Origin of the sequence: Halomonas elongata DSM 2581 (assembly GCF_000196875.2) — a bacterium.
GTDB lineage: Bacteria > Pseudomonadota > Gammaproteobacteria > Pseudomonadales > Halomonadaceae > Halomonas > Halomonas elongata.
The window spans coordinates 171461-286803 of the sequence record NC_014532.2; the positions used below are offsets into that span (position 1 = coordinate 171461).

Annotated in this window: 93 protein-coding genes, 6 tRNA genes, 3 rRNA genes and 1 riboswitch (2 of these 103 running past the window's edge); of the genes, 71 read left to right on the forward strand and 31 right to left on the reverse strand. The window is 62.9% G+C overall.

The genetic code is table 11. The features are described 5' to 3' along the window. The 6 genes from HELO_RS00755 to uxuA form a co-directional block, all read left to right on the forward strand. Window positions 1–700 carry the 3' portion of a Zn-dependent oxidoreductase gene (locus HELO_RS00755; RefSeq protein WP_013330905.1) on the forward strand. 323 nt of this gene lie to the left of the window's left edge, so 700 of the gene's 1023 nt are visible here — the last part of the coding sequence; its start codon lies off the left edge, out of view; it ends in the stop codon at window positions 698–700. Window positions 701–769: 69 nt separating this feature from the next. Continuing rightward, the gene (locus HELO_RS00760) at window positions 770–1738 is read left to right on the forward strand and encodes a TRAP transporter substrate-binding protein (RefSeq protein WP_013330906.1); all 969 of its coding nucleotides are present in this window, start codon (window positions 770–772) and stop codon (window positions 1736–1738) included. A gap of 75 nt (window positions 1739–1813) precedes the next feature. Continuing rightward, the gene (locus HELO_RS00765; RefSeq protein WP_013330907.1) at window positions 1814–2398 is read left to right on the forward strand and encodes a TRAP transporter small permease; all 585 of its coding nucleotides are present in this window, start codon (window positions 1814–1816) and stop codon (window positions 2396–2398) included. Further along, a complete protein-coding gene (locus tag HELO_RS00770) occupies window positions 2398–3678 on the forward strand; it encodes a TRAP transporter large permease (protein ID WP_013330908.1) in 1281 nt (426 codons plus the stop codon). The genes HELO_RS00765 and HELO_RS00770 overlap by 1 nt, the downstream gene beginning before the upstream one ends. Window positions 3679–3709: 31 nt before the next feature. Beyond that, window positions 3710–5194 carry a mannitol dehydrogenase family protein gene (locus HELO_RS00775; protein WP_013330909.1) on the forward strand — a complete coding sequence of 495 codons (1485 nt, stop codon included), beginning with the start codon at window positions 3710–3712 and terminating at the stop codon, window positions 5192–5194. 15 nt (window positions 5195–5209) lie between these two features. Further along, window positions 5210–6388, forward strand: coding sequence for a mannonate dehydratase (uxuA, locus tag HELO_RS00780; protein ID WP_013330910.1), 1179 nt, complete (start codon window positions 5210–5212; stop codon window positions 6386–6388). Window positions 6389–6578: 190 nt separating this feature from the next. On the opposite strand, the gene HELO_RS00785 is transcribed toward uxuA, so the two are convergent. After that, entirely contained in the window at window positions 6579–8714 is a 2136-nt protein-coding gene (locus HELO_RS00785) for a TonB-dependent siderophore receptor (RefSeq protein WP_013330911.1), read from the reverse strand. A gap of 325 nt (window positions 8715–9039) precedes the next feature. Between HELO_RS00785 and HELO_RS00790 the strand changes: the two genes are divergently transcribed. Continuing rightward, the gene (locus HELO_RS00790; RefSeq protein ID WP_013330912.1) at window positions 9040–10044 is read left to right on the forward strand and encodes a siderophore-interacting protein; all 1005 of its coding nucleotides are present in this window, start codon (window positions 9040–9042) and stop codon (window positions 10042–10044) included. A 52-nt stretch (window positions 10045–10096) separates the two neighbouring features. On the opposite strand, the gene HELO_RS00795 is transcribed toward HELO_RS00790, so the two are convergent. Then, complete coding sequence (locus tag HELO_RS00795; protein ID WP_013330913.1) at window positions 10097–11245, reverse strand: fumarylacetoacetate hydrolase family protein; 1149 nt, start codon at window positions 11243–11245, stop codon at window positions 10097–10099. A 127-nt stretch (window positions 11246–11372) separates the two neighbouring features. Continuing rightward, a complete protein-coding gene (locus HELO_RS00800; RefSeq protein ID WP_013330914.1) occupies window positions 11373–12572 on the reverse strand; it encodes an ROK family transcriptional regulator in 1200 nt (399 codons plus the stop codon). A 285-nt stretch (window positions 12573–12857) separates the two neighbouring features. Here HELO_RS00800 and HELO_RS00805 point away from each other — a divergent pair, with 285 nt between their 5' ends. The 9 genes from HELO_RS00805 (at window position 12858) to HELO_RS00845 (ending at window position 23605) form a co-directional block, all read left to right on the forward strand. Continuing rightward, the gene (locus tag HELO_RS00805; RefSeq protein WP_013330915.1) at window positions 12858–13628 is read left to right on the forward strand and encodes an SDR family NAD(P)-dependent oxidoreductase; all 771 of its coding nucleotides are present in this window, start codon (window positions 12858–12860) and stop codon (window positions 13626–13628) included. 45 nt (window positions 13629–13673) lie between these two features. Then, window positions 13674–14963, forward strand: a complete 1290-nt coding sequence (locus HELO_RS00810) for an ABC transporter substrate-binding protein (RefSeq protein WP_013330916.1) — start codon at window positions 13674–13676, stop codon at window positions 14961–14963. Between the two features lie 83 nt (window positions 14964–15046). Beyond that, a complete protein-coding gene (locus tag HELO_RS00815; RefSeq protein ID WP_013330917.1) occupies window positions 15047–15982 on the forward strand; it encodes a carbohydrate ABC transporter permease in 936 nt (311 codons plus the stop codon). Beyond that, the gene (locus HELO_RS00820; protein ID WP_013330918.1) at window positions 15979–16809 is read left to right on the forward strand and encodes a carbohydrate ABC transporter permease; all 831 of its coding nucleotides are present in this window, start codon (window positions 15979–15981) and stop codon (window positions 16807–16809) included. The genes HELO_RS00815 and HELO_RS00820 overlap by 4 nt, the downstream gene beginning before the upstream one ends. A gap of 12 nt (window positions 16810–16821) precedes the next feature. Then, window positions 16822–18429, forward strand: coding sequence for a glycoside hydrolase family 43 protein (locus HELO_RS00825; RefSeq protein WP_013330919.1), 1608 nt, complete (start codon window positions 16822–16824; stop codon window positions 18427–18429). A gap of 49 nt (window positions 18430–18478) precedes the next feature. After that, on the forward strand, window positions 18479–19516 hold the full coding sequence (locus HELO_RS00830; RefSeq protein ID WP_013330920.1) for an ABC transporter ATP-binding protein: 1038 nt from the start codon (window positions 18479–18481) through the stop codon (window positions 19514–19516). A 265-nt stretch (window positions 19517–19781) separates the two neighbouring features. Further along, entirely contained in the window at window positions 19782–21125 is a 1344-nt protein-coding gene (lamB, locus tag HELO_RS00835) for a maltoporin (RefSeq protein ID WP_013330921.1), read from the forward strand. A 75-nt stretch (window positions 21126–21200) separates the two neighbouring features. Then, a complete protein-coding gene (locus HELO_RS00840) occupies window positions 21201–22607 on the forward strand; it encodes a sugar porter family MFS transporter (RefSeq protein ID WP_013330922.1) in 1407 nt (468 codons plus the stop codon). A 104-nt stretch (window positions 22608–22711) separates the two neighbouring features. Continuing rightward, window positions 22712–23605 carry an SMP-30/gluconolactonase/LRE family protein gene (locus HELO_RS00845; protein ID WP_013330923.1) on the forward strand — a complete coding sequence of 298 codons (894 nt, stop codon included), beginning with the start codon at window positions 22712–22714 and terminating at the stop codon, window positions 23603–23605. 7 nt (window positions 23606–23612) lie between these two features. On the opposite strand, the gene HELO_RS00850 is transcribed toward HELO_RS00845, so the two are convergent. From HELO_RS00850 to HELO_RS00885, 8 genes are all read right to left on the reverse strand, one after another. Beyond that, window positions 23613–24332 (reverse strand): HAD family hydrolase, encoded by a 720-nt coding sequence (locus HELO_RS00850; RefSeq protein ID WP_013330924.1) that lies wholly within the window; start codon window positions 24330–24332, stop codon window positions 23613–23615. 73 nt (window positions 24333–24405) lie between these two features. After that, the gene (locus HELO_RS00855) at window positions 24406–25713 is read right to left on the reverse strand and encodes a TRAP transporter large permease (RefSeq protein ID WP_013330925.1); all 1308 of its coding nucleotides are present in this window, start codon (window positions 25711–25713) and stop codon (window positions 24406–24408) included. Next, on the reverse strand, window positions 25710–26312 hold the full coding sequence (locus HELO_RS00860; RefSeq protein ID WP_013330926.1) for a TRAP transporter small permease: 603 nt from the start codon (window positions 26310–26312) through the stop codon (window positions 25710–25712). Before HELO_RS00860 ends, HELO_RS00855 begins: the two co-directional genes overlap by 4 nt. Window positions 26313–26371: 59 nt before the next feature. Further along, complete coding sequence (locus tag HELO_RS00865) at window positions 26372–27373, reverse strand: TRAP transporter substrate-binding protein (RefSeq protein ID WP_013330927.1); 1002 nt, start codon at window positions 27371–27373, stop codon at window positions 26372–26374. A gap of 103 nt (window positions 27374–27476) precedes the next feature. Next, on the reverse strand, window positions 27477–28454 hold the full coding sequence (locus HELO_RS00870) for a 2-hydroxyacid dehydrogenase (RefSeq protein WP_013330928.1): 978 nt from the start codon (window positions 28452–28454) through the stop codon (window positions 27477–27479). Then, entirely contained in the window at window positions 28451–29446 is a 996-nt protein-coding gene (locus HELO_RS00875; RefSeq protein ID WP_041601831.1) for a sugar kinase, read from the reverse strand. Before HELO_RS00875 ends, HELO_RS00870 begins: the two co-directional genes overlap by 4 nt. Further along, window positions 29443–30549 (reverse strand): LacI family DNA-binding transcriptional regulator, encoded by a 1107-nt coding sequence (locus HELO_RS00880; protein WP_013330930.1) that lies wholly within the window; start codon window positions 30547–30549, stop codon window positions 29443–29445. Before HELO_RS00880 ends, HELO_RS00875 begins: the two co-directional genes overlap by 4 nt. Window positions 30550–30621: 72 nt before the next feature. Continuing rightward, window positions 30622–31452: a helix-turn-helix transcriptional regulator gene (locus HELO_RS00885; protein ID WP_013330931.1), complete on the reverse strand. Its 831-nt coding sequence runs from the start codon at window positions 31450–31452 to the stop codon at window positions 30622–30624. 170 nt (window positions 31453–31622) lie between these two features. On the opposite strand from HELO_RS00885, the gene HELO_RS00890 reads away from it, so the two are divergent. Next, window positions 31623–33035: an aminotransferase gene (locus tag HELO_RS00890; RefSeq protein WP_013330932.1), complete on the forward strand. Its 1413-nt coding sequence runs from the start codon at window positions 31623–31625 to the stop codon at window positions 33033–33035. A 90-nt stretch (window positions 33036–33125) separates the two neighbouring features. After that, window positions 33126–34535, forward strand: coding sequence for an APC family permease (locus tag HELO_RS00895; protein WP_013330933.1), 1410 nt, complete (start codon window positions 33126–33128; stop codon window positions 34533–34535). 75 nt (window positions 34536–34610) lie between these two features. Here HELO_RS00895 and HELO_RS00900 read toward each other — a convergent pair whose 3' ends face one another. Beyond that, window positions 34611–35285, reverse strand: a complete 675-nt coding sequence (locus tag HELO_RS00900) for an HAD family hydrolase (RefSeq protein WP_013330934.1) — start codon at window positions 35283–35285, stop codon at window positions 34611–34613. 161 nt (window positions 35286–35446) lie between these two features. Next, window positions 35447–36304: a helix-turn-helix transcriptional regulator gene (locus HELO_RS00905; protein WP_041601832.1), complete on the reverse strand. Its 858-nt coding sequence runs from the start codon at window positions 36302–36304 to the stop codon at window positions 35447–35449. Between the two features lie 111 nt (window positions 36305–36415). On the opposite strand from HELO_RS00905, the gene HELO_RS00910 reads away from it, so the two are divergent. Both HELO_RS00910 and HELO_RS00915 read left to right on the forward strand, forming a co-directional pair. Next, entirely contained in the window at window positions 36416–37612 is a 1197-nt protein-coding gene (locus HELO_RS00910) for an MFS transporter (protein WP_013330936.1), read from the forward strand. Window positions 37613–37686: 74 nt separating this feature from the next. Beyond that, on the forward strand, window positions 37687–38136 hold the full coding sequence (locus tag HELO_RS00915) for a GNAT family N-acetyltransferase (RefSeq protein WP_013330937.1): 450 nt from the start codon (window positions 37687–37689) through the stop codon (window positions 38134–38136). 64 nt (window positions 38137–38200) lie between these two features. Here HELO_RS00915 and fba read toward each other — a convergent pair whose 3' ends face one another. From fba to HELO_RS00930, 3 genes are all read right to left on the reverse strand, one after another. Continuing rightward, entirely contained in the window at window positions 38201–39265 is a 1065-nt protein-coding gene (gene fba, locus HELO_RS00920) for a class II fructose-bisphosphate aldolase (RefSeq protein ID WP_013330938.1), read from the reverse strand. An 85-nt stretch (window positions 39266–39350) separates the two neighbouring features. Then, entirely contained in the window at window positions 39351–40520 is a 1170-nt protein-coding gene (locus HELO_RS00925; RefSeq protein WP_013330939.1) for a phosphoglycerate kinase, read from the reverse strand. A gap of 36 nt (window positions 40521–40556) precedes the next feature. After that, on the reverse strand, window positions 40557–41591 hold the full coding sequence (locus HELO_RS00930; protein WP_013330940.1) for a type I glyceraldehyde-3-phosphate dehydrogenase: 1035 nt from the start codon (window positions 41589–41591) through the stop codon (window positions 40557–40559). Window positions 41592–41820: 229 nt separating this feature from the next. Between HELO_RS00930 and HELO_RS00935 the strand changes: the two genes are divergently transcribed. Further along, window positions 41821–42873, forward strand: coding sequence for a class I fructose-bisphosphate aldolase (locus HELO_RS00935; RefSeq protein ID WP_013330941.1), 1053 nt, complete (start codon window positions 41821–41823; stop codon window positions 42871–42873). Window positions 42874–42969: 96 nt separating this feature from the next. Here HELO_RS00935 and tkt (HELO_RS00940) read toward each other — a convergent pair whose 3' ends face one another. The 4 genes from tkt (HELO_RS00940) to HELO_RS00955 all read right to left on the reverse strand — a co-directional run bounded on the left by tkt (HELO_RS00940) (window position 42970) and on the right by HELO_RS00955 (window position 47707). After that, window positions 42970–44988 (reverse strand): transketolase, encoded by a 2019-nt coding sequence (tkt, locus tag HELO_RS00940; RefSeq protein ID WP_013330942.1) that lies wholly within the window; start codon window positions 44986–44988, stop codon window positions 42970–42972. Window positions 44989–45001: 13 nt separating this feature from the next. After that, on the reverse strand, window positions 45002–45949 hold the full coding sequence (tal, locus tag HELO_RS00945) for a transaldolase (protein ID WP_013330943.1): 948 nt from the start codon (window positions 45947–45949) through the stop codon (window positions 45002–45004). Window positions 45950–46039: 90 nt separating this feature from the next. Beyond that, window positions 46040–46693 (reverse strand): dihydroxyacetone kinase subunit DhaL, encoded by a 654-nt coding sequence (dhaL, locus tag HELO_RS00950; RefSeq protein WP_013330944.1) that lies wholly within the window; start codon window positions 46691–46693, stop codon window positions 46040–46042. A gap of 24 nt (window positions 46694–46717) precedes the next feature. Further along, window positions 46718–47707, reverse strand: coding sequence for a dihydroxyacetone kinase subunit DhaK (locus HELO_RS00955; RefSeq protein ID WP_013330945.1), 990 nt, complete (start codon window positions 47705–47707; stop codon window positions 46718–46720). Window positions 47708–48080: 373 nt separating this feature from the next. On the opposite strand from HELO_RS00955, the gene rpiB reads away from it, so the two are divergent. The 7 genes from rpiB (at window position 48081) to HELO_RS00990 (ending at window position 55424) form a co-directional block, all read left to right on the forward strand. Then, window positions 48081–48578, forward strand: a complete 498-nt coding sequence (gene rpiB / locus HELO_RS00960) for a ribose 5-phosphate isomerase B (RefSeq protein ID WP_013330946.1) — start codon at window positions 48081–48083, stop codon at window positions 48576–48578. Window positions 48579–48651: 73 nt separating this feature from the next. Then, window positions 48652–49635 carry a sugar-binding transcriptional regulator gene (locus HELO_RS00965; protein ID WP_013330947.1) on the forward strand — a complete coding sequence of 328 codons (984 nt, stop codon included), beginning with the start codon at window positions 48652–48654 and terminating at the stop codon, window positions 49633–49635. A gap of 243 nt (window positions 49636–49878) precedes the next feature. After that, complete coding sequence (locus HELO_RS00970; RefSeq protein WP_013330948.1) at window positions 49879–50991, forward strand: erythritol/L-threitol dehydrogenase; 1113 nt, start codon at window positions 49879–49881, stop codon at window positions 50989–50991. Between the two features lie 62 nt (window positions 50992–51053). Next, on the forward strand, window positions 51054–51701 hold the full coding sequence (locus HELO_RS00975; RefSeq protein WP_013330949.1) for a DUF2291 domain-containing protein: 648 nt from the start codon (window positions 51054–51056) through the stop codon (window positions 51699–51701). Window positions 51702–51731: 30 nt separating this feature from the next. Next, on the forward strand, window positions 51732–53279 hold the full coding sequence (locus HELO_RS00980; protein ID WP_041602318.1) for a sugar ABC transporter ATP-binding protein: 1548 nt from the start codon (window positions 51732–51734) through the stop codon (window positions 53277–53279). Window positions 53280–53306: 27 nt separating this feature from the next. Continuing rightward, a complete protein-coding gene (locus HELO_RS00985; protein WP_013330951.1) occupies window positions 53307–54449 on the forward strand; it encodes an ABC transporter permease in 1143 nt (380 codons plus the stop codon). 24 nt (window positions 54450–54473) lie between these two features. Then, window positions 54474–55424, forward strand: coding sequence for a D-ribose ABC transporter substrate-binding protein (locus tag HELO_RS00990; RefSeq protein WP_223248618.1), 951 nt, complete (start codon window positions 54474–54476; stop codon window positions 55422–55424). Window positions 55425–55518: 94 nt separating this feature from the next. On the opposite strand, the gene HELO_RS00995 is transcribed toward HELO_RS00990, so the two are convergent. Beyond that, the gene (locus tag HELO_RS00995; RefSeq protein WP_013330953.1) at window positions 55519–56001 is read right to left on the reverse strand and encodes a 6,7-dimethyl-8-ribityllumazine synthase; all 483 of its coding nucleotides are present in this window, start codon (window positions 55999–56001) and stop codon (window positions 55519–55521) included. 105 nt (window positions 56002–56106) lie between these two features. Next, window positions 56107–56286: riboswitch (FMN riboswitch) on the reverse strand. 144 nt (window positions 56287–56430) lie between these two features. Next, a complete protein-coding gene (gene tkt / locus HELO_RS01000) occupies window positions 56431–58449 on the reverse strand; it encodes a transketolase (protein WP_013330942.1) in 2019 nt (672 codons plus the stop codon). Between the two features lie 340 nt (window positions 58450–58789). Between tkt (HELO_RS01000) and metK the strand changes: the two genes are divergently transcribed. From metK to HELO_RS01020, 4 genes are all read left to right on the forward strand, one after another. Continuing rightward, a complete protein-coding gene (gene metK / locus HELO_RS01005) occupies window positions 58790–60010 on the forward strand; it encodes a methionine adenosyltransferase (RefSeq protein WP_013330954.1) in 1221 nt (406 codons plus the stop codon). Window positions 60011–60153: 143 nt separating this feature from the next. Next, window positions 60154–61839, forward strand: coding sequence for an NAD-dependent DNA ligase LigB (gene ligB / locus HELO_RS01010; protein WP_013330955.1), 1686 nt, complete (start codon window positions 60154–60156; stop codon window positions 61837–61839). A gap of 76 nt (window positions 61840–61915) precedes the next feature. Beyond that, on the forward strand, window positions 61916–63325 hold the full coding sequence (ahcY, locus tag HELO_RS01015; protein WP_013330956.1) for an adenosylhomocysteinase: 1410 nt from the start codon (window positions 61916–61918) through the stop codon (window positions 63323–63325). A gap of 229 nt (window positions 63326–63554) precedes the next feature. Next, complete coding sequence (locus HELO_RS01020) at window positions 63555–64385, forward strand: UDP-2,3-diacylglucosamine diphosphatase (protein WP_013330957.1); 831 nt, start codon at window positions 63555–63557, stop codon at window positions 64383–64385. A gap of 23 nt (window positions 64386–64408) precedes the next feature. On the opposite strand, the gene HELO_RS01025 is transcribed toward HELO_RS01020, so the two are convergent. After that, the gene (locus HELO_RS01025) at window positions 64409–64957 is read right to left on the reverse strand and encodes a TetR/AcrR family transcriptional regulator (protein WP_041601833.1); all 549 of its coding nucleotides are present in this window, start codon (window positions 64955–64957) and stop codon (window positions 64409–64411) included. 110 nt (window positions 64958–65067) lie between these two features. Between HELO_RS01025 and HELO_RS01030 the strand changes: the two genes are divergently transcribed. Then, entirely contained in the window at window positions 65068–65727 is a 660-nt protein-coding gene (locus HELO_RS01030; protein WP_013330959.1) for a glutathione S-transferase family protein, read from the forward strand. Here HELO_RS01030 and HELO_RS01035 read toward each other — a convergent pair. Then, a complete protein-coding gene (locus HELO_RS01035; RefSeq protein WP_013330960.1) occupies window positions 65724–66656 on the reverse strand; it encodes an AEC family transporter in 933 nt (310 codons plus the stop codon). The two genes, HELO_RS01030 and HELO_RS01035, sit on opposite strands and share 4 nt — an antisense overlap. A gap of 219 nt (window positions 66657–66875) precedes the next feature. Here HELO_RS01035 and metF point away from each other — a divergent pair, with 219 nt between their 5' ends. Further along, entirely contained in the window at window positions 66876–67718 is an 843-nt protein-coding gene (gene metF / locus HELO_RS01040; RefSeq protein ID WP_013330961.1) for a methylenetetrahydrofolate reductase [NAD(P)H], read from the forward strand. 113 nt (window positions 67719–67831) lie between these two features. On the opposite strand, the gene HELO_RS01045 is transcribed toward metF, so the two are convergent. Both HELO_RS01045 and HELO_RS01050 read right to left on the reverse strand, forming a co-directional pair. Then, the gene (locus HELO_RS01045) at window positions 67832–70015 is read right to left on the reverse strand and encodes a TRAP transporter permease (protein ID WP_013330962.1); all 2184 of its coding nucleotides are present in this window, start codon (window positions 70013–70015) and stop codon (window positions 67832–67834) included. A gap of 87 nt (window positions 70016–70102) precedes the next feature. After that, on the reverse strand, window positions 70103–71080 hold the full coding sequence (locus tag HELO_RS01050) for a TAXI family TRAP transporter solute-binding subunit (RefSeq protein ID WP_013330963.1): 978 nt from the start codon (window positions 71078–71080) through the stop codon (window positions 70103–70105). Between the two features lie 514 nt (window positions 71081–71594). On the opposite strand from HELO_RS01050, the gene HELO_RS01055 reads away from it, so the two are divergent. The 5 genes from HELO_RS01055 to HELO_RS01075 all read left to right on the forward strand — a co-directional run bounded on the left by HELO_RS01055 (window position 71595) and on the right by HELO_RS01075 (window position 76651). Then, window positions 71595–72494: a sugar phosphate isomerase/epimerase family protein gene (locus HELO_RS01055; protein ID WP_225884854.1), complete on the forward strand. Its 900-nt coding sequence runs from the start codon at window positions 71595–71597 to the stop codon at window positions 72492–72494. Between the two features lie 147 nt (window positions 72495–72641). After that, the gene (locus HELO_RS01060; RefSeq protein ID WP_013330965.1) at window positions 72642–73541 is read left to right on the forward strand and encodes a hydroxypyruvate isomerase family protein; all 900 of its coding nucleotides are present in this window, start codon (window positions 72642–72644) and stop codon (window positions 73539–73541) included. A gap of 36 nt (window positions 73542–73577) precedes the next feature. Continuing rightward, window positions 73578–75263, forward strand: coding sequence for a GMC oxidoreductase (locus HELO_RS01065; protein WP_013330966.1), 1686 nt, complete (start codon window positions 73578–73580; stop codon window positions 75261–75263). Continuing rightward, window positions 75263–75817, forward strand: coding sequence for a gluconate 2-dehydrogenase subunit 3 family protein (locus tag HELO_RS01070; protein ID WP_013330967.1), 555 nt, complete (start codon window positions 75263–75265; stop codon window positions 75815–75817). Before HELO_RS01065 ends, HELO_RS01070 begins: the two co-directional genes overlap by 1 nt. 48 nt (window positions 75818–75865) lie before the next feature. Continuing rightward, window positions 75866–76651 (forward strand): 3-keto-disaccharide hydrolase, encoded by a 786-nt coding sequence (locus HELO_RS01075; RefSeq protein WP_013330968.1) that lies wholly within the window; start codon window positions 75866–75868, stop codon window positions 76649–76651. 17 nt (window positions 76652–76668) lie between these two features. Here the strand turns inward: HELO_RS01075 and HELO_RS01080 are convergent, their stop codons facing one another. Together HELO_RS01080 and prlC are read right to left on the reverse strand one after the other, a co-directional pair. After that, window positions 76669–76923, reverse strand: coding sequence for a YheV family putative zinc ribbon protein (locus HELO_RS01080; RefSeq protein ID WP_013330969.1), 255 nt, complete (start codon window positions 76921–76923; stop codon window positions 76669–76671). A 60-nt stretch (window positions 76924–76983) separates the two neighbouring features. After that, window positions 76984–79032 (reverse strand): oligopeptidase A, encoded by a 2049-nt coding sequence (prlC, locus tag HELO_RS01085; RefSeq protein ID WP_013330970.1) that lies wholly within the window; start codon window positions 79030–79032, stop codon window positions 76984–76986. 247 nt (window positions 79033–79279) lie between these two features. Between prlC and HELO_RS01090 the strand changes: the two genes are divergently transcribed. From HELO_RS01090 to HELO_RS01100, 3 genes are all read left to right on the forward strand, one after another. Continuing rightward, the gene (locus HELO_RS01090) at window positions 79280–80620 is read left to right on the forward strand and encodes a sodium-dependent transporter (protein WP_013330971.1); all 1341 of its coding nucleotides are present in this window, start codon (window positions 79280–79282) and stop codon (window positions 80618–80620) included. A 16-nt stretch (window positions 80621–80636) separates the two neighbouring features. Further along, window positions 80637–81185 (forward strand): gamma carbonic anhydrase family protein, encoded by a 549-nt coding sequence (locus tag HELO_RS01095; protein ID WP_013330972.1) that lies wholly within the window; start codon window positions 80637–80639, stop codon window positions 81183–81185. A gap of 112 nt (window positions 81186–81297) precedes the next feature. Continuing rightward, complete coding sequence (locus HELO_RS01100; protein WP_013330973.1) at window positions 81298–81969, forward strand: metal-dependent hydrolase; 672 nt, start codon at window positions 81298–81300, stop codon at window positions 81967–81969. On the opposite strand, the gene HELO_RS01105 is transcribed toward HELO_RS01100, so the two are convergent. From HELO_RS01105 to HELO_RS01115, 3 genes are read right to left on the reverse strand one after another with little or no spacing between them, the layout of a single operon-like run. After that, complete coding sequence (locus tag HELO_RS01105) at window positions 81945–83327, reverse strand: sigma-54-dependent transcriptional regulator (protein WP_041601834.1); 1383 nt, start codon at window positions 83325–83327, stop codon at window positions 81945–81947. The two genes, HELO_RS01100 and HELO_RS01105, sit on opposite strands and share 25 nt — an antisense overlap. Continuing rightward, window positions 83320–85239, reverse strand: a complete 1920-nt coding sequence (locus HELO_RS01110) for a sensor histidine kinase (protein ID WP_013330975.1) — start codon at window positions 85237–85239, stop codon at window positions 83320–83322. The genes HELO_RS01105 and HELO_RS01110 overlap by 8 nt, the downstream gene beginning before the upstream one ends. A 3-nt stretch (window positions 85240–85242) precedes the next feature. After that, window positions 85243–86016, reverse strand: coding sequence for an FCD domain-containing protein (locus tag HELO_RS01115; RefSeq protein ID WP_013330976.1), 774 nt, complete (start codon window positions 86014–86016; stop codon window positions 85243–85245). Window positions 86017–86322: 306 nt separating this feature from the next. On the opposite strand from HELO_RS01115, the gene lldD reads away from it, so the two are divergent. The 29 genes from lldD to rplB all read left to right on the forward strand — a co-directional run. Beyond that, window positions 86323–87477: an FMN-dependent L-lactate dehydrogenase LldD gene (gene lldD / locus HELO_RS01120; protein WP_013330977.1), complete on the forward strand. Its 1155-nt coding sequence runs from the start codon at window positions 86323–86325 to the stop codon at window positions 87475–87477. Window positions 87478–88061: 584 nt separating this feature from the next. Further along, window positions 88062–89599, forward strand: a 16S ribosomal RNA gene (locus HELO_RS01125). A 98-nt stretch (window positions 89600–89697) separates the two neighbouring features. Continuing rightward, a tRNA-Ile gene (locus tag HELO_RS01130) sits at window positions 89698–89774 on the forward strand. A 109-nt stretch (window positions 89775–89883) separates the two neighbouring features. Continuing rightward, window positions 89884–89959 (forward strand) — tRNA-Ala (locus tag HELO_RS01135). A gap of 205 nt (window positions 89960–90164) precedes the next feature. Continuing rightward, window positions 90165–93053 (forward strand): 23S ribosomal RNA (locus HELO_RS01140). 83 nt (window positions 93054–93136) lie between these two features. Then, a 5S ribosomal RNA gene (gene rrf / locus HELO_RS01145) occupies window positions 93137–93251 on the forward strand. The 16S, 23S and 5S rRNA genes sit together here with 2 tRNA genes alongside, the layout of an rRNA operon. Before the next feature lie 349 nt (window positions 93252–93600). Beyond that, the gene (locus HELO_RS01150) at window positions 93601–94584 is read left to right on the forward strand and encodes a biotin--[acetyl-CoA-carboxylase] ligase (RefSeq protein WP_041601835.1); all 984 of its coding nucleotides are present in this window, start codon (window positions 93601–93603) and stop codon (window positions 94582–94584) included. Next, a complete protein-coding gene (locus tag HELO_RS01155) occupies window positions 94581–95420 on the forward strand; it encodes a type III pantothenate kinase (RefSeq protein ID WP_013330979.1) in 840 nt (279 codons plus the stop codon). Before HELO_RS01150 ends, HELO_RS01155 begins: the two co-directional genes overlap by 4 nt. 117 nt (window positions 95421–95537) lie before the next feature. Next, a tRNA-Tyr gene (locus HELO_RS01160) sits at window positions 95538–95621 on the forward strand. Between the two features lie 47 nt (window positions 95622–95668). Continuing rightward, a tRNA-Gly gene (locus HELO_RS01165) sits at window positions 95669–95742 on the forward strand. 30 nt (window positions 95743–95772) lie between these two features. Next, window positions 95773–95847: transfer RNA gene (locus HELO_RS01170), tRNA-Thr, on the forward strand. A gap of 147 nt (window positions 95848–95994) precedes the next feature. Next, window positions 95995–96070: transfer RNA gene (locus tag HELO_RS01175), tRNA-Trp, on the forward strand. A 72-nt stretch (window positions 96071–96142) separates the two neighbouring features. Then, window positions 96143–96511: a preprotein translocase subunit SecE gene (gene secE / locus HELO_RS01180; protein ID WP_013330980.1), complete on the forward strand. Its 369-nt coding sequence runs from the start codon at window positions 96143–96145 to the stop codon at window positions 96509–96511. Between the two features lie 8 nt (window positions 96512–96519). Further along, window positions 96520–97053, forward strand: a complete 534-nt coding sequence (nusG, locus tag HELO_RS01185; protein WP_013330981.1) for a transcription termination/antitermination protein NusG — start codon at window positions 96520–96522, stop codon at window positions 97051–97053. Window positions 97054–97135: 82 nt separating this feature from the next. Continuing rightward, window positions 97136–97567, forward strand: a complete 432-nt coding sequence (rplK, locus tag HELO_RS01190; RefSeq protein WP_013330982.1) for a 50S ribosomal protein L11 — start codon at window positions 97136–97138, stop codon at window positions 97565–97567. A 2-nt stretch (window positions 97568–97569) separates the two neighbouring features. After that, window positions 97570–98262, forward strand: a complete 693-nt coding sequence (gene rplA / locus HELO_RS01195; protein WP_013330983.1) for a 50S ribosomal protein L1 — start codon at window positions 97570–97572, stop codon at window positions 98260–98262. 259 nt (window positions 98263–98521) lie between these two features. After that, a complete protein-coding gene (gene rplJ / locus HELO_RS01200; protein ID WP_013330984.1) occupies window positions 98522–99025 on the forward strand; it encodes a 50S ribosomal protein L10 in 504 nt (167 codons plus the stop codon). 89 nt (window positions 99026–99114) lie between these two features. Continuing rightward, complete coding sequence (gene rplL / locus HELO_RS01205; RefSeq protein ID WP_013330985.1) at window positions 99115–99489, forward strand: 50S ribosomal protein L7/L12; 375 nt, start codon at window positions 99115–99117, stop codon at window positions 99487–99489. A 233-nt stretch (window positions 99490–99722) separates the two neighbouring features. Continuing rightward, entirely contained in the window at window positions 99723–103802 is a 4080-nt protein-coding gene (gene rpoB / locus HELO_RS01210) for a DNA-directed RNA polymerase subunit beta (protein WP_013330986.1), read from the forward strand. Between the two features lie 86 nt (window positions 103803–103888). Beyond that, a complete protein-coding gene (rpoC, locus tag HELO_RS01215) occupies window positions 103889–108106 on the forward strand; it encodes a DNA-directed RNA polymerase subunit beta' (protein WP_013330987.1) in 4218 nt (1405 codons plus the stop codon). Window positions 108107–108285: 179 nt separating this feature from the next. Beyond that, window positions 108286–108660, forward strand: a complete 375-nt coding sequence (rpsL, locus tag HELO_RS01220) for a 30S ribosomal protein S12 (protein WP_013330988.1) — start codon at window positions 108286–108288, stop codon at window positions 108658–108660. Window positions 108661–108785: 125 nt separating this feature from the next. Continuing rightward, window positions 108786–109256 (forward strand): 30S ribosomal protein S7, encoded by a 471-nt coding sequence (gene rpsG, locus HELO_RS01225; protein ID WP_013330989.1) that lies wholly within the window; start codon window positions 108786–108788, stop codon window positions 109254–109256. A gap of 45 nt (window positions 109257–109301) precedes the next feature. Continuing rightward, on the forward strand, window positions 109302–111422 hold the full coding sequence (fusA, locus tag HELO_RS01230; RefSeq protein WP_013330990.1) for an elongation factor G: 2121 nt from the start codon (window positions 109302–109304) through the stop codon (window positions 111420–111422). A 29-nt stretch (window positions 111423–111451) separates the two neighbouring features. Further along, window positions 111452–112645 (forward strand): elongation factor Tu, encoded by a 1194-nt coding sequence (gene tuf, locus HELO_RS01235; RefSeq protein WP_013330991.1) that lies wholly within the window; start codon window positions 111452–111454, stop codon window positions 112643–112645. 164 nt (window positions 112646–112809) lie between these two features. After that, on the forward strand, window positions 112810–113121 hold the full coding sequence (gene rpsJ, locus HELO_RS01240; protein WP_010626466.1) for a 30S ribosomal protein S10: 312 nt from the start codon (window positions 112810–112812) through the stop codon (window positions 113119–113121). Window positions 113122–113277: 156 nt separating this feature from the next. Beyond that, window positions 113278–113916, forward strand: coding sequence for a 50S ribosomal protein L3 (gene rplC, locus HELO_RS01245; protein WP_013330992.1), 639 nt, complete (start codon window positions 113278–113280; stop codon window positions 113914–113916). A gap of 13 nt (window positions 113917–113929) precedes the next feature. Further along, window positions 113930–114538 carry a 50S ribosomal protein L4 gene (gene rplD, locus HELO_RS01250; protein WP_013330993.1) on the forward strand — a complete coding sequence of 203 codons (609 nt, stop codon included), beginning with the start codon at window positions 113930–113932 and terminating at the stop codon, window positions 114536–114538. Continuing rightward, window positions 114535–114831, forward strand: coding sequence for a 50S ribosomal protein L23 (gene rplW / locus HELO_RS01255; RefSeq protein ID WP_013330994.1), 297 nt, complete (start codon window positions 114535–114537; stop codon window positions 114829–114831). The genes rplD and rplW overlap by 4 nt, the downstream gene beginning before the upstream one ends. A gap of 17 nt (window positions 114832–114848) precedes the next feature. Beyond that, window positions 114849–115343 carry the 5' portion of a 50S ribosomal protein L2 gene (gene rplB / locus HELO_RS01260; protein WP_013330995.1) on the forward strand. The gene runs 336 nt beyond the window's last position, so the window shows 495 of its 831 coding nt (coding positions 1–495); the start codon lies at window positions 114849–114851; its stop codon lies beyond the right edge, outside the window.

Sequence of the window (115343 nt, forward strand, 5' to 3'; positions counted from 1 at the left end):
GATCGGCGTACACCGCAACGGCGGCTTCGAGGAACGGGTCAACGTGCCGGCCGGCAATGTACATCGGCTGCCCGAGGGGCTGGGGCTGGATGCCGCGGCGCTGGTGGAGCCCTACACCATTGCCGCCAATGTCCTCGATCGCATGCAGCCGCATCCGGGCGATCGCCTGCTGATCCTCGGCGCCGGGGTGATCGGCCTGACCATCCTGCAGGTGGCCCGTGCCCTGGGTATCGAGGATGTCACCGTCAGCGATGTGATCGACGCTCGCCTGGCCACCGCCAGGGAACTGGGCGCCACCCGGACCTTCAATGGGGCGGAGCAGGACGTCGAGGCCGAGATCCAGGCGCTGACCGATGGCGAGGGCATGCCGTTGATCGCCGATGCCGCCTGCGTGCCGGCCCTGCTGCCTCAGATGCTGCGCATGGCCTCGCCGGCGGGGCGCATCGGCCTGCTCGGGTTCACGCCCACGCCCAGCGACCTGTCGCAACTGGAAGTCATCAAGAAGGAGCTGACGCTGGTCGGCTCACGACTCAACAACCGCAAGTTTCCGGAGGTGATCGAACTGATGGCATCCGGGCGTCTCGATCCGCTGGCGCTGATCAGCCATCGCCTGCCCTTCGACGACATGCCCGGTGCCATCGAGATGCTCGACCACCACCCCGAAAGGGCCCGCAAGGTGCTGATCCAGATCGGTGCCTGATGGCCATTCATGCTCGCAATCCGCACACCGACCAACAAAACACAACCGCAAGTGCCAGGAGACAACGCCATGATCAAACGACTTTTGACCAGCGCCGTTCTGGGGGCCGCCATCCTCGGCAGCCAGGCCAGCCTTGCCGCTGACTACACGCTGAAGTTCGGCCACCTGGCCAACGAGGAGCACATCTGGCATCAGGCCGCCGTCAAGTTCAAGGAAGAGGTCGAGGCCAATTCCGACGGGCAGATCGAAGTCCAGCTGTTTCCCAATGAGCAGCTCGGCGCCGAGATGGATGTCATCAACAGCATCCAGCTGGGTACCGCCGACATGACCATCACCGGCGAGAGCCTGCAGAACTGGGCGCCCAAGGCGGCGATGATGGCCGTGCCCTATGCCTTCCGCGATTCCGCTCACCTGAAGAAGGCCGTGGAAGGCGAGATCGGAGACCAGATCGAGGCCCAGATCACCGAGCGTGCCAACCTGGTGCCGCTGGCCTGGTTCGAACGGGGACCGCGCCAGTTGACCAGCAACCGGCCGATCACTTCGCCCGACGAGCTGGATGGCCTGCGCCTGCGTGTGCCCAATGTGCCGCTGTTCGTCGATACCTGGGAGGCGCTGGGCGCGCGGCCGACCCCGATGGCCTTCAGCGAGGTCTTCACCTCCCTGCAGCAGAACACCATCGAGGGTCAGGAGAACCCGCTTAGCCTGATCGAGAGTGCCAGCTTCGATGAAGTGCAGGATTACGTGAACCTCACCGGTCACGTACGCAGCTGGATCTATGTGGTGATCGGCAAGAACAAGCTGGCAAGCCTGCCGGAGGACCTGCAACAGGTGGTCCGCGACGCCGCCCAGGAGATGCAGTCCTACGAGGCCGGGCTGTTCGAGACGGACCAGAAGCGTCTGCGCGAAAGCCTGGAAGAGCGTGGCATGGAGTTCGTCGAGGTCGACACCGAGGCGTTCGCCGAGAAGGCCCGCCCGGCCGTGCTGGAGTCGCTCAGCGACGAGCAGCGTGAGCTGTACGAGGCTATCCAGGATCTGTGATGCCGATTCCGGGTGAGCCCGCTTGGGCTCGCCCGCTCGCCGATGGGTGCCGCCCAGGCATCATGAGGAGGATGTATGGACCCCAACCACAAGGTGGCCGAGCAGGAGGCGCTCGAGCAGTTGGACCCACTCGCCTCGGTTCCCACCTTTCAGGGCGCCCTGGGGAGGTTGATCGGGTGGGTCGACACCCTGTTCACCGTGCTGGCCGTCCTGGCGCTGGTGGCTATCGCCGGCACGGTGCTGTTGCAGATCGCGGCGCGTCTCTTCCTGCCGTTCAGCGTCTCCTGGACCGAGGAGCTGTCGCGCTACCTGTTCATCTACATGGTGGCCCTGTCGGTGGGCGTGGTGCTGCGTCAGCATCGCAACGTCAGCGTGGAGCTCTTCCACCATACGCTGGGGCTCCGCGCCAGGGCGGTCTTTCAGGTGCTGATCTGCCTGCTGGTTGTCGGCTTCGCCTGGATGGTGCTGCCCCATGCCTGGCAATACGCCATGAACGGCGCCTGGCAGACGTCCCCGACCCTGAAGGTGCCCATGCTCTACATCTTCTTCTCCACGGTGGTGATGTTCGCGTTGTTGCTGGTCTACGGCGCCATCGGCTTCCTGGAGGGCCTCGTTGCCATCTTTCGCTCGCCTGAGCGCCCCGACGCGGAGACGCCGTGATGGAAGTCATCATCCTGTTCAGCACCTTCCTGGTCCTGCTGCTGATCGGCATGCCCATCGCTTTCTCGTTGGGCATCGCCTCGCTGGCCTATCTGCTGCTGGAAGGCATCTCGCTGACCGTCGTGCCGCAGCGCCTGTATGCGGGCATCGATACCTTCGTGCTGCTGTGCATTCCCGGCTTCGTGCTGGCCGGCAACCTGATGAACGTCGGCAACATCACCGAGAACATCGTGCGCTTCTCCAACGCCCTGCTCGGCCATATCCGCGGTGGGCTGGGCCTGGCCAACGTCGGCGGCTCGATGATCTTCGGCGGCATCTCCGGAACCGCCGTGGCGGACTCGGCCAGCATCGGCTCGGTCATGATCCCCGGCATGGCCCGGTCCGGCTACGACAAGCCGTTCGCCGCGGCGGTCACCGCTGCCTCTTCCACCGTCGGGCCGATCATTCCGCCCAGCGTGCCGATGATCATCGCCGGCTCGCTCTCCGGGGTCTCGGTGGGTCGCATGTTCCTGGCCGGCGCCATTCCCGGCCTGCTGCTGGGGTTGGCGATGATGGTCACGGTGTACATCCTCGCCGTGCGGCGCGGCTATCCCAAGGAGGCCCGCGTACCCTTCCTGCAGCTGTTGCGCGAGGCCAGGACCGCCTTCTGGGCGCTGCTGATGACCGCCATCATCCTCTACGGCATCATCGGCGGTTTCTTCACGCCCACCGAGGCCTCCATCGTCGCCAGCCTCTATGCGCTGGTGGTCGGCATGTATGTCTACAAGGGCCTCACCTGGCGCAAGCTGCCGGCTATCCTCACCGATACCGTCTTCACTTCCGCGGCACTGCTGCTGATGGTGGGACTGGCCAATCTCTTCGGCTGGATCCTGACCAGCGAGCAGATTCCCCAGATGATCGCTGGCCTGATCCTGACGATCAGCGAGAATCCTCTGGTGGTGATCCTGATTCTCAACCTGATCCTGCTGTTCGTCGGCACCTTCATGGAGACCATCGCGGCGCTGATCATCCTTTTCCCGGCTCTGCTCGGCGTGGCCACCGGGGTGGGCATGGACCCGGTGCACTTCGCCGTCATGGCAGTGCTCAACCTGATGATCGGCCTGACCACCCCGCCGGTGGGCGTGTGCCTGTTCGTGGTCTCGGGGATCGGCAAGCTGCCCATGCTGACCGTGGCCCGGGCCATCCTGCCGTTCCTGTTCTGCAACCTGATGGTGCTGCTGCTGGTGGCCTATGTGCCGTCCATCTCGCTGTGGCTGCCCGACCTGATACTCGGCCAATGAGGCGGCGATTCCGACCGACAAGGAGATCCTGATGCAAGACGTCACACGGCTGCCGGCGAGTACCGGCAGCGGCCGGATCGGTATCGTCCACCTGGGGCTGGGCGCCTTTCACCGCGCCCATCAGGCAGTCTACCTGGAGCGCTATCGCCAGCGCAGCGGTGACGATGCCTGGGGCGTGAGCAGCGCCAACCTGCGGGCCAATGTGGCGCTGGTGGATGCCCTGCGCGAGGCGGGCCATCGCTATCACGTGGCCGAGTACGCCGACAGCGAGCGCGTCACCGCCCGCGAAATCGGCGTGATCGAGGAGACGCACTTCACGGGGCAGGACAAGAGCGCCGGTCGTGACGGGCACTGGGGGCGCGATCTCGAGGCCCTGCTCGTGCGGCTGGCCTCGCCCGAGACGCGCCTGGTCACCCTGACGGTGACCGAGAAGGGCTATTTCCTGAGTCCGGCCAGCGGCGAACTGCTCGTCGACGACCCGCTGATTGCCGCCGACATCGCCGCCCCTGAGGCGCCACGCACCGCGCCGGGGCTGCTGGTCGAGGCCCTGTACCGGCGCCGCCATGCCGGCTTGCCGCCGTTCACGGTGCTGAGTTGCGACAACATGCCCGACAACGGCAAGCGCACCCGCGCCGCCGTGATCCAGCTGGCCGCGCGTCGCGATGCCGAACTGGCGGCCTGGATCGAGCGCGAGGTGGCCTTTCCGTGCAGCATGGTCGATCGCATCGTGCCGGCGATGACCGGGACAGACTTCGCCCGCCTGGCCGAGCTGGGCATCGAGGACCCCAACGCCGTGGTCGGCGAGGCCTTCAGCCAGTGGGTGGTCGAGGACGACTTTCCCCAGGGACGGCCGGCCTGGGAGGCGGACGGTGTGGAGATGGTCGCCGACGTGGCGCCCTTCGAGACCATGAAGCTGCGCATGCTCAACGGCAGCCACTCGCTGCTCGCCTACCTGGGCGCCCTGGATGGCATCGAGACGGTGGCCGAGGCCGTGAGCCGGGACGACCTGGTGGTCCTGCTGCGCCGCTACATGCTCGACGAGGCCGCGCCCACCCTGGCAATGCCCGAGGATACGGATCTTGAGGCTTATGCCGAGCAACTGCTCGAGCGCTTCGCCAACGACAGTCTGCGCCATCGCCTGCAGCAGATCGCCATGGACGGTTCCCAGAAATTGCCCCAGCGCTGGCTGCACGGTGCCCAGGCGCGGCTGGCGGTCGGCGGTGACATATCCTGTACCGACCTCGGCGTGGCCGCCTGGATCCGCTATACGGCCGGGGCCGATCTTGCCGGCCGCTCCCACGCCGTGGACGATCCCCTGGCTGAACGACTGGCGGACCTGCATGCGCGTCATGGCGACGATGTCGCGGCCCTGGTGCCGGCCTTCCTGGCCGTGGAGGATGTTTTCCCGCCCGGGCTTGCGGCCGAGCCGCGTTTCGCCGAGGCCGTCATGGCTGCCTACACCACCCTGACGCAACAGGGGCTCGCCGGGGCGCTGGCCGCCCTCGCGCGGGCCTGACCGAGAGGACCTTGCATGGAACACACCTGGCGCTGGTTCGGCCCCGCCGACCCCATCACGCTCGACGAGATTCGCCAGACCGGGGCCACCGGCATCGTCACCGCCCTGCACGAGATCCCCAATGGCGAGACCTGGCCGGTCGAGGCCATTGCCGAACGCCAGCGGATGATCGAGGCGGCCGGCCTGCGCTGGTCGGTGGTGGAGAGCGTGCCGGTGCACGAGTCGATCAAGAAGGGCCTGCCGGAGCGCGAGCGGTATATCGCCGCCTACCAGCAAACGCTGCGCAATCTGGCGGCCTGTGGCATCGATGTGGTCTGCTACAACTTCATGCCGGTGCTCGACTGGACGCGCACCGACCTGGCCTGGCGCCTGCCGGATGGCGGGCTGGCGCTGCGCTTCGATCAGCTTGCCTTCGCCGCCTTCGACCTCTATCTGCTGGCGCGCCCGGGTGCCGAGGATGAATACAGCGACGCCGAACGGGCCGAGGCCCGGGCCTATCTCGACGGCCTCGATGAAGCCGCCCGCGAGCGGCTGGTGAAGACCGTCATCGCCGGGCTGCCCGGTGCCGAGGAACACTACACCCTGGCACGCTTCCGCGAAGTGATCGCCGGCTATGCCGCGATCGATGCCGACGCCCTCCGCGAGCACCTCGGCTACTTTCTCGAGGCGATCGTTCCGGTCGCCGAGGAAACGGGTGTGCGCCTGGCCATCCATCCCGACGATCCGCCGCGTCCGATGCTCGGTTTGCCGCGGGTCGTCTCCGGCCCGGCGGACATCCAGTGGCTGCTCGAGCGCGTGCCGAGCCCGGCCAACGGCCTGACCCTGTGCACCGGCTCCTATGGCGTTCGCGCCGATCTCGACCTGGTGGAAATGGCCCGTCGCTTCGGGCCGTCGATCCACTTCGCCCATCTGCGCGCGACGCAACGCGACGCGGTGGAACCCAGGACCTTCCACGAAGCGCATCATCTCGGCGGGGACCTGGACATGGTCGGGGTCGTCCAGGCGCTGGTCGACGAAGAGCGGCGACGCGAGCGGGATGGCGGCCCGCGCCTGCCGCTGCGCCCTGATCACGGTCACCATATCCTCGACGACCAGCAGCGCGACACGGCGCCGGGCTATCCGCTCTACGGGCGTCTCAAGGGGTTGGCGGAGCTGCGTGGCGTGGAACTGGCGGTGCGCCGGTTGACTGCCTGATCATCCAGAACGGATCAATGAAGATGGCCCGTCCAGGGTTCGGCGGTCGCTCCAGCCCACCAGCAGCGTCGCGGTTATTCCTCGACTGCGAGAAGCGTCGGCTTCCCTCCCGGCAAGAGTCATCGCGCTTCTTGAGTGTCATGCCAGTCAGCGTTAGCTGACTGGCATTGTGCGCTTTGGCGGGATTACATCACCAGCGGTAGCTCACTTTGGCCTTGATTTCGCGGCCCGTATTATAGAAGTTTGCCGTGCCGGAATTGACCACGTACTGCTTGTCGAGCAGGTTGCTGACATTGATGGCAAGATCGGCATTCCTGGTGAACTGGTAGCCAAAGGATGCATCGAAGAGCGTTGCCGACTCGCTCTTGGAGGTGTTGGCGGCATCAAAGTCATAGGAATCGACATAGCGGGCACCAAGACCGAAGCTCGCTCCCGTGTCCGGCAGGCTATAATGCGTCCACAGCGACGCCGTCTGTTTCGGCGCAGTGGCAAACTTGTTCCCTTCGATTGACGTTCCATCCTGGAGTGTGCCGCGGATCACTTCCTGGTCCATATAGGAATAGCCACCGGTCAGGCTCAGGTTGTCGGTCAATTCGGCCTTGGCTTCCAGGTCGAAGCCGCGCACACGGGATTCGCCGATGGTTTCCTGCTCGATGGTACCGTCACCCTGTACCACCGCGATGCTCACGTTGTCCTTGTTCAGCTCATAAACGGCAGCCGAGAACAGTGCGTCCATACCGAGGGGCGCATATTTCATGCCAAGCTCATGCTGCTTGCCGCGCTCGGGTCTGACGCCAATGGTCGGAGGCGCGATCGATTCCACATAGCTGTAATAGGTGGAAACCTCGTCGGTGATTTTGTAGGTCAGTGCGCCCCGGTACGAGGTCTCCGAGATGTCGTCGGAGGCAGTGGTTCCCGTTATGTCCTTGCTGGAGAGATCCATCGAGTCATTGCGAACGCCCACGGTGACGATGACATGGTCATAGAAGGACAGGTTCTGCGTCAGGAAAACCGACCGAGTCCTGTTGTCCTGGTCATTGGCGCTATAGGGGGTAAGGCTGCTCGGGGCACCTTGATATGCGGGGTTCGAGACATCGATCGGAGCTCCCGGCGCGTAAACGGACGTGGTTTTGCTGGAGGAATCACTGTACTCGATCCCGCCCAGCGTACTGCTGTCGACTGGGCCAACGCTGGTGTCGTATTGCAGGATGGCGTTGCCGATCACTTCCTGAGCTTCTCTATCTCTTCCAATATAGCCACGGTCGACCATCGTGCCGGTTCGTCCCACAGAGTCGGTGATATAGACGTAACCGTAGTCGTCGGTCAGGTCGCTGTAGCGCAGGTTGCCGCGCAAGGTCAGCCCGTTATCGAAATCATGGGTGAGCATCCCGGTAATACTGCTACGCTCGACATCGTGAAAGTTGTAATCCGGCTCGCCAAAGAAGTTGCTGCGGTCATATTCCTTGTCGAACGGATAGCCGCCGCTATTGGGCGTGTTATCACGCTTTAGATAGTCGAAGATGACAGTCGCGGTGGTGTATGCCGTCGGTTCCCAGGTCAGGCCGCCCATGAAGAACTGCTTGTCGTTCTTGGAGTAATCGTATTCGCGGTCGCTGTCCTGAACTTTGCCGGTAAAGCGATAGGCCAGCGTCCTGTCGGCGTTCAGTGTGTTGCCCACATCGATACCGGCTTCTCTGTGATCGAAGGAGCCATAGCCCAGGTAGCCTTCGCCAAAGCGTTCGAATTTTGGCCGTTTGCTCACGAAATTGATCGAGCCACCGGGGTCCGCCGGGCCGAACAGGGTGGAGTTGGCGCCACGCAGCACCTCGACGCGTTCGTAGGCATAGGGTTCCTCACGAACGCCGCGCATCGAGCCGAGTGTCATCCCGTCGCGGTAGGTCGTGGCGTCGAAGCCGCGAATCTTGTAGTAATCGTTGCGGTTGTCGGTACCCCAGTAGCCGGTGAGAACGCCGGGCGTATATTGCAGGACTTCCTCGGTGTTATCGGCGTCCCGCTGCTCGATTTCCTTTTCGGTGATGACCGACACTGAGGCAGGCGTGTCGTGGATGCTGGTCGCGACCTTGCCACCCATCCAGAGCTCCCGGGCTACCGTCGTGTTCGCATTGTCGTCCGCTATTGCCTGTGCATTGACGATAATGGGGGCGAGTCGATACGTCTCCTGCCCATCGTCATCAACGGTGCTGGCCTCTTGCGCGTTCACGCTCAAGGGAACAACCAGTGTCGTGCCGCACAGCAGGGTGATAGTGGACCGCGACCACCGTAACCGAGTGGCGTTGCGTCCGACTGTGCTCTTGCTATCCGTCATGCAGAAGTTCCCCAAGGTGAATGTCCCCTGGCCGGCGCAGCTCAAGATGTTCTGTTGCCAAGCTTCGAGGCGATCTCTAGGACGTAAGCGAAGAAAATACTAATGACAACGATAATCATGATCATTTATTATTTCAATCATGTTTGCCCGAGTGGCGACCGTTGCCTGGGCGCACGCTATGCCGAGGTGCTCGTCGCCATGGCGAAGGGAAGAATCTACGCAATCGGCCCCCTGAAGAGGTGCTGATCGAACGGATGGTGCCACCAGGTCGGCATGGCACGTGCAAACGTGAGCGAAGCCTTTCTTGCGAAGGAGTGACACAGGCATGAAACGTACAGCGGCGTATCTCTCCTTTTCCGCCGAGCAGGTGCTACCTCTCATTCGGGAGGCGGCGACTACCTGGGAGCTGCCCGTGACCGAGGTGGCAGGAACACTTCGGGTGACCCTCGAATATGGCGAGATTCGCGTCGCTTCGGAAGGGGCCGGCACGTCTGTTCGGGTTGCGTCAGAGGATGCGGGAAACCTGCAGATGCTGCGCGATCTTCTCACTGGCCAACTCTCGGCGCATGACCTGAACCCGGTCTGGGAGGGGGGAAGTGCCGGCCGGCAACCAGCGAACCAGTCCATCGCACGAGTCGCCGACATCGAGCGCCTTTCCCCCTCCTACAGGCGGGTCACGATCGAGGGGCAGGATTTGGCGCGTTTCGCGGATGGAGGGCTGCATTTCCGCTTGCTCTTTGGTCCCGATGGCATGGGCTGGCCCGAGACGGATGAAAACGGCGTCACTCAATGGCCCGGCGGGGCGTCGGCATGGCATCGGCCGGTTTACACGACTCGGGAAATTGTCTGTGATGGAGAGGCTGCACGGCTGAGTTTTGACGTCTTCCTTCATGCCGGAGGCCGTGTGACCGGGTGGACCGAGCAGGTGAGTCCTGGCGATGAGGTCGCGCTGATGGGCCCCGGCGGCGGTACAGGGCAAAAGACAGCCGAGTGGCAGGCTCTCGTGGGTGATGAAACGGCCTTGCCTGTCATTGCCAGGATGCTGGCTTCTGCCCCGCAGACAATGCAAGGCGAGGCTGTCATTGTCGTGCCCGATGAGGGGGACATTCAGGGTCTGGCGCATCCAGAGGGAGTGACTCTGCGCTGGGCGCTACGGTCGAATGGGGAGAGCCCTCTCGAAGCACTTGCCGCTCTCGAGCTGCCCCAGCGCGAGCGTCATGTATTCTTCGCAGCGGAAAAGACAGAAGCCCAGTCCGCCCGTGCGGCCCTCATCGAGCGAGGTCTCGCCAAGCATGAGTTCCTCGCTGCAACTTATTGGGTGCAAGACTGACCTTCGGTGTCTTGCCGGGTGGCTTTGTTTGCTGCTCGTCCATGCATTGGTGCTATTTTTTCATATAGGCCTGCCATTGGCGGATACCAAAGGTCCAGGGCGGTAGCCGGTCCGAGCGATCGACGTAGTTGACCAGGGCGCCCAGCGAGGGCGTGGCGATGGTGACGCTGTCCCCGATGTGGTGAGTGAACCCCTGGCCTGCGCCGTCGCGGTCCTGAATCGGCGAAAACATGGTGCCGAGGAACAGCATGAAGCCGTCTGGATACTGGTGGTGAGCGCCGATGGTCTGCTGGACCAGCTCCAGCGGGTCGCGACTGATCTGGCGCATGTCGCTGCTGTCGTGGAGTTCGAAATCATCATCCTGGCCCTCGATGTGCAGCGAGACACGGGCCTGTCGCACGGTATCGAGCGTAAAGGCGTCATCGAACAGGCGAATGAACGGGCCGATGGCGCAGGAGGCATTGTTGTCCTTGGCCTTGCCCAGCAGCAGGGCGCTGCGTCCCTCGATGTCACGCAAGTTGACGTCGTTGCCGAGGGTGGCGCCCTTCGCGGTGCCCCGGGCGTCGACCACCAGCACGATTTCCGGCTCGGGATTGTTCCACCGGGATGCCGGGTGCAGGCCGACCCGGCTGCCGAAGCCGACCGCTGACAAGGGCTGGGACTTGGTGAACACCTCGGCGTCGTGACCGATGCCCACCTCCATGTACTGCGACCAGGCACCGCGGGCCTGCAACTCCGTCTTGAGTGCCATGGCCTCCTCCGAGCCGGGCACGATCCGGGAGAGATCGCCGCCGATCAGCGCCTGCAACTCGCTACGCAGCTCGCTGGCCCGGGCGGGATCGCCGCTGGCCTGTTCCTCGATCACGCGCTCCAGCAGGCTGACGGCGAAAGTCACGCCACAGGCCTTGATGGCCTGGACGTCGCAAGGGGCGAGCAGGTAGGGCGCCCGTGGCGATGCGTGGCGGGAGTTGTCGAACAACTCCTCGGCCGAGCCAAGGAGCTCGCCCTCGACCCCGGACACGAACGCCGCCGCATCGTCGCGGTCGAGCAGGTCGGCCATGCAGGCACAGTGCTCGGAGATATCGAAGACCTGGCCGTGGCGGACGACCACCAGGACGGGGCCTCGTGCGTCGTCACGCCAGGCCCGGCCGACGAGCAGGGCCTGTTGGTCATCATCGGGGAGATAGGAAGAGACGCTCACGGAGTTACCTCGCTGGCCATGATATGACGCTTGTTAGTTTAATCTCTTTACGATGCTGAATGGCGGGGCGGGAAAGTTCAAGCCGTTTACTGGCTCGGCGAGTGAGACTTTCGTGGATGTCGGCTCCTCAGATGAGATCGCTGGGACCATGGATGACGTGGGCGAGCACCTGGGCGGCAGCACCGCGGGCGGCGATGAAGGTGGAGTCGTCGATCACGCGGAGAGGGACTTGCTGGGAGGAGCCCAGGAGCCGGTTCTGGTGGGTCTTGAAATATGACAGGGCCGGATCGAGGAAGGAGGGGCCCAACTGGACCAGCGATCCCCCCAGCACAAGCTCGGAAGGGTTCTGGGTATGGTGGAGGTTGAGCAACAGGGTTCCCAGTGCCTCGCCTGCACGTCGCAGCGTGAGCTGGACGGCTTCTTCGTGCAGCCGCGGCCGCAGGGCCTCGAGAAGATCCTCGTCCTCGGCGACACCCAGGGCGGCGCGGATCGACCAGCCGCTGACCAGCGTCTCTGCGCAGCCGCGATTGCCGCAGTGACAGTAGAGGCCGCCGGGCTGCAGGACGGTATGACCGATTTCCCCGGCCAGTCCTTGGAAGCCTCGGGAGAGCAGCGGCTGGTTGCCCTCGATCATGCCGCTGCCGATGCCGGTGCCGGCGCTGACGTAAATCAGGGAATCGGGCACCTGGCCAGTCCGGAAATAGAACTCCCCGAAGGCCGCCGACTTGGCCTCATTGTCCATCAACCAGGCGCCTTCCAGCTGAGGCAGGTGGGAGCGCAGCAGATCGAGAAAGCGGATGTCTTTCCATCCCAGGTTCGGTGCCACGCGCAGCAAGGGCGCGTTGGGCGCGACGGGGCCGGGCAGGGCGACGCCGAGACCGAGGAGGTGGTAGCCGTCGAGTGCCGGGGATTGCTGCAGTGTTTTCAGCAGGCCGGCGAGCAACTCAGCCGTCACCTCGGGCGACGAAGGCGACAACCGCTCGTGGTGACTGGCCAGTATCCGTCCCGAGAGCGTGCAGGCCACCAGGCGAAGGCCGTGTACGCCGACTTCGGCGCCGAGGATCGCAAAGCGTTGCTCATCGAGATGCAGGGCGCGGCCGGGGCGTCCCCCGCTGCTCTTCTGCAGTTCCCCCTCGCGTAGCCACCCCTGCTTGAGCAGTGACTGCACGCCGCTACCCACCGTCGCCTTCGTCAATTGGGCCTGGGTCGCGATGTCGGCACGCGTCAGGCCGGGAGAGCGGCGAACCAGCTCCAGAATGGCGCTGCGATTGAGCCGTTTGAGGAAGTGGAGATCGCCTGACCGGTGAGGCTGAAAACTGGTGGGCATGGGCGCTTTCCATGGTTTGCCGGCGTTGCGTGAGTCGCCCTGGTTCCTCTGTGGCCAGTGCCATGGGGCTTCAAGCTCGAACTCGACGAATGGCCTTGGTAATCAAGGTGAACGAATGTCCCCGTCAGTCGATACAGCAACGCCGTTGCCGAATGATGTGTCGGCTATCGATTGTATCGGGTTTGGCCGGGTCTTGCTGCACGTCTACCAAAGTCTCATTGAGTCTCGAGTGGCAGGTGACCATTCTGCCTAGTTAGTAAATAGATAAAACTAAGTGGAGCGAAGATGAGTGAGGACGCGGGGCGTTACCCCAGCCTGGAGCAGCGAGTGGTGTTCATCACCGGCGGCGGCAGTGGCATTGGTGCGGGACTGACCCGAGCCTTTCATGGCCAAGGCGCTGTGGTTGCCTTTGTCGATATCGATGATGCCGCCAGCCAGGCGCTGGTCGAGGAGTTGAAGGCGGAAACCGGTAGGGCGCCGCACTATTACCACTGTGATATCCGCGACGTTGCGGCCTTGCAGTCGGTCATCGCCGAGGTAGGCCAGACGTTGGGAGCGATCCGGACATTGGTGAACAATGCCGCCAACGATGACCGGCATTCCTGGGACGACATCGATGTCGAGTACTGGGATGAGCGAATGTCGCTCAACTTGCGGCCGATGTTTTTCGCTGCTCAAGCGGCGGCCCGGCAGATGATCGAGGCGGGTGGCGGCTCGGTCATCAATTTCGGCTCGATCAGCGTGCGCATGGCGCTGGGGGATCTCTCCTGCTACATGACCGCCAAGGCGGCGGTACACGGCCTGACTCGCAGCCTGGCTCGCGATCTGGGTCCTCACGATATTCGCGTCAATACCCTGGTGCCCGGCTCAATCATCACCGAACGGCAACTGGAGAAGTGGATCGGTCCCGAAGAAGAGGCCTCGATCCAGGAGCGTCAATCCTTGAAATTCCGGCTGGAAGCCCATCATGTCGCACCGGCCGTGCTGTTTCTGGCCAGTACCGACAGCCAGGCGATTTCCGGCCAGGAGCTCGCCGTCGATGGGGGCTGGGGCTGATCTCCCATGTACCAATACTCCGATAACACAACAAAGGAGAACGTCATGAATGCATTGCGTCAGTTCACAGGAGGACATTCCCGTCGCCGTTGTCTGGTGGCGGCAATCGCCGCTGTTTCGGCACTGGGCTCCATCGCCGCCGCCGCCGATACCACGGTCCAGGTGCTGCGGGTCGAGGTGAGTGATGCCGAGAAGCAGTACTACGACGAGGTCGTGGCCGAGTACGAAGCCCAGCACCCGGAGGTCAACGTCGAGTTCGACTACATCGCCAACGAGGCCTACAAGACGCGCCTGCCGACGTTATTACAGTCCGAACAGCGCCCCGATATCTTCTATAGCTGGGGCGGCGAGGGGCTGCGTGACAAGGTGGAAGCCGGCTTCGTGCGTGATCTGACCGAACCCATGAAGGACGGCTGGAAGGAACTCTATCCGGAGTCGGCGGTGAGCACCTTTACCCTGGATGGGCGTATTTATGGCGCGCCTCTCTACGCCACGGTGGTGGGCTTCTGGGTCAACACCGCCCTGACCGAGCAGGCGGGTGTCGACATTGATGAGATAGAGACCTGGCAGGACCTCGAGTCGGCCGTGGTGGCACTGCGTGAGCAGGGCATCACGCCAGCGGTGGTCGGTGCCAAGGACGGTTGGCCGATGCATTTCTACTGGGGTTACCTGGCGACCCGTCTGGTGGGTGGTGACGGCATCGAGGCTGCCAAGGCCGGTGACGATGGTGGCTTTACCAATGAGAGTTTCATCCGTGCCGGCGAAATGCTCCAGGAGTTCGCAGAACTCGAACCCTTCCAATCGGGCTTCATGTCGACCACCTACGAGCGCGCCAGTGCCATGTTCGGAGACGGTGAAGCGGCCCTGCACCTGATGGGGGACTGGGACTATATCCCCTCGAAGGAACGCTCGATGAGCGGCGAGGGCGTGCCGGATGAGGATCTGGAGTTCATCCGTTTTCCGGATGTCGAGGGAGGCGCCGGGAATGACCATAGCTTCGGTGGCATGAATGGCTTTGCCGTTACCGAGGGGGCCTCTGACGAAGCGGTCGACTTCCTGCGTTTTCTGCTCAATGAGGAAAATCAGCGCAAGGCGGCGAAGCGCGGCATTTTCGTGCCGGTGGCCAAAGGTTCTGAAGAAGCGCTCGCAACACCTTATGCCCGCAAGGTGGCTGAAATTCTCGCAGACTCGACGTTTCACCAGGTATTTCTCGACCAGGCGCTGGGGACCTCCGTTGGCGCGACCGTCAACAATATCAGTACCGATCTGGCCCAGGGAGTGATCACGCCGGAGGAGGCGGTCGATCGGGTCGCCGAGGCCTGGCAGTTCCGGTAATCGAAGCTTGTTCGCGTGACCGGTGACAAGTCATCGGCACGCAATTCCCCTTCGCTACCCCCGCTTCGGGATGGATGTTCAGCATGACAACGATAAATCCCCCCGCCGTGCGTAAACGGGGCACGGCGGATCGCATCAAGAAGAATGTGGTCAGCGGCAAGCTCTCGGCCGTTCTTATACTGCTGCCACCGGCATTGATTCTCTTCTCTTTGTTCGTCATTTTGCCGCTGATCGATGCGGCCTTTTACAGCGGCTTCTCGTGGAACGGCTATGGATCGCCTTCCGACTTCGTCGGTACCCAGAACTACCAGCGGCTGCTCGATCATTCCGTGTTCCATACGGCGTTGTGGAATACCGCCAAGCTGATAATCGTCTCTCTGGTCATCCAGATGCCGCTCGCCCTGGGCCTGGCGCTGCTGGTATACCGCAAGACACCGACCAATACCTTGTTCCGGCTGGTGTTCTTTCTGCCCTATATCCTGGCCGAAGTGGCGGCCGGCCTTATCTGGAGCTTCGTCTTCGACGGCGACTATGGCATTACCGCGTCGATTCTCCAGTCGTTGGATCAGGAATCCGTCTATGTGCTGGCCGACCGGCAATGGGCCTTTCCGGCGATCATGACGGTCATCGTCTGGAAGTATTTCGGCTTTCACATGATGATCTACATCGCCGCGCTACAGAGCGTCCCCGAGGATCTGATCGAGGCGGCCAAGCTGGAAGGGGCCAAGCCGCGCCAGATAGCTCGCCACGTGCAGATTCCGATGATCAAGCACGCCCTGGTGGTGAGCGGCTTCTTCGCCATCATCGGTTCGCTGCAAATCTTCGACATCATCATTCCGCTGACCAACGGCGGGCCCTCGAATACAACTCACACCATCGTGACCTATCTCTATACCTTCGGTCTGTCGCGGCTGAATATCGGCTTCGGTAGCGCCGCCGCCGTGGTGTTGTTCGTGCTGGCCATCGGTATTGCCTTCTTCTATCAGCGTACTACCGGCAACAAGGAGGGGCAGGCATGAATCGGGCGACGACGACGCGCAATACCCTGCGCGTGATTCTGCTGATCCTGGTGGCCGGCCTGGTTGTCGGCCCATTGCTGGCTTCTTTCTTCGGTGGTTTCAAGACCAACGCCGAGCTGCGAACCAATCCACTCTGGTTGCCGGATAACTGGAATCCTGAGCATTACATCAGCATCTTGCTCGATGGAAGTTTCTGGCGCTATCTGGGCAACTCTTTCTTCATTTCCTCGATGACGGTGCTGCTGACGCTGGTCGTGGGGGCGGCGGCCGCCTATGTGTTTGCGCAGATTCGCTTCCTCGGCTCGAAAATGATCCTTTCCTACCTGCTGCTGGGGCTGATGTTTCCCTTCGCGGCGGCGATCCTGCCACTGTTCATCAAGGTGCGTGACCTGGGACTGCTCGACAGTTACTGGGCTGTCATCCTGCCGCAGACAGCTTTCGGGTTGTCGTTGGCGATCCTGCTGTTCAAGGCATTCTTCGATCAGCTACCCCGTGAACTGTTCGAGGCGGCCTACGTGGATGGCTGCAGCTACCTGCGTTTTTTCTGGTCTTTCACCCTGCCATTGTCGACGCCGATTCTGGCCACCGTGGGAGTGTTCGTCTTCGTTCAGAGCTGGAACAACTTCCTGCTGCCGCTGGTGGTGCTCAATGATCGTTCTCTCTATACCTGGTCGCTCGGCATGATGCAGTTCCAGGGCGAGTACCTGACCCAGTGGAACATGATTCTGGCTTTCGTGAGCCTGACGATCATGCCGGCCGTGATCTTTTTCCTCGCGGCTCAGAAATACATCGTCGCCGGCCTCACCGGTGGTTCCGTCAAGGGATAAGGGATACCGATAATGAAAGACAAGGTTCGCAATCCGATTCTGCCCGGCTTCAACCCGGATCCCTCCATCTGTCGGGTTGGCGGGGATTACTACATCGCCACTTCCACCTTCGAGTGGTATCCGGGCGTACAGATTCATCACTCGCGTGACCTGGCCAACTGGGAATTGGCCAGTCGGCCACTCGAACGAACCAGCCAGCTCGACATGCGTGGCAACCCCGACTCCTGCGGAATCTGGGCACCGTGCCTGAGCTACGCCGATGGCTTGTTCTGGCTGATCTACACCGACATGAAACGCTACGAGGGCAACTTCAAGGATGGCCACAATTATCTGGTCACCGCACCCACCATCGAAGGGCCCTGGAGTGATCCGGTCTATCTGAATTCCAGCGGCTTCGACCCCTCGCTGTTTCACGACGAGGACGGCCGCAAGTGGCTGCTCAACCTGCAGTGGGATTATCGCCAGCGTGAGGGGGGCGACCGCTTCGGCGGCATCCTGCTCCAGGAGTATGACGTCGAGCAGCAACGACTCGTGGGCCCTATCTGCAATATCTTCGCCGGCACCCCGATGAAACTCACCGAGGGGCCGCACCTCTATCGTCGCGATGGCTGGTACCACCTGCTGGTGGCCGAGGGCGGCACCGGCTACGAGCATGCCGTGACCATGGCTCGCTCGAGGGAGATTGCCGGCCCCTATGAAGTGCACCCTGACAACCCGGTGTTGACCTCGCGCCAGGACTCGGACAATCCGTTGCAGCGGGCCGGCCACGCGGATCTGGTCGACACGCCAAGTGGCGAGACCTGGATGGTGCACCTGTGTGGACGGCCACTGCCCGGCACGCGTCGTTCGCCGAGGGGGCGCGAGACGTCGCTCCAGAAGGTCGAGTGGGGCGCCGATGGCTGGCTGCGACTGGCTCACGGCGGCAATACGCCGGCTCTGGAGGTGTCGATGCCTGGGGTCGAGCAGCTGGCACCGGCCGCCGAGGAGGTCCATGACTTTACATCCGGCGCCTTGCCCGAGGCCTTTCAGTGGTTACGCACGCCTCAGCCCGAGCGGCTGTTTTCGTTGAGCGAACGCCCCGGTTACCTGCGCTTGTTCGGGCGCGAGTCGGTGGGCTCCTGGTTCGAGCAGGCCCTGGTGGCGCGCCGCCAGGACAGCATTCACTGCAGCGCCGAAACCACGCTGGAGTTCGAGCCGGAGGACCTGCAACAGTTCGCTGGCCTGATCGCCTACTACAACCGTTTCAAGTTCCATTACCTGGCGGTGACCCGAGGGGATGGCGGCGACAAGGTGCTCAGCGTGATGAGCTGCCGTGATGCATGGCCGAGCGGAACCCTGGAGATCGTCGATAGCGATGACGTGGCGCTCGATCCTGCGCTACCGGTGCGCCTGGGTCTCGACATCCGCGAGGCTGAGCTGCAGTTCCGCTACGCCCAGGGCGACGCTGCCTGGCAGCCGGTCGGCCCGGTGCTCGATGCCAGCCTGCTCTCCGACGAGGGAAGCGGCCGTGCCCATGGCTATTTCACTGGCAACTTCCTGGGCATGGCGGCCCATGACATCAGCGGTCGCGGTATTCCGGCGGATTTCTCTGGATTTCGCTACTGCCGTGAAAACCGCTGAATGGCACGCACCGGATAATCACAAATAGACGCAAAGACGAGACGCTCCCATGGCTGAAGTAGCACTGGTCGAAATCGAAAAGACCTTTCGTGGCAAGACCACGGTAATTTCCAATCTCGACCTGGAGATCGAGGATGGCTCTTTCACCGTGCTGGTGGGGCCATCCGGCTGCGGCAAGTCGACCTTGTTGCGCATGATCGCCGGGCTGGAAACCGTGACGCGTGGTGCGATCAGCATCGGTGGGCATGACGTGACCACTGCTGAACCCAGTGATCGTGATATCGCCATGGTCTTCCAGTCCTATGCGCTATATCCACACATGACGGTGGCCCGCAATATCGATTTCGGAATGCGCCTGGCCAAGGTCCCCGCACAGGAACGCCAGGCAAAAGTCGACGAAGCGGCCAAGCTTCTCAACCTGGAAGACCTGCTCGAACGCAAGCCGGCAGAGCTGTCGGGTGGACAGCGGCAGCGTGTGGCCATTGGCCGCGCCATCGTACGCAATCCCGGCGTGTTCCTGTTCGATGAACCGCTCTCCAACCTCGATGCGGCCCTGCGTAACCGTATGCGCGTCGAGCTTGCCGAGCTGCACCAACGCCTCGACGCCACCATGGTGTATGTCACCCATGATCAGATCGAAGCCATGACCCTGGCCGATCGCATCGTCGTTCTCAATGCAGGGAAAATCGAGCAGGTCGGGGCACCAATGGAACTCTACCAGCGGCCCGAGACCTTGTTCGTGGCCGGCTTCATCGGCTCGCCGAAGATGAACCTGATCACGGGTGCTGTTGCCGAGGCTTATGGAGCAACGACTCTGGGCATTCGTCCGGAGCATATCGAGGTCGGCCATGATCGCGGTGAGTGGCGGGGCCGTGTCCGAGTGGTCGAGAAGCTCGGTTCCGACGCCTTTGCCTATGTCGATAGTGAAGAGGTCGGCGCCTTGACGGTGCGCTTGCCTGGCGATGTCGATACACGCAGTGGCGACATCCTCGAGCTGACGCCTCGCCACGAGCTGCTGCATCCCTTCGATCAGCAGGGGATGCGACTGCCTGACGATGTCGTCGAAAACGCCAGGGCCATTGCCTGATTCCTGAACATGGGGGCGAGCCGTGATGATGACCGAGAGGTGGCCAGGCTCGGTTGTCGATCCGGAACCGGGCCATGGTAGGCAGGCTGCCGACCGTTGTCGCTGCCATTGTTCCGGTCGGGTACTGGCGTCCTGATACTTCGAATCCATTCACCATGCGATAGAAGGAGCTCATCTATAAGTGAACAATAATTCGAAAACTTAGTTTAGAAAAATTACTAATTCTTCAAACAAGTACAAATGACGATTTTTTCAGGAGGAAGTGATGGGAAGCTATCATCACGCTAGCCGCTATTTCATGCGCGCTTTATTGTTCGGTGCGGGATGTGCCGCTTCGACACTGACGATGGCGGAAGGCCTGGCATCCAATGTGGATTTTACCGGCTATGCTCGGTCAGGTGTCGGAAACACGGTCGGTGGTGGCGATCAGGCCTGCTTCAAGGCCAATGGGGCCTCGGCCAAGTATCGTCTCGGTAACGAGTGCGATACCTACGCTGAATTAGGGCTGGGAGCCACGCTTTACGAGAAAGAAGACAAGAAATTCTACTTCCAGAGCATGATCGGTTATTCGACTGATCAGTTGAATGACTATGAAGGAAGTGAAAGCGACGAGACCAAGGTGTCGGTGCGTCAGATGAACGTTCAGGCCGACAACATCATTGAAGCCTTGCCAGGTGCCACGCTATGGGCTGGCAAGCGGTTCTATCGGCGCCATGACATCCACATCAATGACTTCTTCTACTGGGATGTGTCCGGTCCCGGTGCTGGTATTGAAAATATCGATGTCGGTACCGGCAAGCTGAGCCTGGCCTGGCTACGTGCCACGAACGAGGCTGACAGGGCATATCCCGATGCCAACAACCGGATCTCCAACGATACCCTGGATATCCGTTGGTCGGATATTCCGACCAATCCCGATGGGTCCCTGGTCCTGGGTTACGACTATGGCCGCGCTCAGCTTACCGAAGAGCAGGAAGATTACTACGACGGAAGCCAAGCCGAAAAAGGGCATATGTTCACCATCCAGCATACCCAGAAAAACTGGTTTGGCGGAACCAATAAGCTGGCACTCCAATACGCCACTGACGGCATCATCAATGCCGGTGATACCAAGGGACGCATGGCGGGAAGCACGACGCATCGAGATGCGCCGGGTGGCGATATGTGGCGTGTCATCAATCACGGCAATGTGTGGCTGTCGCCGGACAAGCTGGATCTGATGTATGCCGCCGTCTATGAAGATCAGAGCTTTGATGACGACTCGGGACGTACCTGGATTTCCGCCGGTATTCGCCCTACCTACTACTGGACGGAAAACATGAGTACCGCCCTGGAACTCGGTCATGACTACATCGACCCCGAGGCCGATGACGGGATCGGTAGCCGGAGCCTCACCAAGTTCACACTGGCCCAGCAATGGGCGGCGGGTGTAGGCGGTTATGCGCGACCGGTCATTCGACTCTTTGCTACCTATGCCAACTGGGATGGCGATCCCCTTCAGGAAGATGGAGGCAGCGCTGCAATCTCGGCCGGCGATGCCGGTGGCGCGATTGACATCGATGACAACGATGGGCTGACCGTCGGCGTACAGATGGATGTCTGGTGGTAATGGCCCCGTGACCTGCTTGCTGTTGCTTCGATATTGGTGCCCGGGCTCGGGCGCCCTTTTTTCTGGAGATTGAACATGACGGATCGCAAACCGCTCAGTCGTTCTGCCTATATACTCATCATATGCTGTATTGCTGCCATCGGTGGCTTTCTCTTCGGCTTCGATAGTGGCGTCATCAACGGCACGGTCGATGGTCTCCAATCCTCTTTCAATTCCGACAGTGTCGGTACCGGCTTCAACGTGGCATCCATGCTGCTGGGCTGTGCCGTCGGTGCCTTCTTTGCCGGTCGCCTGGCGGACCGCTTTGGCCGCCGTACGGTATTGATCGTTTCGGCGATTTTCTTCCTGGTGAGTGCCTGGGGGTCGGGAATCGCCGGTGATTCGATGGAATTCGTGGTTTATCGCGTCCTCGGTGGCATGGCAGTGGGGGCCGCCAGTGTGATGACGCCGGCCTATATCAGTGAAGTGGCGCCCTCGAGGTATCGCGGTCGCCTGGCCACCATCCAGCAGGTGGCCATCATCGGCGGCTTGTTCATGGCCTTTCTGAGCAACTACGTGCTGGCCTATGTCTCGAGTTCGGCGGTCGCCGAGCTGTGGTTCGGCTTTGCCACCTGGCGCTGGATGTTCTGGATCGAACTGCTGCCCGCGTCGGTATTCCTGGTGGCGCTGTTGTTCATCCCCGAGAGCCCGCGATACTTGATCAGCAGTGGTCGACAGTCGGAAGCTCGCCGGGTGCTGGGCCTGGTGATGCCGGAGCAAGAGGTCGGCGACAAGCTCGATGAGATCCACACCACCCTGGATCGTGATCACAAGCCGCGATTGAGCGATGTGGTCAACCGCGCGACCGGCAAGGTGCATGGCATTGTCTGGGTCGGTATCGGCCTGGCGGTGTTCCAGCAGCTGGTAGGCATCAATGTGGTGTTCTATTACGGCGCGGTGCTGTGGCAATCGGTAGGCTTCTCGGAGGGTGATGCCCTGCTGATCAACGTGATCTCCGGGGCCGTGAGCATCGGCGCCTGCCTGCTGGCAATCGCTTTGATCGACAAGATCGGCCGCAAGCCCCTGCTGTGGGTCGGCTCGGTGGGAATGGCCATTACCCTGGCCTGCCTAGTCTTTGCCTTTTCCACGGCAACCCTGGTCGACGGGAATCTGCAGCTCAGCGACGACATGGGCGTGTTTGCCCTGCTGGCCGCCAATATCTACGTATTCAGCTTCAACGTCTCCTGGGGGCCGGTGATGTGGGTGATGCTGGGCGAGATGTTCCCCAATCAGATGCGTGGTTCGGGACTCGCCATCGCCGGGCTGTTCCAGTGGCTGGCCAACTTCGGCATCACCATGACCTTCCCGATCATGCTGGCATCCATCGGCCTGGCGGGTGCCTATGGCTTCTATGCCTTGTGTGCCGCGCTGTCGGCCTTCTTTGTGCTGCGCTGGGTTCAGGAAACGCGAGGCAAGGAACTCGAGGAAATGGCGTATGAGTGAAGCGGTCGACGGGAAGCTGCCGACCGCTCTGGCGTCGCCGCTGTCGGTGACGTGGCGCGTCAGGGCTCGCCGCAGGTTTAACGACCGAAGGGGCAGGTAATCGCATGGTGACGGATACACGAGTGCAGGTGGCGGTCGAGCTCGACATGAGCCTGGGCGAGAGCCCGTTATGGTCGGTGGCGCGGCAGACGCTCCACTGGGTGGATATCAATCATGGCGTGATCCATGTCTGGCAGCCGGATCGGCACGCAGCGCCCTCGCGCATCGAGCTGGATGAAAAGGTCGGCTGCATTGCGTTGTGCGAGGAGGGACTGCTCGCCGCCACGGCCTCGGGCATCATCAGGCTGCGATTGCCGTTCGACGGCCGGACCGAGCGCCTGGCGGACAACCCCGAGTGGCACGACGGGAAGGGCAATCGCTTCAACGATGGACGCTGCGATGCGGCCGGGCGTTTCTGGGCGGGTACGATTGCCGCCGACGAGGTTACGCCTTCCGCGGCTCTCTATTGCTTCGAGGGGGGAGAACTGGTGCAGCGGTGGTCTGGTCTTGGCATCGCCAATGGACTGGCCTTCAGCCCCGACCGACGCTGGCTTTATCACACGGACTCGTTGACCCGGCGGATCCTGCGTTATCCCTTCGATGTGGAGACTGGCCGCACCGGCGAGCCTCGGGTCTGGGCGGATCTGGATGCCCTGGGCTTGCCGGGGGTGCCGGATGGTGCCGCCGTGGATAGCCAGGGCTGCTATTGGAGCGCTCTTTATGGGGGAGGGCGTATCGTGCGTTTCTCTCCCGCGGGAAGGCTGGAGGCGAGCTTCGAGCTACCTTGCCCGCACCCCACCATGGTGGCCTTCGGAGGCCCCGATCTGCGGACGCTCTACATCACCACCGCCACGCAACACCTGAACGACGAGGAACGAAAGCGTTGGCCTGCTGCCGGTAGCCTGCTTCGTATGCCGGCACCGGTAGCGGGACTGGCGGAGCCGGTCGCGACTTCCTGACGCCGATTCAGAGTGCCTGCCGAGCACTCGCCAGCCGCGCGATGACTTCGGGCAATTCGCTGGCGTGGTGGAGCGCGATGGCGCCCTCGGGCGTGGCTTCCTCGTCGGGGAAGTGGTTGAGGTGAATCACCTGCATGCCGGCGGCCAGTCCGGCTTCCACGCCCACCGCTGCATCGTCGATCACCACGCAGCGCTCGGGGGGAAAGCCCATGGCCTCGGCCGCCTTGAGATAGAGGCCGGGGTCGGGCTTCCAGACTTCCAGGGTGTAGGCGCTGAACAGATGGTCGCCGAAGTGGTGTGCCAGGCCGGCACTGGCCATGGCGCAGCGGATCTTGCTGTCGGGGCCGTTGGAGACGACGGCCTTGGGGTAGGCGGCCAGGGCGTCCAGCGCGTCGGGCATGCCGTCGATGGCGACGAGCTCCTCGGTCATGCGTGCTTGCATGCGAGTGCGCATCGCGGCTTCCAGACGCGCCAGGCTGTCTTCGGTGAGCGGGCCGTGACGGCGCTGCTGGGTGGCGACGATATCGTGAAAGCGAACGCCCCGGAAGGCTTCCATGTACTGGCGGGCAGTGAAGGGGAGCCCGTACTCGGGCAGGACGTCGCCCATGACCTCGGCCAGCAGGATCTCGCTGTCGACCAGGGTACCGTCGGAGTCGAAGAGCAGGCAGAGGGGAGCCGAAGAGGAGGGAGCCGAAGCCGGCAGGGCGGAAGGCGAGGACGCGGACATGAAAGCCTCGTGGGTTGGTCGTGGATGGGGGCGCCGCCGGCCAGTGTACCCGGCCAGGCGGCACGATGCAGGCTCACACGAAATCGGGAGCGATCAGTCGGGGCAGCATCAGGATCAGATCCGGATAGAGGATCAGCAGCAGGATCACGCCGAGCATGATGGCCAGGTACAGCAGCGTGGTGCCGAGCGCCTGAAGCAGCGGAATGCCGCCGATCTTTGCCGAGATCATCAGGCAGAGACCATAGGGGGGCGTGATCAGCCCCAGGCCCAGCGCCATGACACCGATGACGCCGAATTGCACCGGGTGGACTCCGGCCTGCATGGCCAGGGGCTGGAAGATCGGCGCCATGATGGCCATGGCCGGCAGGGAATCCATGAAGGTACCGATGACCAGCATGACGGCGGTCATCACCAGCAGGAGCATCACGGGATCGCTGATGTCGACACCGGCCATCAGCTTGGGCGGAATCTGGTAGAAGCTGATCAGGTAGCCGAAGATCGCCGCTCCGACCAGGCTGAACAGAGACAGGGAGCACAGGCGCACGGTGTCGGTGGAGGCATCGAGCACCTTGGAGAGATTGAGCTCCCGATAGACGAGGGTGCCCAGCGCCAGGGCGTAGAGTACGGCGATCACCGCTGCCTCGGTGGGCGTGACCAGCCCCAGGGTGATGCCACCGATGATAACCACGGGAATGCCGGCGGCCAGCAGGCCGTCCTTGCTCGAGCGCGCCAGTTCGACCAGCGAGGCGCGACGTCGGACCGGCACCTGGTAGCGACGCACATAGCCGACGTTGAGCGCCAGTTGGGCCACACCGATCATCAGCCCGGGCAGGATGCCGCCGAGGAACAGGCCGGCGATGGAAGTGTTGGTCAGGGCGCCCCAGACGATCATGTTGATGGAAGGGGGAATGATGATGCCCATGACCGACGAGGCGGCGGTCACGGCCACCGAGAAGTGGCTCGGATAGCCTTCGCGCTGCATGGCCGGAATCAGCACGGTACCCACGCCGGCGCTGTCGGCCGTCGAAGAACCGGAGACGCCGGCGAACAGCATGCTGACCATCACGTTGACATGCGCCAGGGCGCCCTTGAAGTGGCCCACCAGGCGCATGCACAGGGTGATCAGCCGGTCGGTGATGCGCGCGGCGTTCATCAGGTTGCCGGCCAGCAGGAACAACGGCACGGCGAGCAGCACGAACGAGTCCATGCCGTTGTACATGCGCTGGAACATGACCCAGTAGGTCAGGCGCGGGTCGAGCAGGATCATGCCGGCGGCGGTCAGGACCAGAGCCATGGCGATCGGCACTCCGGCGACGATCAGCACGCCGAGCAGGCCGAACAGCAGCCAGGGCAGGATGAAGACGGCATCCATGGGAATCATGGCGTTCTCCCGTCGGTGGAAGAGAGCGAAGGATCCAGTTCGTCGCCGTGCCCGGCATGCGCCTCGAGTGCCTCCTCGACGGCATCGGGCGTGTCGAGGCTGGCTTCCATGCGGGGCACGCCATCGAGCAGGGCGTGCAGCAGTCGCTGGGCGCTGAACAGGATGATCAGCAGGCCGCTGACGCTGAAGGCCGAATAGACGTAGATCATCGACAGTCCCGAGGCGGTGGCCTCGCGCCGCAGGCCGGACAGGGCGAAATCCTTGCCGTGGATGACGAAGATCAGACCGACGGCCAGGCAGGACAGGTCGCGTATCCAGCGCGTCACCAGACTGGCCCGCGAGCCGCGCGGAAAGGCCTCGAGGACGAAGTGGTCGGCATGCAGCACGCCGATGGCGGTGCCCAGCATGATCATCCACTGAAAGGCGAAGCGACTGAATTCCTCGGTCCAGTACAGGCGTGGCATCAGCGGCAGATTGCGGCTAACGATCTGATAGACGATCAAGGCGATGAAGCCAAACAGCAGGGCCAGCAGGAGCCAGTGAAGGCAGCGCTCCAGCCCGCGATTCAGGTGAGTCAGGCCGTGCAACAGGCGTCTCATGGCGGCGTTCTCCGGAGGGCGAGATCTTGAGCCGGGGTGCCAGGCACCCCGGCAAGGGCTCACTCGACGTTGGCGATCTTCTGGCGCAGTTCGGTCAGCCCCATCTCCTCGACGACCTCGGCGAGCGGTTCACTGACGATCTCCTGCATCCGTTGCCGGTCCAGTTCATGCAGGGTGGCGCCTTCCTCGACGAGCAGATCCAGGGCCTCGGCATCCTGCTCGAGCTGAACCTGACGCGCATAGCTCGCGGCCTCGCGGGCGGCTTCCATCACGGCCTGCTGCTGGCTCTCGTCGAGGCGGTCCCAGGACATCTGCGACATGGTCAGCAGGCGTACCGTGATGTCGTGCTCGGAAAGGCCGATATGCGGCGCGACCTCATGAAACCGCATGCGGTGGATCCACTCGGCCTCGTTGAGCAGGCCGTCGATGGCACCGAGTTGCAGGCCCGTGTAGATCTCCTTCCAGGCCATGACCGTGGGTTCGGTGCCCAGCGCCGACCAGGCGGCGATCAAGGGCTTGGTCGGATTGGTGCGCAGTTTCATGCCCTTCAGGTCGTCGAGGCTCTCGAGCGGGCGGCTGCTGACGATCTGGCGCTTGCCGCCGCCGAAGAAGGCCAGCACCTTGACGCCGGTTTCCTCCGTGATCTGATCGGCGATCTCGCGGCCCACGTCACCATCGAGCACGGCCTGCCAGTGCGCCTGGTCGCGATACAGGAAGGGAATGGAAAAGACATTGGCGGTGGACGAGAAGTCGGTGATCAGGCCGGGATTGATGATCGACAGATCCAGTGCGCCGGCCATCTGCTGCTCGAACATCTCGGTTTCATGGCCGAGTACCGAGTTGCCCATGATCTGGACGCCGATATCGCCGTCGCTCTTGTCCTCGACCAGTTCCTTGAAGCGGGTCGCGCCGAGGTGGTAGGCAGTGTCCTCGGTGCCGCCGTGACCGAAGCGCAGCTCCACGGCCTGGGCGATGCCCGTCGCACCGAGTGTGGTGGCCAGGGTGGCGCCGATGACGAGCTGCTTGAGGAAGCGTCCTGATTGTGTGCGTGTCGTGAGCATGTCGTACCTCTTGATTGTTATGTGTTGCCTGATGGGGCGTTGCCGGGTGCGGGAGAGGTGGCGCTGCCCTGGTGCCCGGCTGGCCAGGGCAGCGTCGTGCCTGTCATGAGCCCTTCAGTTCGAGTTCATTGACCGGGCTGGGCGGTCGCTCGCCGCTCAGGGCGGCGAGAATGTTGGCGACCGCGCGATCGGCCATGGCGGTGCGTGTTTCATGGGTCGCCGAGCCGATGTGCGGCAGTGCCACGACATTGGGCATGTGCGGCAGGGGCGACGTCTCGGGCAGGGGTTCGCGCTCGAAGACATCTAGGCCGGCGGCGTGCGGTCTACCCGCGCGGAGCGCCTCGATCAGCGCGGTCTCGTCGACCACCTTGCCGCGGGCGACGTTGACGAAGATCGCCGAGGGCTTCATCAGCGCGAACTCGCGAGCGCCGATCAGGTGTTGCGTGTCGGCATTGAGGGGCACGGTGACGCAGACGATGTCGGCCTCGGCGAGCAGGTCATCGAGCTCGCGGTGCCGGGCACCGAGTTCGGCCTCGAGCTCGGGCTTGGGCGAGGCGTTCGAATACAGCACCCGCATGCCGAAGCCCAGTGCGCCACGTCGCGCGATGGCGGCACCGATGCGGCCGAAGCCGACCATGCCGAGCGTCTTGCCATGCACATCGGTGCCGAACAGCTCCTTGCCGATGCTCTCGCGCCACTCGCCGCGCTGGACCATCCCGGCCAGCTCGATGGCGCGGCGGGCTGCGCACATGATCAGCAGAAAGCCGGTGTCGGCGGTGGTCTCGGTCAGCACGTCGGGGGTATTGCACAGCAGGATGCCGCGCCGGGTCAGCTCGTCCACCGGATAGTTGTCGTAGCCCACCGAGATGCTGGCGATGGCCTCGAGATGCGGTGCCCGGTCGAGCAGCGCCGGGGTGATCGGCAGGCTGGCGCCGACCAGGCCGTGGGCGTTGGCCAGGGCGTCGAGGAAGGCGGGATCCTCGGCACTGGTCTCCGGCAGGTAGTCGACATGGAAGTCGCGCTCCAGCCGTGCGAGTTGATCTTCGTTGAGCGGGCGGTATACCAGGATACGCTTGGTCATGTGGCACTCCTCCGGGAGGTGTCGTCGAGGGCGGCCTCGAGGTGTTCGAGACGGTCGCGGTGGGGCAGGCCTTCCATGTCGCCGGAAACCTGCACGGCCTCGGCGCCGATCAGGCAGCCGCGCTGCAAGGCCTGGCGTGGCGAAACGCCATCCAGCAGGGCGCTGATCACGCCGACCGCGAAGCCGTCTCCGGCGCCGACGGTATCGACCACCTCGGCCACCGCAATGCCGGGCACGCTGAAGGCCTGCTCCTCGCCGCCGAGGCGGCCGCGATAGTAGCCGCCTTCCGGGCCGAGTTTGAGAAAGACCGCTTCGGCGCCCTGGTCGAGGTAGAAGCCGGCGATGTCATGGGGCGTTTCCTGGCCCGTCAGCAACTGGCCCTCGGCGAGCCCCGGCATTACCCAGTCGGTGTGGGCGGCCAGGTCGTTCAGGGTCTCGCGCATTTCGCGTTCGCTGGACCAGAGGCTGGGACGCAGGTTGGGATCGAAGGACAGGCTGGCGCCGTGGCGACGTGCTTCGCCGAGCAGGTGATAGGAAAGCTCGCGGCAGCTCGGCGAGAGTGCCGGAGGAATGCCGGTGGCGTGCAGGTGTCGCAAGGCCGAGAAATCGACCTCATCGGCATCGGCGGGGGCAAGCTGGCTGGCGGCGCTGCCCCGCCGACGATATTCGACGCGGGGATCGGCGCCATCCAGGGCGCGTTCCTTGAACACCAGTCCGGTGGCGTGATCGGCATCGGTAATCAGATGCCGGCAGTCCAGGCCTTCGTGTTCCAGGGTGGTACGCAGGTAGCGGCCGAAGCTGTCGTCGCCGACTCGGCTCAACCAGCCGACATGGAAGCCCAGGCGTGCCAGGCCGATGGCGACGTTGGTGTCGGCACCGGCGATGCGCCGCCGAAATCGTTCCACCTCGGCCAGATCTCCGGTCGTTTCGGCCACGAACAGGGTCATGGCCTCGCCGAAGGAGAGAAGCTCGGGGGATGAAGGTCGTGTCATGGGCGCGTCTCGTCGAAATGGGGAGCATCGACGCCTGGGCGGCATGTCGAGTCCCGGATGATCAGGGTCGGGGTGAAACGTTCGTGTCGGGGCTCGGGCGTGGTTCGTTCGGCCTGACGGGCACGCAGACGGTCGACGGCAGCCTGGCCGATGGCGTCGGTCGGCTGGGCCAGGGTGGTGATGCCGGGCGTGACCAGCTGGCACCAATCGAGCTCATCGATGCCCATCAGGCCGATTTCGCCGAGTGGTACCCGACGGGCCTGGAGGGTGCGGGTCACCGCGAGCGTGACCTGGCCGTTGCCGCACAGAATGGCGGTGGGTTGCTGCGTCGCGGCCTCGAGGAATGCGCTCAGCCTCCGGTCGAGACTGGCTGCGTCGTCGAGCTCGAGACTCAGCACCTCGCCTTCGAGCCCTCGCGATGAGCGGCCCGACTCGAAGCGCGCCATCCGCGCCTGGCGTGAGCTGGCCCGAGCCGGCGGCTCGGTGACGAACAGCACCCGGCGATAGCCGCGTTCGGTCAGGTGGTCGAGGGCCATGTCGATGGCTCGGTCGTTGTCGAGCCCGACCTCGTCGGCGTCGATGCCTTCGAGCGAGCGATCGAGCAGCACCAGAGGCAGGCCGCCGCCGGCCAGCTCGGCCAGGGCCTCGCCGTGGCGACCGGCGGCGTTCACGATCAGTCCCTCGATCCGGTAGGAGGTCAGCAGTGCCAGGTTCTGGCGCTCCAGCGTCGGGTCGTTGTCAGTGTTGCAGACCATCAGCGACAAGCCTTGTCGGCGACAGGCCTGTTCGACGCCATGCATCACCGCCACCGAAAAGGGATTGCGGATATCGGCGACCAGCATGCCGACCAGCCCCGAGGGGCCGCCCTTTAGCCCCCGGGCCATGGGGTTGGGCTGGTAGCCGAGACGCTCGGCGGCGTGGGCGATCCGCTGCTGCATGCTGGCGGAGAGACGCTCGCGCTCGCCGCTGTAATAGCGGGATACGCTGGTCTTCGAGACGCCGGCGTCGCGGGCGACTTCCAGGATGGTGGCAGGGCGTGACGTCGCGGGCATGGCGCTACCGTATTGAATGGGAACGTTCCCATCGTAGGCAGCGCGCTTCATGGAGCGCAAGGTATCCGGCGCTAGACAAAGGTCGAGGGGAGCGACAACGCCTTGATATGGAAGGCCGTGATGTCAGCCCTCGATGGACCAGCCATCGAGCCAGTCGAGAAAGATGGCGAACAGAGCTGATTGTGAACCGATATCGAACTTGGCGTAGAGGTTTTTGCGATGCAGGCGCACCGTCTCCGGCGAGATAGAGAGTTCGCGCGCGCTGGACTTGGCCGAGTGGCCGCGCAGCAGCAGGTGGCAGATCTCGCGTTCCCGCATGGTGAGCCGATCCTCGCCGAAACGCAGGAAGGCCTCTCGCAGCTTGCCTCCACCGGGGCTGGGTGCGAAGGGAGGTGGCAGTGTGTCGACGCGTTCGTCGAGGTTCTGCCAGTGATAGCGCGCCAGCGTTCTGACCATGGGATCCAGGGTTTGCAGGATGGCCCGTTGCGTCGAGGTTAAGGGCGTGGCGGTCAGCCCATTGTAGAGGCTTATCGAGATGCGCCGCTCTGGTGTCAGGTCGAGAATGTAATAGCAATCCTCCACCGACCCCGCCTCCAGGTAGTACACCCGGTAGTATTCACTGTTGAAGAAATTATCGGGGGCGATGTCATCGAGATGATAGAAACCCTCCGCGAGGCCCTGATCGACGGCCAGGCAGAAGGGGTCCAGTAGATACCCCCGGGAAAAGTAGCGGTCGATGACCCGCTCGCGGTTGTGAGGCGGAATTCCTCTCTTGTAGAGAAGCTCCGGGGCACGGCGGGAATCTTCCAGGATGATGAGCGTTGATTCCAGGGGGACCAGGGTGTCGATGGCCTCGAGCAGTTTCGCGGGAAAGTCGTCGGCGTGACAATGGGCCATGGCCTCGGAAGCGGCCTCGTTCCACGAGGCCAGCTCGGTGGTGGAAAGGCACGTCATATATTAAAAACTTCTGATGAATGGAGTGGCTGGAGAACGTCGATAAGTGGCCTCCCGTCCTGGCCTGGTGTGAATGAATCAGCGGGGCTCGACCTACCCAATTGAGGTATGGGGCGCCGGAGTTGGGAAAGCCTATACTGCCGGCGATTCAGGCAACATGCAGGATACGTATGTCGAATATACCCGATGTCTCGCATTTTTCCAGTCTTGATAACAAGCGCCTTATTGAGTCCGACAAGGCGCATTATATGCATGGTTATCATGCCTTCGATGAGCACCGGCAGCATGGTTCGCTCAACATAACCCAGGGCGATGATGCCTATATCCGTGACGCACAGGGGCAACAGTACCTGGATGCCGTCGGCGGAATGTGGTGCACCAATATTGGTCTGGCAAGGGAAGAAATGGCACAAGCCATTGCCGAGCAGACTCGGCAGCTAGCCTATTCGAATTCCTTCTGCGACATGGCCAATGACCGCGCCATACAGTTGAGTGAAAAGCTCGCCGAGCTGGCACCAGGCGATCTCGATCGTGTCTTCCTGACGACGGGAGGCTCCACGGCGGTGGATACGGCTATCAGGCTGGTTCACTACTACCAGAATTGTCGAGGCAAGCATGAAAAGAAGCAGATCATAACGCGAATAAATGCCTATCATGGCTCCACTTATCTGACCATGTCACTAGGCGGCAAGCAGGCGGATCGCCCGGAGGAATTCGATTTCCTGACCGACGGTATTCATCACCTGAGCTGCCCTAATTTCTATCGCGCACCGGAAGGCGTCAACGAAGCCGAGTTCCTGGAGGGGCTGGTTGCGGAATTTGAGAACAAGATTCTCGAGATCGGCCCTGAGCGGGTCGGTGCCTTTCTCGCCGAGCCGATCATGGGGTCCGGGGGCGTGATCATTCCGCCGGCTGGCTATCATCGGCGCATGTGGGAAGTCTGTCAGCGTCACGATGTGCTCTATATTTCCGACGAAGTCGTGACTTCCTTCGGCAGACTGGGTCACTTCTTCGCCTCGGAGGCGGAGTTCGATATCCAGCCCGATATCATTACCACGGCCAAGGGGTTGACCTCCGGCTACCAGCCTCTGGGCGCCTGCATCTTCTCCGAGCGGATCTGGGAGGTAATTGCCGAGCCCGGCGCCGGACGCTGCTTCAGCCATGGCTTTACCTATTCGGGACACCCGGTGGCATGCGCGGCGGCCCTGAAGAACATCGAGATCCTCGAACGGGAAGCGCTATTGCCGCGAGCCCGCGAAGTCGGTCGCTACTTCGAGCAACGGCTACGTACGCTAGAGGACCTGCCCATCGTCGGTGAGGTGCGGGCCCGATGTTTTATGGCCTGTGTCGAGTTCGTTGCCGACAAGACCACCAGAACGCTGTTCCCCGAGGCGCTCAACATCGGGGAGTGGGTGCATTTGCGTGCCCAGAAACGCGGTCTTTTGGTGAGGCCGATCGTGCACCTCAATGTCATGTCGCCCGCCCTGACACTGACCCACGAGCAAGTCGATTTCGTGGTGGACGTGCTCCGCGAGAGCATTCTCGAGACCCTCGAGGACCTGCGCGCCGCCGGTCACTGGTAGCGGTGACCGGGCGCCTCGACGCGTGCCGGCCACCGTCGAGGCGCTCCCCTCGTCATTCTTGAACTTGCCAACCGTGGGAGTCCTTGTCTTATGGAAGATAACAAGAACAAGGTGTTGCGTTGCCGCGACGTGACCCTCTATACCGTTTCGGCGATGCTGTTCATGGATCAGATCGCCCTTGCCGCCTCACTGGGATCGAGCAGCCTGTTCTGGTGGGCCTATGTGTTGATACTGCTCTTCCTGCCCATGGCCATGATGACCTCCGAGCTTGGCACCACCTATCCGAGCAACGGTGGCGTCTACCATTGGGTACGCAGCGCCTTCGGCTTCCGCTGGGGCGCTCGCGTTTCCTGGCTCTACTGGATCAACAATGCCCTGTGGATGCCGTCGGTCTACATTCTCTTCGCCAGCATGTTCAGCGCCTTCTATTTCCCGGGTATGGGCCTGTGGTCCGAGATTCTCTTGGGATGCAGCCTGGCCCTGGTGACGTCGCTGTGTACCAGCCTCAGTCTGCGGATCGGCAAGTGGTTACCCAATATCGGTGCGGTGCTGAAGTTGATCTCGGTGCTGGTGCTGCTGTTCGGTGGCTTGCGCTATGGGATTCAGGAAGGATTCGCCAATCCCTTCACCTTCGAAGCCGCTTTGCCTTCGTCGCCGGCGGCCATCGCCGCGCTTGGCGTGATGGTCTACGGCATCATGGGGACGGAGCTGGCATGCTGCAGCGCCGCCGAGATGATTCATCCGCGTCGCGATATCCCGCGTGCCATCCTGGCCTCGGGACTGCTGATCGCGACGTTCAATGTGCTGGGGACCATCGGCGTGCTGGCGGCAGTACCCGCCGATCAGGCCGATGTCACGACGCTGTTCGCCGAGTCGCTTTTCAACATGTACGGCCGTGATGGCCTGGGTGGTCTGGTTGCGAACCTGGTCGGCGGTTTCGTGCTCTTCACCTTCTTCACCAATATGGTGACCTGGAGCATGGGTACCAATCGTGCCGCCGTGGAAGCCGCCAAGGCCGGGGAGTTTCCCGACGTGTTCGGTATTGTGCACCCCCGGCACGGGACCCCGGTCGGCTCGGCCCTGCTGGCCTCGGCAGTGAGTATCGTGGTGATGGTGACCTATGGCCTGGTCGCCAATACCTCGGAAGGGCTGTTCTGGACCCTGCTGTCGATCTTCGCGATGATCTTCATGATTCCCTATGTCCTGATGAGCCTGGCCTTCATCAAGTTACGTCTGAGCTCTGATCGACCGCGCCCGTTCCGCCTACCGCTGGGTAATCGTCTGGCTTGCGTCTGGGCCGCTATCGTGGGGCTGCATGTCCTGGCGGGCATCGTGCTGTTCGTGGTGACCCCCGGTGAGCCCATGGACTGGGACTATGCGGGCAAGATCATCCTCGGGGTGCTGTTGGCCTTGGTGGTCGGCGAGATGGTGATCGGTGTCGGTCGGCGTCAGCACAAGCGTCGCCAGTCAGAGGTGCCGGAGGCCATTGGTGCGGGCTGATAGGTGAGCCTGGAGGTCTTTGGCGACTCTCTACAACGGGCCCACGCCATGCGGTGTGGGCCCGTGTTGTGTCGATCAGTTCGCCATGGCCTGTGCCTGGGTCAGGCGCGAGATGACGGTGGGCAGCTGGAACATGCTGGTGATGGAGAGGGCGCCCTCGGGCGTTTCCTCGACATCCGGGAAGCGATTGAGGTGGATCACCGTCATGCCGGCGGCCAGCGCTGCCTGGACGCCGACGAGGGAGTCGTCGATGGCCACGCAATCTGCCGGGGCAAAGCCCATCTGACGGGCGGCATGAAGATAGAGGCCGGGGTCGGGCTTCCAGCACTGGGCATCATAGGCACTGAACAGATGCTCTCCGAAGAGCTCGTCCAGGCCGGTGGCATGCAGGGAGGTGCGAATCTTGTTCGTCGGTCCATTGGAGACCACGCCCATGGGAATCGATGCCAGCACTGCAAGGGCTTCGGTGGCACCTTCGATCGGTGTTAGGTCGGTGGCCAGTCGGCGGTTGAGGTTGGCGCGCATCTCACGCTCGAGCGGCTCGAGGCGTTGCGCGTCCACGCTGCCGTGGCGGCGTTCGAGCTCGGCGACGATGTGCCGGAAGCGCGCACCGCGAAACTCGCCGATGTAGTCGGCGGCCTGAAAGGGCAGGCCGACGGCGTTGAGGCTGGTCGCCATCTCGTCGGCCAGCAGGGGTTCGCTGTCGACCAGGGTGCCATCGCAATCGAAGAGAAGGCAGAGAGGGCGCATTGTCACCGAGCCTCTGTGGGAATGTTGGAAAGCGAACACGCTGCCCCGATGGGGAAGATTGTGTTCATGGTTAATTAAAGACCATATAGCGCACTTTGTGAACAGTGTTCTTCAACTGTTCATCATCCTTGCACCGGGTGTCGCCGATTCGCGAAACGTTACTACCCTGGCGTGATGGGGGGTGTCTTCAGCCAATCCTCGAAGGCTCCGGCCCTGGAGTGCGACTCGCAGGCCGCGTAATAGACCAGACGCAGATGGCGATCCTCGTCCAGCGTGAGGGTCATGTGTTCGAAATCGAGCGTGCCGATGTCCGGGATGAACAGTGAGCGTCGACCGAGGCAGGGGCCGTGGATATCCTGCTGTCGCCACCATGTCTTGAATTCGGGCGCGACGTCTTCCAGCTCCCGGACCAGTTGCTCGATGTCGCTGTCCTCGGGGGCGCTGGCGTAGTCCTGGCGGAAGCTGGATACCAGGCGTGGGGCCTGCTGCTCCCAGGTATCGAAGAGCCTGCGAGTGGCGTCGTCGACGAACAGCATCCATAGCAGGTTGCGTCGTTCCGGGGGCTGTGCCGAGAAGTCGAAGATGCGGTCGGCGGCGGTGTTCCAGGCCAGCACGTCCCAGCGCAAGTTGAGGACATAGGCGGGCCGGTGGGGAAGGTCGTCGAGCAGCCGCTGCGCCAGGCTGGGCATGGTGCACCAGGTCCGCTTGCTCTCCGTTGGAGGGCGTTGGTGAACGAGCAGATAGAGGTGGCGGCGTTCGGCGGCGTCCAACCGCAAGACTCGGGCGAGGCTGTCCAGAAAGCCCGTGGAAACGCCAATGTCGCGCCCCTGTTCCAGCCAGGTGTACCAGGTGACCCCGACGCCGGCCAGCGCCGCGACTTCTTCCCGTCTCAAGCCCGGCGTGCGACGGCGATTGCCACGCGGCAGTCCGAGCATTTCCGGCGATAGTCGCTCCCTGCGGCTCCGCAGGAAGTCCGCAAGCTCGGGACGAGTGCGTGCCAAACTCCGTGATGCGCACATACGAATACTCTTAGTAATAGAATAATTGGTTAAATTGTAACCCCATAAATAAGCTTGGACCATAGCTCCTCCAAGGAGGCGTTCGGCCTCGGAACCAAGGGGGAGATGGAAATGCTGAACCGAGAACTGTCGACGGCCATGATGGTAGCTGTCGGCGCCTTTGCCCTGGGGATGGCGTCCTACGCCACGGCGGGTTTGATTCCCATGATCGAGATCGAGTTATCGGTTTCCGTGTCGTTGGCGGCCCAGTTGGTGACGGCGTTCACCCTGGCCTATGGGCTGGGATCGCCGCTGCTGGTGGCAGTCCTGCCTGCCCATCGTCAGCGCATCGGGTTGCTTGGCTCGTTGGCGGTATTCGTGATCGCCAATGTCGCCAGTGCGCTGGCAAACGATATCGTGACCCTGGTCGTGCTGCGGGCCGTGGCGGGAATCGGCGCCGGTGTCTATCTGGCCCTGGGCATTGCGGCGGCGGCGAGCTTGGCCGGAGAGCGCCGACGAGGCAAGGCCATCGCCATCGTCATGGGTGGCATGGCCAGCGGGACCGTGCTGGGAGTGCCGGTCAGCCTGCTGTTGGCGGAACGGTTGGGTTGGCAGGCCGCTTTCTGGTTGATTGCCATGCTCGGTGGAGTGACCTTGCTGGGCATGCTGTGGCGCCTGCCGACGCTGCCCGACACACCCTCGGTATCCATGCGAAGCAAGCTGGCGGTCATGGCGGACCGTCGTGTCGTCGCCATTCTGGGCGTTTCGCTACTCGCCGCCATCGCGAGCCTGGGGATGTATACCTTCATCGCCCCCTTCGTTGCGGCTTACGCCGAGAGTGAAACGATCTCGGTCACTCCCTACCTCTGGGTCTGGGGCATCGGTGGCGTGGTCGGCAGCTTCCTGGTCGGTGCCGTGGTGGATCGCGTACGAGGACCCAAGGTCACGCTGGGCATCATGTTGCTGCTGGCGACGGCGCTGATCCTGTTGCCGGTGCTGGCGCCATATCGGCTGGCGATGACGATGCTGCCCCTGGTCGTCTGGGGAGCCGTCGGTTGGGCGCTGCAGGTGCCGCAGAATGATGAGCTGTTCAAGGCGCGCAGCATGGCTGGCGATGGTCATCTGGCGATCGCGCTGAACGAATCGGCGCTGTATCTGGGGAGCGCCATTGGTTCCGCCGTCGGCGGGGTGATACTGGCCATGCAATGGCCGGTCTGGGGACTGGCCGTGGGGGCTGCCGCCATCGCGATGCTTGGTGCGGTGCTGCAGTGCGCCCTGGTGGTTCAGGAGGGCCGGCGTGTCAGGGAGCTTGATGCCCCCGTCGCCTGATTCCGGCCTGTGTGGCTTGCCGGTGTGGCGAGGGCTTGGCATTGTCGGATCTTCCTGGTCGAACGGAGTTCGAGATGCCGACATTCTCCCGTGTTGCACCGCAGGAACTGCCTATGCCGTTGCTGCTGCTGGCGGATCCGTCCGAGCATCATATCGCCACCTACCTTGAGGGTGCCTTGTGCTATCTGGCCAGCGAGCAGGGGCAGCCGGTCGGAGCCTGTGTGCTCAACGTCAACCGCGACGGTGTGCTGGAGTTGTTCAACATCGCCGTGGCGATCGAGGCCCAGGCGCAAGGTATCGGCTCGGCGCTGCTCGAACATGTCATTGCCGATGCCCGAGCGCAGGGGTATGCGCGCATCGAGCTGGGTACCGGCACTTTCGGCCATCAGCTGGCCTTCTACCAGCGTGCCGGTTTCCGGGTCGAGTCCGTGATCCGGGACCACTTTCTCGATCACTACGATGAACCGATCCATGAGCGGGGGATCCAGCACAAGGACATGCTGCGCCTGGCCTTGACGCTGTAGCATCGAAAAAAAGAGGGACGGCGCCAAGGCCGTCCCTCTTTGTGTGCCGGTCACATCGGCCGGCTTACTTCACTCGCGGATCCAGTTCGCCACGCTCGTAGCGCAGGAACATCTCTTCGAGGTTGATCGGCTTGATCTTCGAGGCGTTGCCGGCGGTGCCGAAGGCTTCGTAGCGGGCCTTGCAGACTTCCTTCATGGCCGCGGTGCTGACCTTGAGGAACTTGCGCGGATCGAACTCGGCAGGGTTCTTGGCCAAGAAGCGGCGCACCGCACCGGTGGACGCCAGGCGCAGGTCGGTGTCGATGTTGACCTTGCGCACGCCGTGCTTGATGCCCTCGACGATTTCCTCGACGGGGACGCCGTAGGTCTCGGGGATCTCACCACCGAACTCGTTGATCACCTCGAGCCATTCCTGGGGCACCGAGGAGGAGCCGTGCATCACCAGGTGAGTCTCCGGGATGCGGGCATGAATCTCCTTGATGCGCTGGATGGAGAGGGTGTCGCCGGTGGGCGGACGGGTGAACTTGTAGGCGCCGTGGCTGGTGCCGATGGCGATGGCCAGGGCGTCGACATGGGTCGCCTTGACGAAGTCGGCGGCCTCTTCGGGATCGGTGAGCAACTGATCGTGATCGAGCTTGCCCTCGGCGCCGACGCCATCCTCTTCACCGGCCATGCCGGTTTCCAGGCTGCCCAGGCAGCCCAGCTCGCCCTCGACGGAAACGCCGCAGGCGTGGGCCATCTCGACGGTGCGACGGGTGACATCGACGTTGTAGTCGTAACTGGTCGGCGTCTTGCCGTCCTCGCCCAGCGAGCCGTCCATCATTACCGAGGAGAAGCCGAGCTGGATGGAGCGCTGGCACACGGCGGGGCTGGTGCCGTGGTCCTGATGCATGGCCACCGGGATATGCGGAAACTCCTCGACGGCGGCCAGGATGAGGTGGCGCAGGAAGGGTGCGCCGGCGTACTTGCGGGCGCCGGCGGAGGCCTGGACGATCACCGGAGAATCGGTTTCGTCGGCGGCCTCCATGATGGCGCGCATCTGCTCGAGGTTGTTGACGTTGAAGGCCGGGACGCCGTAGCCGTGTTCGGCGGCGTGGTCCAGCATCTGGCGCATGCTGATCAGTGCCATGTTTCGTACCTGTCTAGCGTGACGGCGGCGCCGTCCTGGGACGGCGCCGCACCGAGAGTCGATCGTTTGGAATCCGCGTAGTGTATCAGGCCTTGTCGGCCGCGGCTTCTAGGGCGGCTACGGCGGGCAGCGTCTTGCCTTCCACGTATTCGAGGAAGGCGCCGCCGCCGGTGGAGATGTAAGAAACCCGGTCGGCGATGCCGTACTTGTCGATGGCCGCCAGGGTGTCACCGCCGCCGGCGATGGAGAAGGCCGGGCTTTCGGCGATGGCCTGGGACAGTGCCTCGGTGCCGCGACCGAACTGATCGATCTCGAACACGCCCACCGGGCCGTTCCACAGGATGGTGCCGGCGGCCTTGAGTTGCTCGCCGAGGCGTGCAGCGGTGTCGGGGCCGATGTCGAGGATCATCTCGTCATCCTGCACCTGGTCCACCGGCTTGGTCACGGCCGTGGCGCTTTCGGAGAATTCGGTGGCCACCACCACGTCGCTGGGCAGCGGAATCTCGACCCGGGCCATCAGGGCCTTGGCCTGTTCGACCAGGTCGCTTTCATGCAGCGACTTGCCGACGTTGTAGCCGGCCGCCGCGATGAAGGTGTTGGCGATGCCGCCACCGACGATCAGGCGGTCGCACTTCTCGGCCAGGGCGGTGAGCACCTCGAGCTTGGTGGAGACCTTGGAGCCGCCGACGATGGCCGTCATCGGGCGGGCCGGGGTGGCCAGGGCCTTTTCCAGGGCGCTGAGCTCGTCGGCCAGCAAGGGACCGGCGCAGGCCTCGGGGGCGAAGCGTGCCACGCCATGAGTGGAGGCCTGGGCGCGGTGAGCGGTGCCGAAGGCGTCCATCACGTAGACGTCGCACAGTGCCGCGTACCGCTTGGCCAGTGCCTCGTCGTCCTTCTTCTCGCCGCTGTTGAAGCGCACGTTCTCGAGCAGTACGACCTCGCCGTCGGCGAGCTCGACGTCACCGTCGAGGTAGTCCTTGACCAGGCGTACGCGGCGCTCGAGCAGCTCGCCGAGATGATCCGCCACCGGGGCCAGCGAGAATTCCTCGGCGGGCTCACCCTCGGTGGGGCGTCCCAGGTGGCTCATCAGCATCACCCGGGCGCCGGCTTCCAGGGCTGCCCGGATGGTCGGCAGGCAGGCCCGCAGGCGGGCATCGCTGGTCACCTTGCCGTGCTTGACGGGCACGTTCAGGTCCTCGCGGATCAGTACACGCTTGCCGCGTAGGTCGAGGTCGGTCATCTTGCGCACGTTCATGGAAGCAGATTCCTCGTCTGGGGAAGCCGAAGGGAGTCAGGCGTCGGTAGGTGGCGCCGCGCCCAGCCTGGCGATCCGGCCGGCGACATCGAGCATGCGGTTGGCGAACCCCCACTCGTTGTCGAACCAGCACAGCATCTTGATCAGGCGGCCGCCGGCCACCCGGGTCTGGGTGGCATCCACGATACCGGAGCGCGGATCGTGGTTGAAGTCGATCGAGGCCATGGGCTCCTCGGTGTAGCCGAGCAGCCCGGAAAGCCGGGTGTGGCTTGCCTCGTGCAGCAGGTCGTTGACCGTTTCGGCCGTGGTGTCGGTGCGCACGCACAGCGCCAGGTCCATGGCCGAAACGTTGATGGTCGGCACGCGCACGTGCAGGCACTCGAAGCGCTCGGCCAGGTGCGGCATCAGGCGGTTGATGCCCCGGGCCAGCCCGGTGTCGACGGGCACGATGGAATGCATGGCCGAACGCGTCAGGCGAAGATCGGTCTGATGGTAGGCGTCGATCACCGGCTGGTCGTTCATCGCCGAGTGTATGGTGGTGGTCACGCCGTGCTCCAGGCCCAGCGCCTCGTCGAGCACGGTCAGCACCGGCACCAGGCAGTTGGTGGTGCAGGAGGCGGCAGAGATGATTCGGCACGACGCCGTCAGGTCGGCATCGTTGATGCCGGTGACGATGGTGGCGTCGACGTCGCTCTCGGCAGGCTGGGAGAACAGCAGTCGGCCGGCGCCGGCGCTCAGGTGGCGCTCGGCGGTGGCACGATCCTTGAAGCTGCCCGAGCATTCCAGCACCAGGTCGATGCCGAGCTCGTCCCAGGGCAGCCGGCTCGGCTCGGACTCGGACAGCACCCGGATCGGTCGGCCGTCGATCACCAGATGGTCGCCGTCAGCCTCGACGTGGCCGGGAAAGCGGCCATGGGTGGTGTCGTAACGCGTCAGATAGGCGATGGTGTCGAGCCCCGACAGCTCATTGATGGCCACCACTTCCAGATCGGGCTCGCGGCGCTCGATGAGCGCGCGAAGCACGCACTGGCCGATGCGGCCGTAACCGTTGATGGCGATGCGATGAGCCATGAGATGCCTCGAACTATGCTGGCGCCGGAAAACTCGAGCCCGCGATTCTAGCGCAAATCCGGGCGGACGTCCCGGGGGCGGGGACTGGACGCGCTCGCCAGGCTTCGGCAGTCTGTGGCTGGCCACCCGCATGCGATGGCCGGGCCTGAGTTAGGACACTAGGCTAGATGGTGCATCCCCGTTACCCGTCGAACTATCAAGGCGAACGACCAAGGAGAGGAAACGTACAATGACCGATATCCCACAGCTACTCGGCGATGAGGCGGACAGCCTGCTGAATCATGAGTGCCGGGGCGTGCCGGCCGAGTCGCTCTATAAGCCGGGTCCGGACTTCATCGACCGCGTGATGGCGGATAGTGATCGCAGTCCCCAGGTGCTGCGCAACCTGCAGTCCATCTATAACCACGGCCGCCTGGGCGGCACCGGCTATGTCAGCATCCTGCCGGTCGACCAGGGCATCGAGCACTCGGCCGGTGCCTCGTTCGCGCCCAATCCGCTCTATTTCGATCCCGCCAACATCGTCGAGCTGGCCATCGAAGGTGGCTGCAACTGCGTGGCTTCGACACTCGGTGGCCTGGCCTCGGTGGCGCGTCGCTACGCCCACAAGATTCCGATGATGGTGAAGCTCAACCACAACGAGACGCTGACCTATCCGGCGGTCTACGACCAGACGCTGTTCGGTCAGGTCGAGCAGGCGCATGCCATGGGCTGCGCGGCGGTGGGCGCGACCATCTACTTCGGCTCGCCCGAGAGCCGTCGCCAGATCACCGAGATCAGCGAGGCCTTCGAACGGGCCCACCAACTGGGCATGGTCACGGTGTTGTGGGCCTACCTGCGCAATCCCGAGTTCAAGAAGGATGGCAGCGACTATCATGTCGCCTCCGACCTCACCGGTCAGGCCATCCATATGGCGGCGACCATCAAGGCCGACATCGTCAAGCAGAAGCTGGCGGAGAACAACGGCGGCTATCGGGCCGTCGGCTTCGGCCACACCCACGACAAGGTCTATGACGAACTGACCTCGGACCATCCCATCGACCTGGCGCGCTATCAGGTGGCCAACTGCTACATGGGGCGCATCGGCCTGATCAACTCGGGGGGCGGTTCCAAGGGCCACTCCGACCTCGGCGAGGCGGTGCGCACCGCGGTGATCAACAAGCGTGCCGGCGGCATGGGGCTGATCTCCGGTCGCAAGGCCTTCCAGAAGCCCATGGCCGAAGGCGTCGAACTGCTCAACGCCATCCAGGATGTGTATCTGGACGACAGGATCAGCATCGCCTGAGAAAAGATCGGATCTTCCGAGGCGCAAGTCTCGGTGACGCAAAAGGGCGCGGCCAATTGGCCGCGCCCTTTCATTTTCCTGAGCGGCCAGGTGTGCTCAGTCCTCGGCGTCGTCGAGCATTTGCTCGGCCTCGTCGACGACGTTGTCGACGGTGAAGCCGAAGTGCTTGAACAGGTCGCCGGCCGGGGCGGATTCGCCGAAGGTGGTCATGCCGATGACCCGCCCCTCGAGGCCGACGTACTTGTACCAGAGATCCGGGTGGCCGGCCTCGATGACGAGGCGGTTGCCGATTTCGGCGGGCAGCACCCGCTGGCGGTACTCGGCGTCCTGGGCGTCGAAGACGTCGGTGGCGGGCATGGAGACCACGCGCACCCGGCGGCCCTTGTCGGCGAGGGCCGTGGCGGCGTCCATGGCCAGGCCGACCTCGGAACCGGTGGCGATCAGGATCAGCTCCGGCGTGCCGTCGCTGTCCTTGAGGATGTAGCCGCCGCGCTGGATGTCGGCGAGTTGCTGCTTGTCGCGGGCCTGATGCGGCAGGTTCTGGCGCGACAGCACCAGGGCGGTGGGGCCGGACTGGCGCTTGAGGGCGGCGTTCCAGGCCGCGGCGGTCTCCACGGCATCGCAGGGGCGCCAGGTCGACATGTTGGGCGTCGAGCGCAGAGTGGTCAGCTGCTCCACCGGCTGGTGGGTGGGGCCGTCCTCGCCGAGGCCGATGGAGTCGTGGGTGAACACGTAGATACTGCGCACGCCCATCAGCGCGGCCATGCGCACGGCGTTGCGCATGTACTCCATGAAGATCAGGAAGGTCGCGGTGTAGGGCACGAAGCCGCCGTGCAGGGCGATGCCGTTGGCGATGGCGGCCATGCCGAACTCGCGCACGCCATAGTGCAGGTAGTTGCCGTCGGGCGCGCCCTCACGCGAGCCCTCGGGGCCGATCACCTTGGCACCGTTCCAGACCGTCAGGTTGGAGGGCGCCAGGTCGGCGCTGCCGCCGAGCAGCTCGGGCAGCTGCGGGCCGAGCTCGTTGAGGCAGGCCAGCGAGGCCTTGCGCGAGGCGGTGGTCTCGGCCTTGTCCTGGGCCTGTTCGATCAGCGCTTCGCTGGTCAACTCGGCGGGCAGCTCGCCCTTCTGGCGGCGCAGGAACTCGCGGGCCAACTCGGGATGGGCCTCGGCGTAGCGCTCGAACCGTGCCTGCCAGTCGGCCTGGCGGGTGCGGCCGGCCTCGCTGGCGTCCCAGCCCTGGTAGATGTCCTCCGGCACATGGAAGGGCGCATGCGGCCAGTCGAGCTGCTCGCGGGCGGCGGCGACCTCGTCCTCGCCCAGCGCCGCGCCGTGGCAGGACTCCTTGCCCTGCTTGTTGGGTGCGCCGAAGCCGATCACCGTCTTGCAGATGATCAGGCTGGGCTTGTCGCTGTGCTGGCGGGCCAGCTCGATGGCCGCCTTGACCTCGTCGGGCTGGTGGCCGTCGACATTGGGCACCACGTGCCAGCCGTAGGCCTCGAAGCGCTTGGCGGTGTCGTCGGTGAACCAGCCTTCGACCTCGCCGTCGATGGAGATGCCGTTGTCGTCGTAGAAGGCGATCAGCTTGCCGAGCTGCTGGGTGCCGGCCAGGGAGGCGACCTCATGGGAGATGCCTTCCATCAGGCAGCCGTCGCCGACGAAGCAGTAGGTGTGATGGTCGACGATGGTGTGGCCGGGGCGGTTGAACTGGGCGGCCAGGGTGCGCTCGGCGATGGCCATGCCGACGGCGTTGGCCAGGCCCTGGCCCAGCGGGCCGGTGGTGGTCTCGATACCCGGCGCATAGCCGTACTCGGGATGGCCGGCGGTCTTGGCGTGCAGCTGGCGGAAGTTCTGCAACTGCTCGAGGCCGAGCTCGTAGCCGGAGAGATGCAGCAGGGAATAGAGGAGCATGGAGCCGTGGCCGTTGGAGAGCACGAAGCGGTCACGGTCGGGCCAGTGGGGATCGGCGGGGTTGTGGACGAGGAAATCGTTCCACAGGACCTCGGCGATATCGGCCATGCCCATGGGGGCGCCGGGGTGACCGGAGTTGGCCTTCTGGACGGCATCCATGGAAAGGGCGCGAATGGCATTGGCCAGTTCGAAACGGGATGGCATGGGGACTCCTGGATCAGAGGCGGTCGGCGATGCGTTGCTCGAGGCGTGACTGGTCTTCGTCGAAACGACGAATGCCTTCGGCCAGCTTGTCGTTGGCCATGGCATCCTGATTGTGCTCCCAGCGGAAGCCGGACTCGCTGAGCGATGTCGGACGCGGACCGCCGTTACGTGTCATGAGCACCTTGGCTTTGACGGTTCCCGGTGTGGTGGCCAGCTCTTCGAGCAACGCCGGCGAGATGGTCAGCCGCGGGCAGCCAGCGAGTGCCAGGACCTGGTCGGCGGTGCGGAAACTGGCCCCCATGACCACGGTGTCATAGCCGCCCTGGCTGACGCGTTCGCAGACACCGCGCACGAACTGTACGCCGGGGTCGTTTTCGGGGGTGAAATCCCGGCCGCTTTCTTTCTTGTACCAGTCGGTGACCCGACCGACGAAGGGCGAGACCAGAAAGACGCCGGCATCGAAGCAGGCCTGGGCCTGGGCATCGCTGAACAGCAGCGTCAGGTTGCAGTTGATGCCTTCCTTCTCCAGTACCTCGGCGGCACGGATGCCCTCCCAGGTCGAGGCCAGCTTGATCAATACCCGGTCGCGACCGATGCCGCGCTGTGCGTAGAGCTCGATCAGCTCATGGGCCTTGCGGATGCTGGCCTGGGTATCGAAGGACAGTCGGGCGGCCACTTCGGTGGAGACGCGCCCGGGGACCACGCCGGCGATCTCGCTGCCCATGGCCACGGCCAGGTGATCGACGGCCCGGGCGGCGCGCTCCTGTTTGTCACCCTGGGCGGGGAGTGCGGCCAGTTCCCGTTCGATCAGCGGCTGATAGCCGGGCATGTCGAAGGCCTTGAGGATCAAGGACGGGTTGGTGGTGGCGTCCTGGGGCTGGTAGCGCCGTATGGCGTCCAGGTCGCCGGTGTCGGCGACCACCAGGGAGTGCTGCTTGAGAGCATCGAGTCGTGAAGCCATGGCTATCTCCACTGGAACAATGGGCGAGGGGCGCCCGGACAGTGCCGAGCACCATCCGGGCGAAGAATCTGGAAGGCCGCTCGCGTCGCGTCAGGCGGCGGCTTTCTCCAGGTGACGCTCGGTGCTGTCGGCGAGCGTCACCAGCAGCAGCCGGCAGGAGACGGCACCGGCGTCGAGGTGGCCTCTGGAGCGTTCGCCCAGCCTGGCGGCGCGACCGATACGGGCTTCCAGCTCCCGGGTGGACTCGCAGCCGCGTTCAGCACCCTGGCGAAGGGCGTCCAGAGCGGCGGGGAAATCCTCTCCGTTATCCGCCGCGCGACGATAGTCGTCGACGGCCGGCACCAGGGTATCGAGCAGGCACTTGTCGCCGACCTGCGCGTCGCTGATGCCTTGAAGGGCATTCAGGCCGCCGGTCAGCATGTCGCCGAAGGCCCTGGCATCGAGGGCCTCGCATTCCTTGATGGCGTTGCTCATGCCGAGAAAAAGACTGCCGTAGAGCGGGCCCATGGAGCCGCCGATGGAGCCCATCAAGGTCGTGGCGAGAGTGCCCAGCGCCTTGGAGAGGCCCAGTGACTGGCCCTGGATCGACTCGCCGCACAAGCGAAACCCCTTGGCCATGTTGATGCCGTGGTCGCCGTCGCCGATGGCGCCGTCGACTTCGCTCAGGTAGTTGCGGTTCTCGACGATGACATCGACCAGCGCCTCGAGAATGTCGGTACCGTGAGTGGTGTTCAGATATTGCATGGGGGCTCCCGAATGTGAAGGCAGTCAGCGGGTGATGGCCAGCGAGCGGGCCGGCGCGTCGATGAGGGGCTTGAGCTCATCGTCGAGCTTCATCACCGTCAGGGTCGCCCCCATCATCTCCAGTGACGTGAAGTAGTTGCCGATATCGGCGCGGTGCACGGTGACGTTCTCGGCCTCGAGGCGGTCGGCGATATGGGCGTACAGCAGGTTGAGTTCCATGTTCGGCGTGGCGCCGAGCCCCGAGACCAGTACCGCCACCTCGCCGCCGGTGAAATCCTGGTCGGCGAGAACCGGATCGCACATCGATCTGGCTATCGAAGCGGCATCGGTCAGGGGAGCCACCTCGATCCCCGGTTCGCCATGGTGGCCGATGCCTAGCTCCATATGGCCGGGCTCGATCGAGAAGTTGGGCTTGCCATTGGCGGGGATGGTGCAACTGCTCAAGCCGATGCCGATGCTCGAGCAGGCGTCGACGGCCTTCTGGGCCAGGCGAATCACCTCGGACAGGTCGTCGCCGCGTGCGGCGGCGGCACCGCCCACCTTCCACATCATGATCTCGCCGGCGACGCCTCGTCTCTGGTCACGCTGGTCGGCCGGGGCGGAGGCGACATCGTCCCGGGCGATCACGGTCTTGACGTCGATGCCTTCCATCTCCGCCATCTGGCGCGCCATTTTCACATTCATGTTGTCACCGGCGTAGTTGCCGTACAGGCAGGCCACGCCACGCCCCCGGTCGGCGGCCCGGAAGGCATCGAGGAAGGCATCCGCGGTGGGCGACGAGAAGATCTCGCCGATCGCCACGGCATCGCACAGCCCTTCGCCGACATAGCCCAAGAAGGCGGGCTCGTGCCCGGAACCACCGCCGGTGACCACACCGACCTTGTCGGGTGTCTCGCCGGCGTACTTGAGCACCCGGGGGTGGTCGGTGGCGGCGTAGAGCGAGGGGGACGCTCGCAGATAGCCGCGGACCGCGTCATCCACCACGTTATCGGGGTCGTTGATGATGCGCTGCATGGCGTGTTCCTCAAGTTGTGGGTTGTTGTCGTCGTGTTGGCCTGGCCGGAAGCCGAGTGACGGCTGGTCAATGCCATAAATGTTCGATATGTGATCAAATGTTTAGGCTTGTCGTCGAGACATGTCAAGGCCGTCCTGGCGAGAGGAGGTGAGACTTTGGTCGCTCCTTGTTCTTTCTGTTGCCCAAAAATCGCTATATTTGTTTGATTTTTAGCGTGATTCTCGGTTTTTTCGGCAATCGCGAAAGCACTGCCTTGGTTCATTGGAGATGTGTTCAGGTGAAATTGCGGGTTTACAAATGATCGGTAGGTGATACTTTGAACACGAAGGCCGTTGGCGCAGGGTCGATGGCCGGTAACCAGGAGTGCTATCCATGTCTGATTCAACCATGGCCGCGCGAGCGGCAGTTCGCATCGCCCTGGGAGGAGATGAGGCGGCCTTCGAGCTCAAGGAAGCATTGATCGAGCATGTGCGGTCCCTGGGCTTCGAGGCGGTGGATTTCGGTACCTACAATGCCGAGCCGGTGCTCTATCCCGATATCGCGGTGCGCGTGGCGCGGGCCGTTGCGGCGGGGGAGGTCGAGCGCGGGGTGCTGGTGTGCGGTACCGGCATCGGGGTCGCGATCTCGGCCAACAAGGTGCCGGGCATTCGTGCGGCCCAGGCGCATGACACCTACTCGGCGATCAAGGCGCGCTCGAGCAATGATGCCCAGATAGTGGCCCTGGGGGCTCGGGTCGTTGGAGTGGAGTTGGCCAAGAGCATCGTTACCGCCTTTCTCGGCGCCGATTTCGGTGGCGGGGCCTCCAGCGAGAAGGTGGCGCGCATTGCCGATTACGAGCGGGAGTTTTCGCGTGGCTCGCCGAGCGCTTGATCACTGAGGGTTCGGCTGATCGCTGTGGTATCTTGTGCCGGTCGCCAGTCACGGATCGCATGAGGCCACCTCCATGAACGAGCGCGTCGAGAACGCCGACATTGCCTTGATGACCGAGATCGCCACCCTCTATTACGTGGAGGGCGAGACGCAGGAAGTCATCGCCAATCGCCTGGGAATCTCGCGGGTCAAGGCGGGGCGCCTGCTCAAGCGGGCGCATGCGGAAGGCATCGTCGATGTGCGGGTGCGTCAGCATCCTTCGGTGAGTGCCGAGATCGAGCAGGAGTTGATACGTCGTTTCGGCATCAAGCGTGCTCTGGTGGCGCTCGACCATGCGGATCCGGATGTGCAGCGCTCCGGTGTGGCCAGCCTGGTTGCCGATCATCTGTCGCGTACCCTGCACGATGGTTCTATCGTCGCCGTGGGCATGGGGCGCAATGTCGGTGCTGTGGCGGACAACGTCTTCGAGCAGGGTGAGCGCAAGTGCTCGTTCGTGTGTGCCATTGGCGGCTCGCTGCGTGCCGGCGAGTACATGAACCCCGATCATATCTGTCGGCGCCTGGCGATGAAGTTCGGTGGTGACAGCGAGACACTCTATGCGCCGGCCCTGGTGCAGAATCCCGAGTTGCGCGATGCCATGTACGAGAATTCCACCGTGCGGCAGACGCTGGATCGTGCGCGGCGGGCCGACACTGCCCTGATCGGGGTGGGGGATCTCAGCGAGGACAGTAACATGGTGCGCATGGGATGGTTCTCGCCCCAGGAAATTGCCGAGGCCCGACTGTCGGGCACGGTGGGCGACATGATGGGCTATGACTTCATCGACCTGCACGGTCAGCCTGCGCGGACGCCGATGCAGGGGCGGGTGATCGGCCTGACCATCGGGGATCTTGCGCGAATTCCCGATGTCGTTGCCATTGCCAGCGAGAATACCAAGGCCGCCGGCATCCTCGGGGCGCTGCGAACCGGCGTGATCGACACTCTGGCGACCAGTGTCACCAACGCGCATACCATCCTGCGCCTCGATGAGGCGACACCTGCCGCCGAAACTGGGTGATCATATGTTCATTCGCATTGCGCGGTGAACAGTGCTGCTCCTGACCGTCCCTTGTTCTCTTTTTGCCGCTTTTTTGATGAAGTGGTATTAAAGTCTTTTATAAACAACAAATTATAAATTGAGCCTAAAGTATTAGGCAAAAATCCCAACGAGTTCATTGACCCGGCTATACTGAAAAGCGTTAATTCATTTGAGCAATACAAGATCAAATGATAAGCCAGCGCGAGCTCAGTGGAGGCCCTCATGAACGATACCCTCACCCAATCCGCGACCGCGGATGTCACCATCCCCGACACCATGGATGCCATCGTGGCCTATGCTCCGGGAGACTATCGCCTGGAGCAGGTGGCAGTGCCGGAAATCGGCGAGAAGGAAATCCTGATCAAGGTGGAGGCCTGCGGGATCTGCGCCAGTGACCTCAAGGCTTTTGAAGGCGCGCCCAGTTTCTGGGGCGACGCGGACCAGCCGGCCTATATCAAGGCGCCCATGATTCCCGGCCATGAATTCATCGGTCATGTGATCAAGATGGGACCTGGTGTCCAGGGATTCGAGATCGGTGATCGCATCATCTCCGAGCAGATCGTGCCGTGCTGGGACTGCCGATTCTGCAACCGCGGCCAGTACTGGATGTGCGAACGGCATGATGTCTATGGCTTCCAGCACAACGTCAATGGCGGCATGGCCGAGTACATGAAGTTCCCGGCCGAAGCCGTCAATCACAAGCTGCCGGACTCCCTGCCCATGGAGAAGGCTGTGCTGGTCGAGCCGTATGCCTGCTCCATGCACGCCGTCAAGCGTGCCCAGATCGAACTGGGTGATGTGGTCGTGCTGGCCGGCTCCGGGACCCTGGGACTCGGCATGATCGGCCCGATCAAGAAGTCCGGGCCCGCCAAGCTGGTGGTGCTGGACCTGAATTCCGAACGGCTGGAACTGGCGAAGCAGTTCGGGGCCGATGTAGTGCTCAACCCGCTCGAGGACGATGTGGTGTCGATCGTCAAGGAGATGACCGGCGGATACGGCTGCGACATCTACATCGAGGCCACGGGCGCATCCAAGTCGGTGGAGCAAGGCCTTTCGATGCTGCGCAAGCTCGGTCGGTTCGTGGAATTCAGCGTCTTCAAGGAGCCGGTGACGGTGGACTGGAGCATCATCAGCGATCGCAAGGAGCTCGATGTACTGGGGGCTCACCTGGGGCCCTACTGCTATCCGCTGGTCATCGAAGGCATCGAGAACGGCGATTGCCCGACCCAGGATGTGGTGACTCACACACTGCCGCTGAAGCGCTTCCACGACGGCATCGAGCTGATGAAGCACGACAAGCAGGCGCTCAAGGTCGTGCTGATCCCTGGTGAATGAAGTGCTCTGCCGGCCCCTTGCGGGGGCTGGGGAGCGAGTGAACAACAAGAGGTCGTTTCATCATGAGTTCACGAGTCGATGCCGGGCCGCTGCCCCGTGCTGGCAAAGGACGCGGCCGTGTCGCGATCATTGCCGTTGTGGTCGTCGTGCTGGCGGCCATGGCCCTGGATACCACCGTGGTGCCGATCGGTGCGCAGCAGGAGGAAGGGTTTTCCGCCGAGCGCTACGGTGCGGAACACTTTCCCATCGTGCGCGACAGCGTCGAGAAGCGTGCCGTGGAAGCCAGTGAACTGGCGGCCGCCGTCGCCGAGGACAAGGCCGCGGCCGGGGAGCGCTATGGCGTAGCGGCCGGCATCGGCCCGGTGGTCCCGGTGACCTTCTCCGGTGTGGTCGGCGAGGGCAAGGCCGGCATCTATGCGGTCGATGTCGAGGGCGTTCCAGAGGATCTGACGATTCGCGTGCAGACTGGCCCGGCCATCAACGGCACCGACCTGCGGGACGCCACCGGCGACATCGAGTTCGGTCAGTTCACCAACCAGATCGAATACCAGAACGCCGGCGCGGCGATCAACGGCGAGATGAAGGAACAGGTGCTGTCGGGGATCGATACCGACGACCTGAGCGGCGAGACCGTCGCCGTCACCGGCGTCTTCAAGCTGATCAATCCGAACAACTGGCTCGTGACGCCCGTCAGCCTGAGCGTGCAGTGAGCGAGCCCATCCATGACGGACGAATCTGCCATGAGCCACAACGATAAGCTGTCCCCGGAGGAGGCTTCCGGCGAGGCCATTCTCTCGGCGCGTCATGTCGCCAAGTCCTTCGGCAATGTCCACGCCCTGAAAGCGGTGAACTTCGATGTGCATCGCGGACAGGTCACGACGCTGTTCGGCGAGAACGGCGCCGGCAAGTCGACGCTGATGAAGATCCTGTCGGGCGTGATCCGCCCCACCTCCGGCGAGATTCTGCTCGAGGGGCGGGCGGTGAGTTTTGCGTCGATCAGCGAGGCACAACGGCTGGGTATCTCGATCATTCACCAGGAGTTGAGCCTGGCGCCCAACTTGAGCGTGCGCGACAACATCTTCATGGGACGCGAGCTGGGCGGAGCGACCGGTGTCGACTATGCCGAGGAGGAGCGCCAGACGCGCTTGCTGATGGAGGAGCTCGACGAGCCCATCGATCCGCTGACCCCGGTGGAGGAACTGCGGTTGGGGCAGCAGCAGATCGTCGAGATCGCCCGGGCGCTGTCGGCGAATTCACGCATCCTGATCATGGACGAGCCGACCTCGGCGCTCTCCGCCACGGAGGTTGAGGTGCTGTTCCGGGTCATCCGCGACCTCAAGCAGCGTGGAGTCTCCATCGTCTACATCTCCCACCATCTCGAGGAAGCGCTCACGATCACCGATCATGCCGTGGTGCTGCGTGATGGCGTCATGACGGCCTATGCCCCGCGTCGGGACATCGATCTGGAATGGATCGTGCGCAACATGGTCGGTGAGGGCTTCGATCTCGGCTCGCCTCCCGCGGGTTACGAGATGGGCGAGGTCGCCCTTTCGCTGCGAGAGGTGTCGGTGCCGGATGCCACGGTACCGGGGCGTTCGGCGGTCGATCGCCTGTCTCTCGATGTGCGCGCGGGCGAGATCGTCTGCATCTACGGCTTGATGGGGGCGGGGCGTACCGAACTGCTCGAGAGCGTCGCCGGTCGCATCTCGTCGGCGCAAGGCGAGGTCGTGCTCGAAGGCCATGATGTCTCGCACCTGAGCATCGCCGAGCGCATCGAGCATGGCCTGGTGCTGGTGCCTGAGGATCGGCAGCGCGACGGTCTGGTACAGACGATGTCGGTGGGCGAGAACCTGTCGCTGGCCAGCATCGGTGCCTTTACGCGCGGTCTCTTCACCTCGCGACGGCGGGAGCAGGAGGTCGTGACGTCGTCCATCCGCAATGTGCATATCAAGACCGATGGCGGCGAGGCCGGCATCGGATCGCTGTCGGGCGGGAATCAACAGAAGGTCGTCATCGGCAAGATGCTGGCCACGCATCCCAGGGTCGTGCTGCTCGACGAACCCAGTAGAGGCATCGATATCGGCGCCAAGGCCGAGGTCTTCGGGTTGCTCAGTGAAGGTGCCCGGCAGGGGCTTGCCGTTGTCTTCTCGACTTCCGAGGTCGGCGAGTGCCTGAGCATCGCGCATCGGGTCGTGGTGATGAGCCGGGGACGGATCGTGGCGGAGTTCGGTGCCGGCGTCAGCAAAGAAGAGATCATGGCCGCCTCGGGCGAAGCCGTGGCTGCCTGAATCATACGAATAGCGGAGTGCATAACAATGACCGATACCAGCCAAGCCGCCGGTTCCCGCAATGGCGGACTCGACCTGGGGCGCCTGCTGCTCGAGGGCCGCGCCTTCTTCGCCCTGATCGCGATCATCATCATCTTCTCGATCCTGTCGCCGGTCTATTTCTCGGTGGACAATTTCCTGACCATGTCGTCCCACGTGGCGATCTTCGGACTGCTGTCCATCGGCATGCTGCTGGTCATTCTGACGGGTGGCATTGATCTCTCCGTAGGCTCGACGCTGGGCTTCGCGGGCGTCTTCGCCGGCTTTCTGATGCAGGGCGTGTCGTTCGAGGTCTTCGGCGTGGTGGTCTATCCGCCAGTGTGGGCGGTGGTCGTTCTGACCTGTGCCATGGGGGCCTTAGTCGGGGCGATCAATGGCGTGCTCATCGCCTACTTCAAGGTGCCGGCCTTCGTCGCGACCCTGGGCATGCTCTATGTGGCCCGCGGCGTTGCTCTGTTGATGACCGATGGCCTCACCTACAACAACCTCGGTGGCAGTCCGGAGCTCGGCAATACCGGCTTCGACTGGCTGGGCTTCAATCGCTTGTTCGGCGTTCCCGTCGGCGTGCTGGTTCTGGCGGCCGTGGCGATCGTCGCCCTGCTGGCCCTGATCCGGACGCCGTTCGGACGCTGGGTCTACTCGACCGGCGGCAATGCCCGGGCGGCAGAACTGTCGGGGGTTCCGGTCAAGCGTGTGCAGGTATCCGTCTATGTGCTGTCGGGCATCTGCGCTGCCATCGCCGGCCTGGTGCTGTCGTCGCAGCTGACTTCCGCCGGGCCGACGGCGGGGACCACCTATGAGCTGACCGCTATCGCCGGGGTGGTCATTGGCGGCGCGGCGCTGACCGGTGGGCGTGGCAATGTGCGGGGCACCCTGCTCGGGGCCTTCGTGATCGGCTTTCTGTCCGATGGCCTGGTGATCATCGGCGTCTCGTCCTACTGGCAGACCGTGTTCACCGGCGCCGTCATCGTTCTCGCCGTGCTGCTCAACAGCATTCAGTACAGCGGTCGGAAGAAGCAGCGCTCGACGTCTTCCGGCGGCGAAGTCTCCTCTCCGCAACGAGAGGCCAAGTCCCGCGGGGCGGAACCCGCCGCGGAAAGTACTGCCGTGAACCCGGCATCACAATCATAAGACCCAAGGGTGACCATTATGCTCATGAAAGGAAAACGCCTGCTGATTGCAGCCCTCGCCGTGACGGCCCCGCTCGTGGCGGGCGCCGCTGCGGCCCAGGACAAGGGGCTCATCTCGATCATCGTCAATGATACGTCGAACCCCTACTGGTTCACCGAGGGCAAGATCGCCGAGGCCACCGCCGAGGAGCTCGGTTACGAAGCCAACGTCAGCTCCCACAAGGGGGATACCAATACCGAAAGCAACCAGGTCGACACGGCAATCACCAATCAGGCCGAGGCGATCATTCTCGATCCCGCCAATGCGGATGGTTCGATCGGTGCGGTGCGCAAGGCGGTCGATGCCGGCATTCCGGTATTCATCGTCAATGCCGAGATCAACCAGCAGGGCCTGGCCAAGGCACAGCTGGTGTCCAACAATGCCCAGGGGGCGGCACTGGGTGCCCAGCAATGGGTGCAGAGCGTCGGTGACGAGGCGAAGTATGTCGAGCTGAAGGGCGCCCCTTCCGACAACAACGCCGCGACCCGTTCCAACGGCTATGAAACCGTGCTCAGCCAGTATCCGAGCCTTGAGCGTGTCGGTTCGGACGTGGCCAACTGGGACCGCACTCAGGGCTACAGCAAGATGCAGAGCATGTTGCAGGCCAACCCCGATGTCGACGGCGTGATCAGCGGCAACGATGAAATGGCGCTTGGCGCTATCGCGGCACTCAAAGAGGCCGGCAAGCTGGACGATGTGGTGGTCGGCGGCTTCGATGGTTCGCCGGATGCCGTGGAAGCGGTCAGGGCCGGCGAGATGGCCTACACGGTGCTGCAGCCAGTAGCGATCTTCGCCGAAGAGGCGGTGCGTATGGCGGACACGTTCGTCCGTACCGGCGAGACCGGCATCGAGGGAGAGAAGAAACTCTTCGACTGCATGCTGGTCACGGCCGAGAACGTGGATCAGTACACCGATCCCTTCGTGCTCGAGCAGTAAGGCTGGCGACTGCCATGGCGGAGCATCCGCTTCCGGCATGTCGAGCATCAAGCGCCGCCAGGGTTCCCTGGCGGCGTTTTGACGATGGGCCTTGTCAGGCCTCGGTCAGCTTGCGTGCCTGACTCAGGTTCTCCAGGGTCAGAGCGCAGGCGTCCGCGGCTTCACGGCCCTTGGTCAGGAAGTGCTCGTGGTAGAACGCCGTGTGAGTGGCGTGCTCGTGGAAGTGATGGGGTGTCAGCACTACCGAGAGAACGGGCACTTCGGTGTCCAGCTGCACTCGCATCATGCCGTCGATGACCGCCTGGGCGACGAAGTCGTGACGATAGATGCCGCCATCGACCACGAAACCGGCGCCGATGATGGCTGCATAGCGGCCGCTTCTGGCCAGCAGCTTGGCTTGCAAGGGGATCTCGTAGGCGCCTGCGACGCTGAAGACCTCGACGCGCTCGCGCTCGATGCCGTGCTGCTCGGCGAGGGTGGTGGTGAATGCCTCTTGGGCCTGGCCGACGATGTCGCTGTGCCAGCTGGCCTGGATGAAGGCGATGCGGGGGGCGTGATCGGTATTCGACTGATTCATGGTCTTCCTCGATAAAGTTACCAGAATCAGGGCATGCGGGACCCGTCGTCGGGCAAGCCGGGGCAGGCGGTATGAACCGCGAGCGCGCGTCCGGCCCGTCTAAGGTGCCGTTCTCTTCCATCCGGACTATCACCGTCGGCTTCGGCATCTCACCGAATCTGCTGTCCCCGGTTCGTCGTCGTACCGATGCCGGGCGCTCGCGGGCTTGTGCACGCCTTCTCTTTCACTGAATGGAAGGGCGCCATCACCGCCGGTGGGGACTTTCACCCCGCCCTGAGAACAGTGGCCATGTATGGCCGCGCTCTATTCTACGTATGCCACCGGGCGGGCGCCAGATGCCGAAAGTGTCTCGCGACATGAGAAGGCGGAACGCAAAAGGGCGCGGCCAATTGGCCGCGCCCTTTCATTTTCCTGAGCGGCCAGGCGTGCTCAGTCCTCGGCGTCGTCGAGCATTTGCTCGGCCTCGTCGACGACGTTGTCGACGGTGAAGCCGAAGTGCTTGAACAGGTCGCCGGCCGGGGCGGATTCGCCGAAGGTGGTCATGCCGATGACCCGCCCCTCGAGGCCGACGTACTTGTACCAGAGATCCGGGTGGCCGGCCTCGATGACGAGGCGGTTGCCGATTTCGGCGGGCAGCACCCGCTGGCGGTACTCGGCGTCCTGGGCGTCGAAGACGTCGGTGGCGGGCATGGAGACCACGCGCACCCGGCGGCCCTTGTCGGCGAGGGCCGTGGCGGCGTCCATGGCCAGGCCGACCTCGGAACCGGTGGCGATCAGGATCAGCTCCGGCGTGCCGTCGCTGTCCTTGAGGATGTAGCCGCCGCGCTGGATGTCGGCGAGTTGCTGCTTGTCGCGGGCCTGATGCGGCAGGTTCTGGCGCGACAGCACCAGGGCGGTGGGGCCGGACTGGCGCTTGAGGGCGGCGTTCCAGGCCGCGGCGGTCTCCACGGCATCGCAGGGGCGCCAGGTCGACATGTTGGGCGTGCTGCGCAGGGTGGTCAGCTGCTCCACCGGCTGGTGGGTGGGGCCGTCCTCGCCGAGGCCGATGGAGTCGTGGGTGAACACGTAGATACTGCGCACGCCCATCAGCGCGGCCATGCGCACGGCGTTGCGCATGTACTCCATGAAGATCAGGAAGGTCGCGGTGTAGGGCACGAAGCCGCCGTGCAGGGCGATGCCGTTGGCGATGGCGGCCATGCCGAACTCGCGCACGCCATAGTGCAGGTAGTTGCCGTCGGGCGCGCCCTCACGCGAGCCCTCGGGGCCGATCACCTTGGCACCGTTCCAGACCGTCAGGTTGGAGGGCGCCAGGTCGGCGCTGCCGCCGAGCAGCTCGGGCAGCTGCGGGCCGAGCTCGTTGAGGCAGGCCAGCGAGGCCTTGCGCGAGGCGGTGGTCTCGGCCTTGTCCTGGGCCTGTTCGATCAGCGCTTCGCTGGTCAACTCGGCGGGCAGCTCGCCCTTCTGGCGGCGCAGGAACTCGCGGGCCAACTCGGGATGGGCCTCGGCGTAGCGCTCGAACCGTGCCTGCCAGTCGGCCTGGCGGGTGCGGCCGGCCTCGCTGGCGTCCCAGCCCTGGTAGATGTCCTCCGGCACATGGAAGGGCGCATGCGGCCAGTCGAGCTGCTCGCGGGCGGCGGCGACCTCGTCCTCGCCCAGCGCCGCGCCGTGGCAGGACTCCTTGCCCTGCTTGTTGGGTGCGCCGAAGCCGATCACCGTCTTGCAGATGATCAGGCTGGGCTTGTCGCTGTGCTGGCGGGCCAGCTCGATGGCCGCCTTGACCTCGTCGGGCTGGTGGCCGTCGACATTGGGCACCACGTGCCAGCCGTAGGCCTCGAAGCGCTTGGCGGTGTCGTCGGTGAACCAGCCTTCGACCTCGCCGTCGATGGAGATGCCGTTGTCGTCGTAGAAGGCGATCAGCTTGCCGAGCTGCTGGGTGCCGGCCAGGGAGGCGACCTCATGGGAGATGCCTTCCATCAGGCAGCCGTCGCCGACGAAGCAGTAGGTGTGATGGTCGACGATGGTGTGGCCGGGGCGGTTGAACTGGGCGGCCAGGGTGCGCTCGGCGATGGCCATGCCGACGGCGTTGGCCAGGCCCTGGCCCAGCGGGCCGGTGGTGGTCTCGATACCCGGCGCATAGCCGTACTCGGGATGGCCGGCGGTCTTGGCGTGCAGCTGGCGGAAGTTCTGCAACTGCTCGAGGCCGAGCTCGTAGCCGGAGAGATGCAGCAGGGAATAGAGGAGCATGGAGCCGTGGCCGTTGGAGAGCACGAAGCGGTCACGGTCGGGCCAGTGGGGATCGGCGGGGTTGTGGACGAGGAAATCGTTCCACAGGACCTCGGCGATATCGGCCATGCCCATGGGGGCGCCGGGGTGACCGGAGTTGGCCTTCTGGACGGCATCCATGGAAAGGGCGCGAATGGCATTGGCCAGTTCGAAACGGGATGGCATGGGGGTTGCTCCTCGCCTGCGGCGGTAGTCTGCGAACACCTTCCGGCCGGGGAGGGGCCGGGCGTGTATCTGGCTGGATGCGCCGCAAGACGCGGGCGGCGCGGCCGAATTCGGTCGCTTATTGTCGCCGAGATGCGACCTGCCTTCAAATGCTGGGCGACACCGCTCCGCTGACTGGCCCGGAGTCGCTAGGAAGGTTCTCGGTGAGCGTGTAGAATTCGCAGCCTATCGGTCTGCCCGGGCCATGGCGAGCATCGCCGCCTGCGGCCTGCGTCACCGTCTGTCCCGGCGGCTTCTTGCCCTGCCGCCGTCATCTCACTAGCAGAGGGTCGAGGACGCCATGAGCGAATACTCCCTGTTCACCTCCGAATCCGTGTCCGAAGGGCATCCGGACAAGATCGCCGATCAGATTTCCGATGCGGTGCTCGATGCCATCATCGCTCGCGACAAGAACGCGCGGGTGGCGTGCGAGACCATGGTCAAGACCGGCGTGGCCATCGTTGCCGGCGAAATCACTACCTCCGCCTGGGTCGATCTGGAAGACCTGGTGCGTCGGGTGATCCTCGACATCGGCTATACCTCCTCGGACGTGGGTTTCGATGGCGAGACCTGCGGGGTCCTCAACCTGATCGGCAAGCAGAGCGTGGATATCGCCCAGGGCGTCGACCGGGCCAAGCCCGAGGACCAGGGCGCCGGCGACCAGGGGCTGATGTTCGGTTACGCCACCGACGAGACCGAATCCTACATGCCGGCGCCGATCCACTACTCGCACCGTCTGGTGGAGCGCCAGTCGGAGCTGCGCCGTCAGGGACTGCTGCCGTGGTTGCGCCCCGATGCCAAGAGCCAGGTGACCTTCCGCTACGACGAGCACGGCAAGCCCTGCGCCGTGGATGCCGTGGTGCTGTCCACCCAGCATGATCCGGACATCGAGCCGGACGAGCTGCGCGAGATGGTGCGTCGCGAGATCATCGAGCAGGTGATTCCGGCCGAATGGCTGTCCGAGACCACCAAATATCACATCAACCCCACCGGCAAGTTCGTCATCGGCGGTCCGGTGGGCGATTGCGGACTGACCGGCCGCAAGATCATCGTCGATACCTACGGCGGCATGGCGCGCCATGGCGGCGGTGCCTTCTCCGGCAAGGATCCCTCCAAGGTCGATCGCAGCGCCGCCTACGCCGGTCGTTACGTGGCCAAGAACCTGGTTGCCGCCGGCCTGGCCGAGCGCTGCGAGATCCAGATCTCCTACGCCATCGGCGTGGCCGAGCCGACCTCGGTGTCGATCAACACCTTCGGCACCGGACGGATCAGCGATGAGCGCATCGTCGAGCTGGTGCGCGAGCACTTCGACCTGCGCCCCAACGCCATCACCCGCATGCTCGACCTGCAGCATCCGATGTACCAGCTGACGGCGGCCTATGGCCACTTCGGCCGCGAGCCCTTCGAGCATCGTTATACCTGGACCGACACCCAGGGCGAGGAACATGTCGAGACCTTCACCGCCTTCCCCTGGGAGAAGCTCGACCGGGTCGATGACCTGCGGGCCGCCGCTGGCTTGTAATCCGGCGTGCAGTGCACGATGAGTGTCATTGTCCAGAACGGGTGTCGTTGATCTCGCACGTCGTGCCGCCGCATTTTCAGTGGCGGCCGTCGTGACCACTTGCTAGGGTCGAAGCAGGATCGCAGCGCCTGGGAGGGCAAGCCATGCTTCGACTCGTCGTTCTGGCAGTATGGATATTCTGGCCGACGACGCTTCTCGCCAACTGCCCGGATTGGTCGAAGGGCCACGCGGAGCGGGAGCTTGCTGCACTACACGACCGGCTCGACGCCTGGGAACGGGCCTATCGGCGGAATGGAAGCTCACCGGTCAGTGACGATATCTACGATCAGGCCCAGGCCCGTTTCGAAGCCTGGCAGGACTGCTTCCCCGATATTTCCGTCGACCCGGCACCGACCCTCGATCCTCCCGACGGGGAGCTTTCCCATCCCGTTCCCCAGTCGGGCCTCGCCAAGCTCGATGATGTCGTCGAGGCGGGGGCCTGGCTGGCAAGGCGCGATGACGTCTGGTTGCAACCCAAGGTCGATGGGGTCGCGGTCACCCTGGTGTACGAGCAGGGGGAGCTGAGCCAGGCCATCAGTCGCGGGGATGGGCTCTCGGGACAGGACTGGACGGCCAAGGCGCGTTTCATCCCCGACGTGCCGGATCGCCTGCCGACCCAGCAGCGGCTCGTGCTGCGCGGTGAACTCTACCTGAAGCTCGATGGACATGTGCAGGCCGAACGTGGGGCGGCCGGCGCGCGCAGCGTCGTGGCCGGCTGGCTGGCTCGTGACTCGCTCGATGGTGCCAAGGCACGGCAGATCGGCCTGTTCGTCTGGGATTGGCCCGACGGGCCGAAGGCCCTGCCGGAGCGTTTGGCACGGTTGGCCGAGCTGGGTTTCCCCGACACCACGGACTGGACCTTGCCGGCCGAGTCGTTGGAGGCCGTCCTGAGCCAGCGCGACGACTGGTATCGCACGCCATTGCCCTTTGCCACCGATGGCGTGGTGCTCAAGCAGGGGCAACGGCCCGGCGGAGAAGCGCGGACCGAGGCGCCGCCGGACTGGGCGGCGGCCTGGAAATATCCGCCTCGTTCGGTACTGGCCAGGGTGCGCGGTGTGGAGTTCCGGGTCGGTCGTACGGGGCGCATCACGCCGTTGCTGCACCTTGTGCCGGAGACTCTGGCGGGGCGTTCCATCCGCCGCGTGACCGTGGGGTCGCTCGGTCGCTGGCAGACCTTGGACATTCGCCCCGGCGATGTCGTGACCATCAGCCTGGCCGGGCAGACCATCCCGCGCCTGGACAGTGTGGCATGGCGGGCCGCCGAGCGTCCGGAAGTGGAGCCGCCGCCGGCATCCGACTACAACGCCCTGAGTTGCTGGCATCCCTCGCCGGGCTGCAAGGGCCAGTTCCTCGAGCGCCTGGCGTGGCTGGGTGGTCCTGAAGCGCTGGACCTGGCCGGTGTGGGGGCTGGTACCTGGCGTTCCCTGGTCGAGGCCGGCCTGGTGAAAGACTTGCTGGACTGGATGTCGTTATCCGCCGAGACGCTGCAGGCCGCCTCGGGAATCGGCGAAGTGCGCGGTCGGCAACTGGTCGAGGTATTCGCGACGGCTCGACAGCGCCCCTTCGATGCCTGGCTGGAAGCCCTGGGCGCACCTTCCGGAGCATTGGCCGACGAGGCGACAGAATGGTCGACGCTGGCCTCGCGAGATCTGGAGCAGTGGCGTGCGCTGCCCGAGGTGGGCGAGACGCGGGCGGAAGCCTTGCACGACTTCTTCGCCAATGCCGAGGTGCGCGGTCTGGCCGAGCGCCTGGGTGAGGAGGGGATCGCCGGCTTCCAGGCATCGCGATGAGGCATATCGGCTTGTCCGCTCTTCATGGCGCTGCCTATAGTGAAGGTCACGTTTTTCCCTGGGAAAGAGGTGATGCATGAACCAGCCTGCCGTATCCGCTCCCACGCATGTGGACTACAAGGTCGCCGACATTACCCTGGCCGATTGGGGCCGCCGCGAGATCCGCATTGCCGAGACCGAGATGCCTGCCCTGATGGCGATTCGTGCGCGTTATCGTGACAGCCAGCCGCTGGCCGGCGCGCGCATCGCCGGCTGTATCCACATGACCATCCAGACCGCCGTGCTGATCGAGACGCTGATCGACCTCGGTGCCTCGGTGCGCTGGTCATCATGCAATATCTTCTCGACCCAGGATCACGCAGCGGCCGCCATCGCCGCTGCCGGCATTCCGGTATTTGCCTGGAAGGGCGAGACCGAAGAGGAATTCTGGTGGTGCATCGAGCAGACGGTGGCGGGGCCCGATGACTGGACGCCCAACCTGGTGCTGGACGACGGAGGCGATCTGACCGCCCTGTTGCATGACCAGCGCCCCGAGCTGCTCGATGCCATCCATGGCATCAGCGAGGAAACCACCACCGGCGTGCATCGCCTGCTCGACATGTGGCGGGAGGGCTCGCTCAAGGTGCCGGCCATCAATGTCAACGACGCGGTGACCAAGTCCAAGAACGACAACAAGTACGGTTGTCGTCATTCGCTCAACGATGCCATCAAGCGAGGCGTGGATCACCTGCTGGCCGGCAAGCAGGCCCTGGTGATGGGCTATGGCGATGTCGGCAAGGGATCGGCGGCCTCGTTGCGCCAGGAAGGCATGATCGTCAAGGTCGCCGAAATCGATCCCCTATGCGCCATGCAGGCCTGCATGGACGGTTTCGAGGTGGTTTCGCCCTACCGGGACGGCATCAATCGCGGCATGGACAGCATCGATCGCGACCTGTTGCGGAAAATCGATCTGGTGGTGACCGCGACCGGCAATATCGACGCTTGCGATGCGGCGATGCTGCGCTCGCTCAAGGCCGGGGCGGTGGTCTGCAACATCGGTCACTTCGACAGCGAGATCGACACGGCCTACATGCGCCGCCAGTGGCACTGGGAAGAGGTCAAACCCCAGGTGCACAAGGTATACCGCGACAGCGATCCCGGCGAGTACGACCCGGAAAGCCGCGATTACCTGATCCTGCTCTCCGAAGGGCGCCTGGTGAACCTGGGCAATGCCACCGGACACCCCTCCCGCGTGATGGATGGCTCCTTCGCCAACCAGGTGCTGGCCCAGATCCATCTCTTCGAGCGAGGCTTTGCCGACCTGCCCGAAGCCGACAAGCGTGAGGCGCTGGGTGTGCGCGTGCTGCCGCGTCATCTGGACGAGGAAGTGGCGCGTTACATGGTCGAAGGCTTCGGCGGCGTGATCACGCGCATGACCGAGGCCCAGGCCGAGTACACCGGTGTGCCCGCCGAGGGGCCCTACAAGCCCGATAGTTATCGGTACTGAACAACCCGGCTGCGCCGGGAGCTGTAAGCTATAACCGGGCTTCGCCCGGAGCTGTAAGCTTTAAGCTGTAAGAAAAACAAAAACCTTGTTCCCGGAAGTTTCGGGGGGATTCTCTGGCCGGCTTACGGCTTACGGCTTACGGCTTACGGACACAATATCGTCATCTGGCCGCCATGCTGTGGTCATGGCACGGGGGCATGCTGAGCGGGCATCGCTAGGAGATCGCCCCATGCCGAATCCCATGCCCGTGCGAACCCTGTTCGTCTCCGATGTCCACCTGGGAACCCGTGACTGTCAGGCGGAGCTCTTGGCACGTCTGTTGCGTCGCGTGCGCCCCGAACGTCTCTATCTGGTCGGCGATATCGTCGACCTCATTGCCATGCGCAAGCGAGCGGTACTCCCGCCGGCGCAGCAGCGCCTGGTGGCGCGTTTGCTGCGTCTGGCACGCAGTGGCTGCGAGATCATCTATATCCCCGGCAACCATGATGCTGCCTTCAGACGGTTGTGTGGCCTGAAGGTCCATCGCGTGCGTATCGAACATCGCATGGTGCATGCCACCGCCGATGGCCGGCGCCTGCTGATCAGCCATGGCGATGAGTTCGATACCCATGTCCGCATGGCTCCCTGGATGATGGCTCTCGGGGATGGCATGCATCAGTTCGTGCTGGCCCTGAATCGCTGGTGCAATCGAGGGCGTCGACTGCTGGGGATGCCTTACTGGTCGCTTGCCGCCGCGTTGAAGCGGCGTAGCGGTGCCGCCCAGCGTTATGTCGCCCAGTTCGAGCAGGCCGCTCTGCATCAGGCGGCCCGGGAGGGGCTGGACGGTTATGTCGGCGGGCATATCCACAAGGCCGGCTTCCGCGCCCGGGACGGCGTGCTCTATTGCAACGACGGCGACTGGGTGGAGCATTGCACGGCGCTGATGGAAGCGCCCAATGGTCGCTTGCAGTTGATCGACTGGCGCGGTGAGGTGATTGCCCGAGAACCTGCCATGGCCAACGGGCTCAAGTCCGGCGAGGCCGTGCCGGACGCGGTCGGGGCGGCGACCCGCGGCGCCTGAGTCGCCGGGCACGCACTCCAACTCTAGGCGTTCTCGATGTTTGCCAGTGCGCGGCAAGCGTCGAGCACTTCCTCGGCCAGGGCATCGTCATTGAGGGTGCGGGCGATCGCCATCCCGCCGATCATGGTGACGGCCTGCTGCAAGGCGCGCCGACGATTCTCCAGCGCTTCCTCTCCGGCGGTTTGGCAGTGGGCCACGAATCCGCTGAACAGGCGCGTATAGGCTTCGCGCACCTGGTCGTCCTGCTGGGCGACGTCGCTGACCAGGCAGGCCAGCGGACAGTTCACGTCCTCTCCCCGCCGGTGGGCCTCACTCAGATAGCCGAGCACGCGTTCCCGTGGATCGGCGTTCTGCAGGTGCGCCGCGTTGTTTCGGGCGGCGTGTCGCAGTGCTGCGGCATAGAGTTCGCCCTTGGAGGCGAAGTGGGCATAGAAGGCTCCACGAGTCAGGCCGGCCTGACGCATTACGTCATCGATGGTCGTGCCCTTGAATCCGTGGCGTGTGAACAGGGTGGCAGCGGCGTCCAGGATCTGGTGGCGGGTGCGGGGCTTGTGGTCGTCTCTCCAGGGCATGGGACCTCCTTGGCATCGTGACGAGTATGCCATGATGACGACCATATGTTCTTGAACATATGGTGCGGCGGTCTAGCCTGTTAGCAGTTTCCCGCGACAGGAGTCCTGACATGACCCAACCCGTGCATATCGTCGGCCCCCAGTTCAGCACCTTCGTGCGCAGCGTCCAGCTGTGCTGCGAGGAGAAGTCGATCCCTTACACGCTGGGCACCGAGGCCGGAGGTCGGTCCCTGGCGATACATTCGCCGGAGCACTATGCGCTGCATCCCTTCGGCAAGGTACCGATCCTGCTGCATGGCGAACGGCGCCTGATCGAGACACCCAGCATCTGCCGCTACCTGGATGCCGCTTTCGATGGGCCGGCCCTGCAGCCGGCGGAAACCTGGGCTCGGGCACAGACCGATCAGTGGACCGGCATCCTGGCCGGTTATGTGGATCAGGCCCTGGTGCGGCGCTATTTGCTGGAGTTCGTGTTCCCCAAGGGCGAAGGCGGAACCGTGCGTGAGGACGCGGTAGCCGACGCCCGGCCCGGGGTCGTCAAGGTATTGACGTTGCTGGAGGAGCAGTTGGCCGAAGAGGAGTATCTGGTGGGAGGTGACTTCACCATCGCCGACGCGATCGCCGCTCCCATGCTCGACTATCTCGCTGGTTTGCCCGGCGCCGAGGACTTGTTCGCCGAGACCCCGCGCCTGGTGGCTTATATCGAGCGGGTGCGGGGTCGGCCTGCGGCGAGTCGGGTACTGGTGGCGCCAGACCTGGGACGGGGCTAGCCGCCGACCAGTGGCGCCATCCATCCCAGGTACAGCGGAATCAGCAACGGCGCGGCCAGGGTGGTGATCAGCACGGCCAGTGCGCCCTTCTCCGGGGCAATGCCCAGCTCCATGGCCACCACCACCACATTGGCGGCCATGGGGACCACGCCGATCAACAGCAGTGCCATGGCGAATTCCGCCGGGATCCCGACCATGGCCTGCAGGCCGAGCACGACGCCCAGCGCCAGGAGTGGCCACAGCAGATAGCGGACCGCCACGCAGGCCCCGAGGAAGCGCCAGTCGAACTGGCGCAGCGTCACCCGGCCGAGCGTCATGCCGATGATCATCATGCCGAGCAGGGTATAGGTGGGCGGAAAGACCTCGAGCCCCTCCATGATGGCATCGGGCACGCCGATGCCCAGCGCCTCGACCGCCAGCGCCGCGAGGAAGGCATAGATCAGCGGCAGCCGGAGGATCTTGAGCAGGCTCTGGCGGGCCGAGAAGCGTCCGCGAGCGCTCAGATAGAAGCCCAGGGTGAATTCATAGAGGGTCACGCCCAGCACCCCGAACAGATACAGCGTCACACCTGCCGGCGGCAGCAGCACCAGGGCCACCGGCAGGCCGAAGTAGCCGGTGTTGCCGGTGCCGGCCGAGAAGGCCAGGACCGCGCTTTCCTCGTCGGGCAGGGCATGGCGCGCCAGGCGGTTGACCGTCAGGGCGACCAGACTGGCACAGAGGAAGAGCGCGCCGGTCACCAGCAGGTAGGCGGGAGTGGGGCCGCCCAGCACCAGGCCGCGGAAGAAGGTCAGGGGGGCGATCAGGTAGATCAGCAGGGTGGCGATGGGGCGTGGATCGACGGACAGGCGGCGGGCGGCGAGCCAGCCGAGTCCGACGAAGGCCAGAAGCGTCCATAGCGGGCCCATCAGTGTGCCGGGCTCCAGGGGCATGATCCCTCCATCCATGAGTCGAAACGGATGACTATCATGCCTGGGCGGTGCGGAGCTGTCAGCGGAGGAGGGGCTTATCGACTCACTTAGAGCCTCAGGTTATAGTTGCGCCGATTTTTATATGAAATATATCGATGGCGTCCAGCGAAACTTTCATTGGTCCCGATGTCCGGGAGTCGTCACAATGGCTGCGTCACCGATACAGACGAGGAATCACCGATGAGCGCGCAACAGTCCCCGCTGGATATCAGCTTCGAGTTCTTTCCGCCCAACACCGATGCCGGGCGCGACAAGCTGATGCGTGCCCGGGATGCGCTGGCCACACGGGATCCGCGCTTCTTTTCCGTGACCTATGGTGCCGGTGGTTCCACTCAGCATCGCACCCTGAGCGCCGTCAAGGCAGTGCGCGAGTGCGGCATCGATACCGCGCCCCACCTGTCGTGCGTCGGCAGCGAGAAGGCGCAACTGCGCGATCTGCTCAAGCGCTTCCAGGAGGATGGCGTCAAGCGGCTGGTGGCGCTGCGCGGCGACCTGCCGTCCGGCATGGGCGGAGTCGGCGAGTTGCGCTATGCCAACGAGCTGGTCGAGTTCATTCGCGAGGAGACCGGGGATCATTTCGAGATCGCCGTGGCGGCCTATCCCGAGTCCCATCCCCAGGCGCCCAGCTTCGAGCGCGATCTCGAGAACTTCGCCCGCAAGATGCATGCCGGGGCCGACATCGCCATCACTCAGTATTTCTTCACCGCCGAGGCGTATTTCCATTTCGTCGATCGCGCTCGTGCCCTGGGCGTGGAAGCGCCTATCGTGCCGGGTATCATGCCGATCACCAACTACACCAAGCTGGCACGCTTCTCCGACGCCTGTGGTGCCGAGATCCCGCGCTGGATCCGCAAGCAGCTCGAGGCCTATGGCGACGACAGCGAAGCCATCGCCGCCTTCGGCGAGGAAGTGATCTCGGGCCTTTGCCAACGTCTGCTCGACGGTGGCGCCCCGGGGCTGCACTTCTATACGCTCAACCAGGCCGAGCCGACGCTGAAGGTGCTGGACAACCTGCGGACTTGAGTCGCTCTGTACGCAGGCATTCACGGCCTGAAAGAGAGCCCACTTGATCGAAAAATGGAAGGGCCCCGCCGAATCATTCGGCGGGGCCCTTTTCGTCGCTGAGCGGGGAAGCGTCAGCCGGAGGCCACTGACCGGGTGCCGCCATCGTTGCGACCGCGCTGCAACAGGAAGAGCACGATACCGATGGCCAGGCCGGCCACGTCGGTCATCAGGCCGCCATAGATCATGCACAGCGCGCCGATCAGCATGACGATGCGCTGCCAGGCCTTCACCGGGCCGAAGAACCAGGCCTGCACAGTGGCCGACAGCAGCACGATGCCCAGGGTGGCAGTGGCACCGACCCGCAGGATCTGCATCCAGGAGCCTTCCATCAGCATCGCCGGGCTGTAGAAGAACATGAACGGCACGATGAAGGCCGCCAGGCCGATCTTGAAGGATGCCACCGAGGTGCTCATGGCCCTGTCGCCGGAGATACCCGCCGCCGCGTAGGAGGCCAGTGCCACCGGCGGGGTGATCGCCGAGACCACCGCGAAGTAGAACACGAAGAAGTGCGCCACCAGCGGCTGGATGCCGATCTCGATCAGGCCCGGAGCCACCACCGAGGCGGCCACCGCATAGGCTGCCGTGGTCGGCATGCCCATGCCCAGCAGGATCGAGATGCACATGGCGAAGAACAGCGCCAGCAGTTGGCTGACCCCGGCCAGGCCCAGCAACAGCGAAGAGAAGCGTGCACCGACGCCGGTCAGGGCGATCACGCCGACGATCAGGCCGGCGCAGGCGCACACGGCGATGATCTGGATCGACATGCTGCCGGCCAGTTGCAGTGCCGTGAGGATAGCCCGCAGGCCCATCTTGTTCGGTGACAGCCAGCTCACCACGGCCGCCGACGCGGTGGCCAGGGTACCGGCACGGATCACCGAATAGCCCATGAACAGTGCCGCGATCAGGATGATGATCGGCGCGAAGAGATAGACCTGCTTGACCAGGCGGCGGAAGCGAGGAATTTCATCGCTGCGCATTCCGCGCATGCCCTTGCGAGCCGCCTCGAAGTCCACCATGCAGTAGATCGAGAGAAAGTAGAGGATGGCCGGGATAATGGCTGCCACGGCGATCTCGGTATAAGGAATACCGGTGACCTCGGCCATGATGAAGGCCCCGGCGCCCATGATCGGCGGCATGATCTGCCCGCCGGTGGAGGCGGCGGCCTCGATGGCGCCGGCGCTGCGGGCCGGATAGCCGACCTTCTTCATCAGTGGAATGGTCAGCGAACCGGTGGAGACCACGTTACCGGCCGATGTGCCGTTGATCATGCCCATCAGCCCGGAGGCGAAGATCGATACCTTGGCGGGGCCGCCTCGGGCACGGCCGGCTGCGGCAAAGGCGAAGTTGACGAAGTAGTCGCCGACCTTGGAGGCCTGCAGGAAGGCGGCGAAGATGATGAACAGGATGATGTAGGTCGAGGACACCGCCGTCGTCGGCCCGAGGATGCCGGCGTCGGTATAGACCTGACTGAAGAAGCGGCCGACCGAGAGCCCCGGATAGCCGAGGAAGCCCGGCAGATAAGGGCCGGCGAAGACATAGGCCAGGAAGATGGCCGAGATGATCACCAGCGCCAGACCGGCAACCCGGCGGGTCAGCTCGAGAATCAGCAGCGAACCGGCGATGGCCGCGTAGGAAATGCCCATGGGGGCGAAGGAAGTGCCGGTGGAGGCGCGCAACGGGCTGTTGAACATCACCAGCAGATAACCGGCCACGGCCATGGCGCAGACCATCAGCACCAGATCCGCCGGCGAGAGGCGTTCCCGGACCTGTCGATAGCTCCAGGACAGCAGGATGCCGGCCACGGTGGCCAGGATCAGAGGATAGCCGAAGTGCCAGGCCTCGACCTCCGGGGCGATGCGCATGGCGCCGGCGCTCATTTCCTGCTGCATCATGACTACCCGCACCAGGGCGTAGAGAGCGGGGATCAGCAGGGCATAGCTCAGCCAGCGCATCCAGGCGGCGGAGCGCCGACCGTCATCGTCGGCGAACTGGGTGCCGGCGTAGAGGCCGTAGCCGAGGATCAGGGCGCCGGCGATATGCAGGATGCGAAACGACCAGGTCTCGAGGGGATAGATGTTGAGCGAGACCAGGTGAAAGAGGGAGTAGGCAATGGCGAGAGTACCGAACAACAGCCACTGCCAACCGTTATAGAGGCGTCGGTTGGCCTCGACAGCGACCTCATCGACGCCTTCGGCGTTGACGGTCGGGACGTCGTCGGAGGAGGCCTCGTCACGGGATTGGGGAGTATGCGACATGAAAACACCCTTGGGTGTGGAACGGAGGTGCAGACAGGTGGCCCCGCACCGGTGTAGCCGGCACGGGGCAATGGGACGCTCGGAGGCTTACAGCTTCAGGTCCTCGGGGATCTCGTAGCCGTTCTCCTCGTACCAACGCACCGCGCCAGGATGGAAGGGCAGCACGGTGTTGTACTTGAGGTTCTCCGGCACGCTGAATTCGGCGCTGCGATGGATGTCGCGCATCTTGTCGTTATTCTCCATGCTCAGCTTGGTGACCTCGTAGACGAAGTCTTCCGGCAGGTCACAGCCGGCGATGGTGAAGTTCCACATGGAGACGGCGCGGGCATCCTTCTCGAGTGTCTCGTAGGTGCTGGCCGGGATCTCGAAGGCGGAGACCGGGAACTCTTCCATTATCTTGGCCTGTTCTTCCTCGGTGAACTCGATGATGTTCACGTCGGTCTGGACCTCGAGCTGGCTGACGGCGGGGATCGGAATGCCGGCGGCGAAGGCGATGACATCGATCAGGCCATCCTGCAGTTGGCCGCCCAGGTCGTTCCAGCCGCCATTGCGCCGATCGAACTCGACGCCCAGGGTCTCGAGCATGGCCGGGAAGTAGGTGTCGGAGGTGGAAGCCGCCGGGCCGAAGCCGATGCTGGCGCCCTCGGGAATGTCGGAGATCGACTCGATGCCGCTGTCGGCCAGGGTAGTGATGGAGAACGGCGTCTCGTACATGGGGAAGAGCGCACAGACATTGTCCATCGGCACCCCGGGGGCCAGGGAGCTTTCGCCGGCCACGGCATCGGCGGCCGGTCCCATGGTGGTCAGGCCGAAGGCCACATCGCCGTTGTGCACCAGGGCGAGGTTCTGGTTGGGGCCGCCGGTGACTTCGCCGCCGCCGGACAGGCCGAGCTTATCGGCGATCAGGTTGGCCCAGCCAGAGCCGTAGACGAAGTAGGTGCCGCCTTGGCTTGCCGTGCCTACGGTGAAGTTTTCGGGCCAGTCGGCGCGATCGGCCTGGGCGGTGCCGGCGATCAGCATGGCGCCGGTCAGGGTGCCGGTGATCAGGCAAGTCTTGATGGTCATGGCGTGTCTCCCTTGCATTCTGGTTGTAGAGCGTCGATCCGATACCAGACCGACTTGGGTGTACGCCCCTAACATATAGCAAGGAACGCTCCAGAAGCGGGACAAAGCTTTCTATTCAGTTGGTTATATTTTCGAAGCACGACCAAAGTCGAATTGGTCGAGGGGCGCTGGGGCCGGAATTTCACACAGCCCGGGCGGCTGCTTGTGCGAAATTCCGCACACAAGGTTTTGGCGATGCAGGCCAGCGAACAATGACTGATAGACGAAGGTTTTATCGACCAAAGTTTTATTCGGTTTATTCTTGTCGTGCTGTCGCTTTTAACCGGCATGGTTGAGGGACTTTGGCAGAGTGAAGCTAAACAGCATCATCCATGCCGCCAGGTGAAGTCGAGACTCATCTTGCGAATCGATTGGAAATTGCCTATAGGTATGTAACCGGTTACATGAGGTGTGTCTTCATCCAAGACCAGGCAAATCATGGTCGGCCTTTGGTCGTCGAGATCGATGATCTCTCATGACAAGAAACAAAGAAGGGGAGCTTCAGGACATGGAAAGAGAAAGTCTCAAGATCACATCAGTGATGAAGCGGATTTCCATCATGGCGTCCATGCTCATGATGGGATCTGTCGTTACCACGCCAGCTATCGCAACGGAAGAAAGCCAGGATCTGCCTATCGCCGTACAGATGTATACGATGAGAGATCATGGTTCCACGGAAGAGCAGTTTGCCGCCGTCAACCGGGCTGGCATCAAGGCGATAGAAACCGTCGGAGATCATGGTGTATCCGCGGAACGCATGAATGAGCTTCTGGAAGCGTACGATCTCGATATCATCGCCTCACATGTCGGCCTTGATGAAATGCGCAGCGATAGCAATGAGGTCGTCGATTTCAACAAGGCCGTTGGAAACGACACCATCGTCATTCCCTACCTCGAAGAAGACGCTCGCCCCGATAGCGCCAGCGGCTGGAAAGAGCTGGGGAAAGAACTCGGTAGCATGGCGGAAAAACTCGATAAAGAAGACATGGCGCTTGCCTACCACAATCATGATTTCGAAATGCAGGAGTATGGTGACAAGACAGCGCTGGAGTTGCTCTTCGATGCCGCGGGCCCTGCCCTGAAGAGCGAGATCGATCTTGCCTGGGTCGAGCGGGCTGGTCTTGATCCTGCTGAGTATGTCACTCGTTTCGATGGTCGCCTGTTCGCTGTGCATGCCAAGGATAATGCGCCTCAGGGCGAGGCAACAGAAGAAGGTGGCTTCACCTCACTGGGTAATGGGGTTTTGGATTGGGAGACGATATTGCCGGCTGTCGAAGAAGCGGGTGCCAAGTGGTACATCATTGAGCACGACCATCCGCTCGATCCTGAAGACGTCATAACGGTTGGAAACCGTTTCCTCAAGAATAACCTTTGACCAGGAATTGATGGTTTCGCTTTACCATGGACCGGTGATGTGACCTGCCTGAAGGCCAAGGAGTACAGGACGTCTCCCTTGGCCCGATCGGCCGATCATCCATATTGCCGGTCATCCATCTCATGATCCGACAATAAGAGAACTCACATGGTGAGACATCCTCTCAGCAGGCGTCGTTTCTTGTGCAATACCGCGACCGGCACTCTTGGCGTGTTGGCACTGGGCTCCCTTGGCCCGGGGGCGCTTGCCGACAAGATGCCGAAAGACTCGGCGTTGAAGGGCAACATCCATCACTCCGTAGCGCGTTGGACATTCGATTTTCTCTCTCTGGAAGAGCTTTGCCAGCTTGTCCGGCGGATAGGCTTTTCCGCCATTGATCTTGTGGGTCCGGATCAATGGCACATTCTCAAGCGTCATGGTATCGACTCCTCAATGTGCAATGGGGCGGAGCCCAACCTGGAAGATGGCTGGAGTGACAAGAGTTTTCACTCCGCCCTGGTGGATAGTTACCGCCGGCATATCGACCTGGTAAGTGACGCTGGCTACAAGAATCTTATCTGCTTCAGTGGTAATGCTAGAGGCATGAGTCCGGAGGATGGGCTCGCCAATGCCGAGGAGGGGCTAAAGAAAATACTGGAGAAAGCAGAAAAGCGGGGCGTCACGCTGCATATGGAGCTCTTGAACAGCAAGATCGATCACCCGGATTACCTGTGTGATAACTCAGCCTGGGGAATAGAGTTGTGCAAGCGGCTGGATTCTCCGAATTTCAAGCTCTTGTACGATATTTATCATATGCAGATCAGTGAGGGTGACGTCATTCGCACCATCCGTGAGAACCATCAGTACTTCGGTCACTATCATACTGCCGGTGTTCCGGGGCGGCATGAACTCGATGAAAGCCAGGAGCTTTACTATCCAGCGATCATGCGGGCCATCAAGGAAACGGGGTTTGAGGGGTATGTGGCACAAGAGTTCATGCCGGACAGGGAAAGCAAGGAAGATAAAAAGCGGTCGCTAGAGTCCGCGATCAAGACATGCGATGTTTGATGCAAGTCTCCAGTTCAAGAATAAAGGAGTATAGCCGTGACGGAAAGGCATTATGACGCAATCGTGGTGGGTTCGGGCATCAGTGGTGGCTGGGCCGCGAAAGAACTGACCGAGAAAGGGTTGAAGGTTCTACTTCTCGAGCGTGGTCGCAACATTGAACATATAAAAGACTACAAGAATGCGGACAAGGAAGCGTGGGATTATCCCCACAGGGATCAGCCGACACAGGAGATGAAAGAAAAATTTCCTGTTCTCAAGCGTGATTACCCATTGAACGAGTCGACCATGGGGATGTGGGCCGATGAGCAGGACAATCCCTATATCGAAGAAAAGCGCTTCGATTGGTTTCGTGGATATCATGTGGGCGGTCGGTCGCTGTTGTGGGGGCGCCAGAGCTACCGCTGGTCTCCCATGGATTTCGAGGCCAATCTGCGTGAAGGTGTCGCCATCGACTGGCCCATTCGGTACGAGGATATGGCCCCCTGGTACGACTATGTCGAGCGCTTTGCCGGCATAGCGGGCAGCCGCCAGGGGCTGGATGTCCTGCCCGATGGACAGTTTCTTCCTCCCATCGAGCTCAATTGCGTCGAAGAAGACGTCGCCAAGCGTATCGAGAAGGCCTTCGGCGGCACTCGACACCTCATTCACAGTCGGGTCGCCAATATCACGCAGCCAAAACCCGAACAGAACCGGGTGAACTGCCAATACCGCAACAAGTGCTGGCTAGGATGCCCCTATGGTGCGTATTTCAGCACGCAGTCATCCACGCTGCCGGTCGCCATGAATACCGGCAATCTGACATTGCGTCCCTTCTCCATCGTTACCCAGGTGCTTTACGACAAGGACAAGAAGCGTGCGCGGGGCGTGGAGGTCATCGATGCCGAGAACAATCAGACCTACGAATACACTGCCGACGTGATCTTCCTCAACGCCTCCACGTTCAATTCCACCTGGATCCTGATGAATTCCGCCACGGATGTCTGGCCAGACGGCTTGGGCAGCAGCAGCGGTGAGTTGGGGCACAACGTGATGGATCACCACTTCCGCTGCGGTGCCAGCGGCGATGTGGAAGGTTACGAGGACAAGTACTACTTCGGACGCCGGCCGGCGGGCTTCTATATCCCGCGTTTCCGCAATGTCGGGGAGGATAGTCGCCAGTATCTGCGTGGCTTCGGCTACCAGGGCTCGGCCAGTCGGCAGCGCTGGGATCGAGAGATCGCGGAACTCAACATCGGGGCGGACCTGAAGCAGACACTCAGCCAACCCGGTGGCTGGACGATCGGCATGACCGGTTTCGGCGAAATGTTGCCCTACCACGAGAACCGCATTTCTCTCGATCGCAGCATTACCGATAAATGGGGCTTGCCGGTCCTCGCCATGAATGTGGAGATCAAGCAGAACGAGCGGGACATGCGCAAGGACATGGTCCAGGACGCGGTTGACCTGCTGGAAGCCGCCGGCGTGAAGAATGTCCAGGGAGAGGAAGACGATTACGCACCGGGCATGGGCATTCATGAAATGGGCACGGCGCGCATGGGGCGCGACCCGGCAACATCGGTTCTCAACCGCCACAACCAGGTATGGGATGCTCCGAACGTCTTCGTGACGGACGGCGCCTGCATGACCTCGGCATCCTGCGTCAATCCATCCTTGACCTACATGGCCCTGACCGCCCGTGCGGTCGACCACGCGGTCAGTGAGTTGAAGAAGGGGAACCTGTGATGAACCGCCGTGAACTGCTGAAGATGATCACCGTCGTGACCGGAACGGCCATGATCGGTGGCAATGCCCTGTTCGCCTATAGTGCCGACGCCAAAGGGAAGGGGAGGTTCGAGGCCCGGGATACCCGGCTTCTGGACGAGATCGCGGAAACCATCCTGCCACGGACCGATACGCCAGGCGCCAAGGACGCCAGGGTCGGCGAATTCATGACCGTATTCGTCACCGACTGCTATACCCCGCAGGAACAGGAGATCTTCCATGATGGCCTGGCGAAGCTCGATGCCCTCAGTCGTGCGGAGTATGACCGAGATTTCCTGAGCCTGGATGGCAGCCAGCGCGAGACACTGGTCAGCCGGCTCGACGAGGAAGCCAAGGCCCAGGTAGCCGCCGATGACACTCCTCACTATTTCACCATGATCAAGCAATTGACCCTGTTCGGCTTTTTCACGTCGGAAGTCGGGGCCAAGGAAGTGCTGCGCTTTGTCGCCGTTCCGGGGCGTTATGACGGTTGCGCGCCTTACGAGCCGGGGCAGCCCGCCTGGGCAACGACCTGATCGTCATGCTTCAAGGCAATGGCTTCAACTTTCAGGAGGAACGATAGCATGATGGAATATCTACGCCCCTTTGCGCCGCGCGGCTTGATGCTGATCGCCTGCGGCAGCTTGGTTTCCGCAGCCTGTGTCGCGGCTGACGACGGTGGCCAGGAACTCGAGCCCTGGCAGCAAGCCGAGAAGACGGAAGTCTGGGAGCCGGTACCCGAGCCGGTGCAGGCGCCAGCGGGCGGAGTGCCCTCGGATGCGACCGTGCTGTTCGATGGTACGAATCTCGATGCCTGGGAAGCCGAGGATGGCGGGGCGGCGCAGTGGCGGGTCGAGAACCGTGCCATGACGGTGAAGCCGGGATCAGGGGGAATTCGTACCCGGGAGGACTTCTGCGACGTGCAGTTGCATCTCGAGTGGCGAACTCCCGAGGACATCGCCGGCATGGACGGCCAGGACAGAGGCAATAGCGGCGTCTTCCTGCAGGAACGCTACGAGATACAAGTGCTCGATTCGTACGAGAACGAGACATACCCGAACGGCCAGGCGGCGTCGATCTACAAGCAGCACATCCCCCTGGTGAATGCTTCGCGTCCTCCCGGTGAATGGCAGAGTTACGACGTCATCTATACTGCGCCACGTTTCGATGATGCGGGAGAACTCGAGTCTCCCGCCTACGTGACGGTGTTGCACAACGGCGTGCTGGTCCAGAACCACGTGGAGATCCAGGGCACCACCGAATGGATCGGGGCGCCCTCATACGACGAGGCGCACGGCTGTGCTCCGCTCTATCTGCAGGATCACGACGCCGCCGTCAGCTTTCGCAACATCTGGATCAGGGAGCTATAAGCAAGCAGCGAGCATCGCTAGTGCCGTTGACCGGGATCGAGGATCCGCACGGTCTGCAGGTCATCGGACTGCGATGTCGGCTCCTCACGGGACTGGCTGATCCGGGTCTCGAGCTCGGGAGGGGTTTCCTCCTCGATGGGCAGTTGTTCGAAGAAGTCGCAGCTGACGCACTCGCGATAGCGTATGCCGTTCTGCTCCCAGCTGCGGATGCGGTCCATCTCGGCGCAGCGGGGGCAGATGGCGCCGGCGATGAAGCGTTTCTGAGTGGCCATGAGGCCTCCTGGTGACGCGGCGCCGGGACGTCCCGGCGCGATGATACGGTGGAGCGAAACTCAGGCGGCGCGGATGCCGCTGTGGCGCAACAGAGGTTCGACGCTCGGCTCGCGGCCCCGGAAGGCGCGGAACAGCTCGGCGGCGTCCCGCGAGCCACCACGCTCGAGAATCTCGGTGCGGAAACGCCGCCCGGTCTCCGGGTCGAAGATGCCGGCTTCCTCGAAGGCGCTCCAGGCGTCGGCGGACAGCACTTCGGCCCACTTGTAACTGTAGTAGCCCGCCGCGTAACCGCCGGCGAAGATGTGGCCGAAGCCATTCTGGAAGCGGTTGAAGTCGACGCGCGGCACCACCGAGACGCTGTTGCGAACCTCGTCGAGCAGTGCCTGGATGTCGGCGGCGCTGGGCGCGCTGGCCTCGAGGTGCAGGCGGAAGTCGAACAGGGAGAATTCCAGCTGGCGCACCATGCCCATGGCGGACTGGAAGTTCTTGGCCGCCAGCAGCTTGTCGAACAGCTCGTCGGGCAGCGGCTCCCCGGTCTCCACGTGGCCGGCGATCAGGTCCAGGCCTTCGCGCTCCCAGCAGTAGTTCTCCATGAACTGGCTGGGCAGCTCGACGGCATCCCAGGCCACGCCGTTGATGCCGGAGATATCGGCGATGGTCTGGCGGGTCAGCATGTGATGCAGGCCATGGCCGAATTCATGGAACAGGGTGGTGACCTCGTCATGGGTCAGCAGGGCCGGCGCATCGCCCACGGGGCGGGTGAAGTTGCAGGTCAGGTAGGCCACCGGCAGTTGCAGTGTGCCATCCTCTTCCCGGCGGATGCGGCACTCGTCCATCCAGGCCCCGCCCCGCTTGCCTTCACGGGCATAGAGATCCAGATAGAAGCCCGCGATCGGCGTGCCTTTTTCCATGATGTGGAAGAAACGCACGTCGGGGTGGTAGCGCGGTGCTTCGGTGTCCTCCTCGAAGGTCACGCCGTAAAGCTTTTCGACGACCTTGAACAGTCCGTTGACCACCTGGGGCGCGGGGAAGTAGGGGCGCAGTTGCTCGTCGGAGATGGCGTAACGTGACTCGCGCAGTTTCTCGCTGACATAACCCACGTCCCAGGGTGCCAGCTCGGGCAGGCCCAGTTGTTCGCGGGCGAAGTCCGCCAGCTCGGCGTATTCTTCCCGTGCCTGGGGCACGGCGCGCTCGGCGAGATCGTTCAGGAAATCGATCACACCCTGCGGGGAATCGGCCATCTTGGTGGCCAGCGAATAGTCGGCATAGGTCGCGAAACCCAGCAGCTCGGCCAGTTCGCGGCGCAAGGCGAGGATTTCCTCCATGACGGGGGCGTTGTCGAATTCGCCGGCATTCGGCCCCTTCTCGGAAGCGCGGGTGACGAAGGCGGTGTACACCTCGCGGCGCAGCTCGCGGTCGTCGGCATGCGTCATCACCGGGAAGAAGCTGGGGAAATCCAGGGTGATGCGATAGCCCTGCTGCCCCTTGGCCTCGGCGTTGGCCGCCAGGGTCGCCAGGGCGCTTTCCGGCAGGCCGGCCAGGCGGCTGTCGTCATTCAGCACCAGATGCCAGGCCTGGGTGGCGTCGAGCAGTTGGTTGGAGAAGGTGTTGGCCAGGCTCGACAGGCGAGCCTGGATCTCGCCGTAGCGCTGCTTCTTGTCGGCCGGCAGGTCGACACCGGCCAGACGGAAGTCACGCAGGGCATTGTCCACGGTGCGGCATTGCCCCTCGTCGAGCTCTGCCCAGGCCGGTCCATCCTTGAGCGCTTGCCAGGCACGGAACAGGCCCTCGTGCTGGCCAAGCCAGGTGGTGTAGTCGGAGAGCATGCCCAGGCTCTGCTCGTAAGCCTCGCGCAGGGCCGGGTTGTTCATGGTGCCGTTGAGGTGCGACACCGGCGACCAGGCGCGGGAAAGGCGATCATTGAGGGCTTCCAGGGGCGCGGCCAGGGTGTCCCAGGTGGGCGCTTCGCGCTCGGCCCGGGCGACCAGTGCCTCGATGGCCTCGCGGTTCTCCGCCAGCAGGGTCTCGATGGCCGGCACCACGTGCTCGGGCTTGATCTCGGCGAAGGGGGGAAGCGAGTGGGCGTCGAGCAGTGGGTTCGTGGACATGCGCACCTCGGTTGATGATGGGAATGCCCTGTTAGATGCGGGCGGCCGTGTCGGGTTTCAATGTGTCAGGCATTGTCCTGAAACGTCTGCGCTCGGTCTTCGGCGTTGAAAATCCACTCAAAATGCGCCGTTACTCTTGGTAAACTCCGCGTTCTTGTAGCTTTTCGCCTTGTTCTCACCTTCGCTCGCCGGCTTTTCGGACAGCGCTGAGTCTTGGCGACTTTTCCACCCTGGCCGGAGATTGGCAATGAACGAGACCCTGGAGCGCTGGAGTAGCCGCCGCGCTTTCATATTGGCGGTGACCGGGGCCGCCGTCGGGCTGGGGAACATCTGGCGGTTTCCCTACATTACCGGCGAGAACGGCGGGGCCGTCTTCCTGTTGCTCTACGTGGCCTTCGTGATCCTGCTGGGGGTTCCGGTCATGATGGCCGAAATCCTGATCGGCCGGGCCGGGCGCCGCAGCCCGATGCAGTCGCTCGGCCATCTGGCCTCCGAGGCGGGGGCCAGCGGTCATTGGCGCTGGGTGGGGCTGTTCGGCGCCTTCACGGTGTTCTGCATCCTGTCGTTCTACTCGGTGGTCTCGGGCTGGTCCATCGAGTTTCTCGTCGAGGCGGTCAATGGCGAGTTCGTCGGACGCAGTGCCGCCGAAATCGGCGCCGGTTTCGATGCCTTCCTCGCCGACCCGGCACTCATGGCCTTCAACCACACCCTGTTTCTGGTGATGACCATGCTGGTGGTCGCCGCGGGGGTGACCAAGGGGCTGGAGCGGCTCAACAACTTCCTGATGCCGTTGCTGTATCTGCTGCTGCTGGTGCTGGCGGGCCATGCGGCGACCACCAGTGGTTTCGGGGAGGCGGTGTCCTGGTTGTTCAAGCCGGACCTGTCGGCGGTGACGCCGATGGTGATGGTGCACGCCATGGGCCACGCCTTCTTCACCCTGGCGGTGGGTGCCTGTGCGCTGATGGCCTACGGCGCCTACATGCCGGATCATCAGAGCCTTTCCCGAGCGGCGGCATCGGTGGCGGTGCTGGATGTGACGGTGGCGCTGCTGGCCGGTATCGCCATCTTTTCGGTGGTGTTCTCCCAGGGCATGGATCCCGGCGAAGGACCGGGACTGATGTTCGTCACCCTGCCGGTGGCCTTCGCCGAACTGCCTTTCGGCGCCTTCTGGCTGTCGCTGTTTTTCCTGCTGCTGCTGCTGGCGACCTGGACCTCGTCGATCAATCTCGCCGAGCCCATGGTCGCGACCCTGCAAGGCTGGGGCCTCGGCCGGGGCAAGGCGGCGGCGGTGGTCGGCCTGACGGTCTGGTCGCTGGGCCTGCTGTCGGTGCTCTCCTTTTCGACCATGGCCGATGTGCAGATCCTGTTCGGCATGAATGCCTTCGCCCTGGTCAGCACCATTCCGCCGGAGATCTTCCTGCCGATGGGCGGCTTGCTGATCGCGATTTTCGCCGCCTGGGTGCTGCCCGCGCCTGTCGCTTCGCGTGCCCTGGATGCCGGCCCGCTCGGGTTCAGCGTCTGGCGGAATCTCGTGCGCTGGGTGTCGATTCCGCTGACGCTGGTAGTATTGGTGTCCGGCTTGATCTGACGACGGGAGGTACCCGATGAGCGAGACGACGACCCTGCGAGCCTGGCGTGGCATCACGCCGCAACTGGGAGAGCGGGTCTACATCGATCCCCAGTGCATGGTGCTGGGCGATGTGGAACTGGGCGATGACTGCTCGGTGTGGCCCATGGCGGTGATCCGTGGCGACATGCACCGTATCCGCATCGGGGCGCGGACCAGCGTGCAGGACGGCAGCGTGCTGCATATCACCCACGCCAGCGACTTCAATCCCGATGGCTTTCCGCTGACCATCGGCAATGAGGTGACCATCGGCCACAAGGCGATCCTGCATGGCTGCACCCTGGGCGATCGCATCCTGGTGGGCATGGGGGCCATCGTCATGGATGGTGCCGTGGTCGAGGATGAGGTGATCATCGCCGCCGGCGCCGTGGTGCCGCCGGGCAAGCACCTGGCCGGCGGCCACGTCTATGCCGGCAATCCCGCCAAGGCGTTGCGGCCGCTCAAGGAGAAGGAACGCGCCTTCTTCCCATATACCGCCGGCAACTACGTCAAGCTCAAGGATGAGTACCTGGAAGCCGCCGGCTGACCCTAGGGCGACGCCGTGCGCGGCGATCGCTCCCGGGGCGCGTTAACCGATTGTTCTGCATGAGGGTTCTGGGCGATAATGGATGTTTATCCAGTTATCGAGGCGCCCCGGCATGGCCGATTTTCGAACCCATCTCAGTGTTGCCGCGGGCGGTGGCGGCCTGCTGGCCCTGGCCGGCTGGCAGGCGGACCTTTGGTCGTCGCTGCAGACGCTGCCGGTGATGGTGCTGACCGCCTTCGGCGGCATCCTGCCGGATATCGACTCCGATCACTCTCATTCGGTGCGCCTGATCTTCGGCGTGGCCGCCGTGCTGGCCGTGGCCGCCGGTGCCTTGCTGTTGCGTCCCTGGCTGGCGCCGGGCGCCCTGTTGATGACCTGCGGTGGGCTCTACATCGGTGTGCGTTATGTGCTGGCGCCGATCTTCAAGCGCTTTTCCGTCCACCGGGGCATCTGGCATTCGTTGCTGGCGGCCGGTCTTTGCGGGCTGGCGACCAGCGCGGCGAGCTATCGGTTGCTCGAGCAGCCGGCCTGGCTGGCCTGGGTCGAGGGGCTGGCGCTGGTGCTGGGATGCCTGATCCATCTGCTGCTCGATGAGCTGTACAGCGTCGATCTGGCCGGGACGCGCATCAAGCGTTCCTTCGGCAGTGCCTTCAAGCTGTTCGACTATCGCGAACCGGTCAATTCCGTCCTGATGCTGCTGCTGGCTTGCGGCACGATCCCCTGGTTGCCGCCGTGGTCGGCACTGGGCGAGCTGTGGGTTCAGGGATCGGCGCTGTGGCGATAGTGCTCGGCCTTCAGGTTGTGCCGTTTCAGCTTGTCGTAGAGCGTCTTGCGGGGCAGTCCCAGGTGTTCGCAGACGTCGGTGACATGGCCGTGATGACGGGCCAGGGCCTGGCTGATCAGCTGTTTCTCGAAGAGTTCGACCTGTTCGGGCAGGGATAGCTCGGCACCGTTGTTGTCCACGCCTTCCATCAGCATGTCGAGACGATAATCGCACGTCACGCCGAGCAGCACATAACGCTCGGCGAGGTTGCGCAGCTCCCGGGCGTTGCCGGGCCAGTCATGGGCGAGCAGTGCCGAGATGCCCGCTGCGTCGAGGGGCGGGGCCTCCATGCTGCTGCGGCTGGCGGCCACGGCGGCGAAGTGCTGGAACAGTAGCGGGATGTCCTCGCGGCGTTCGCGTAGCGGCGGGATCGGCAGGGTCACCACATTGAGCCGGTAGTAGAGGTCCTCGCGGAATTCGCCGGCCTCGGCAGCGGCCTTGAGATCGATCTTGGTGGCCGCGATGACCCGGATGTCCAGCGGCACGGGCTGGTTGGAGCCGAGGCGTTCGATGGTGCGTTCCTGCAGGACGCGCAGCAGCTTGACCTGAAGGGCCAGCGGCATCGACTCGATTTCGTCGAGGAAGACGGTGCCGCCGCCGGCGTGTTCGAACTTGCCGATGCGCCGCTCGAGAGCACCGGTAAAGGCGCCTTTCTCGTGACCGAACAGCTCCGACTCGATGGTGCTCTCCGGCACCGCTCCGCAGTTGATGGCAACGAAGGGGCGGCCGCCGCGTGGGCTGCGTTCGTGGATCGCCCGGGCCACCAGGTCCTTGCCGGTGCCGGTCTCGCCGAACAGCAGCACGTCGGCCTCGACGCGGCTGATGCGCTGGACCATGGCGGCCAGACGCTGGATCACCGGGGTGCGGCCGACGAGCCGGGGCCCGGGGGCCGACTGTTGCGCTTCCAGTTCGGCCTTGAGGGCGCGGTTTTCCAGGCTGAGACGACGTTTTTCGCTGCCGCGCCGTACCATTTCGACCAGGCGCTCGCCGGCGAAGGGCTTTTCCAGAAAGTCCCAGGCGCCCTCGCGCATGGCTTCCACGGCGGTGGAAATGTCGCCGTGACCGGTGATCAGGATCACCGGCAGGTCCGGATCGCGTCGGCGGACCTCGCGCAGCAGGGCCATGCCGTCCATGCCCGGCATGCGGATGTCACTGACCACGACACCGGCAAAATCGGTCTCGAGTTCTGCCAGGGCGGCCTCGGCACTTTCGAACGGACGGGGCGTGTAGCCGGCAAGTTCCAGCGTCTGGCCCGCGGTGATGCGCAGGTGGGCCTCGTCGTCGATGATCATCACCGGGACATCCGCGTTGTCATGCATGAGTCGATGGCTCCTCGGTCGCTCGGCGGGCCTCCGGCCCGGGGGCGCGTGGCAGGGTAATGGTGAACATGGCGCCGCCGCCAGGGGCATTGTCGGCCTCGATCCGGCCGCCCAGGTCGTCGATGATGCGACCCGAGATGGAGAGGCCCAGCCCCAGGCCGCTGCCAGCGGACTTGGTGGTGAAGAAGGGTTCGAAGACGCGTGATAACTGCGGTTCGGCAATGCCGGGGCCGCTGTCGGCCACACGAATCTGCACCTGTTCCGGTGTCGAGTCGATGGTCAGCACCAGGTGCGGGGTGGCGGTATCCGCCATGGCCTGGAGGGCATTGCCGATCAGGTTGACCAGGACCTGTTCGAGGCGCACCGGATCGGCGCGTACCCAGATGTCTTCTGCTTGCCAGTGGCGTTCCACCGTGACGCCGAGTTCGTTGAGGCGCGCCTGGAACAGCCGCAATGCATAGTCGAAGCAGGAAGGCACCGAGACGGCGGTGAGGGTGTCGCCGCTCTTGCGCGAGAACTGCCGTAGCTGGGCGCTGATCTCGGACATGCGCTCGGTGAGTTCGATGATCTGCTCGAGATTGGCGTCGGCGGTCTCGGCACGTCCGCGCTCGATGAAGGCGCGGGCGTTCTCGGCATAGGCGCGTATCGCCGACAGGGGTTGGTTGAGCTCATGGTTGATGCCGGCGGCCAGTTGGCCGAGCACGGCGAGCTTGGCGGCCTGTACCAGTTCGTCGCGGGTCTCGCGCAGGCTGTCCTCGGCGCGGCGGCGTTCCTCGATCTCGTCGGATAGGCGCTGATTGGTGGTCACCAGATCGTGGGTACGCTTGGCCACGTTGCGTTCGAGCTCGTCGCGGACCCGGGCCAGGGTGCGGCGTTCGCGTTCGGCGAAGCGTTCGCGCTCCCGGCGCAGCCGCAGGCGCTGCCAGCCGATGCCGCCGCCCAGCGCGACCAGGCCATAGAAGCCTCCGGCCAGCAGGGCCGATATCCACTGGGCATTCACCACCGGCGTCAGTGGCTTGAGGATCTGCATGTCCCACTCGAAGTCAGGCATGGCGCGGGTCAGGCTGAGATAGCGCTGGCCCTGGAGTGGGCCGGAGGAAAAGTCGACCAGGCGGGTGCGTGAGTCGCGCCGCTCGAGCTCTTGAATGCCGGCGTGCGGGAGCGGTTCGTCGGCATAACGCCGCGAGTCGTGCAGTGCCTCGCGCTCGTCGTCGCTGAGCGGAGTCATGGCGGTCAGGCGCAGTTCCGGCTGGCTGGCCATGAAGACGATACCGTCGCGGTCGGTGACCAGCAGCTCGGCATCCTGTTCGGCCCAGCTCTGCTCCACGGCATCGAGTGTGACCTTGAGTACCATGACGCCGTCCGGGGTGGCATTCGGCGCGGTTTCGTCCAGCCAGACCGGTGCCGAGAAGTAGTAGCCCCGTGTCATCGATTGGACGCCCAGGCCATAGAAGTGGCCACGGCGCCCCTGGATGGCTTCCTGGTAGTAGCGCCGATAGTGGTAGTTCTCGCCGATGAAGGTGTTGGGGCGGTGCCAGTTGCTGGCGGCCAGGGTGTTGGCCTGATGGTCGAGAAGGTAGATGTCGGATACCCCGGCGGTAGCGCGGAAGCGGTCCAACAACAGGTTGAGCGGCATGGCGTTCTGGCTGTCCGGCGAGGACAAAAAGCGCTTGACCATTTCCCGCGAGGCCAGCAGCTCCGGCAGGTAGTCATGGCGCGACAGGTGGCCGACCAGGCCGGCGGCCGAGAGCCGCAGCTCGTTTTCAGCGTCGTGACGCAGGTCCTGCAGAGCCTGCTCCCGGGCGACCTGGGCGGTCTGCCACATGCACAGGGCGAGGCCTGCCAGCCCCAGGCCCGCGAACAGGCCGCGCAAGGCGCGCTGGCGACGTGTCAGGCGATGGCTGCCAACCATGGGTCAGGACGGCGCCGTCGGCATGGCCTGAGCCCGGCGCAGTGAGCGCTGGGCTCGAGTCTCGGCGCGGGCCACTTCCAGCAAGCCTTCCTCCACGTATACCAGGTGCTCGTGGGAACGGGTGCGGGCGTCCTCGGCGCGCCCCTCGAGGATGGCATCCAGCAAGGCGCGGTGCTGCGCCATCAATTGCTGCCGGGCATCGGGCTTGTCGAGCAGATGGCCCAGGTTGTCGACGATGCTGCGCTCGAGCTGGTGGAAGATGCCTCGGATGGTGTGCAACAGCATGACGTTATGGGCGGCCTCGGCGATGGCCAGGTGGAAGGCGGCATCTGCCTTGGCCTCGCTAGCCGGGTCGCGCTTGGCGAAGCAGGCCTCGAGTTCCTCGAAGCGCTCGAGCAGCATTGCCCTGTCCGTGGGCGTGGAGCGCAGGGCGGCGTAGTACGCTGAGAGGCTCTCCATGGCATCGCGGAACTCCAGCAGGTCCAGATGGAATTCACTGTGACGGGACAGCATGTCGAGCAGCGGATCGCCGTAGCCATTATGGAGGGCTTCGGTAATGAAGGTGCCGCCGCCCTGGCGGCTGGCCAGTAGCCCGCGAGCGGCGAGTTTCTGGATCGCCTCGCGCACGGAAGGGCGTGACACGCCGAAGCGTTCGGCGAGTTCGCGTTCCGGAGGCAGTCGCTGGCCGGGTTTCAGGCTACCTTCGAGGATGAGGCCTTCGAGTCGCTCGGTGATGACGTCGGCGAGGCGGGGCTGGCGGACGGGTTGATAGGACATCTCGGGGACCTTCGCTGCGGAGTCGAGCATCAGGGCAGCATGATAGCGCCGTGAAATTGGTATTACCAATAGCAGCCTAGGGGCTTTCTGGTGGAAAGTTGCTCTCGCAAGGCAGTCCGAGCGGGGGAGGGCAGAGCAAAGGGAGGGAAGTTGACAGTTATGCCGCCGCGCCATAACGTGCAGTGGTAAAATGATTGAAATTGGTTTTACCAATTGTCCATCTTGTCGCCAGCGTAACCGTGGGGTCGGTCATCGCCATGATGTCCCTCAGGCCGTCGTTGGCCCATTCATTGCCCAGAGCCCGCCATGATCATTTCAGCTGCCACGGACTATCGCCAAGCCGCCAAGCGTCGTATTCCGCCCTTTCTCTTCCATTATGCCGACGGGGGCGCCTATGCTGAGCATACGCTGCGGCGCAACGTCGAGGATCTCGCCGACATTGCCTTGCGTCAGCGTGTGCTGAGGGATATGTCCACGCTGTCGCTGGAAACCGAGCTGTTTGGCGAATCTCTGGCGATGCCCGTTGCCCTGGCTCCCGTGGGGCTGACAGGAATGTATGCCAGGCGAGGTGAGGTGCAGGCAGCCAGGGCCGCCGCCAGCAAGGGCATACCATTCACCTTGTCCACGGTATCGGTATGCCCCATCGACGAGGTGGCCTCTGCAGTGGATCGTCCTCTCTGGTTTCAGCTCTATGTGCTGAAGGACAGAGGTTTCATGCGGCACGTCCTGGAGCGAGCCAGGGAGGCTGGTATAAAGACGCTCGTCTTCACGGTCGACATGCCCGTACCGGGCGCACGCTATCGTGATGCCCATTCCGGGATGAGCGGCCGGCATGCAGCGATTCGGCGCATGCTTCAGGCCGTGACCCATCCGTCCTGGGCCTGGGACGTGGGCGTTCATGGCCGCCCGCATGACCTTGGTAATGTATCGGATTACCGCGGTCAGCCGACGGAGCTCGAGGATTACATCGCCTGGCTCGGCGATAATTTCGATCCTTCCATCTCCTGGAAGGACCTGGAGTGGATTCGCGAGTTCTGGGATGGGCCGATGATCATCAAGGGAATACTCGACCCCGAGGATGCCCGTGATGCTGTCCGTTTCGGGGCGGATGGCATCGTTGTTTCCAACCATGGTGGCCGTCAGCTCGATGGAGTGCCCTCCACCGCGCGGGCCCTGCCTGCCATCGCCGACGCAGTGAAGGACGACCTGGCCATCCTGGCCGACTCCGGTGTGCGTAGTGGGCTGGATGTCGTGCGAATGATTGCCATGGGCGCCGATACCGTGTTGCTGGGGCGGGCCTTCGTCTATGCTCTCGCCACTGCCGGGGAGGCAGGCGTGGCCCATCTGCTCGAGCTGTTCGAAAAGGAGATGCGAGTCGCGATGACGCTCACCGGAGCGCGGAGCATCTCCGATCTTGGCATCGATTCGCTGGTTGCGGGCTCGAGTCGCAGCGAGAGTTGAGCGTACTTTTTTGCGTCGTTTGGCGAGCAGGCTCTCTGGATTCGCCGGGACGCCTGCCGGCTGCACTGGGGAAGGTGCGCTGCGTCCTGACGAATGTCCTGAATGGGTCGCCAAAAAAGTGCTTGCGTCCTCGGCGCTGTATCCGTAAAGTACGCATCCGCTGCCGGCGACGGGCAACGTTGCAGGCGGTGAAGGGTGGCAGAAGCGCCTGTTTTTCTTAGGGTTTTTCGAATCGCTTCGAAATTCGCCGGTTGACAGGAACGCCGATTTCGGTAAAATGCTCGCCACTCGCTACCGAGCCCGCTGAGGGTTCAGTTCGGAGTCGCCTCAACGAGGTTTGTGTCGCTCTCGGCAAGATCGAGCTTGACGCCAGGCGCCGAATCGGTAGAATACGCCTTCCTCACGAGGCGCTGCGCCACGGGCCAGCAACGTGAGATGCTCTTTAACAATCGATCAGGTAATTCATGTGGGCGCTTGTCGGGATGTCGGTGACCAGTCACCGAAAATCAAGACAAGCGACTCGTCAAACGAGACGTTTGAATCTTGAACCAGGTTTGGTTCCGCCTAAGGAACTATCAGACTTTTAACTGAAGAGTTTGATCATGGCTCAGATTGAACGCTGGCGGCAGGCCTAACACATGCAAGTCGAGCGGAAACGATCCTAGCTTGCTAGGAGGCGTCGAGCGGCGGACGGGTGAGTAATGCATAGGAATCTGCCCGGTAGTGGGGGATAACTTGAGGAAACTCAAGCTAATACCGCATACGCCCTACGGGGGAAAGCAGGGGCTCTTCGGACCTTGCGCTATCGGATGAGCTTATGTCGGATTAGCTGGTTGGTGAGGTAACGGCTCACCAAGGCGACGATCCGTAGCTGGTCTGAGAGGATGATCAGCCACATCGGGACTGAGACACGGCCCGAACTCCTACGGGAGGCAGCAGTGGGGAATATTGGACAATGGGGGCAACCCTGATCCAGCCATGCCGCGTGTGTGAAGAAGGCCCTCGGGTTGTAAAGCACTTTCAGCGAGGAAGAATGCTTGTCGGTTAATACCCGGCAAGGGAGACATCACTCGCAGAAGAAGCACCGGCTAACTCCGTGCCAGCAGCCGCGGTAATACGGAGGGTGCGAGCGTTAATCGGAATTACTGGGCGTAAAGCGTGCGTAGGCGGCTTGATAAGCCGGTTGTGAAAGCCCCGGGCTCAACCTGGGAACGGCATCCGGAACTGTTAGGCTAGAGTGCAGGAGAGGAAGGTAGAATTCCCGGTGTAGCGGTGAAATGCGTAGAGATCGGGAGGAATACCAGTGGCGAAGGCGGCCTTCTGGACTGACACTGACGCTGAGGTACGAAAGCGTGGGTAGCAAACAGGATTAGATACCCTGGTAGTCCACGCCGTAAACGATGTCGACTAGCCGTTGGGGTCCTCGAGACCTTTGTGGCGCAGTTAACGCACTAAGTCGACCGCCTGGGGAGTACGGCCGCAAGGTTAAAACTCAAATGAATTGACGGGGGCCCGCACAAGCGGTGGAGCATGTGGTTTAATTCGATGCAACGCGAAGAACCTTACCTACCCTTGACATCGTGCGAACTTTCCAGAGATGGATTGGTGCCTTCGGGAGCGCACAGACAGGTGCTGCATGGCTGTCGTCAGCTCGTGTTGTGAAATGTTGGGTTAAGTCCCGTAACGAGCGCAACCCTTGTCCCTATTTGCCAGCGATTCGGTCGGGAACTCTAGGGAGACTGCCGGTGACAAACCGGAGGAAGGTGGGGACGACGTCAAGTCATCATGGCCCTTACGGGTAGGGCTACACACGTGCTACAATGGCCGGTACAATGGGTTGCAAAGCGGCGACGTGGAGCTAATCTCATAAAGCCGGTCTCAGTCCGGATCGGAGTCTGCAACTCGACTCCGTGAAGTCGGAATCGCTAGTAATCGTGCATCAGAATGGCACGGTGAATACGTTCCCGGGCCTTGTACACACCGCCCGTCACACCATGGGAGTGGACTGCACCAGAAGTGGTTAGCCTAACTTCGGAGGGCGATCACCACGGTGTGGTTCATGACTGGGGTGAAGTCGTAACAAGGTAGCCGTAGGGGAACCTGCGGCTGGATCACCTCCTTAATCGACGACGTCCCCGGCACTCGGCAAGTGCTCACAATGAATTACCTGATCGGCCAGAGCAAAGACTGTTTGGGTCGCGGACCCAGTGGTTGAAAGCCGGGTCTGTAGCTCAGTTGGTTAGAGCGCACCCCTGATAAGGGTGAGGTCGGCAGTTCAAGTCTGCCCAGACCCACCAATTTTATCCAGTTCTGCGTTATTTTGTGACTTGCCTAGCAGGCTAGGCGACGCCACAAAATGCCTTGACCTGAATAAAATTCTCCATGTCACGTATGACGGGCATCAGAGGGGCCTTAGCTCAGCTGGGAGAGCGCCTGCCTTGCACGCAGGAGGTCACCGGTTCGATCCCGGTAGGCTCCACCACCCCAACAGTTGATGTGACAAGACCAGTCGCAAGTTTGTAGAAGAAAAGGTTTCTGCTGACTTCCGACTGTTCTTCGAACAGTCGCTCTTTAACAATGTAATCCTGCTGACAGTTCCTTTCGAAAGAAAGGACATATGAGATACGTCTCAAGCGTATCCGGCAATTGTCGTTGAGTCATCGCGACCAGACTCCTTCGGGTTATATGGTCAAGCGATGAAGCGCACACGGTGGATGCCTAGGCAGCCAGAGGCGATGAAGGACGTGGAAGCCTGCGATAAGGCTCGGCGAGGTGGCAAACAACCTGCGACCCGGGCATTTCCGAATGGGGAAACCCACCCATCGTAAGATGGGTATCGTTGACTGAATCCATAGGTCAACGAGGCGAACCGGGGGAACTGAAACATCTCAGTACCCCGAGGAACAGAAATCAACCGAGATTCCCCCAGTAGCGGCGAGCGACCGGGGACCAGCCCTTAAGCAGGTGACTGATTAGGCGAACGAGCTGGGAAGCTCGACGATACAGGGTGATAGTCCCGTAGCCGAAAATCTGATCCTGTGAAATCGAGTAGGTCGGGGCACGTGAAACCTTGACTGAAGACGGGGGGACCATCCTCCAAGGCTAAATACTCCTGGCTGACCGATAGTGAACCAGTACCGTGAGGGAAAGGCGAAAAGAACCCCGGAGAGGGGAGTGAAATAGATCCTGAAACCGTGTGCGTACAAGCAGTGGGAGCGGGCTAGTCCCGTGACCGCGTACCTTTTGTATAATGGGTCAGCGACTTATTTTCAGTGGCGAGCTTAACCGATTAGGGGAGGCGTAGAGAAATCGAGTCTTAACTGGGCGACCAGTCGCTGGAAATAGACCCGAAACCGGGCGATCTATCCATGAGCAGGTTGAAGGTTGAGTAACATCAACTGGAGGACCGAACCAGGATCTGTTGAAAAAGATTTGGATGACTTGTGGATCGGAGTGAAAGGCTAATCAAGCCCGGAGATAGCTGGTTCTCCTCGAAAGCTATTTAGGTAGCGCCTCACGTATCACCGCCGGGGGTAGAGCACTGTTTCGGCTAGGGGGCCATCCCGGCTTACCAACCCGAGGCAAACTCCGAATACCGGTGAGTGCGAGCGTGGGAGACACACAGCGGGTGCTAACGTCCGTTGTGAAAAGGGAAACAACCCAGACCGTCAGCTAAGGTCCCGAAATCCTGGTTAAGTGGGAAACGATGTGGGAAGGCTTAGACAGCTAGGAGGTTGGCTTAGAAGCAGCCATCCTTTAAAGAAAGCGTAATAGCTCACTAGTCGAGTCGGCCTGCGCGGAAGATGTAACGGGGCTCAAACCAGGTACCGAAGCTACGGGTTCATCCTCTGGATGAGCGGTAGAGGAGCGTCGTGTACGCCGATGAAGGTGAGTCGAAAGGCTTGCTGGAGGTATCACGAGTGCGAATGCTGACATGAGTAACGATAAGGGGAGTGAAAAACTCCCCCGCCGGAAGACCAAGGGTTTCTGTTCGACGCTAATCGGAGCAGAGTGAGTCGGCCCCTAAGGCGAGGCCGAAAGGCGTAGTCGATGGGAAACGGGTCAATATTCCCGTACCTCACTGTATTGCGATGGGGGGACGAAGAAGGCTAGGTGAGCCAGGCGTTGGTTGTCCTGGTGAAAGTCAGTAGGCTGGGGAATCAGGCAAATCCGGTTCCCCAAGGCCGAGAGACGAGACGAACAGACTACGGTCTGGAAGTCATTGATGCCACGCTTCCAGGAAAAGCCTCTAAGCTTCAGATACAGTGGGACCGTACCCCAAACCGACACAGGTGGTCAGGGTGAGAATCCCAAGGCGCTTGAGAGAACTCGGGTGAAGGAACTAGGCAAAATGGTGCCGTAACTTCGGGAGAAGGCACGCCGCGTTAGTGTGAAGGTCCTTGCGACCGGAGCACGAGGCGGTCGAAGATACCAGGTGGCTGCAACTGTTTATTAAAAACACAGTACTCTGCAAACGCGTAAGCGGACGTATAGGGTATGACGCCTGCCCGGTGCCGGAAGGTTAATTGATGGTGTTAGCTTCGGCGAAGCTCCTGATCGAAGCCCCGGTAAACGGCGGCCGTAACTATAACGGTCCTAAGGTAGCGAAATTCCTTGTCGGGTAAGTTCCGACCTGCACGAATGGCGTAATGATGGCCACGCTGTCTCCACCCGAGACTCAGTGAAATTGAAATCGCCGTGAAGATGCGGTGTACCCGCGGCTAGACGGAAAGACCCCGTGAACCTTTACTACAGCTTCACACTGGACGCTGATGTTGCTTGTGTAGGATAGCTGGGAGGCTTTGAAACGGTAGCGCTAGCTATCGTGGAGCCGACCTTGAAATACCAGCCTGGCATCATTGGCGTTCTAACTCTGGTCCGTTATCCGGATCGAGGACCGTGTGTGGTGGGTAGTTTGACTGGGGCGGTCTCCTCCCAAAGCGTAACGGAGGAGCACGAAGGTACCCTCAGCACGGTCGGAAATCGTGCAATGAGTGCAAGAGCATAAGGGTGCTTAACTGCGAGACAGACACGTCGAGCAGATACGAAAGTAGGTTCTAGTGATCCGGTGGTTCTGTATGGAAGGGCCATCGCTCAACGGATAAAAGGTACTCCGGGGATAACAGGCTGATACCGCCCAAGAGTTCACATCGACGGCGGTGTTTGGCACCTCGATGTCGGCTCATCACATCCTGGGGCTGAAGTCGGTCCCAAGGGTATGGCTGTTCGCCATTTAAAGTGGTACGCGAGCTGGGTTTAGAACGTCGTGAGACAGTTCGGTCCCTATCTGCCGTGGGCGTTGGAGATTTGAGAAGTGCTGCTCCTAGTACGAGAGGACCGGAGTGGACGACCCTCTGGTGTACCGGTTGTCACGCCCGTGGCATTGCCGGGTAGCTAAGGTCGGACGGGATAACCGCTGAAAGCATCTAAGCGGGAAGCCCCCTTCAAGATGAGATCTCCCCGAGGCCTCGAGCCTCCTGAAGGGTCCAGCAAGACGAGCTGGTTGATAGGCCGGATGTGGAAGCGCTGCAAGGCGTTGAGCTGACCGGTACTAATGGCCCGTGAGGCTTGACCATATAACACCCAAGGAGTCTGGATGACAGACGACGCCGGGTACGCGAGAGACGTATCGTCAGCAGGGTTGCATTGATGTTTTTCGCCTGACGACCATAGCGAGCGGGCACCACCTGAACCCATGCCGAACTCAGCAGTGAAACCGCTCAGCGCCGATGGTAGTGTGGGAGTTCCCATGCGAGAGTAGGTCATCGTCAGGCACTTATCTGAAAAATCCCCCGGTATCCCCGGGGGATTTTTTTATGTCAGTACGATGGGCTGTCATCGCATGCGAGAGTAGGGTGAGCGCCGCTCGGACAAGGTATTGCCTTGTCAGGCGCGAACGGGCGAGGTGGAAAGCCGCGATGCGGCGTCCCGAGCCCAGGCTCCAGGCCACGGCGTGGCCGTGGAGGCGTCAGGCATCTATCCCGAGAAAACCCCGGCTTCATGCGAAGTCGGGGTTTTTTCATGTCTGGAGAAAGGCGCCATGACTCGGGTAGCGATAAGGCGAATTTCCGGCGCTTGGCTTGTTCCGATAGAATATGGGTTTTCCTTGGTTGGGGCCTGTGCATGACCATCGGAGACCTGATCCGCTTGCTGAGCGATGGCGAGTTTCATTCCGGCGAACAGCTTGGAGAGCGGCTGGGTGTTTCACGTGCGGCAGTCTGGAAGCAGTTGCGTAAACTCGAGTCGCTGGGCATCCCCATGGAGGCGGTGAAGGGGCAGGGGTATCGTCTTGCCGAACCACTGGAGCTGCTCGATGGCAGTGTCATCGTTGCGGGCCTGCCGCGGGAGGCCCGGCGCTGTGTCACGCGGTTGTTCGTCGAGGAAGTTCTGCCCTCGAGCAATCAGTTTCTTCGGGAGCGTTTCGGGCAGGGGGCTGGCCATGGCGAGGTCTGCCTGGTCGAACAGCAGAGCGCCGGCAAGGGGCGCCGTGGACGGCCCTGGGTGACGCCGTGGGGGCGTACCCTGATGTTGTCGGTGGGATGGCGTTTTGAGTCCGGCATCGCGGCCCTGGAGGGGCTGAGCCTGGCCGTGGGCGTCGTTCTGTCCCAGGTGCTGGAGTCGCATGGCGTGAAGCCGCTACTCAAGTGGCCCAATGACGTATTGCTGGAAACCGAGACGGGCGGGCTCGGTAAGCTGGCCGGCATTCTGGTGGAAATGAGCGGGGATGCGGCGGGGCCTTGCGAGGTCGTGGTGGGGATCGGCATCAATGTCGATTTGTCCGCCGCGTTCAGAGAGGGGATAGAGCAGCCGGTGTCGGCGGTGCGGGATCAGGCCCCGGATCTTGCCCGCAATCAGCTGGCCATCGAGTTGCTGGCCCGTCTGATGCCGCTGCTGGCTGGCTTCGAGCATTCAGGGTTTGCGAGCTGGCAGGCAGAGTGGAACGCGCGTCATGCCTTTGCCGGTCAGGAAGTGGATGTCATCCAGGGTGAGCGCCGCGAAGTGGCCGTCGCCGAGCAGGTCGATGAGTCTGGGAATCTGTGGGTCAAGGATGCGTCGCGGCGTTGGAAGCTGGCCGGTGGCGAGATCAGCGTGCGGGGCCGTGTATGATTCTCGATCTGGATATCGGGAACACGCTGTCGAAATGGCGACTCAAGGATGCCGACAGCAGTGAGATACGTTCCCGAGGGGCGGTCTGGACCCGTGAGGAGTGGCGTCCGGGGGCGGATATTCCGGACCTGGACGTCGTCGAATCGGTACGCATTTCCAGCGTGGCTCGTCAGGCGGTGCTCGCCCGCACGGTGAGCCTGTTGCGGCACCGGGTGGGAGGGGTTCATGTCGCCCGTTCCACGCCGGAGGCCCTGGGAGTGACCAATGGCTATGAGGAACCTGCGCGGCTGGGTGTCGATCGCTGGATGGGGGTGCTGGCAGGCTATCAGCTGGCGGGAGGGTGCTGCTCGGTGGATTGTGGCAGTGCCATCACCATGGACTTCGTGCTGCCTGGCGGTCGACACCTAGGCGGTTACATCCTGCCGGGACTGCGCTTGATGAAGGAGAGTCTCCAGCTCGGTACTCGCAATGTGGCCATCGATCCGGACAGTGAGGCCGACGAGCTTCTGGAACCGGGTGTGCGTACCGTCGAGGCCGTCAATCATGGCATCTACATGGCGGCGGTCAGTGCGGTGAATCGCATCTACAGTGAAGTGTGCGATCAGCAGGGCGTCGCTCTGCCGCTGCTGGTGACCGGAGGGGATGCGCGGGTGGTATCCCGCGGCATTCAGGCGCCGCATGCCGTATGGCCCGACATGGTTTATGGTGGTCTCGAGGCCTGCTTTCCCTTGACGGCAGCCGAGCGTGCCGGTCGGATGTCGGGGGCGCCGAGCGTGCCGCGGCCGGTGTCGCTAGAAAAGATTCGCGCTGGCCTTGCATTCTCCATGCTGCTTTGACAGAATGCGTCGCGTTCCGGAGCGGCAGGCCCGTATTGACGAGGATGCCCTGTCAGGATGGTTGAGAAAACAATCACTTGACACCGAAACATGGAGCTGTAAAATGCTCCGCCAGTTGGAGGGGTTCCCGAGTGGCCAAAGGGAGCAGACTGTAAATCTGCCGCGAAAGCTTCGAAGGTTCGAATCCTTCCCCCTCCACCAAGTTTTTGCCGTGCTCGCCTGGCGAGAATGGCGCGAGAGTTGGGCAGGCGGGCATAGTTCAATGGTAGAACCTCAGCCTTCCAAGCTGATGATGCGGGTTCGATCCCCGCTGCCCGCTCCAGTATTTAGGTATTTCGATACCTGTTGTTATGCTCATGTAGCTCAGGGGTAGAGCACACCCTTGGTAAGGGTGAGGTCGACGGTTCAAATCCGTCCATGAGCTCCATTGCGAAAAGGCGGGCGAATAGCTCGCCTTTTCTTTTTCTTCCGGAGGTGAGCGTGCCGGAGGGGGTTGCCAGGCGAGAAGGCTTTTGCTATCATGGCGCCCGCTGTCGCTCAGGCACCGCTGCAAAGGCGGGCCTTGAAGGCATACAGGCCAGTGGCTCAATTGGCAGAGCAGCGGTCTCCAAAACCGCAGGTTGGGGGTTCGAGTCCCTCCTGGCCTGCCAGTCTTCCCCAGGCTGGCAATATCCCGTATACTGTCTTGTTTTCGATTGCTGCCCCTGAGGAGTCTCGTGGTCATGAAACATAACGCCGAGGTGCAGGAGTCGCGCCACGACGGGCTCAAGTGGGCGGTTGTCGTCATTCTGTTGGTTCTGGCTGTGGTCGGCAATGCGTACTTTGCCGACATGGCATTACTTTATCGTGTGCTCGGTGTCGTCGCGCTCAGCGTGGTGGCGGCGCTGGTGGCATTGACCACCACGAAGGGTCGCGAGCTGCTCGAGCTGGCCCGCAATGCGAAGAAGGAAATTCAGCGCGTTGTCTGGCCGACTCGTCCCGAAACCATTCAGACGACCGCCATCGTGCTGGTCGCTGTCCTGGTGGTGGGGCTGGTGCTGTGGCTCATCGACACGCTTCTTGGCTGGGCGATGTCCGGCGTCATTGGTTAGGAGTCCGCATGTCCAAGCGTTGGTACGTCGTACACGCCTATTCCGGCTTCGAGAAGCATGTCATGCGCTCGCTCACCGAGCGCGTGAAGCTGTATGGCATGGAGGATCGCTTCGGCGAGATCCTGGTGCCGACCGAAGAAGTCGTCGAAGTGCGTGACGGCAAACGCCGCAAGAGCGAGCGCAAATTCTATCCCGGCTATGTGCTGGTCGAGATGGAAATGGCCGATGATACCTGGCACCTGGTCAATGAAACCCCGCGTGTCATGGGGTTCATCGGTGGCACCAAGGAAAAACCGGCGCCGATCACGCAGCGTGAAGCGGACGCCATTCTCAGTCGCGTCAAGGACGGTACTGAGCAGCCGCGGCCCAAGACCATGTTTGAGCCGGGGCAGTCGGTGCGTGTCATCGACGGACCTTTCGCCGATTTCAATGGCGTGGTCGAGGAAGTCAACTACGACAAGAGCCGCTTGCAGGTCAGCGTGTTGATCTTCGGTCGTTCCACGCCCGTCGAGCTGGAATTCGCTCAGGTCGAGAAAGAGTGACCCGAGCATGAAGGTGGCGGCCACCGCGGTGGCCGCTTAATCCGGGGAGCCGCAAGGCGTTCGTACCCATCAGGAGCGTATTATGGCCAAGAAAGTACAGGCTTACATCAAGCTGCAGGTTGCAGCTGGTAAGGCCAATCCGAGTCCCCCCGTGGGCCCCGCGCTGGGTCAGCACGGCGTCAACATCATGGAATTCTGCAAGGCGTTCAACGCTGAGACGCAGAATCTCGAGCCGGGTCTGCCGACTCCGGTCGTGATCACCGTGTACTCCGACCGCAGCTTCACCTTCATCACCAAGACCCCGCCCGCGGCGGTCCTGCTGAAGAAGGCGGCTGGTATCAAGTCCGGCTCAGGCGAGCCGAACAAGAACAAGGTCGGTACCGTGACCCGTGAGCAGCTCGAAGAGATTGCCCAGGCCAAGGAGCCGGATCTGACGGCTGCCGATCTCGACGCCGCGGTGCGTACCATTGCCGGTAGCGCCCGCAGCATGGGCCTGAACGTGGAGGGTCTCTGATCATGGCTAAGCTGACCAAACGTGCAAAGCTGTTCCGTGAAAAGGTCGACCCGAACAAGGCGTACAGCCTGGACGAGGCCGTCGCGCTGCTTTCCGAACTGTCCAACGTGAAGTTCAAGGAATCCGTCGACGTCGCCATCAACCTGGGTGTCGATCCGCGTAAATCCGACCAGGTCGTGCGTGGCGCCACCGTCATGCCCAATGGCACTGGCAAGGACGTGCGTGTTGCCGTCTTTACCCAGGGCGCCAACGCCGATGCCGCCAAGGAAGCCGGTGCCGATATCGTCGGCATGGACGACCTGGCCGAGCAGGTCAAGAAGGGCCAGCTCGATTTCGACGTGGTCATCGCCTCGCCGGATGCCATGCGTGTCGTCGGCCAGCTGGGCCAGATTCTCGGTCCGCGTGGCCTGATGCCGAACCCCAAGGTCGGCACCGTGACGCCTGACGTCGCCACCGCGGTCAAGAACGCCAAGGCCGGCCAGGTGCGCTTCCGTACCGACAAGAACGGCATCATCCACACCACTCTGGGCAAGGTCGACTTCGACGCTGCCGCTATCCAGGGCAACCTGGAGGCGCTGATCGCCGACCTGAAGAAGCTCAAGCCGAGCACGTCCAAGGGTGTGTATTTCAAGAAGGTCTCCCTGTCCACCACCATGGGCCCGGGTCTGACCGTCGACCATTCCGCGCTGGTCTGAATCGCGGAGCAGTAAGAGGCAAGTAACTTTGCGGTCCCCGTGCGCTGTTTCGACAAGAGCCGGCGGGGCACCGTCAAAGACCGCAGGTGCCGCCTTCACGCAGGGCGGCTTAATCATCCCGAAGGGGAGGCCTGCGCAGATGGTGTGGCCGCCAGATGTCTGGTGAGCACCATCACCCAGGACCCTCGCCGCTTGCGGTGAGGGAGATGGTAACCACCGGAATGCTCTTGTGAGGTTCCGGCACGAAGGAGTGATCACTGTGCCACTAGCACTCGAAGGCAAGAAAGCGATTGTTGCCGAGGTCAGTGAAGCGGCCAAGGATGCTCTCTCCGTCGTTGTTGCCGATTCTCGTGGTGTCTCGGTCGACAAGATGACCGACCTGCGCAAGCAGGCTCGCGAGAATGGCGTGCAGATCCGTGTTGTGCGCAACACCCTGGCACGCCGCGCCCTGGAGGGCACTCAGTGGGAGTGCCTGAATGAAAGCTTCGTGGGTCCGACTCTGTTGGCCTTCTCCACCGACCATCCGGGCGCTGCCGCCCGTTTGTTCAAGGAGTTCGGCAAGACGGAGAAGGAATTCGAAGTCAAGGCGCTGGCCTACGAAGGCGAGTTCATCCCGGCAAGCGACCTGGACCGACTGGCGACCCTGCCGACTCATGACGAGGCCATCGCCAAGCTGATGTCCGTCATGAAGGAAGCGTCCGCCGGCAAGCTGGTTCGTACGCTGGCTGCGCTGCGTGACCAGAAGCAGGAAGAAGCCGCCTGAGCGACGAGCCCAGGCCCGTCACGCGAATCGAACATTGAATCATCGAGTCGTCGGACTTCCGAGACTCCCGCAAAGTTAGGAACGTGAAAATGGCACTGACCAAAGAAGACATCATCAACGCCGTCGCCGACATGTCCGTGATGGAAGTCGCCGAGCTGATCGAGGCGATGGAAGAGAAGTTCGGCGTGTCCGCCGCTGCTGCCGTCGTGGCCGGCCCGGGCGCTGGTGGTGAAGGCGAAGCCGCTGAAGAACAGACCGAATTCGACCTGGTGCTGACCGGCGCTGGCGACAAGAAGGTCAACGTCATCAAGGCCGTCCGCGAGATCACCGGCCTGGGCCTGAAGGAAGCCAAGGGCGCCGTCGACGGCGTGCCGGCTACCCTGAAGGAAGGCATGTCCAAGGAAGATGCCGAAGAAGCCAAGACCAAGCTGGAAGAAGCCGGCGCGTCCGTGGAGCTCAAGTAACTCTTGTGCCTATGGCTTCACGCGCGGCGTAAGCTTGTACGGCTGGTGGCGGTACACCCGCTGCCGGCCTTTTTCTGTTGTCGCTAGCCGGTAGCCCTTAGGGGCACCGGTTGGCCGAATTCCGATGGCGAGCCTCTTCCGGGGGCTCGCCGTCAGCGCCTGACGGAGCCGACCCCCGTCGGGTGGCGCCGACACGCATCGGTCACCCATGGTGAACAAGCTGGGGAATACAGATGGCTTACTCATACACTGAGAAAAAACGCATCCGCAAGGATTTCGGCAAACTGCCCCAAGTGATGGATGTGCCTTACCTGCTGGCCATCCAGCTTGATTCCTATTACGACTTTCTCCAGCAGGACCGCTCACCCGAAGAACGTCTCGACGTCGGCCTGCATGCCGCTTTCCGTTCGGTCTTCCCGATCGAGAGCTTTTCCGGCAACGCTGCTCTGGAATACGTCAGCTACCGCTTTGGCACGCCGGCGTTCGACGTCAAGGAATGTCAGCTGCGTGGCGTCACCTACTCGGCTCCCTTGCGTGTCAAGGTCCGCCTGATCATCTACGACAAGGACTCGTCGAACAAGGCGATCAAGGACATCAAGGAGCAGGAAGTCTACATGGGGGAAATCCCCCTGATGACCGAGAACGGTACCTTCGTCATCAACGGTACCGAGCGCGTCATCGTCTCGCAGCTGCACCGCAGCCCGGGCGTGTTCTTCGACCATGACAAGGGCAAGAGCCACTCGTCCGGCAAGCTGCTGTATTCCGCCCGGGTCATTCCCTACCGTGGCTCCTGGCTGGACTTCGAGTTCGATCCCAAGGACAACGTCTTCGTGCGTATCGACCGTCGCCGCAAGCTGCCGGCGACCGTGCTGATGCGTGCGCTGGGCATGAGCGCCGAGGAGATCCTCGACGAGTTCTTCGAGACCAGCACCTTCCACATCGAGAAATCCGGTTTCTCTGTGGACTTGGTGCCGTCGCGCCTGCGCGGCGAAACCGCGACCTTCGACATCAAGGATGGCGACGGCAATGTCATCGTCGAAGAAGGTCGTCGCATCACCCAGAAGCACATCCGCCAGCTCGAGAAGAGCGGGCTGGAGCGCCTCGAAGTGCCGATGGATTACCTGTTCGGCAAGACCCTGGCGAAGGATCAGATCAATCCGAACACCGGCGAGCTGATCTGCCCGTGCAACACCGCCATCACGCCCGAGTTGCTGGAAAGCCTGGGGCAGGCCGGCATCACCACGATCGAGACGCTCTACACCAACGATCTGGATTGCGGTCCCTTCATCTCCGATACCCTCAAGCTGGACACGACCGGTTCCCAGCTCGAGGCTCTGGTCGAGATCTATCGCATGATGCGCCCCGGCGAGCCGCCCACCAAGGAGGCCGCCGAGACGCTGTTCAACAACCTGTTCTTCACCGAGGACCGTTACGACCTGTCCGGCGTCGGTCGCATGAAGTTCAACCGGCGCCTGCGTCGCGATGCCGATACCGGTTCCGGCGTGCTCGACCAGCGTGACATCCTCGATGTGCTGGGCGAGCTGATCAACATCCGTAACGGCTTCGGCGATGTCGACGACATCGACCACCTGGGCAACCGCCGCATCCGCTGCGTCGGCGAGATGGCCGAGAACCAGTTCCGCGTCGGCCTGGTGCGAGTCGAGCGGGCGGTCAAGGAACGTCTCTCCATGGCCGAGAGCGAAGGCCTGATGCCGCAGGATCTGATCAACGCCAAGCCGGTCGCGGCGGCGGTCAAGGAGTTCTTCGGTTCCAGCCAGCTCTCGCAGTTCATGGACCAGAACAACCCGCTGTCCGAGGTGACTCACAAGCGTCGTGTCTCCGCGCTCGGCCCGGGTGGTCTGACCCGCGAGCGGGCCGGCTTCGAGGTGCGCGACGTGCACGCGACCCACTATGGTCGCCTGTGCCCGATCGAGACGCCGGAAGGGCCGAACATCGGTCTGATCAACTCCCTGGCCACCTACAGCCACACCAACAGCTACGGTTTCCTCGAGACGCCGTATCGCAAGGTGACGGATGCCCAGGTGACCGACGATGTGGTTCACCTCTCGGCAATCGAGGAAGGTGACTTCGTCATCGCCCAGGCCTCCGCGACCGTGGACGAGAACGGCCGCCTGGTCGACGACCTGGTGCAGGTCCGTCACAGGGGCGAGACGACCTTCATGCGTCCCGAGCAGGTCACCCTGATGGACGTTTCTCCGCGCCAGGTGGTTTCCGTGGCGGCGGCGCTGATCCCCTTCCTCGAGCACGACGACGCCAACCGTGCCTTGATGGGGGCGAACATGCAGCGTCAGGCCGTGCCGACCCTGCGTGCCGAGAAGCCGCTGGTGGGTACCGGCATGGAGCGCTTCGTTGCCCGCGACTCCGGCGTGTGCGCCGTGGCGCGTCGTGGCGGGGTGATCGACTCGGTCGACGCCAAGCGTATCGTGGTGCGGGTCAACGAGGACGAGATCATCGGCGGCGAGGCCGGCGTTGATATCTACAACCTGACCAAGTACCTGCGTTCCAACCAGAACACCTGTCAGAACCAGCGCCCGATCGTGCATACGGGCGATGTGGTGGCGCGTGGCGATATCCTGGCCGACGGTCCGTCCGTCGACATGGGCGACCTGGCGCTTGGCCAGAACATGCGTATCGCCTTCATGCCGTGGAACGGCTACAACTTCGAGGACTCCATCCTGCTCTCCGAGCGGGCCGTCCAGGAAGACCGTTTCACGTCCATCCACATCCAGGAACTGACCTGCGTCTCTCGTGACACCAAGCTGGGCGCCGAGGAGATCTCCTCGGACATTCCCAACGTCGGCGAGTCGGCGCTGTCCAAGCTGGATGAGGCCGGTGTGGTCTACATCGGTGCCGAGGTCGGTCCGGGGGATATCCTGGTCGGCAAGGTCACGCCCAAGGGCGAGACCCAACTGACGCCGGAAGAAAAGCTGCTGCGCGCGATCTTCGGCGAGAAGGCGTCCGACGTGAAGGACACCTCGCTGCGTGCGCCGACCGGCATGAAGGGTACGGTCATCGACGTTCAGGTGTTCACCCGCGATGGCGTGGAGAAGGACTCCCGTGCGCTGTCCATCGAGCAACAGCAGCTCGACGAGGTGCGCAAGGACCTTCAGGAAACCTATCGCATCGCCGAGGATGCCACCTTCGAGCGTCTCCAGCGGACCCTGTCCGGTCAGGTCGTCAACGGCGGGCCCAAGCTCAAGAAGGGCGACGTGCTCTCCGACGAGTACCTCGAGGAACTGCCGCGTCAGCAGTGGTTCAAGCTGCGCATGCAGGACGAGTCGCTCAACGAACTGCTGGCCCAGGCCGACGAGCAGCTCGAGAACCGTCGCAAGGAGATGGACGAGCGTTTCGAGGACAAGAAGCGCAAGCTGACCCAGGGCGACGACCTGGCGCCGGGCGTGTTGAAGATCGTCAAGGTCTACCTGGCCGTGAAGCGTCGCATGCAGCCGGGCGACAAGATGGCGGGCCGTCACGGTAACAAGGGTGTCATCTCGGCCATCATGCCGATCGAGGACATGCCCTTCGACGACAACGGCGAGTCCATCGACCTGATCCTCAACCCCCTGGGCGTGCCGTCACGCATGAACGTCGGCCAGATTCTCGAGACGCACCTGGGCATGGCGGCGCGCGGCCTTGGCGTCAGGATCGAGCAGATGCTGCGCGATGCACGCGAGCAGCAGGTCGGCGAGATCCGTGAGTTCCTGGGTCAGGTCTACAATACTGCCAGTAGCACCAAGGTCGAGGAGCTGGATTCACTGTCCGATGATGAGGTCATCGCGCTGGCGAAGAACCTCAAGGCGGGTGTGCCCATGGCCACGCCGGTCTTCGATGGTGCCCGCGAGCACGAGATCAAGCATCTGCTGGACCTGGCCGGTCTGCCGGAGTCCGGTCAGATGACGCTCTACGACGGCCGGACCGGCGAAGCCTTCGATCGGCCGGTCACCGTGGGCTACATGTACATGCTCAAGCTCAACCACCTGGTGGATGACAAGATGCATGCGCGCTCCACCGGCTCCTATTCGCTGGTCACCCAGCAACCGCTGGGCGGCAAGGCCCAGTTCGGCGGCCAGCGTTTCGGGGAGATGGAGGTCTGGGCCCTGGAGGCCTACGGCGCGGCCTACACGCTCCAGGAGATGCTCACCGTCAAGTCCGACGATGTGGAAGGGCGGACCAAGATGTACAAGAGCATCGTGGATGGCGACCATGCCATGCAGGCGGGCATGCCGGAATCCTTCAACGTGCTGGTGAAGGAAATCCGCTCGCTGGGCATCGACATCGAACTGGAGAGCTGAGGCTGCCGTAACGGCGCTTCGCAGTATGACGGTCCGCGGGGGCGTGCGCGCCCCCGCCCATGACAACTCCGCAACGGAGCCGACCCATGAAAGATTTGGTGAAAGTCCTCAAATCGCAGTCTCAGTCCGACGAGTTCGACGCGATCAAGATTACCCTGGCGTCGCCGGACATGATCCGCAGCTGGTCCTTCGGCGAGGTCAAGAAACCCGAAACCATCAACTATCGTACCTTCAAGCCGGAGCGTGACGGCCTGTTCTGCGCCAAGATCTTCGGTCCGGTGAAGGATTACGAGTGCCTGTGCGGCAAGTACAAGCGCATGAAGCACCGCGGCATCATCTGCGAGAAGTGCGGCGTCGAGGTCACCAAGGCCGCCGTGCGCCGCGAGCGGATGGGCCACATTGAGCTGGCGAGCCCCGTCGCTCACATCTGGTTCTTGAAGTCACTGCCGTCACGCATCGGCATGTTCCTCGACATGACCCTGCGCGACATCGAGCGCGTGCTCTATTTCGAGAGCTTCATGGTCGTCGATCCGGGCATGACCACTCTCGAGCGCGGCCAGCTGCTCAACGACGAGCAGTATTTCGAGGCCCTCGAGGAGTTCGGCGACGACTTCGACGCCCGCATGGGCGCCGAGGCGGTGCAGGCCATGCTCAAGGACATCGATCTCGAGGAAGAGATCGAGCGTCTGCGTGAGGAAATTCCGCAGACCAATTCCGAGACCAAGATCAAGAAGCTCTCCAAGCGCCTCAAGCTGCTGGAAGCCTTCCAGGGATCCGGCAACGATCCGGCCTGGATGATCATGGAAGTGCTGCCGGTTCTGCCGCCGGACCTGCGTCCGCTGGTGCCGCTGGACGGCGGTCGTTTCGCGACCTCGGATCTCAACGATCTCTATCGTCGCGTGATCAACCGCAACAACCGCCTCAAGCGCCTGCTCGACCTCAATGCGCCGGACATCATCGTGCGCAACGAGAAGCGCATGCTGCAGGAAGCGGTCGATGCGCTGCTCGACAACGGTCGCCGTGGTCGTGCCATCACCGGTTCCAACAAGCGTCCGCTGAAGTCGCTGGCCGACATGATCAAGGGCAAGCAGGGGCGTTTCCGCCAGAACCTGCTCGGCAAGCGTGTCGACTATTCCGGCCGTTCGGTGATCACCGTGGGCCCGACCCTGCGTCTGCACCAGTGCGGCCTGCCGAAGAAGATGGCGCTGGAGCTGTTCAAGCCGTTCATCTATTCCAAGCTGCAGCTCAACGGACAGGCGTCCACCATCAAGGCCGCCAAGAAGATGGTCGAGCGCGAGCTGCCCGAGGTCTGGGACATTCTCGCCGAGGTCATCCGCGAGCATCCGGTGCTGCTCAACCGCGCACCGACCCTGCACCGTCTCGGCATCCAGGCCTTCGAGCCGCTGCTGATCGAGGGTAAGGCGATTCAGCTTCACCCGCTGGTCTGCGCCGCCTACAACGCCGACTTCGACGGCGACCAGATGGCGGTTCACGTGCCGCTGACCCTGGAAGCCCAGCTCGAGTCGCGGGCGCTGATGATGGCCACCAACAACGTGCTGTCACCGGCCAACGGCGAGCCGATCATCGTGCCGTCTCAGGACGTGGTGCTGGGTCTCTACTACATGACCCGCGAGCGCATCAACGCCAAGGGCGAGGGGATGGTGTTCTCCGGCCTGGATGAAGTCGAGCGCGCGTTCGGCACCCAGAGCGTTTCCCTGCATGCCCGCGTCAAGGTGCGCCTCGATGAGGTGATCATCGAGGAAGAGGGCGGCGAGAAGACATACAGCCGCAAGGTCTACGACACCACCGTGGGGCGTGCGCTGCTGTACCGCATCCTCCCGGAGGGCGCGCCCTTCGAGCTGGTCGACCAGCCGATGAAGAAGAAGGCGATCTCGAAGCTGATCAACGAAGTCTATCGTCGTGCCGGCCTGAAGCCCGCGGTGATCTTCGCCGACCAGTTGATGTACACCGGCTTCCGCATGGCCACCTGGTCCGGCGCCTCGATCGGCGTCAACGACTTCGTCATCCCGGATGCCAAGGCGGAAATCGTCGAGGGCGCCGAGGAAGAAGTGAAGGAAATCGAGGACCAGTTCTCCTCCGGTCTGGTGACCGCGGGCGAGAAGTACAACAAGGTCATCGATATCTGGGCCCGCGCCAACGACCAGGTCGCCAAGGCGATGATGGCCGGGATTTCCAAGGAAAAGGTGGTCGATCGCGAAGGCAACGAGGTCGAGCAGGATTCCTTCAACAGCGTCTTCATCATGGCCGACTCCGGCGCCCGGGGTAGCGCGGCGCAGATCCGCCAGCTGGCCGGCATGCGTGGCCTGATGGCCAAGCCGGATGGCTCGATCATCGAGACGCCGATCGTCGCCAACTTCCGTGAAGGCCTGAACGTACTGCAGTACTTCATCTCGACCCACGGGGCGCGTAAGGGTCTGGCGGATACGGCACTGAAGACCGCCAACTCCGGTTACCTGACCCGTCGCCTGGTCGATGTGGCCCAGGACATGGTCATCACCGAGGCCGACTGCGAGACCGAGAACGGCCTGACCCTGCATCCGGTCATCGAGGGTGGCGATATCATCGTTTCCCTGGCGCAGCGTGTGCTGGGCCGTGTGGTCGCTCAGGACGTCATCGATCCGAACACCGAGGAAGTGCTGATTCCGCGCGGCACCCTGCTCGACGAGAAGTGGTGCGCCGAGCTCGATACCATGGGTGTCGACGAGATCGTGGTGCGCAGTGCCATCTCCTGTCAGACGCCGCATGGCGTGTGTTCGGCCTGTTATGGCCGTGATCTGGCGCGGGGCCATCAGGTCAATGTCGGTGAGTCGGTGGGTGTCATCGCCGCTCAGTCCATCGGCGAGCCGGGTACCCAGCTGACCATGCGGACCTTCCACATCGGTGGTGCGGCATCTCGTGCCTCCGCCGTGGACAGCGTCCAGGTCAAGCATGGCGGCAAGGTGCGCCTGCACAACATCAAGCACGTCGAGCGCGCCGATGGCAAGTTGGTCGTGGTCTCGCGTTCCAGCGCCCTGGCCGTTGCCGACGAGCATGGTCGCGAGCGTGAGTACTACAAGCTGCCCTATGGCGCCGAGCTGTCGGTCAAGGATGGCGAAGCGGTCGAGGCCGGCCAGGCCGTGGCCAAGTGGGATCCGCACACCCACCCGATCGTCGCCGAGGCCGAGGGTCAGGTGCAGTACGCCGACATGGACGAGGGCGTCACCATCCACCGCAGCGTGGACGAAATGACCGGCCTGTCCTCCATCGAGGTGATCGAGTCGGCGGCACGTCCGATGGCCGGTCGCGACAAGCGTCCGATGATCCTGCTCGCCGACGAGACCGGCAAGCCGGTGACGGTGACCGGTTCCGACACGCCGGTGCAGTACCTGCTGCCCGGCAAGGCGGTGGTGACCGTGGACAACGGCTCGCGCATCGGTGTCGGCGAGGTTGTCGCCCGCATCCCGGTCGAGGCGACCGGCAACAAGGACATCACGGGTGGTCTGCCGCGTGTTGCCGACCTGTTCGAGGCACGCAAGCCCAAGGAACCGGCAATCCTCGCCGAGGTCAGCGGCGTGATCAGCTTCGGCAAGGAGACCAAGGGCAAGCGTCGCTTGACGATCACGCCCGAGGATGGCGATCCGTTCGAGATGCTGATCCCGAAATGGCGCCAGATCGCGGTCTTCGAAGGCGAGACCGTCGAGAAGGGCGAGGTGATCTCGGATGGTCCGAGCAACCCGCACGATATCCTGCGCCTGCTGGGCATCGCCGAGCTGGCCAAGTACATCGTCGCCGAAGTGCAGGACGTCTATCGCCTGCAGGGTGTGGGCATCAACGACAAGCACATCGAAGTGATCGTGCGTCAGATGCTGCGCAAGGTGGAAATCACCGACGCCGGTGATTCCGACTTCATCCCGGGTGATCAGGTCGAACTGGTGCGCGTGCTCGAAGAGAACGCCCGCCTGGCGAACGAGGACAAGTTCCCGGCCAAGTACCAGCGCCTGCTGCTGGGTATCACCAAGGCCAGCCTGGCCACCGAGTCGTTCATCTCCGCGGCCTCCTTCCAGGAGACCACGCGAGTGCTGACCGAGGCGGCGGTCACCGGCAAGCGCGATTATCTGCGTGGCCTGAAGGAAAACGTGGTGGTGGGACGTCTGATCCCGGCCGGTACCGGCTTGACGCACCACGCCGAGCGTCGTCGCAAGCGGGAGGATGCCGAGCGCATGCTCCACCCATCCGCCCAGGACGTCGAGCAGGAGCTGGGTGCCCAGCTTACCGCGCTGGACTCGGACGACGACGATATCTGATGCAACCTCCGGCGTGGCGCCCGTGTGACGGGCGCCACGCTTGACGTACAGTGGCATCAGCCATTAGAATGCGCAGCCTTTAACAGTGGGGCGGGTGCGCTCGCACCATTGGTAAAGTGCGCAAGACAGGAAGCGAACGGCTACTCGCTTCCGCCAAGGCAACCCATTTGGAGCAATAAATGGCAACGATCAATCAGCTCGTGCGCAAGCCGCGCAAGCGTCAGGCCGCCAAGAGCGACGTGCCGGCGCTGCAGGCTTGCCCGCAGAAGCGTGGTGTCTGCACCCGCGTCTACACTACCACCCCGAAGAAGCCGAACTCGGCCCTGCGTAAGGTTTGCCGTGTGCGCCTGACCAATGGCTATGAAGTGGCTTCCTATATCGGCGGTGAAGGCCACAACCTCCAGGAGCACTCCGTGGTCCTGATTCGTGGCGGCCGGGTCAAGGACCTTCCGGGTGTCCGTTATCACACCGTTCGCGGTGCCCTGGATACCTCCGGCGTTCAGAATCGTAAGCAGGGCCGTTCCAAGTACGGCACCAAGCGTCCGAAGGCCTGATCCAGGCGTTCGACGCAGCGGCTACGGCCACCGAAATATCACTAGTCACGGTCTGATAAGAGTAAGGTCGAGCGCCATGGGCAGTCTCGGGTTTACCTGAAGGACCCTTCGAACGAGGGCTTATCATGCCTAGAAGAAGAGTTGCGGCCAAGCGCGAGATCCTGCCGGATCCGAAGTTCGGAAGCGAGCGCCTGGCGAAGTTCATGAACCACCTGATGATCAGCGGCAAGAAGTCCGTAGCTGAGCGTATCGTCTATGGTGCGCTGGACAGGGTTGCCGAGCGTAGCAAGGAAGAGCCGCTGGAGATCTTCGACAAGGCGCTGGAAACCATCCAGCCCATGGTCGAGGTCAAGTCTCGCCGTGTCGGCGGGGCGACTTATCAGGTGCCGGTCGAAGTGCGCCCGTCCCGCCGTCAGGCGCTGGCTATGCGCTGGATGGTGGATGCCGCTCGCCGTCGTGGCGAGAAGACCATGGTACAGCGTCTGGCTGGCGAGATGCTGGATGCCGCGGAAGGCAAGGGTTCGGCCGTCAAGAAGCGTGAAGACGTGCATCGCATGGCGGAGGCCAACAAGGCCTTCTCTCACTATCGGTTCTAAGTGCAGCGCTTCTAAACCGCATCGCCAACCAACGGGAGTTACATCGTGGCTCGCAAGACTCCGCTCAAGCGTTACCGCAACATCGGTATCGTAGCCCACGTCGACGCCGGTAAGACGACCACTACCGAGCGTATCCTGTTCTACACCGGCCTTTCTCACAAGGTTGGTGAGGTCCATGATGGCGCCGCTACCATGGACTGGATGCAGCAGGAGCAGGAGCGTGGTATCACCATCACCTCCGCGGCGACCACCTGCTTCTGGCAGGGCATGGACAAGCAGTTCGATGAGCACCGCATCAACATCATCGATACCCCGGGACACGTCGACTTCACCATCGAGGTGGAACGTTCCCTGCGCGTGCTCGACGGCGCGGTCGTGGTGCTGTGCGGCAGCTCCGGCGTGCAGCCTCAGACCGAGACTGTCTGGCGCCAGGCCAACAAGTACGAAGTGCCGCGCATGGTGTTCGTCAACAAGATGGACCGCGCCGGCGCCGACTACTTCATGGTGATCGACCAGCTCAAGAGCAAGCTGGGCGCCAATGTCGTGCCGATCCAGATCAACTGGGGCGCCGAGGACAACTTCAAGGGCGTTATCGACCTCATCCGCATGAAGGCCATCCAGTGGGATGAAGACAACTTCGGGATGAACTACGAGTTGGTCGACATTCCGGCCGACCTGGAAGAGACCGCTCAGAAGTATCGCGAGCAGATGGTCGAGTCTGCCGCTGAAGCGTCCGAAGAGTTGATGGACAAGTACCTCGAGGAAGGCGACCTTTCCGAGGAAGACATCAAGGCCGGCCTGCGTCGTCGTACCCTCGACAACGAGATCGTGCTGGTCACCTGTGGCTCCGCGTTCAAGAACAAGGGCGTGCAGGCGGTTCTGGACGGCGTGATCGAGTACATGCCGTCTCCGACCGAGGTCAAGGCCATCGAAGGTGAGCTGGACGACAAGGACGGCACTGTCGCGACCCGTGAGGCCGACGACAACGCCCCCTTCGCTGCTCTGGCCTTCAAGATCGCCACCGACCCCTTCGTCGGTACCCTGACCTTCATCCGCGTCTACTCCGGCGTGCTGAAGTCGGGCGACAGCGTCTACAACTCCGTCAAGGAGAAGAAGGAGCGTGTCGGCCGTATCGTGCAGATGCACTCCAACTCCCGCGAGGAGATCAAGGAAGTGCTGGCCGGCGATATCGCCGCCTGCATCGGGCTCAAGGACGTCACTACCGGTGACACCCTGTGCGACCTGAACGACAAGATCGTGCTGGAGCGCATGGAGTTCCCGGATCCGGTGATCTCCGTGGCTGTCGAGCCGAAGTCCAAGCCCGACCAGGAGAAGATGGGTACTGCACTGGGCAAGCTGGCCCAGGAAGATCCGTCCTTCCAGGTCAAGACCGACGAAGAGACCGGACAGACCATCATCTCCGGGATGGGCGAGCTTCACCTGGACATCATCGTTGACCGCCTGCGTCGCGAGTTCAAGGTGGATGCCAACATCGGCAAGCCGCAGGTGGCCTACCGCGAGACCATTCGCAAGAGTGTCGAGCAGGAAGGCAAGTTCGTCCGTCAGTCCGGTGGTCGCGGCCAGTACGGCCATGTGCACCTGCGCATCGAGCCGTTGACGGCCGAAGACAAGGGCGACGACGAAGACATGCACTTCAAGTTCGCTTCTGAAATCGTCGGCGGCGTGGTTCCGAAGGAATACGTGCCCGCTGTCGAGAAGGGGGCCTATGAGCAGCTCCAGAACGGTGTCATCGCGGGCTACCCGATGATTGACGTCAAGGTTACGCTGTTCGACGGTTCCTACCATGACGTGGACTCGAACGAGACCGCGTTCAAGGTCGCCTCTTCCATGGCGATCAAGGAAGGCGCACCCAAGGCCAAGGCCGTGCTGCTCGAGCCGGTGATGAAGGTCGAAGTCGTGACACCCGAGGAGTTCATGGGGGATGTCATGGGCGACCTGAACCGTCGCCGAGGCCTGGTCCAGGGGATGGATGACACGCCCGCCGGGAAGGTCATTCGTGCCACCGTTCCGCTGGCTGAGATGTTCGGTTACGCGACCGATCTGCGCTCTCAAAGCCAGGGCCGCGCAAGCTACACCATGGAGTTTGCGGATTACGAAGAGGCGCCGTCCAGCGTCGTTGAAGCCGTCATCAATCAGAACGGTTAACCGTTAGCTAACGTAAAGAGGTCATAGCAGTGGCTAAGGAAAAATTCGAACGTTCCAAAACGCACGTCAACGTCGGCACCATCGGTCACGTCGACCACGGTAAGACCACGCTGACTGCGGCCCTGACTCGTGTGTCCGCGGAAGTCTTCGGCGGTGATGCCCGTGCGTTCGACTCCATCGACAACGCACCGGAAGAGCGCGAGCGCGGTATCACCATCGCCACCGCTCACGTCGAGTATCAGTCCGAAGAGCGTCACTACGCTCACGTCGACTGCCCGGGGCACGCCGACTACGTCAAGAACATGATCACCGGTGCCGCCCAGATGGACGGCGCTATCCTGGTCTGTTCTGCCGCCGACGGCCCCATGCCGCAGACTCGCGAGCACATCCTGCTGTCTCGCCAGGTCGGCGTGCCGACCATCGTCGTGTTCCTGAACAAGGCCGACATGGTCGACGACGAAGAGCTGCTCGAGCTGGTCGAGATGGAAGTCCGTGAACTGCTCAACGAGTACGACTTCCCGGGTGACGACTGCCCGATCATCACCGGCTCCGCTCTGATGGCGCTGGAAGGCAAGGACGACAACGGCATGGGTACCACCGCCGTTGCCAACCTGATCAAGGCCCTGGACTCCTACATTCCGGAGCCTGAGCGTGCCATCGATCAGCCGTTCCTGATGCCGATCGAGGACGTCTTCTCCATCTCCGGTCGTGGTACCGTGGTGACCGGTCGCGTCGAGCGCGGCATCATCAAGGCTGGCGAAGAAGTCGAGATCGTCGGTATCAAGGACACCACCAAGACTACCGTTACCGGTGTCGAGATGTTCCGTAAGCTGCTCGACGAAGGTCGTGCCGGCGAGAACATCGGTGCCCTGCTGCGTGGTACCAAGCGTGACGACGTCGAGCGTGGTCAGGTCCTGGCCAAGCCGGGCACCATCACCCCGCACACCAAGTTCGAGGCTGAGGTCTACGTGCTGTCCAAGGACGAGGGTGGTCGTCACACTCCGTTCTTCAAGGGCTATCGTCCGCAGTTCTACTTCCGTACCACCGACATCACCGGTACCTGTGAACTGCCGGAAGGCGTCGAGATGGTCATGCCGGGCGACAACGTCAAGATGGTCGTCAGCCTGATCGCCCCGGTCGCCATGGACGAAGGTCTGCGCTTCGCCGTTCGCGAAGGCGGTCGTACCGTCGGCGCCGGCGTTGTGGCCAAGATCGTCGAGTAAGCGATACAGCGACTCGAGCGATCGAAGGGGGCTCCGCAAGGAGCCCCCTTTCTGCGCACCGTGATGAGGGTTTGACTCTCGTTATCGGTGCGCCTATAATGCGCATCCTTTGAATGCGTGGGTTGACGGCTCGCGCCGTCAAGATCCATTGGAGTTTAGGGCAAATGCAGAACCAGAAGATTCGCATTCGGTTGAAGGCTTTCGACCATCGCCTGATCGACCAGTCCGCTGCGGAGATCGTGGATACCGCCAAGCGTACTGGCGCCCAGGTCCGGGGTCCGATCCCTCTGCCGACCAATCGCGAGCGCTATACCGTGCTGATCTCTCCGCACGTGAACAAGGATGCTCGTGATCAGTACGAAATTCGTACGCACAAGCGCGTGCTCGATATCGTCGAGCCGACCGAGAAAACCGTTGACGCTCTGATGAAGCTCGACCTCGCCGCTGGCGTGGACGTGCAGATCAAGCTCGACTGATACCACACTAGACACTCGCGGCCCAGCGTCCCTCACGCGATTCACCGAGGTTCAGCAGCCGCCACGCCGGGATGGCGTCATACAACGTGCTAGTGGAATGCTCTGGAAAGGGCAGCCATAGCGGGTGATAGCCCCGTACACTAAAGGAGACTAAGCATGACTATCGGTTTGGTCGGTAAGAAGGCCGGGATGACCCGTGTCTTTACCGAAGACGGTGCCTCCGTGCCCGTGACCGTTATCGAGGTTGAGCCCAACCGCGTGACACGCGTGAAGTCCGTCGAGTCCGACGGTTACGCTGCGGTTCAGGTTACAACCGGCTCCCGCAAGGCCAAGCATCTGTCGAAAGCCCAGGCTGGGGAATTCGCCAAGGCAGGTGTCGAGGCTGGTCGTTCGCTGATGGAGTTCCGCCTGGACGAAGGCGCCGAGGCTCCGGAAGTGGGCGGCGAACTCACCGTATCCCTCTTCGAAGCTGGTCAGCGTGTCGACGTGACCGGTACCTCCAAGGGTAAAGGTTATCAAGGCGCCGTGAAGCGCTGGAATTTCCGTACCCAGGACAACAGCCACGGTAACTCCCTCGCCCACCGTGCGCCGGGTTCTATCGGCATGTGCCAGACCCCGGGTCGCGTATTCAAGGGCAAGAAGATGGCCGGTCAGATGGGCAACGCCCGTTGCACCGTGCAGACCCTGGAAGTCGTCCGTGTCGATGCCGAGCGCAACCTGCTGCTGATCAAGGGTGCCGTTCCTGGTGCCACCGGCAGCGATGTCATCGTGCGCAGCGCCGTCAAAGCAGGCTGAGGGGAGTTAACCGATGAATTTGAATCTCGCAGGCGCCGGTGCCGGCACCGTCGAAGTGTCCGACGCCACCTTCGCCAAAGACTTCAATGAAGCGCTCGTGCATCAGGTCGTCACCGCCTATCTGGCCGGTGGTCGTCAGGGTACCCGTGCCCAGAAGAACCGTTCCGACGTGCGTGGCGGCGGCAAGAAGCCGTGGCGCCAGAAGGGCACCGGTCGCGCCCGCGCCGGTACCATCCGTTCGCCGATCTGGCGTGCCGGTGGTGTGACCTTCGCGGCCCGTCCGCAGGATCACTCGCAGAAGGTCAACCGCAAGATGTATCGCGCGGCCATGCGTTCGATCCTGTCCGAGCTGGTTCGCCAGGAGCGCCTGGTGGCCGTCGATGCCTTCGGCGTCGAGAGCCCGAAGACCAAGCAGCTGGCTGCCAAGCTCGGCGAGCTGGGTCTGGAAAAGGTGCTGATCGTCACCGAAGAGGTTGACGAAAACCTCTACCTCGCCGCCCGCAACATTCCCAATGTGGATGTCGTGGACGTCGCCGCCGCCGACCCGGTGAGCCTGGTTGCCTTCGACAAGGTGCTGGTCACCGTCTCCGCTCTGCGCAAATTCGAGGAGAAGCTGGCATGAACCAGGAACGTGTATTCAAGGTGCTGCTGGGTCCGCACGTGACCGAGAAGGCCGCCATGGCCGCCGAGCGCAACCAGTACGTGTTCAAGGTGGCGGACGACGCGACCAAGCCCGAAATCAAGGTCGCCGTGCAGGAGCTGTTCGGCAAGAAAGTCGACCGTGTTCAGGTGCTGAACATCAAGGGCAAGACCAAGCGCAGCGCGAACGGGCTCGGTCAGCGCAAGGGTTATCGCAAGGCGTACGTGACACTGGCCGCCGGCGAAACGCTTGAAGACTTCTCTGGCGCCGAATAAGGGCAGGAGTACGGATCATGGCAATCGTCAAGACTAAACCCACATCCGCCGGTCGTCGCCACGTCGTCAAGATCGTCGGCGAGGAACTGTACAAGGGCCGCGCCTACGCGCCGTTGCTCGAGAAGCAGTCCAAGTCCGGTGGGCGTAACAACAACGGTCGCATCACCACCCGTCACACGGGCGGTGGCCACCGTCAGCATTATCGGATCATCGATTTCAAGCGCACCAAGGATGGCGTTCCGGCCATCGTCGAGCGCCTGGAACACGATCCGAACCGCAGCGCCCATATCGCGCTGCTCAAGTACCTGGACGGCGAGCGTCGCTACATCATCGCGCCGCGTGGCGTGAGTGCTGGTGATCGTCTCGAGTCCGGCGTGAATGCGCCGATCAAGAAGGGCAACACCCTGCCGCTGCGCAACATCCCGCTGGGTTCCACCGTGCATTGCATCGAGCTCAAGCCCGGCAAGGGTGCTCAGCTCGCTCGCAGCGCCGGTACCAGCGCGCAGCTGGTC

Coding starts and splice junctions, on each gene's coding strand:
- rpsG (WP_013330989.1), top strand. CDS start 108,786: ATGCCTAGAAGAAGAGTTGCGGCCAAGCGCGAGATCCTGCCGGATCCG.
- HELO_RS01155 (WP_013330979.1), top strand. CDS start 94,581: ATGATTCTCGATCTGGATATCGGGAACACGCTGTCGAAATGGCGACTC.
- HELO_RS01035 (WP_013330960.1), bottom strand. CDS start 66,656: ATGCCCCTGGAGCCCGGCACACTGATGGGCCCGCTATGGACGCTTCTG.
- metK (WP_013330954.1), top strand. CDS start 58,790: ATGAGCGAATACTCCCTGTTCACCTCCGAATCCGTGTCCGAAGGGCAT.
- HELO_RS00935 (WP_013330941.1), top strand. CDS start 41,821: ATGACCGATATCCCACAGCTACTCGGCGATGAGGCGGACAGCCTGCTG.
- HELO_RS00890 (WP_013330932.1), top strand. CDS start 31,623: ATGTCGAATATACCCGATGTCTCGCATTTTTCCAGTCTTGATAACAAG.
- HELO_RS00805 (WP_013330915.1), top strand. CDS start 12,858: ATGAGTGAGGACGCGGGGCGTTACCCCAGCCTGGAGCAGCGAGTGGTG.
- tkt (WP_013330942.1), bottom strand. CDS start 58,449: ATGCCATCCCGTTTCGAACTGGCCAATGCCATTCGCGCCCTTTCCATG.
- nusG (WP_013330981.1), top strand. CDS start 96,520: ATGTCCAAGCGTTGGTACGTCGTACACGCCTATTCCGGCTTCGAGAAG.
- rplL (WP_013330985.1), top strand. CDS start 99,115: ATGGCACTGACCAAAGAAGACATCATCAACGCCGTCGCCGACATGTCC.
- HELO_RS00895 (WP_013330933.1), top strand. CDS start 33,126: ATGGAAGATAACAAGAACAAGGTGTTGCGTTGCCGCGACGTGACCCTC.
- dhaL (WP_013330944.1), bottom strand. CDS start 46,693: ATGCAATATCTGAACACCACTCACGGTACCGACATTCTCGAGGCGCTG.
- HELO_RS01075 (WP_013330968.1), top strand. CDS start 75,866: ATGATGGAATATCTACGCCCCTTTGCGCCGCGCGGCTTGATGCTGATC.
- HELO_RS01095 (WP_013330972.1), top strand. CDS start 80,637: ATGAGCGAGACGACGACCCTGCGAGCCTGGCGTGGCATCACGCCGCAA.
- HELO_RS01110 (WP_013330975.1), bottom strand. CDS start 85,239: ATGGTTGGCAGCCATCGCCTGACACGTCGCCAGCGCGCCTTGCGCGGC.
- HELO_RS00770 (WP_013330908.1), top strand. CDS start 2,398: ATGGAAGTCATCATCCTGTTCAGCACCTTCCTGGTCCTGCTGCTGATC.
- tkt (WP_013330942.1), bottom strand. CDS start 44,988: ATGCCATCCCGTTTCGAACTGGCCAATGCCATTCGCGCCCTTTCCATG.
- lldD (WP_013330977.1), top strand. CDS start 86,323: ATGATCATTTCAGCTGCCACGGACTATCGCCAAGCCGCCAAGCGTCGT.
- HELO_RS00965 (WP_013330947.1), top strand. CDS start 48,652: ATGAACGAGCGCGTCGAGAACGCCGACATTGCCTTGATGACCGAGATC.
- HELO_RS00825 (WP_013330919.1), top strand. CDS start 16,822: ATGAAAGACAAGGTTCGCAATCCGATTCTGCCCGGCTTCAACCCGGAT.
- HELO_RS01025 (WP_041601833.1), bottom strand. CDS start 64,957: ATGCCCTGGAGAGACGACCACAAGCCCCGCACCCGCCACCAGATCCTG.
- HELO_RS00900 (WP_013330934.1), bottom strand. CDS start 35,285: ATGCGCCCTCTCTGCCTTCTCTTCGATTGCGATGGCACCCTGGTCGAC.
- HELO_RS00830 (WP_013330920.1), top strand. CDS start 18,479: ATGGCTGAAGTAGCACTGGTCGAAATCGAAAAGACCTTTCGTGGCAAG.
- HELO_RS00955 (WP_013330945.1), bottom strand. CDS start 47,707: ATGCAGCGCATCATCAACGACCCCGATAACGTGGTGGATGACGCGGTC.
- HELO_RS00850 (WP_013330924.1), bottom strand. CDS start 24,332: ATGTCCGCGTCCTCGCCTTCCGCCCTGCCGGCTTCGGCTCCCTCCTCT.
- HELO_RS00990 (WP_223248618.1), top strand. CDS start 54,474: ATGAAAGGAAAACGCCTGCTGATTGCAGCCCTCGCCGTGACGGCCCCG.
- HELO_RS00855 (WP_013330925.1), bottom strand. CDS start 25,713: ATGATTCCCATGGATGCCGTCTTCATCCTGCCCTGGCTGCTGTTCGGC.
- ligB (WP_013330955.1), top strand. CDS start 60,154: ATGCTTCGACTCGTCGTTCTGGCAGTATGGATATTCTGGCCGACGACG.
- HELO_RS00845 (WP_013330923.1), top strand. CDS start 22,712: ATGGTGACGGATACACGAGTGCAGGTGGCGGTCGAGCTCGACATGAGC.
- HELO_RS00820 (WP_013330918.1), top strand. CDS start 15,979: ATGAATCGGGCGACGACGACGCGCAATACCCTGCGCGTGATTCTGCTG.
- rpsJ (WP_010626466.1), top strand. CDS start 112,810: ATGCAGAACCAGAAGATTCGCATTCGGTTGAAGGCTTTCGACCATCGC.
- HELO_RS00775 (WP_013330909.1), top strand. CDS start 3,710: ATGCAAGACGTCACACGGCTGCCGGCGAGTACCGGCAGCGGCCGGATC.
- HELO_RS01050 (WP_013330963.1), bottom strand. CDS start 71,080: ATGACCATCAAGACTTGCCTGATCACCGGCACCCTGACCGGCGCCATG.
- HELO_RS00975 (WP_013330949.1), top strand. CDS start 51,054: ATGAGTTCACGAGTCGATGCCGGGCCGCTGCCCCGTGCTGGCAAAGGA.
- HELO_RS00765 (WP_013330907.1), top strand. CDS start 1,814: ATGGACCCCAACCACAAGGTGGCCGAGCAGGAGGCGCTCGAGCAGTTG.
- tal (WP_013330943.1), bottom strand. CDS start 45,949: ATGGCTTCACGACTCGATGCTCTCAAGCAGCACTCCCTGGTGGTCGCC.
- HELO_RS00910 (WP_013330936.1), top strand. CDS start 36,416: ATGCTGAACCGAGAACTGTCGACGGCCATGATGGTAGCTGTCGGCGCC.
- secE (WP_013330980.1), top strand. CDS start 96,143: ATGAAACATAACGCCGAGGTGCAGGAGTCGCGCCACGACGGGCTCAAG.
- HELO_RS01045 (WP_013330962.1), bottom strand. CDS start 70,015: ATGTCGCATACTCCCCAATCCCGTGACGAGGCCTCCTCCGACGACGTC.
- rpoB (WP_013330986.1), top strand. CDS start 99,723: ATGGCTTACTCATACACTGAGAAAAAACGCATCCGCAAGGATTTCGGC.
- HELO_RS00875 (WP_041601831.1), bottom strand. CDS start 29,446: ATGACACGACCTTCATCCCCCGAGCTTCTCTCCTTCGGCGAGGCCATG.
- HELO_RS01115 (WP_013330976.1), bottom strand. CDS start 86,016: ATGTCCTATCAACCCGTCCGCCAGCCCCGCCTCGCCGACGTCATCACC.
- HELO_RS00800 (WP_013330914.1), bottom strand. CDS start 12,572: ATGCCCACCAGTTTTCAGCCTCACCGGTCAGGCGATCTCCACTTCCTC.
- lamB (WP_013330921.1), top strand. CDS start 19,782: ATGGGAAGCTATCATCACGCTAGCCGCTATTTCATGCGCGCTTTATTG.
- ahcY (WP_013330956.1), top strand. CDS start 61,916: ATGAACCAGCCTGCCGTATCCGCTCCCACGCATGTGGACTACAAGGTC.
- HELO_RS00815 (WP_013330917.1), top strand. CDS start 15,047: ATGACAACGATAAATCCCCCCGCCGTGCGTAAACGGGGCACGGCGGAT.
- HELO_RS01060 (WP_013330965.1), top strand. CDS start 72,642: ATGGTGAGACATCCTCTCAGCAGGCGTCGTTTCTTGTGCAATACCGCG.
- HELO_RS01100 (WP_013330973.1), top strand. CDS start 81,298: ATGGCCGATTTTCGAACCCATCTCAGTGTTGCCGCGGGCGGTGGCGGC.
- rplA (WP_013330983.1), top strand. CDS start 97,570: ATGGCTAAGCTGACCAAACGTGCAAAGCTGTTCCGTGAAAAGGTCGAC.
- HELO_RS00985 (WP_013330951.1), top strand. CDS start 53,307: ATGACCGATACCAGCCAAGCCGCCGGTTCCCGCAATGGCGGACTCGAC.
- rplC (WP_013330992.1), top strand. CDS start 113,278: ATGACTATCGGTTTGGTCGGTAAGAAGGCCGGGATGACCCGTGTCTTT.
- HELO_RS00760 (WP_013330906.1), top strand. CDS start 770: ATGATCAAACGACTTTTGACCAGCGCCGTTCTGGGGGCCGCCATCCTC.
- fba (WP_013330938.1), bottom strand. CDS start 39,265: ATGGCACTGATCAGCATGCGCCAGATGCTGGACCACGCCGCCGAACAC.
- rplD (WP_013330993.1), top strand. CDS start 113,930: ATGAATTTGAATCTCGCAGGCGCCGGTGCCGGCACCGTCGAAGTGTCC.
- rpsL (WP_013330988.1), top strand. CDS start 108,286: ATGGCAACGATCAATCAGCTCGTGCGCAAGCCGCGCAAGCGTCAGGCC.
- HELO_RS01055 (WP_225884854.1), top strand. CDS start 71,595: ATGACAAGAAACAAAGAAGGGGAGCTTCAGGACATGGAAAGAGAAAGT.
- HELO_RS01080 (WP_013330969.1), bottom strand. CDS start 76,923: ATGGCCACTCAGAAACGCTTCATCGCCGGCGCCATCTGCCCCCGCTGC.
- HELO_RS00865 (WP_013330927.1), bottom strand. CDS start 27,373: ATGCTCACGACACGCACACAATCAGGACGCTTCCTCAAGCAGCTCGTC.
- HELO_RS01020 (WP_013330957.1), top strand. CDS start 63,555: ATGCCGAATCCCATGCCCGTGCGAACCCTGTTCGTCTCCGATGTCCAC.
- HELO_RS00870 (WP_013330928.1), bottom strand. CDS start 28,454: ATGACCAAGCGTATCCTGGTATACCGCCCGCTCAACGAAGATCAACTC.
- HELO_RS00980 (WP_041602318.1), top strand. CDS start 51,732: ATGAGCCACAACGATAAGCTGTCCCCGGAGGAGGCTTCCGGCGAGGCC.
- HELO_RS00915 (WP_013330937.1), top strand. CDS start 37,687: ATGCCGACATTCTCCCGTGTTGCACCGCAGGAACTGCCTATGCCGTTG.
- HELO_RS01070 (WP_013330967.1), top strand. CDS start 75,263: ATGAACCGCCGTGAACTGCTGAAGATGATCACCGTCGTGACCGGAACG.
- HELO_RS00860 (WP_013330926.1), bottom strand. CDS start 26,312: ATGAGACGCCTGTTGCACGGCCTGACTCACCTGAATCGCGGGCTGGAG.
- HELO_RS01150 (WP_041601835.1), top strand. CDS start 93,601: ATGACCATCGGAGACCTGATCCGCTTGCTGAGCGATGGCGAGTTTCAT.
- HELO_RS00925 (WP_013330939.1), bottom strand. CDS start 40,520: ATGAACGTGCGCAAGATGACCGACCTCGACCTACGCGGCAAGCGTGTA.
- HELO_RS01105 (WP_041601834.1), bottom strand. CDS start 83,327: ATGCATGACAACGCGGATGTCCCGGTGATGATCATCGACGACGAGGCC.
- rplW (WP_013330994.1), top strand. CDS start 114,535: ATGAACCAGGAACGTGTATTCAAGGTGCTGCTGGGTCCGCACGTGACC.
- metF (WP_013330961.1), top strand. CDS start 66,876: ATGAGCGCGCAACAGTCCCCGCTGGATATCAGCTTCGAGTTCTTTCCG.
- HELO_RS00930 (WP_013330940.1), bottom strand. CDS start 41,591: ATGGCTCATCGCATCGCCATCAACGGTTACGGCCGCATCGGCCAGTGC.
- HELO_RS00885 (WP_013330931.1), bottom strand. CDS start 31,452: ATGACGTGCCTTTCCACCACCGAGCTGGCCTCGTGGAACGAGGCCGCT.
- HELO_RS00995 (WP_013330953.1), bottom strand. CDS start 56,001: ATGAATCAGTCGAATACCGATCACGCCCCCCGCATCGCCTTCATCCAG.
- prlC (WP_013330970.1), bottom strand. CDS start 79,032: ATGTCCACGAACCCACTGCTCGACGCCCACTCGCTTCCCCCCTTCGCC.
- HELO_RS00970 (WP_013330948.1), top strand. CDS start 49,879: ATGAACGATACCCTCACCCAATCCGCGACCGCGGATGTCACCATCCCC.
- uxuA (WP_013330910.1), top strand. CDS start 5,210: ATGGAACACACCTGGCGCTGGTTCGGCCCCGCCGACCCCATCACGCTC.
- HELO_RS00840 (WP_013330922.1), top strand. CDS start 21,201: ATGACGGATCGCAAACCGCTCAGTCGTTCTGCCTATATACTCATCATA.
- rplK (WP_013330982.1), top strand. CDS start 97,136: ATGGCCAAGAAAGTACAGGCTTACATCAAGCTGCAGGTTGCAGCTGGT.
- HELO_RS00810 (WP_013330916.1), top strand. CDS start 13,674: ATGAATGCATTGCGTCAGTTCACAGGAGGACATTCCCGTCGCCGTTGT.
- rpiB (WP_013330946.1), top strand. CDS start 48,081: ATGTCTGATTCAACCATGGCCGCGCGAGCGGCAGTTCGCATCGCCCTG.
- HELO_RS00880 (WP_013330930.1), bottom strand. CDS start 30,549: ATGAAGCGCGCTGCCTACGATGGGAACGTTCCCATTCAATACGGTAGC.
- rpoC (WP_013330987.1), top strand. CDS start 103,889: ATGAAAGATTTGGTGAAAGTCCTCAAATCGCAGTCTCAGTCCGACGAG.
- HELO_RS01030 (WP_013330959.1), top strand. CDS start 65,068: ATGACCCAACCCGTGCATATCGTCGGCCCCCAGTTCAGCACCTTCGTG.
- HELO_RS00790 (WP_013330912.1), top strand. CDS start 9,040: ATGAAACGTACAGCGGCGTATCTCTCCTTTTCCGCCGAGCAGGTGCTA.
- HELO_RS00905 (WP_041601832.1), bottom strand. CDS start 36,304: ATGTGCGCATCACGGAGTTTGGCACGCACTCGTCCCGAGCTTGCGGAC.
- HELO_RS00785 (WP_013330911.1), bottom strand. CDS start 8,714: ATGACGGATAGCAAGAGCACAGTCGGACGCAACGCCACTCGGTTACGG.
- HELO_RS01090 (WP_013330971.1), top strand. CDS start 79,280: ATGAACGAGACCCTGGAGCGCTGGAGTAGCCGCCGCGCTTTCATATTG.